General features: G+C 71.6%; 96 protein-coding genes and 2 pseudogenes (2 of these 98 cut by a window edge). 61 read left to right on the top strand and 37 right to left on the bottom strand.

Translation table 11 applies throughout. The features are described from left to right. The 5 genes from O7623_RS29310 to cofC all read right to left on the bottom strand — a co-directional run. Positions 1-555, bottom strand: partial view of an NUDIX hydrolase gene (locus tag O7623_RS29310; protein ID WP_282226160.1) — the 5' portion only. The gene continues 342 nt to the left of window position 1, outside the view; the window shows 555 of its 897 coding nt (coding positions 1-555); its start codon is at positions 553-555; its stop codon lies beyond the left edge, outside the window. Next, positions 543-2,072: a CYTH and CHAD domain-containing protein gene (locus O7623_RS29315; protein ID WP_282226161.1), complete on the bottom strand. Its 1,530-nt coding sequence runs from the start codon at positions 2,070-2,072 to the stop codon at positions 543-545. Before O7623_RS29315 ends, O7623_RS29310 begins: the two co-directional genes overlap by 13 nt. A gap of 61 nt (positions 2,073-2,133) precedes the next feature. Then, on the bottom strand, positions 2,134-4,398 hold the full coding sequence (locus tag O7623_RS29320) for an RNA degradosome polyphosphate kinase (RefSeq protein WP_282229638.1): 2,265 nt from the start codon (positions 4,396-4,398) through the stop codon (positions 2,134-2,136). Positions 4,399-4,654: 256 nt separating this feature from the next. Beyond that, entirely contained in the window at positions 4,655-4,852 is a 198-nt protein-coding gene (locus O7623_RS29325; RefSeq protein WP_282226162.1) for a cold-shock protein, read from the bottom strand. A gap of 23 nt (positions 4,853-4,875) precedes the next feature. Continuing rightward, on the bottom strand, positions 4,876-5,586 hold the full coding sequence (gene cofC / locus O7623_RS29330) for a 2-phospho-L-lactate guanylyltransferase (RefSeq protein ID WP_348775114.1): 711 nt from the start codon (positions 5,584-5,586) through the stop codon (positions 4,876-4,878). Positions 5,587-5,714: 128 nt separating this feature from the next. On the opposite strand from cofC, the gene O7623_RS29335 reads away from it, so the two are divergent. The 3 genes from O7623_RS29335 to O7623_RS29345 are packed head-to-tail and all read left to right on the top strand — an operon-like array spanning position 5,715 to position 8,633. Then, positions 5,715-6,470 carry a lysophospholipid acyltransferase family protein gene (locus O7623_RS29335; RefSeq protein WP_282226164.1) on the top strand — a complete coding sequence of 252 codons (756 nt, stop codon included), beginning with the start codon at positions 5,715-5,717 and terminating at the stop codon, positions 6,468-6,470. Then, positions 6,467-7,465 carry an NAD(P)H-dependent glycerol-3-phosphate dehydrogenase gene (locus tag O7623_RS29340; RefSeq protein WP_282226165.1) on the top strand — a complete coding sequence of 333 codons (999 nt, stop codon included), beginning with the start codon at positions 6,467-6,469 and terminating at the stop codon, positions 7,463-7,465. Before O7623_RS29335 ends, O7623_RS29340 begins: the two co-directional genes overlap by 4 nt. A 40-nt stretch (positions 7,466-7,505) precedes the next feature. Continuing rightward, positions 7,506-8,633 carry a cystathionine gamma-lyase gene (locus O7623_RS29345; protein WP_282226166.1) on the top strand — a complete coding sequence of 376 codons (1,128 nt, stop codon included), beginning with the start codon at positions 7,506-7,508 and terminating at the stop codon, positions 8,631-8,633. A gap of 160 nt (positions 8,634-8,793) precedes the next feature. On the opposite strand, the gene O7623_RS29350 is transcribed toward O7623_RS29345, so the two are convergent. Beyond that, a complete protein-coding gene (locus O7623_RS29350; RefSeq protein WP_282226167.1) occupies positions 8,794-8,994 on the bottom strand; it encodes a DUF397 domain-containing protein in 201 nt (66 codons plus the stop codon). Beyond that, positions 8,991-9,851, bottom strand: coding sequence for a helix-turn-helix transcriptional regulator (locus tag O7623_RS29355; RefSeq protein ID WP_282226168.1), 861 nt, complete (start codon positions 9,849-9,851; stop codon positions 8,991-8,993). The genes O7623_RS29350 and O7623_RS29355 overlap by 4 nt, the downstream gene beginning before the upstream one ends. A gap of 545 nt (positions 9,852-10,396) precedes the next feature. Between O7623_RS29355 and O7623_RS29360 the strand changes: the two genes are divergently transcribed. After that, complete coding sequence (locus O7623_RS29360) at positions 10,397-16,603, top strand: RHS repeat-associated core domain-containing protein (RefSeq protein WP_282226169.1); 6,207 nt, start codon at positions 10,397-10,399, stop codon at positions 16,601-16,603. Between the two features lie 622 nt (positions 16,604-17,225). Here O7623_RS29360 and O7623_RS29365 read toward each other — a convergent pair. Next, entirely contained in the window at positions 17,226-17,573 is a 348-nt protein-coding gene (locus tag O7623_RS29365; protein ID WP_282226170.1) for a transposase, read from the bottom strand. A 424-nt stretch (positions 17,574-17,997) separates the two neighbouring features. Here O7623_RS29365 and O7623_RS29370 point away from each other — a divergent pair, with 424 nt between their 5' ends. Continuing rightward, positions 17,998-19,101: a D-alanine--D-alanine ligase family protein gene (locus tag O7623_RS29370; protein ID WP_282226171.1), complete on the top strand. Its 1,104-nt coding sequence runs from the start codon at positions 17,998-18,000 to the stop codon at positions 19,099-19,101. Between the two features lie 44 nt (positions 19,102-19,145). On the opposite strand, the gene O7623_RS29375 is transcribed toward O7623_RS29370, so the two are convergent. Continuing rightward, positions 19,146-19,829, bottom strand: a complete 684-nt coding sequence (locus tag O7623_RS29375) for a DUF3515 domain-containing protein (protein WP_282226172.1) — start codon at positions 19,827-19,829, stop codon at positions 19,146-19,148. After that, the gene (locus O7623_RS29380) at positions 19,829-20,062 is read right to left on the bottom strand and encodes an Lrp/AsnC ligand binding domain-containing protein (protein WP_123600471.1); all 234 of its coding nucleotides are present in this window, start codon (positions 20,060-20,062) and stop codon (positions 19,829-19,831) included. Before O7623_RS29380 ends, O7623_RS29375 begins: the two co-directional genes overlap by 1 nt. A 112-nt stretch (positions 20,063-20,174) precedes the next feature. On the opposite strand from O7623_RS29380, the gene O7623_RS29385 reads away from it, so the two are divergent. Then, positions 20,175-21,113: a thiamine-phosphate kinase gene (locus O7623_RS29385; RefSeq protein ID WP_282226173.1), complete on the top strand. Its 939-nt coding sequence runs from the start codon at positions 20,175-20,177 to the stop codon at positions 21,111-21,113. 104 nt (positions 21,114-21,217) lie between these two features. Beyond that, positions 21,218-21,682, top strand: coding sequence for a GNAT family N-acetyltransferase (locus O7623_RS29390; protein ID WP_282229639.1), 465 nt, complete (start codon positions 21,218-21,220; stop codon positions 21,680-21,682). Between the two features lie 126 nt (positions 21,683-21,808). Here the strand turns inward: O7623_RS29390 and rpmB are convergent, their stop codons facing one another. Next, positions 21,809-22,003 (bottom strand): 50S ribosomal protein L28, encoded by a 195-nt coding sequence (gene rpmB / locus O7623_RS29395; RefSeq protein ID WP_123600473.1) that lies wholly within the window; start codon positions 22,001-22,003, stop codon positions 21,809-21,811. A 196-nt stretch (positions 22,004-22,199) separates the two neighbouring features. Between rpmB and O7623_RS29400 the strand changes: the two genes are divergently transcribed. Continuing rightward, positions 22,200-23,834, top strand: coding sequence for a DAK2 domain-containing protein (locus tag O7623_RS29400; protein WP_282226174.1), 1,635 nt, complete (start codon positions 22,200-22,202; stop codon positions 23,832-23,834). Between the two features lie 22 nt (positions 23,835-23,856). Further along, positions 23,857-26,115: an ATP-dependent DNA helicase RecG gene (recG, locus tag O7623_RS29405; protein ID WP_282226175.1), complete on the top strand. Its 2,259-nt coding sequence runs from the start codon at positions 23,857-23,859 to the stop codon at positions 26,113-26,115. A 223-nt stretch (positions 26,116-26,338) separates the two neighbouring features. Here recG and O7623_RS29410 read toward each other — a convergent pair whose 3' ends face one another. Then, positions 26,339-27,526 (bottom strand): LPXTG cell wall anchor domain-containing protein, encoded by a 1,188-nt coding sequence (locus O7623_RS29410; RefSeq protein WP_282226176.1) that lies wholly within the window; start codon positions 27,524-27,526, stop codon positions 26,339-26,341. A 392-nt stretch (positions 27,527-27,918) separates the two neighbouring features. On the opposite strand from O7623_RS29410, the gene rsmD reads away from it, so the two are divergent. The 8 genes from rsmD (at position 27,919) to mutM (ending at position 33,445) form a co-directional block, all read left to right on the top strand. Continuing rightward, the gene (rsmD, locus tag O7623_RS29415; RefSeq protein WP_282226177.1) at positions 27,919-28,482 is read left to right on the top strand and encodes a 16S rRNA (guanine(966)-N(2))-methyltransferase RsmD; all 564 of its coding nucleotides are present in this window, start codon (positions 27,919-27,921) and stop codon (positions 28,480-28,482) included. Then, entirely contained in the window at positions 28,479-28,973 is a 495-nt protein-coding gene (gene coaD / locus O7623_RS29420) for a pantetheine-phosphate adenylyltransferase (RefSeq protein ID WP_282226178.1), read from the top strand. Before rsmD ends, coaD begins: the two co-directional genes overlap by 4 nt. A gap of 207 nt (positions 28,974-29,180) precedes the next feature. Beyond that, positions 29,181-29,681, top strand: coding sequence for a hypothetical protein (locus tag O7623_RS29425; protein ID WP_282229640.1), 501 nt, complete (start codon positions 29,181-29,183; stop codon positions 29,679-29,681). Between the two features lie 131 nt (positions 29,682-29,812). Then, a complete protein-coding gene (locus O7623_RS29430) occupies positions 29,813-30,376 on the top strand; it encodes a YceD family protein (RefSeq protein WP_282226179.1) in 564 nt (187 codons plus the stop codon). Positions 30,377-30,381: 5 nt separating this feature from the next. Beyond that, positions 30,382-30,555, top strand: coding sequence for a 50S ribosomal protein L32 (rpmF, locus tag O7623_RS29435; protein ID WP_282226180.1), 174 nt, complete (start codon positions 30,382-30,384; stop codon positions 30,553-30,555). A 112-nt stretch (positions 30,556-30,667) separates the two neighbouring features. After that, positions 30,668-31,678: a phosphate acyltransferase PlsX gene (locus O7623_RS29440; RefSeq protein ID WP_282229641.1), complete on the top strand. Its 1,011-nt coding sequence runs from the start codon at positions 30,668-30,670 to the stop codon at positions 31,676-31,678. Continuing rightward, the gene (rnc, locus tag O7623_RS29445) at positions 31,675-32,556 is read left to right on the top strand and encodes a ribonuclease III (RefSeq protein WP_282226181.1); all 882 of its coding nucleotides are present in this window, start codon (positions 31,675-31,677) and stop codon (positions 32,554-32,556) included. The genes O7623_RS29440 and rnc overlap by 4 nt, the downstream gene beginning before the upstream one ends. Beyond that, positions 32,549-33,445, top strand: a complete 897-nt coding sequence (gene mutM / locus O7623_RS29450; protein ID WP_282226182.1) for a bifunctional DNA-formamidopyrimidine glycosylase/DNA-(apurinic or apyrimidinic site) lyase — start codon at positions 32,549-32,551, stop codon at positions 33,443-33,445. Before rnc ends, mutM begins: the two co-directional genes overlap by 8 nt. Here the strand turns inward: mutM and O7623_RS29455 are convergent. Continuing rightward, positions 33,421-34,872, bottom strand: coding sequence for a CAP domain-containing protein (locus O7623_RS29455; RefSeq protein WP_282226183.1), 1,452 nt, complete (start codon positions 34,870-34,872; stop codon positions 33,421-33,423). The two genes, mutM and O7623_RS29455, sit on opposite strands and share 25 nt — an antisense overlap. Positions 34,873-35,299: 427 nt before the next feature. Between O7623_RS29455 and O7623_RS29460 the strand changes: the two genes are divergently transcribed. Together O7623_RS29460 and smc are read left to right on the top strand one after the other, a co-directional pair. Beyond that, positions 35,300-35,494 (top strand): hypothetical protein, encoded by a 195-nt coding sequence (locus O7623_RS29460; protein ID WP_282226184.1) that lies wholly within the window; start codon positions 35,300-35,302, stop codon positions 35,492-35,494. Positions 35,495-35,774: 280 nt separating this feature from the next. Beyond that, positions 35,775-39,335 (top strand): annotated as a pseudogene (smc, locus tag O7623_RS29465) (chromosome segregation protein SMC); the annotation flags it as partial. Positions 39,336-39,447: 112 nt separating this feature from the next. Here the strand turns inward: smc and O7623_RS29470 are convergent. Then, entirely contained in the window at positions 39,448-41,190 is a 1,743-nt protein-coding gene (locus O7623_RS29470; protein ID WP_282229642.1) for an alkaline phosphatase D family protein, read from the bottom strand. A 356-nt stretch (positions 41,191-41,546) separates the two neighbouring features. Here O7623_RS29470 and ftsY point away from each other — a divergent pair, with 356 nt between their 5' ends. The 20 genes from ftsY to O7623_RS29570 all read left to right on the top strand — a co-directional run bounded on the left by ftsY (position 41,547) and on the right by O7623_RS29570 (position 60,017). Then, on the top strand, positions 41,547-42,758 hold the full coding sequence (gene ftsY, locus O7623_RS29475) for a signal recognition particle-docking protein FtsY (RefSeq protein WP_282226185.1): 1,212 nt from the start codon (positions 41,547-41,549) through the stop codon (positions 42,756-42,758). Between the two features lie 6 nt (positions 42,759-42,764). Then, a complete protein-coding gene (locus O7623_RS29480; protein WP_282226186.1) occupies positions 42,765-43,595 on the top strand; it encodes an aminoglycoside phosphotransferase family protein in 831 nt (276 codons plus the stop codon). 339 nt (positions 43,596-43,934) lie between these two features. Further along, positions 43,935-45,188, top strand: a complete 1,254-nt coding sequence (locus tag O7623_RS29485; RefSeq protein WP_282226187.1) for an ammonium transporter — start codon at positions 43,935-43,937, stop codon at positions 45,186-45,188. A gap of 24 nt (positions 45,189-45,212) precedes the next feature. Then, on the top strand, positions 45,213-45,551 hold the full coding sequence (locus tag O7623_RS29490) for a P-II family nitrogen regulator (RefSeq protein ID WP_282226188.1): 339 nt from the start codon (positions 45,213-45,215) through the stop codon (positions 45,549-45,551). 19 nt (positions 45,552-45,570) lie between these two features. Next, entirely contained in the window at positions 45,571-47,826 is a 2,256-nt protein-coding gene (locus O7623_RS29495) for a [protein-PII] uridylyltransferase (RefSeq protein WP_348775115.1), read from the top strand. A gap of 214 nt (positions 47,827-48,040) precedes the next feature. After that, positions 48,041-49,600, top strand: a complete 1,560-nt coding sequence (gene ffh, locus O7623_RS29500; RefSeq protein WP_282226189.1) for a signal recognition particle protein — start codon at positions 48,041-48,043, stop codon at positions 49,598-49,600. 14 nt (positions 49,601-49,614) lie between these two features. After that, positions 49,615-50,700, top strand: coding sequence for an amidohydrolase family protein (locus O7623_RS29505; RefSeq protein ID WP_282229643.1), 1,086 nt, complete (start codon positions 49,615-49,617; stop codon positions 50,698-50,700). A gap of 104 nt (positions 50,701-50,804) precedes the next feature. Then, complete coding sequence (proS, locus tag O7623_RS29510; RefSeq protein ID WP_282226190.1) at positions 50,805-52,211, top strand: proline--tRNA ligase; 1,407 nt, start codon at positions 50,805-50,807, stop codon at positions 52,209-52,211. 96 nt (positions 52,212-52,307) lie between these two features. Further along, the gene (locus O7623_RS29515) at positions 52,308-52,979 is read left to right on the top strand and encodes a DUF402 domain-containing protein (RefSeq protein ID WP_282226191.1); all 672 of its coding nucleotides are present in this window, start codon (positions 52,308-52,310) and stop codon (positions 52,977-52,979) included. Positions 52,980-53,220: 241 nt separating this feature from the next. Continuing rightward, complete coding sequence (rpsP, locus tag O7623_RS29520; RefSeq protein ID WP_282226192.1) at positions 53,221-53,676, top strand: 30S ribosomal protein S16; 456 nt, start codon at positions 53,221-53,223, stop codon at positions 53,674-53,676. After that, positions 53,651-53,911 (top strand): RNA-binding protein, encoded by a 261-nt coding sequence (locus tag O7623_RS29525; RefSeq protein WP_282229644.1) that lies wholly within the window; start codon positions 53,651-53,653, stop codon positions 53,909-53,911. The genes rpsP and O7623_RS29525 overlap by 26 nt, the downstream gene beginning before the upstream one ends. A 2-nt stretch (positions 53,912-53,913) precedes the next feature. Beyond that, the gene (gene rimM / locus O7623_RS29530; RefSeq protein ID WP_282229645.1) at positions 53,914-54,501 is read left to right on the top strand and encodes a ribosome maturation factor RimM; all 588 of its coding nucleotides are present in this window, start codon (positions 53,914-53,916) and stop codon (positions 54,499-54,501) included. A gap of 72 nt (positions 54,502-54,573) precedes the next feature. Beyond that, on the top strand, positions 54,574-55,341 hold the full coding sequence (trmD, locus tag O7623_RS29535; RefSeq protein ID WP_282226193.1) for a tRNA (guanosine(37)-N1)-methyltransferase TrmD: 768 nt from the start codon (positions 54,574-54,576) through the stop codon (positions 55,339-55,341). Positions 55,342-55,482: 141 nt separating this feature from the next. Further along, the gene (gene rplS, locus O7623_RS29540) at positions 55,483-55,839 is read left to right on the top strand and encodes a 50S ribosomal protein L19 (protein ID WP_282226194.1); all 357 of its coding nucleotides are present in this window, start codon (positions 55,483-55,485) and stop codon (positions 55,837-55,839) included. Positions 55,840-56,174: 335 nt separating this feature from the next. Beyond that, a complete protein-coding gene (lepB, locus tag O7623_RS29545; protein WP_282229646.1) occupies positions 56,175-57,023 on the top strand; it encodes a signal peptidase I in 849 nt (282 codons plus the stop codon). Then, positions 57,020-57,652 (top strand): signal peptidase I, encoded by a 633-nt coding sequence (lepB, locus tag O7623_RS29550; RefSeq protein WP_282226195.1) that lies wholly within the window; start codon positions 57,020-57,022, stop codon positions 57,650-57,652. Before lepB (O7623_RS29545) ends, lepB (O7623_RS29550) begins: the two co-directional genes overlap by 4 nt. A gap of 45 nt (positions 57,653-57,697) precedes the next feature. Beyond that, the gene (locus O7623_RS29555) at positions 57,698-58,216 is read left to right on the top strand and encodes an NUDIX domain-containing protein (protein ID WP_348775116.1); all 519 of its coding nucleotides are present in this window, start codon (positions 57,698-57,700) and stop codon (positions 58,214-58,216) included. Then, positions 58,210-59,025, top strand: a complete 816-nt coding sequence (locus O7623_RS29560; protein ID WP_282226196.1) for a ribonuclease HII — start codon at positions 58,210-58,212, stop codon at positions 59,023-59,025. The genes O7623_RS29555 and O7623_RS29560 overlap by 7 nt, the downstream gene beginning before the upstream one ends. Beyond that, a complete protein-coding gene (locus O7623_RS29565) occupies positions 59,022-59,345 on the top strand; it encodes a DUF2469 domain-containing protein (RefSeq protein ID WP_123604412.1) in 324 nt (107 codons plus the stop codon). Before O7623_RS29560 ends, O7623_RS29565 begins: the two co-directional genes overlap by 4 nt. Positions 59,346-59,483: 138 nt before the next feature. After that, on the top strand, positions 59,484-60,017 hold the full coding sequence (locus tag O7623_RS29570) for a M23 family metallopeptidase (RefSeq protein WP_282226197.1): 534 nt from the start codon (positions 59,484-59,486) through the stop codon (positions 60,015-60,017). A gap of 24 nt (positions 60,018-60,041) precedes the next feature. Here the strand turns inward: O7623_RS29570 and O7623_RS29575 are convergent, their stop codons facing one another. From O7623_RS29575 to O7623_RS29595, 5 genes are all read right to left on the bottom strand, one after another. Further along, positions 60,042-61,244 carry an aminotransferase class V-fold PLP-dependent enzyme gene (locus tag O7623_RS29575; RefSeq protein ID WP_282226198.1) on the bottom strand — a complete coding sequence of 401 codons (1,203 nt, stop codon included), beginning with the start codon at positions 61,242-61,244 and terminating at the stop codon, positions 60,042-60,044. 37 nt (positions 61,245-61,281) lie between these two features. Next, positions 61,282-62,226 (bottom strand): tyrosine recombinase XerC, encoded by a 945-nt coding sequence (locus tag O7623_RS29580; protein ID WP_282226199.1) that lies wholly within the window; start codon positions 62,224-62,226, stop codon positions 61,282-61,284. Positions 62,227-62,279: 53 nt separating this feature from the next. Next, complete coding sequence (gene dprA, locus O7623_RS29585; RefSeq protein ID WP_282226200.1) at positions 62,280-63,512, bottom strand: DNA-processing protein DprA; 1,233 nt, start codon at positions 63,510-63,512, stop codon at positions 62,280-62,282. Further along, positions 63,512-65,029, bottom strand: a complete 1,518-nt coding sequence (locus tag O7623_RS29590; protein WP_282226201.1) for a YifB family Mg chelatase-like AAA ATPase — start codon at positions 65,027-65,029, stop codon at positions 63,512-63,514. The genes dprA and O7623_RS29590 overlap by 1 nt, the downstream gene beginning before the upstream one ends. Positions 65,030-65,160: 131 nt before the next feature. Then, positions 65,161-65,523 carry a YraN family protein gene (locus O7623_RS29595; RefSeq protein WP_282226202.1) on the bottom strand — a complete coding sequence of 121 codons (363 nt, stop codon included), beginning with the start codon at positions 65,521-65,523 and terminating at the stop codon, positions 65,161-65,163. A 267-nt stretch (positions 65,524-65,790) separates the two neighbouring features. On the opposite strand from O7623_RS29595, the gene O7623_RS29600 reads away from it, so the two are divergent. The 8 genes from O7623_RS29600 to O7623_RS29635 all read left to right on the top strand — a co-directional run bounded on the left by O7623_RS29600 (position 65,791) and on the right by O7623_RS29635 (position 74,334). Then, positions 65,791-66,750: a hypothetical protein gene (locus O7623_RS29600; RefSeq protein ID WP_282226203.1), complete on the top strand. Its 960-nt coding sequence runs from the start codon at positions 65,791-65,793 to the stop codon at positions 66,748-66,750. Between the two features lie 281 nt (positions 66,751-67,031). Continuing rightward, positions 67,032-67,862 carry a 30S ribosomal protein S2 gene (gene rpsB / locus O7623_RS29605; protein WP_282226204.1) on the top strand — a complete coding sequence of 277 codons (831 nt, stop codon included), beginning with the start codon at positions 67,032-67,034 and terminating at the stop codon, positions 67,860-67,862. Positions 67,863-67,901: 39 nt separating this feature from the next. Next, positions 67,902-68,732, top strand: coding sequence for a translation elongation factor Ts (tsf, locus tag O7623_RS29610; RefSeq protein ID WP_282226205.1), 831 nt, complete (start codon positions 67,902-67,904; stop codon positions 68,730-68,732). 161 nt (positions 68,733-68,893) lie between these two features. After that, positions 68,894-69,661 carry a UMP kinase gene (gene pyrH, locus O7623_RS29615; RefSeq protein ID WP_282226206.1) on the top strand — a complete coding sequence of 256 codons (768 nt, stop codon included), beginning with the start codon at positions 68,894-68,896 and terminating at the stop codon, positions 69,659-69,661. A gap of 78 nt (positions 69,662-69,739) precedes the next feature. After that, the gene (gene frr / locus O7623_RS29620; RefSeq protein ID WP_282226207.1) at positions 69,740-70,297 is read left to right on the top strand and encodes a ribosome recycling factor; all 558 of its coding nucleotides are present in this window, start codon (positions 69,740-69,742) and stop codon (positions 70,295-70,297) included. Further along, positions 70,297-71,856 carry a phosphatidate cytidylyltransferase gene (locus O7623_RS29625; protein ID WP_282226208.1) on the top strand — a complete coding sequence of 520 codons (1,560 nt, stop codon included), beginning with the start codon at positions 70,297-70,299 and terminating at the stop codon, positions 71,854-71,856. Before frr ends, O7623_RS29625 begins: the two co-directional genes overlap by 1 nt. Positions 71,857-71,992: 136 nt before the next feature. Beyond that, positions 71,993-73,123, top strand: coding sequence for a 23S rRNA (adenine(2503)-C(2))-methyltransferase RlmN (rlmN, locus tag O7623_RS29630; protein ID WP_282226209.1), 1,131 nt, complete (start codon positions 71,993-71,995; stop codon positions 73,121-73,123). 35 nt (positions 73,124-73,158) lie between these two features. Further along, positions 73,159-74,334 (top strand): DivIVA domain-containing protein, encoded by a 1,176-nt coding sequence (locus O7623_RS29635; RefSeq protein WP_282226210.1) that lies wholly within the window; start codon positions 73,159-73,161, stop codon positions 74,332-74,334. Between the two features lie 88 nt (positions 74,335-74,422). On the opposite strand, the gene O7623_RS29640 is transcribed toward O7623_RS29635, so the two are convergent. Further along, positions 74,423-74,644 carry a DUF2631 domain-containing protein gene (locus O7623_RS29640; RefSeq protein WP_282226211.1) on the bottom strand — a complete coding sequence of 74 codons (222 nt, stop codon included), beginning with the start codon at positions 74,642-74,644 and terminating at the stop codon, positions 74,423-74,425. Positions 74,645-74,879: 235 nt separating this feature from the next. Here O7623_RS29640 and O7623_RS29645 point away from each other — a divergent pair, with 235 nt between their 5' ends. Continuing rightward, complete coding sequence (locus O7623_RS29645) at positions 74,880-76,478, top strand: Rieske 2Fe-2S domain-containing protein (RefSeq protein WP_282226212.1); 1,599 nt, start codon at positions 74,880-74,882, stop codon at positions 76,476-76,478. An 11-nt stretch (positions 76,479-76,489) separates the two neighbouring features. Here the strand turns inward: O7623_RS29645 and O7623_RS29650 are convergent, their stop codons facing one another. Further along, positions 76,490-78,133, bottom strand: coding sequence for an NAD(P)/FAD-dependent oxidoreductase (locus O7623_RS29650; protein ID WP_282226213.1), 1,644 nt, complete (start codon positions 78,131-78,133; stop codon positions 76,490-76,492). A 54-nt stretch (positions 78,134-78,187) separates the two neighbouring features. Between O7623_RS29650 and O7623_RS29655 the strand changes: the two genes are divergently transcribed. Continuing rightward, positions 78,188-80,392 carry an MMPL family transporter gene (locus O7623_RS29655; protein ID WP_282226214.1) on the top strand — a complete coding sequence of 735 codons (2,205 nt, stop codon included), beginning with the start codon at positions 78,188-78,190 and terminating at the stop codon, positions 80,390-80,392. Here the strand turns inward: O7623_RS29655 and O7623_RS29660 are convergent. After that, a pseudogene (locus O7623_RS29660) lies at positions 80,379-81,185 on the bottom strand (YhjD/YihY/BrkB family envelope integrity protein); the annotation flags it as partial. The gene O7623_RS29655 and the pseudogene O7623_RS29660 sit on opposite strands and share 14 nt — an antisense overlap. A gap of 549 nt (positions 81,186-81,734) precedes the next feature. Here O7623_RS29660 and dxr point away from each other — a divergent pair. From dxr to O7623_RS29680, 4 genes are all read left to right on the top strand, one after another. Further along, positions 81,735-82,928: a 1-deoxy-D-xylulose-5-phosphate reductoisomerase gene (gene dxr / locus O7623_RS29665; protein WP_282229648.1), complete on the top strand. Its 1,194-nt coding sequence runs from the start codon at positions 81,735-81,737 to the stop codon at positions 82,926-82,928. Next, positions 82,928-84,175 (top strand): site-2 protease family protein, encoded by a 1,248-nt coding sequence (locus tag O7623_RS29670; RefSeq protein WP_282226215.1) that lies wholly within the window; start codon positions 82,928-82,930, stop codon positions 84,173-84,175. Before dxr ends, O7623_RS29670 begins: the two co-directional genes overlap by 1 nt. Before the next feature lie 7 nt (positions 84,176-84,182). After that, entirely contained in the window at positions 84,183-85,355 is a 1,173-nt protein-coding gene (ispG, locus tag O7623_RS29675) for a flavodoxin-dependent (E)-4-hydroxy-3-methylbut-2-enyl-diphosphate synthase (protein WP_282226216.1), read from the top strand. A 235-nt stretch (positions 85,356-85,590) separates the two neighbouring features. Next, on the top strand, positions 85,591-87,738 hold the full coding sequence (locus O7623_RS29680; protein WP_282226217.1) for a cellulase family glycosylhydrolase: 2,148 nt from the start codon (positions 85,591-85,593) through the stop codon (positions 87,736-87,738). A gap of 130 nt (positions 87,739-87,868) precedes the next feature. Here the strand turns inward: O7623_RS29680 and O7623_RS29685 are convergent, their stop codons facing one another. From O7623_RS29685 to O7623_RS29700, 4 genes are all read right to left on the bottom strand, one after another. Next, positions 87,869-88,297, bottom strand: a complete 429-nt coding sequence (locus O7623_RS29685; RefSeq protein ID WP_282226218.1) for a MerR family transcriptional regulator — start codon at positions 88,295-88,297, stop codon at positions 87,869-87,871. A gap of 61 nt (positions 88,298-88,358) precedes the next feature. Further along, entirely contained in the window at positions 88,359-90,815 is a 2,457-nt protein-coding gene (locus tag O7623_RS29690; RefSeq protein WP_282226219.1) for a low temperature requirement protein A, read from the bottom strand. 158 nt (positions 90,816-90,973) lie between these two features. After that, a complete protein-coding gene (locus tag O7623_RS29695; protein WP_282226220.1) occupies positions 90,974-92,659 on the bottom strand; it encodes a sodium:solute symporter family protein in 1,686 nt (561 codons plus the stop codon). Further along, a complete protein-coding gene (locus tag O7623_RS29700; protein ID WP_282226221.1) occupies positions 92,656-92,997 on the bottom strand; it encodes a DUF4212 domain-containing protein in 342 nt (113 codons plus the stop codon). The genes O7623_RS29695 and O7623_RS29700 overlap by 4 nt, the downstream gene beginning before the upstream one ends. 393 nt (positions 92,998-93,390) lie before the next feature. Between O7623_RS29700 and O7623_RS29705 the strand changes: the two genes are divergently transcribed. Further along, positions 93,391-93,804 carry a hypothetical protein gene (locus O7623_RS29705; protein WP_282226222.1) on the top strand — a complete coding sequence of 138 codons (414 nt, stop codon included), beginning with the start codon at positions 93,391-93,393 and terminating at the stop codon, positions 93,802-93,804. Between the two features lie 130 nt (positions 93,805-93,934). Continuing rightward, positions 93,935-94,330, top strand: coding sequence for a hypothetical protein (locus tag O7623_RS29710; protein WP_282226223.1), 396 nt, complete (start codon positions 93,935-93,937; stop codon positions 94,328-94,330). A 70-nt stretch (positions 94,331-94,400) separates the two neighbouring features. On the opposite strand, the gene O7623_RS29715 is transcribed toward O7623_RS29710, so the two are convergent. The 5 genes from O7623_RS29715 to O7623_RS29735 form a co-directional block, all read right to left on the bottom strand. Then, positions 94,401-95,015, bottom strand: coding sequence for a hypothetical protein (locus O7623_RS29715; RefSeq protein ID WP_282226224.1), 615 nt, complete (start codon positions 95,013-95,015; stop codon positions 94,401-94,403). Next, on the bottom strand, positions 95,012-96,424 hold the full coding sequence (locus O7623_RS29720) for a hypothetical protein (RefSeq protein WP_282226225.1): 1,413 nt from the start codon (positions 96,422-96,424) through the stop codon (positions 95,012-95,014). Before O7623_RS29720 ends, O7623_RS29715 begins: the two co-directional genes overlap by 4 nt. Further along, entirely contained in the window at positions 96,421-97,221 is an 801-nt protein-coding gene (locus O7623_RS29725) for an ABC transporter ATP-binding protein (RefSeq protein WP_282229649.1), read from the bottom strand. Before O7623_RS29725 ends, O7623_RS29720 begins: the two co-directional genes overlap by 4 nt. 109 nt (positions 97,222-97,330) lie before the next feature. After that, positions 97,331-98,140, bottom strand: coding sequence for a zf-HC2 domain-containing protein (locus O7623_RS29730; RefSeq protein WP_282226226.1), 810 nt, complete (start codon positions 98,138-98,140; stop codon positions 97,331-97,333). Continuing rightward, entirely contained in the window at positions 98,137-98,688 is a 552-nt protein-coding gene (locus O7623_RS29735; protein WP_282226227.1) for an RNA polymerase sigma factor, read from the bottom strand. Before O7623_RS29735 ends, O7623_RS29730 begins: the two co-directional genes overlap by 4 nt. 106 nt (positions 98,689-98,794) lie before the next feature. Here O7623_RS29735 and O7623_RS29740 point away from each other — a divergent pair, with 106 nt between their 5' ends. The 3 genes from O7623_RS29740 (at position 98,795) to O7623_RS29750 (ending at position 102,114) form a co-directional block, all read left to right on the top strand. Next, entirely contained in the window at positions 98,795-100,090 is a 1,296-nt protein-coding gene (locus tag O7623_RS29740; protein WP_282226228.1) for a hypothetical protein, read from the top strand. Between the two features lie 33 nt (positions 100,091-100,123). Further along, positions 100,124-100,534: a nuclear transport factor 2 family protein gene (locus O7623_RS29745; protein ID WP_282226229.1), complete on the top strand. Its 411-nt coding sequence runs from the start codon at positions 100,124-100,126 to the stop codon at positions 100,532-100,534. A 107-nt stretch (positions 100,535-100,641) separates the two neighbouring features. After that, a complete protein-coding gene (locus O7623_RS29750; RefSeq protein ID WP_282226230.1) occupies positions 100,642-102,114 on the top strand; it encodes an SDR family oxidoreductase in 1,473 nt (490 codons plus the stop codon). Here O7623_RS29750 and O7623_RS29755 read toward each other — a convergent pair. Continuing rightward, entirely contained in the window at positions 102,093-103,490 is a 1,398-nt protein-coding gene (locus O7623_RS29755) for a hypothetical protein (RefSeq protein ID WP_282226231.1), read from the bottom strand. The two genes, O7623_RS29750 and O7623_RS29755, sit on opposite strands and share 22 nt — an antisense overlap. Beyond that, a complete protein-coding gene (locus O7623_RS29760) occupies positions 103,490-103,891 on the bottom strand; it encodes a hypothetical protein (protein WP_282226232.1) in 402 nt (133 codons plus the stop codon). Before O7623_RS29760 ends, O7623_RS29755 begins: the two co-directional genes overlap by 1 nt. Positions 103,892-104,148: 257 nt before the next feature. Here O7623_RS29760 and O7623_RS29765 point away from each other — a divergent pair, with 257 nt between their 5' ends. Both O7623_RS29765 and O7623_RS29770 read left to right on the top strand, forming a co-directional pair. Then, positions 104,149-104,499, top strand: coding sequence for a beta/gamma crystallin domain-containing protein (locus O7623_RS29765; protein ID WP_282226233.1), 351 nt, complete (start codon positions 104,149-104,151; stop codon positions 104,497-104,499). 192 nt (positions 104,500-104,691) lie between these two features. Beyond that, the gene (locus tag O7623_RS29770; RefSeq protein ID WP_282229650.1) at positions 104,692-105,150 is read left to right on the top strand and encodes a DUF5980 family protein; all 459 of its coding nucleotides are present in this window, start codon (positions 104,692-104,694) and stop codon (positions 105,148-105,150) included. Between the two features lie 405 nt (positions 105,151-105,555). Here the strand turns inward: O7623_RS29770 and O7623_RS29775 are convergent, their stop codons facing one another. Further along, positions 105,556-106,812 (bottom strand): hypothetical protein, encoded by a 1,257-nt coding sequence (locus O7623_RS29775; RefSeq protein ID WP_282226234.1) that lies wholly within the window; start codon positions 106,810-106,812, stop codon positions 105,556-105,558. 96 nt (positions 106,813-106,908) lie between these two features. On the opposite strand from O7623_RS29775, the gene O7623_RS29780 reads away from it, so the two are divergent. After that, positions 106,909-109,800, top strand: coding sequence for a BTAD domain-containing putative transcriptional regulator (locus tag O7623_RS29780; protein WP_282226235.1), 2,892 nt, complete (start codon positions 106,909-106,911; stop codon positions 109,798-109,800). Here O7623_RS29780 and O7623_RS29785 read toward each other — a convergent pair. The 3 genes from O7623_RS29785 to O7623_RS29795 form a co-directional block, all read right to left on the bottom strand. Further along, complete coding sequence (locus O7623_RS29785) at positions 109,797-114,032, bottom strand: tetratricopeptide repeat protein (RefSeq protein WP_282226236.1); 4,236 nt, start codon at positions 114,030-114,032, stop codon at positions 109,797-109,799. The genes O7623_RS29780 and O7623_RS29785 overlap by 4 nt on opposite strands. After that, a complete protein-coding gene (locus tag O7623_RS29790) occupies positions 114,029-114,469 on the bottom strand; it encodes a hypothetical protein (RefSeq protein WP_282226237.1) in 441 nt (146 codons plus the stop codon). The genes O7623_RS29785 and O7623_RS29790 overlap by 4 nt, the downstream gene beginning before the upstream one ends. A 422-nt stretch (positions 114,470-114,891) precedes the next feature. Then, positions 114,892-115,343 carry the end of an amidohydrolase family protein gene (locus O7623_RS29795; protein ID WP_282226238.1) on the bottom strand. Its footprint extends 799 nt past the window's final position, so 452 of the gene's 1,251 nt are visible here — the last part of the coding sequence; its start codon lies beyond the right edge, outside the window — the gene reads right to left on this strand; it ends in the stop codon at positions 114,892-114,894.

A 115,343-nucleotide genomic window follows, 5' to 3' on the forward strand; every position in this document is an offset into this window, starting at 1 on the left:
CGCCAACAGCGCCGCCAACGCCTGCGCCTGGCGCAGCCCGGCGGTGTCCAACGGCCGCGCGCTGTCCGGACCCGGCCAGGTGTCCCGGCTGCCGGCGTGCGCGTGGCGCACCAACGTCAGCGTCACGGTCACCGGCGGCAGGTCGGCGAAGCCGCGCAGCACCCCCACGTCGTGCCGGTACGTCAGCCGCTGCTGCGCCTGCCGCAACGGCAGCCAGCAGACCTCGTCGACCTCGTCGGCCGCCTCGTCCGGCACCGGCCCGGGTGGCTCCTCGACCGCCCGCATCGACCAGTAGTCGACCTCTTTGGTGTTGCCGTCGGGCATCGTGTACCGGATCGACGGCAGTCGCACCTGCGGTACCGCCCGGATCCCGGTCTCCTCACCGACCTCCCGGACGGCCGCCGCCAGCGGATGCTCCGCCGGCTCCAGCTTGCCCTTCGGCAGCGACCAGTCGTCGTGCCGGGGCCGGTGCACCAGACACACCTCGACCGCCCCGGTGTCGTCGGTCCGCCACACCACGCCGCCGGCGGCGCGGACCTCGGTCACGGCAGCCATTTCGTCCGCCCCGGCGTCGACGCACGGTCCCATGCGTCGGCGAAGTCGGCCCGGGCCGCCCGGATCGCAGTCCGTTCCCGCTCCACCAGCCGGCCCGCCGTGACCGCCATCTCGTGGTCGTCGGGATGGTCGGCGGCGATCTGCTGCCAGGTGTCGGCGGCGACCGCCGCGTCCTGGTGTTCGCCGAGCAGGTTCTGCACCTTCGACAACGCCTTCGCCAGCTTGACGGCACCACCGCCGATGACCGGCGCGACGGCGTCCACCGCGTACCGGGCCTTCTTGCCGTTGATCCGCACCGCGTGCCAGCGCTCGTCGGGCGCGTCCAGCGTCAGGTCGGCGGCGCCGTCGACGCCGCTGCCGCCGTACGCCAGCCGTCGCCACGGCCTGGCGACCAGCCGGGGCAGCACCTGGGTGGCCGGCGCGGCCGCCGCCCGGGTCAGTTGCGGCTCCCGGGCCGCCTGCACCAGCATCTCCACCAGGGCAACGTACCGGTCGGAGCGCATGGCCGCGTCCACCTCGGCCAGTGCCGCCTCGTGCCGAGCGGCCAGCGCCGCGTCGATGCGACCCACCGCCGCGTCCGGCAGCGGCGCCAACGGATCCGTTGTGGCGGTCCGCCGGAGTCGCTCCCGTAGCACCTCGGCGTCGCGGGCACCGCCGAGCACCCCGGCGACCCATTTCAGCTCCTCGCGCAGCGTGCCGGCCCAGTCGGCGTCGACCAGCGCCCGGAAGGTCCGCAGGTCGCTGCGCAGCCGCCGGCAGCCCACCCGCATCTGGTGGACGGCGGTGTCGTCGTCGCCGACCGGTGCGTGCAGCCGCACCAACGCCTCGTGCGTCAGGATCCGGGTGATGTCGTCGCGGACCGCCCGGGTCACCACGTCGGCGGCGGTCGGCTCGTCCGGCAGGTCGTCGACCGGTGGCAGGTCCGCCGGCCCGGCGGCGGCCGCGCCCAACGCGCGTACGTGCTTGGGGGTGAAGCCGCCGGCGGTGGCACCGGCCGCGACCAGATCGGCCTCGACCCGGTCCAGCAGTTGCCGGTCGCCGGTCTTGAACTCCACCTCGACTTCGCGGAACGTCGACCGGACCGTCTTGCCGTCCAGCACCGACACCGCGTCGTCGGCCAGCTCCACCAGCAGCGCGTCGTCGGCGTCCCGGATCTCCAGCACCGTGCGCACGGTGCGCACCGTCGCGGCCGGGGTCAGTTCGACCCCCCGCGAGTACGCGGTGACCAGCCAGACCAGCTCCGTCGGCGGAGTACGGCGTTTACCGGCCCGGCTGATCTCGTGCCGTACGCCGGGGGCGTCGGCCGGCAGTTTCACCGTCCACGGCTCGGTGTCGCCGACCCGGTGCCGCAGCGACACCCCGGCGCGGGCCAGCCGCAGGTCCGGGGTGTCGTAGTAGGTGGCGGTCAGCTTCACCGCCGGCAGCTCCACCAGCCGTCCGCCCTCGGGCAGGCAGCCGGACAGGTCCGGTACGGCGAAACCGGGGTCGACCTCGTACTTGCGTTCCTCCTCCACCATCGGGCCAGCCTAGCGCCGTCGGATGACCGGGACCGTCGCCGAACAGTCCGTACCCGATCTGCTACTTGGCGGCGCCGACGAACCGGCGCAGCAGGCGTTCCTGCAGGTGGACCAGGGGTCGCCCGTCGGTGGAGTGGTGCCGGGTCCAGGTACCGTCGGGGTGCAGCTCGAACGATTCGCACTCCGGGTCGAACGACTCGGCGAGCACCCGCTCCAGCTCGGCGCGGGCCACCGGGTCGGTCACCTGCACCAGCGCCTCGACCCGCCGGTCCAGGTTGCGGTGCATCAGGTCCGACGAGCCCATCCAGAACTCGGCGTCGCCGTCGTTGCCGAACCGGAAGACCCGGGAGTGCTCCAGGAACCGGCCGAGGATCGACCGGACCCGGATGTTGTCCGACAGGCCCGGCACCCCCGGCCGCAGCGTGCACATCCCCCGGATCAGCAGATCTACCTGTACGCCGGCCTGCGAGGCCCGGTACAGCGCATCCACCATCTCCTCGTCGACCAGCGAGTTCACCTTGAACTGCACCAGCCCGGGGCGGCCGGCCCGCACGTGGGCGACCTCGCGTTCGATGCGTTCGATCAGCCCGCTGCGGACGCCGTGCGGGGCGACCAGCAGCCGCCGGTACGCGGTCTGCCGGCTGTACCCGGTCAGCACGTTGAACAGGTCGGTGAGGTCGGCGCCGACCTCCGGGTCGGCGGTGAGCATGCCGAAGTCCTCGTAGAGCCGGGCGGTCTTCGGGTGGTAGTTGCCGGTGCCGATGTGGCAGTAGCGGCGGATCTGGTTGCCTTCCTGGCGGACCACCAGGGCCGTCTTGCAGTGCGTCTTCAGCCCGACGAGGCCGTACACGACGTGGCAGCCGGCGCGTTCCAGCATCCGCGCCCAGCCGATGTTGGCCTGCTCGTCGAAGCGAGCCTTCACCTCGACGAGCACCACCACCTGCTTGCCGGCGGCGGCCGCCTCGATCAGCGCGTCGACGATGGGGGAGTCGCCGCTGGTGCGGTAGAGGGTCTGCTTGATCGCCAGAACGAGGGGATCGGCGGCGGCCTGCTCGATGAAGCGTTGCACGCTGGTCGAGAAGGAGTGGTACGGGTGGTGCACCAGGATGTCGCCGTCGCGCAGGGTGGCGAAGACGCTGCGCGGCACCTCGCCCTCGACCAGCCGGGGATGGGTGGCCGGCACGAACGGCCGGTCCTTCAGATCGGGCCGGTCGGAGCTTTCGTACACCTGCCACAGCGCGGACAGGTCCAGCAGGCCGGGCACCCGCAGCACGTCGTGGCTGTCCATGTCCAGCTCGCGGACCAGCAGGTCGAGCATGTGGTCGGAGATGGAGGCGGCGACCTCCAGGCGCACCGGCGGTCCGAACCGGCGGCGGGCCAGTTCCCGCTCCAGCGACTGCAGCAGGTCCTCGTCGCGGTCCTCGTCGACTTCGAAGTCGGCGTTGCGGGTGACCCGGAACAGGTGGCACTCCACCACCTGCATGCCGGAGAAGAGCTGACCCAGCTGGGCGGCGATCAGGTCCTCCACCGGCAGGAACCGGGCGCCCTGGCCTTCCTGGCTGACCACGACGAACCGGGGCACGTTGTTGGGTACCTTGACCCGGGCGAACAGCTCCGGGCCGCCGTCGGGGTCGCGGACCGCGACGGCCAGGTTCAACGACCGGCTGGAGATGTACGGGAACGGGTGCGCCGGGTCGACGGCGAGCGGGGTCAGCACCGGGAAGATGTGCTCCCGGAAGTAGGTGCGCAGCCCTTCCCGTTCCCCTGCGGTGAGGTCGTTCCAGCGAATCAGGTGGATGCCTTCGGCGGCCAGCCGGGGCCGTACCTCGTCGGTGAAGCAGCGGGCGTGCCGGGCGACCAGACCGGCGGTCTTGACGGCGATCAGCTCCAGCTGGGTACGCAGCGGCAGCCGGTCGCCGCCGCGTACCGGCAGGCCGGCCTGCAGCCGGCGCTTGAGCCCGGCGATGCGCACCATGAAGAACTCGTCGAGGTTGCTGGCGAAGATCGCCAGGAACTTGGCCCGCTCCAGCAGCGGTGTCTGCGGGTCCTCGGCCAGCTCCAGCACCCGGGCGTTGAAGTCGAGCCAGGACAGCTCCCGGTTGAGGAACCGGTCGCTCGGCAACGGATCCGCCTCGGCCGGCGTGGTGGTGCCGGCGGCCGGCGAGGGGTCGGTCTCCACCGGCTCGACGGCCGCGTCCACCGGCTCGGCGCCGGCGGCCACCGGGGTGACACCGTCGTCCACCGGCTCGACGGTCCCGTCGGCCGGCCCGGCCACCGCTGCCGGCTCCGGCAGCGCTGCCTGCTCCGTCGCCGCCGGCTCCGGCATCGGGTCAGCCGCCGGCTTCGGCGTCGCCGCCGGCTTCGGCTCGGCGCTGGTCGACGTGCGGCCGGTACCGTTCGCCGTACGGCGTCGGGTCGGCCGGGTCGACCTGGTCTGCGGCGGTGTGGCCGCGTCGGCGTCGGCGGGCTGGTCGGCTGCGGCGCGGCGCGGACGGGCGGCGGCGCGCCTGGAGGGGGCGGGCGTCACCAGGTAATCATGACCTGATCACGGTGAACGCGGTATGAATTTGTCCCGGGTTGGGTCAGTCAAATGTGGGCAACGTGACGCGGTTAACGTGTCCTGTCCCGTCCCGCTCGATGCGTACCCGTTGTCCCAGTCGTAGCAGCCGCAACCCGGAGGCGTCGAACGCCGCCGCCGGGAAGGCCAGCTCGCTGCCGTCGTCGAGCAGCACCGTGCCGCTGCGGGTCGCCGCATCGAAGGTCGCCACCGTGCCCTGCACGTCAGATCACCGTCCCCGGCATGTCAGCCCACCGTCTCGGGTCGCATGCCAGCACGGTACCCGGCGCGGCACAGCGCGGCGGTGTGCCGGCCCAGGCCGAGCCGGGCCGCGTCGGCGAGGCCGTCGGCGGTGTCAACGTCGCGGCGCAGCGTCGGCCAAGCGTCCTCCCCGGTGGCTCCGCCGGCCCCGCCGGTGCCGGTGTCCTCGTCGCCGCCGATACGGCGGGCCCCGGACGCGGCGTGCCGGTCGGCTGAGCCGGGGCCGAACCGGGGGTGCAGGGTGGCGGCGTCGACGGCGGCGAGCAGCACCGTACCGGTGCCGTCGGCGTCCGGCACGAAACACCGACCGGTGGTGGCGGGTGACGCCGCGGCCCGCAGGGCGGCGGCCAGCTCCGCCGGGCGCAGCGCCGGCAGATCGGCGGTGAGCGCGGCCACCGGCCGGCCGGCCGGGACCGACGCCGCGCCGTGGGCCAGTGCGGCATTGAGACCACCAGGGTCAGGTTCGGCGACGGTACGCGCCCCGAGCGCCGCCAGCGCGGCGGCCGCGACCGGGTCGGCGGTCACCACCACCGCCTCGGCGACCAGTGGGCAGGCCAGCACCGCCGCGACGGTGTCCAGCGCGAGCGCCAGCGCCAGCTCCTCATGCGGTACGCCGGTCAGCGCCCCGCGCAGCCGGCTCTTGGCCGCCGCGAGCCGCTTCACCGGCAGCACCACCGACCAGGTCGCCTCCCGCACGGCTCCCATCCTGCCGGCTGGGCTCGTGTTGGCTCTGGCCGGGTCCGACAAGGCATGATTCGCTGCAACGATCGGCGCGGGCGGCGGTCGGGTGCCAGACGAGCGGGCGGGCGACGAGGAGGCAACGGGTGGCGCGGCGGAAACTGGGCTTCTGGCGACGTTTCGTCGTGATGGTGATCAAACCGACCCTGACCATCTGGACCAAACGGGACTGGTCCGGGATGGAGCACATCCCCCGTACCGGTGGGGTGATCATCGTCGCCAACCACATGTCGCACGCCGACCCGATGGCCATCGCCCACTTCGTCTACGACGCCGGCCGGTGGCCGCGGTTCCTCGGCAAGTCCAGCCTCTTCGCCATCCCGGTGGTCGGCCCCTGGCTGCTCAAGGTCCGGCAGATCCCGGTGCACCGGGGCAGCGTCGACGCGATCAAGTCGCTGGAGGCGGCGATCGCGGGTGTCAACGACGGCGGCGCCGTGGTCATCTACCCGGAGGGCACCACGTCGCGGGAACCGGACCTGTGGCCGATGCGCGGCAAGACCGGCGCGGCCCGGCTCGCCCTGACCACCGGGGCGCCGGTGGTGCCGGTGGCGATGTGGGGTCCGCAGAACATGTACGACCCACGGACCAGGAAGCTCAACCTGCTGCCGCGCCGACCGGTCACCGTACGGGCCGCCGAACCGATCGACCTCAGTCGTTGGATGGGTGCCGAACCCACCCGGGCGGTGCTGGAGGAGATGACCGAAACGATCATGCTGCGGCTGCGCGACATGGTCGCCGAGCTGCGCGGCGCCGAAGCACCACCGCTGTACACACCGGTGGTCCGGCGCAACGGCCGGACCGTCAAGGCGCCGGACTCGACCGCCCCGGAGCCGGGTCAGTGACCCGCCGGGCCGTCGTCCTCGGTGCCGGCTCCTGGGGCACCGCGTTCGCCAAGGTCCTCGCCGACGCCGGCTCGGACGTGGTCGTCTGGGCCCGCCGCGAACAGGTCGCCGCCGCGATCCGCGAGTACGGCACCAACCCCGACTACCTGCCGGCGGTACGGCTACCCGAGCGGGTCACCGCCACCAGCGACGCCGTCGAGGCGATCAAGGGCGCCGACCTGGTCGTGCTCGCCGTACCGTCGCAGACCCTGCGCGGCAACCTGGGCGACTGGGCCGCGCACATCGGCCCCGACGCGACCCTGATCAGCCTGATGAAAGGGATCGAACTCGGCACCACCAAGCGGATGAGCGAGGTGATCGTCGAGACCGCCGGGGTGAGCGAGGACCGGGTCGTCGTCGTCTCCGGCCCGAACCTGGCCGCCGAGATCGCCGCCGAGCAGCCGGCCGCCAGCGTCGTCGCCGGCACCGACGCCGACCGCACCGCCGCCGTGCAGCAGGCCATGCTCACCTCGTACGTGCGGCCCTACACCAACGACGACGTGATCGGCTGCGAGCTCGGCGGGGCGGTCAAGAACGTGATCGCCCTCGCGTACGGCATCGCCACCGCCATGCGCCTCGGCGACAACACCAAGGCGACCCTGATCACCCGAGGGCTGGCCGAGACCGCCCGGCTCGGCGTGGCGCTCGGCGCCGACCCGTTGACCTTCGCCGGCCTCGCCGGCCTCGGGGACCTGGTCGCCACCTGCTCGTCGCCGCTGTCACGCAACCGGACCTTCGGCGAACACCTGGGCCGGGGGGAGACCCTGGAGCAGGCGCAGGCCGCCACCCGGCAGACCGCCGAAGGGGTCAAGAGCTGCCTGTCCATCCGGGACCTGGCCCGCGCCCACGGGGTGGAGATGCCGATCACCGAGCAGGTGGAACGGATCTGCCACGAGGGCCTGGACCCGCGTACCGCGTTGACGCTGCTGATGACGCGGGCCACGAAACCGGAATAGGCCCTGCCGCCGGCCGGCGCCGTCGGTCAGGATGAGCGCCATGACCGCCAGCTCCCGCGATCCCCGGTACGGCGACGGCACCCGGTGCGTCAGCGCCGGGCTGCCCGAGCCGACGCCCGGCCAGCCGTTCCTGCCCGGCCCGGTGTTCGCCGCCCCCTACCACCTGGACCCGGTGACCGGGCCGGCACCGGACCGCGACGGCTACGCCCGGGAGACCAACCCCACCCGGCGGGCGCTCGAAACCGCCATCGGTGACCTGGAAGGCGGCGACACGCTTGTCTTCGCCAGCGGCCAGGCGGCGATCACCGCGCTGCTGCTGACCACGCTGCGCCCCGGCGACACGGTGCTGCTGCCCGCCGACGGATACTTCACCGTACGGGCGTTGGCCGCCACGGTGCTGGAACCGCTCGGTGTGACCGTACGATTGGTGCCGACCGCCGGGCCGTACCCGGACTTCGCCGGGGTGCGGCTGGTGCTGCTGGAAACCCCGGCCAACCCGGGCCTGGACGTCTGCGACGTCGCCGCGCTCGCGGCGGCGGCCCACGCCGCCGGGGCGCTGGTCGCGGTCGACAACAGCGCCGCCACCCCGCTCGGGCAGCGGCCGCTGGACCTCGGCGCGGACGTCGTGGTCGCCTCCGGCACCAAGGCGCTGACCGGCCACTCCGACCTGCTGCTCGGCTACCTGGCCACCGGATCGGCGCAGCTGCTGTCGGCGGCGACGACGTGGCGCAAACTGACCGGCAGCGTGCCGGGGCCGTTCGACTGCTGGCTCGCGCACCGGTCACTGGCCACCCTGGACCTGCGGCTGGCCCGCCAGTCGGCCAACGCGCAAGCGGTCGCCGCCGCGCTGGTCGGGCGCCGTGACGTCACCGGCGTACGCTGGCCCGGCCTGCCGGACGACCCGTCGTACGCGGTCGCGGCGGCCCAGATGCGCCGCATTCCGGGGATCGTGTCGTTCGATCTTGGCGACGCCGACCGGGTCGGCCGGTTCCTGACCGCGTCGACGCTGGTCTCGGCGGCCACGTCGTTCGGCGGCCTGCACACGGCGGCCGACCGGCGGGCCCAGTGGGGCGACGACACCTCACCGGGTTTCGTCCGGCTCTCCTGCGGCATCGAAGACACTGTGGACCTGGTCGCAGACGTTCTGACCGCCCTGGATGCCGGCTGACCCAGCCAACAGGGCACCTATCAAGATCAAATGATGTAGAACCAGGCGACGCGCCGTGTTCCGCCCATTTACGTCATCTGATCGTCAAAGTGCGGCCAGGTCGGGTTGCGAAGTGCTCTGGCTGAGCAGATGGCGGCCGTCGCGGTGATCCTGGGTGTGGTCAGGCGGTGAGGGTGCCGGTCTTGGTGGCGGCGACGAAGGCCGACCAGTTGGCGGGGGAGATGGTCAGGACCGGGCCGGTGGGGTCCTTGGAGTCGCGTACGCCGATCACGCCGGCCAGCCCGTCGGCGACCTCGACGCATGCACCCTGGCTGTTGGATCGGCTGCTCTTGCGCCAGGTGGCACCGGTCAGGTCGGTCATGGCTCGTACTCCTTCGCCGTGTCCAGCAACAGCGCCCGCGACTCGGCCTCGCTCAGCGCGGCCGACCGGATGTCGTGGTAGACCCAAGCGTACCGGTCGCTCTCGGTCTGCTTGTCGAGGAAGAGCGCGCCGGTGATCGACTCCTGGTAGACCGTGGTGGGTTCGTACTGCTCGGGAAAGTCCAGGATGGTGAACGAGCCGCCGGTCAGCACCCCGGCGTGCAGGTTGGACGAGAACGGCAGGACCCGGACGGAGACGTTCGGCAGCCGGCCGGCGTCGGCGAGCCGGCGCACCTGTGCCGCCATGATCTGGCGCGACCCGACCACGCGGCGCAGCACCGCCTCGTCGACGACGATGTCGAACTCCGGAGCCTGTGGCTCCAGCCGGGTCAGCAGCCGCACCGCGACCCGGTCGGCGATCTGGTAACGGGGCACGCCGTCGACGTCCTTGGTGAAGATCGCGGTCGCGTACTCCCGGGTCTGCAAGAAGCCCGGCACCAGCTGACTCTGGTACTCGCGGATCCGGCTGGCGGCCTCCTCCAGGCCCACGTACAGCTCGAACCAGGACGGCAGGCTGGCGTAGTCGTGCCACCAGCCCTTCTCCCGGGTCTTGGTCGCCAACGCGGCAAGGATCTCGGTGGTCTCCTCGTCAACGCCGTACAACTCGCAGAGCAGCACGACGTCGCCGGAGCGGACCGGGACCTCGCCGCGCTCCATCCGCCACAGCTTCGTCGCCGACCACTCCAGCTCGCTGGCGACCGACGTCTGCGGCAGCTGGGTCAGCCGCTCGCGCAGTTGACGCAGCTCCCGGCCCAGCCGTCGGCGCGGTACGGACGAGTTCAACACGGACGGGGACATGGCTACCACCTCCTGGGATGCTCGACCCGACCCATCCTGCCGTCACTAGTGGACTTATGGACTCCGTCGATTGGTGGACGGGCGGCTCGGCTCAACGTCGACGGGATTTCGTCAGAGTTGTGCGTATGGCTGGTCGTACCCGACTGGTGACTCCGGGTCGCTGTATGCCTGTTGCGGGTGGTTTGTGGTAGCGGATCGTGACATCTCTTTACAGATGGCGACGTTGATCTTTAGGGTCGGGCGTACCTGTCACATTGCTACGGGAGTCCCTAGTGGACGCTGCCCAGACGCCGCTGACCCGTCCAAGCCGTCCACGATTTCGCTGGCCACAGATCCTGGCAGCAGTAGCCGCCGGCTGATCGCCGACCGGTCCGCGCGACCTTAATCGACCGCATGCGCCGACCGGCGACTCCACGTCGTCCGGCGTCCGAATGTTCCACCGCTGTGCCGCCAGTTGGTTGTCTCGATCGTGGGGAGTGGCGTTGATGTCGGGTCGTCGGGTCCACCGGTCCTGGTTGTCGGGTGCGCGTCGGCGGGTTGCCGGGGTGACGGCGCTCGTGGTGGTGGCCTCGGCGTTGGCTGCTCCGCAGGCGGTGGCGGCGCCGACCGGGACGGCAGCCGAGCCGGAGGTCGCCCAGCGGTCCGTGGCGGTGCGGGAGCACACGCCGGCCGAGACCGATGAGCCGTCGCTGCCGGACTTCACGCCACAACCGCCGGTGTGGCCACGCGCGGACTCCGTGGTGGCGGACCTGTCAGGCGGTTCGGCGGCGGTGGAGGTGGGCGGACTGCCGGTGGCGTTGTCGGCGCCGGTCCCGGCGGGTGACGTGTTGTCGGGCCGGCTGCGGGAAGCGTGGGCGGACACGTCGCGGGTGCCAGGCCGGGTACGGGTGGAGGTGGCGGATCCAGGCGAGGCCGCAGCGGCCGGGCTGGCGCTGGTGGTGCGGGTCGCGGCCGTGGAGGAGGCTGCTGCGTCGGATCGTGCGGCGGTACGGCTGGAGCTGGACTACTCGCAGTTCGCCGGCGCGTTCGGGGCGGCGTGGGCGTCCCGGTTGCGGCTGGTGCAGGTGTCGGACTGCGCCCTGATCGAGACCCAGGATCCGACCTGCGCCGGTCCGACACCGCTCGGGTCGCGTAACGATCCGGTGGCGGGACGGATCGCGGCCGAGGTGGAGCTGCCGTCGGCCGAGGCGGACGCTGGCCGAGCCGCCGGTAGCAGCGGCAGCAGCGGCGGCGTGACGTTGGCGTTGCTGGCGGCCGGTGAGAGCGAGACGGGGTCGTTCAAGCGGACGTCGTTGGCGCAGTCGGCGTCGTGGCAGGCCGGGCAGTCCGGTGGTGGGTTCTCCTGGTCGTATCCGTTGAGTGTTCCGCCGGCACCGGGCGGGTTGGAGCCGGAGGTGGCGTTCGGGTACTCGTCGGCGGCGGTGGACGGTCGGACGAACGGGGAGAACTCGCAGCCGTCATGGATCGGTGAAGGCTGGGACTTCAACCCGGGGTTCATCGAGCGGTCGTACCGCACCTGCAGCGACGACCTGGAAGGCTTTCCCGCGCACTACACGAACGCGACACCGGACCCGTGTTGGCGGGAGCCGAACGCGAAGCTCGTGTGGCAGGGCCAGTCGACCGAGATCGTCCTTAGTGACACTGACGGCAAGTGGCGGCTCGCCGGCGACGACGGATCCCGGATCGAGTTGCTGCCCAGCCAGCACGGCTACACCGAGGGTGGCGAGGCGTGGCGGCTCACCACGACCGACGGCACGCAGTTCTACTTCGGTCGGCAACGGCTGCCGGGGTGGAACACCGGGGACCGTGAGACGAACTCGGTGATGGGGCAGGCGGTCTTCTCCAACCACACGTGGGAGCCGTGCTACCAGCCGACCGGCTTTCTCTATTCACGATGCTTTCTGGCGTACCGGTGGAATCTGGACTATGTCGTCGATGCGCACGGCAACTCGATGTCGTACTGGTACGACCGGGAGCTGAACCGGGCGGGCATCACCGGCACCGGCACCGCTCAGGTCCAGTACGACCGGGGGAGCGTGCTGCGGCGGATCGAGTACGGCACCCGGGCCGGCGGCGAGGCCGACGCGGTGAACCCGCCGATGCGGGTTCTGTTCGACGTGGGCGACCGCTGCCTGACGTCGTGCTGGAGCGGGAGTACGCCGAACACGTCGAGCTGGCCGGACACGCCGTGGGACATGCAGTGCACCGCGCTGCCGTGTAACAACAACATCGGTCCGTCGTATTTCACCAGCAAGCGGTTGACGTCGGTCACGACGCAGGTGCGGGTGAGCAGTGCCTACCAGGACGTGGACCGGTGGGACCTGAGCCACAGCTTCCCGGGGACGAACGAATCCAACCAGCTGAACCCGCCGTCGTTGTGGCTGACCGGCATCCAGCAGACGGGCCTCGCCGGCGGTCAGGCCGCGCTGCCGCAGGTGACGTTCGGTGGCACCCGGTACGCGAACCGGACCGACCACAACGTGTCGGCAGCGGTGCCGGTGACGAACAAGTACCGGATCACCGAGATCAACACCGAGTCGGGTGGGCGGATCGAGATCACGTACGAGGGCTCGGACTGCACGGTGACCTCGCAGGCCGACCCCGATCACAACTCGAAGCGGTGTTTCCCGCAGTACTACAAGCCGGACGGCTCGCCGGCCGGCTGGTCGTGGTGGAACAAGTACCGGGTGACCCAGGTCGTCGAACGGGACCTGGTCGGCGGATCCCCGGCGGTGACGCACAGCTACGCCTACTCCACGGCGGGCGTGTCGTCGACGGTGCTGTGGCATCACAACGACGCCGACGTGTGGTCCCGCTCGCTTCCACTGCGGACCTGGTCGGACTTCCGCGGCTGGCCGACGGTCACGGTGACCACCGGCACCGGTAGCGGGCAGCAGACGCAGTCCCGCTACCTGTACTTCCGGGGAATGCACCGGGACCGTACCGACGCCGGTCAGGGCACCCGCGTCGTGACGCTGACCGGGACGGACGGGCTGGTGCACGGCGACGACTGGTGGCGGGCCGGGTTCCTCTACGAACGTATCGACTTCGCCTCCCCTGGCGGGCAGCAGCTGAACCGGACGATCCAGCACGTGTGGGGTACCCAGACGTCCTCCCGGGTGGAGAACCCGATCCACGCCGAACCATCGAACTGGGAATCGGTGATCGCCCGGGTCACCACGACGAACAACTTCACCTGGCTGGCGCACAACAGCACCTGGCGGCAGACCCGTACGGTCGACACCTGGGACACCACGTACGGCACCCTGCTCACCTCCGACGACCAGGGCGACATCTCCACCACCTCGGACGACGTCTGCACCCGCTACATCTACGCCCGCAACACCGGTGCCCCGTGGCTGATCGACGCCCCGTCACGGGTCGAAACGGTCGGCACCTCGTGCGCGGCCACCCCGACCTACCCGGCAGACCTGCTGTCCGACACCCGCCTGTTCTACGACGGTGCGACCGCCCACGGCACCGCACCGACCCGTGGCCTGGTCACCAGGTCCGACCAGGCGCAGTCGCACAACGGCACCGCCGCCACCTACCTGACCACGGCGACCGCCACGTACGACGACCATGGGCGGGAGCTGACGACGACGGACGCGCTGGGGCGTACCACGACGACCGCCTACACCCCGGCGGTCGGTGCCCCGACGACCGCCATCACGACCACCAACCCCCTCACCCACGACACCTCCGCCACCCTCGACCCCCGCCGTGGCCTGCCCCTGACCGTCACCGACGCCAACAGCAAGGTCACCACCGGCCAGTACGACCCGCTCGGCCGGCTCACCAAGGTGTGGGCTCCGGGCCGGGCCACGTCCGCGACCCCCGACCAGGAGTACGCGTACACGATCACCAAGTCCGCGCCGAGTCACATCCGCTCTCGCGTCCTGGGTCCGAACGGCAACCAGATCGACAGCTACGAGATCTACGACGGCCTGCTGCGTCCCCGGCAGACCCAGGTCACCGCGCCGGACGGCAAACGCACTATCTCCGACACCCAGTACGACGTGCGTGGCCTGGAAGCCAAGACGTCGACGTTCTACAACAACGCGTCCGGCCCGACCGGCACCCTGGTCACCTTCGCCGACACCGTGATCGAGACCCAGAGCCGGACTCTCTACGACGGTGTCGGCCGCCCCACCCGGTCACAGCTGTGGTCGGCGAACACGCTGCAGTGGGAGACCGTCACCGGCTACGACGGCGACCGGGTCACCGTCGACCCGCCGACCGGCGGCACCGCCACCACCACACTCTTCGACGCACGCGGCCGGCAGACCGTACTACGCCAGCACACCGGAACCACACCCACCGGAACGTACGAACAGACCACCTACGGCTACGACCGCGCCGACCGGCTCACCACCGTCACCGACCACGTCGGTAACCAGTGGACCTACACCTACGACCTGCTCGGCCGTCGGGTTGGCACCGTCGACCCCGACGCCGGCACGTCGAGCAGCACCTACGACAACGCCGGCCAGCTGGTGACGACGACCGACGGCCGCGGCGAAACCCTCTGGTACGGCTACGACAACCTCGGCCGCCGTACCGAGATGCGCGACGACACCTCCACTGGCGCGCTGCGCGCATCGTGGACGTACGACAGCCTTGAGCTCGGCCTGCCGACCTCGTCGACCCGGCACGTCGGCGGCGACGCGTACACCACCTCGGTCACCGGCTACGACGACGGCTACCGGCCGCTCGGTGCCACCGTCACCATCCCCGCCGCCGAGACCGGCCTGGCTGGCACCTACACCACCAGCCACACGTACCACGACAACGGCGCACCGGCGACCACCAGCCTGCCCGCGATCGGCGGCCTGCCCGCCGAAACCCTCACGTACGGCTACCACGCGGCGTCGGGTCTGCCGACGACGCTCGGTTCGGCAGCCGACACGTACGTCTCCGCCACCAGCTACCACTACGACGGCAGCATCGCCCAACGCATCCTCGGCGCTGGCGACACCCGTGTCCGGGTCTCCTCCCCGGTGGAGCCGGCGACCCGCCGTCTCGCCGCCTCCCAGGTCGACACCGAACACCCGACCACCCCCGACGCCTGGAACGACGCCGCGACGACCAGCTACGCCTACGACCCCGTCGGCAACATCACGTCGATGGCGGGGACCACGGCGGGCGTCGCCGACCAGGCCGAGTGCTTCACCTACGACCACCTCCGCAGGCTGACCCAGGCGTGGACGGAAACCACCCCGACCTGCACCACCCCGCAGCGCACCGGCGCCGACCCGTACCGGCAGGCGTGGACCTACGACGCCACGGGCAACCGGCTGACCGAAACCACCTGGTCCGCGACCGGCACCACGACCGCCACCTCCACGTACCCGACCGCCGGCAGCCCCCGGCCCCACGCGGTCACCGGCGTCGCCTACACCGGTGGCACGACCCGCACCGACACGTTCGCCTACACACCCGGCGGGCACACCAGCAGCCGTACGGTCGACGGCGTCACCCAGGCCCTCACCTGGGACGCCGAAGGCCGCCTCGCCACCACGAGCGAACCCGACCTCGACACCTCGTACGTCTACGACGCCGACGGCACCCGGCTGTTGCGCCGTGACACCACCGGCGCCACCCTCTACCTCGGCCACACCGAGCTTCGCCGGACCGCCAGCAACGGCCAGGTCGACGGCACCCGCCACTACCAGCACGGCGGTGCCACCGTCGCCGTCCGTACCGTCACCGGGCTCACCTGGCTGATCCCTGACCACCACGGCACCAACCAGATCAGCATTGACCCCGCCACCCACGACCTCACCCGCCGCCGCACCCTGCCCTTCGGCGACACCCGCGGAGCCGCGCCCACCCTCTGGCCGGATGACAAGGGCTTCGTCGGAGGCACCAAGGACCCTACCGGCCTCACTCACATAGGCGCACGCCAGTACGACCCCACCCTCGGCCGGTTCATCTCCGTCGACCCACTGGTCAACCCTGGCGACCCGCAAACCCTCAACGCATACGCCTACGGCAACAACAACCCCACCAGCTTCAGCGACCCCACCGGCCTCAAACCACTCGCCACGACTGGGGGTGGAGCTGAAGAGGAAAAATTCTGGAAAGAGAAGAAGCAGAAAGTTACCTATACCTCATCCGGAAAGAAGTGGAAAGTCGTCAGCTCGGAGCCTGAGTCGAAAGAGCCTGATTCCGAAAAGCCTGCAAATATCCCTCCAGCGATATGCTCGAATGTTGCCAGCGGTTTCGCAAAAAGTGCTTGCATTGGCGCGGTTGGTGGGGCTGTGGCGGGTGCGGCCAAGAGTACAGCCGACGCAAGGAGAGAAGCGTCTCGGGCAATGCGATGGGGTGAGACCGCGGCGGAACGTTCGGCTGCCGCGCGGCGGATGAATCTCCTCAAGAAATATCCGATCATAGGCAAGGTTGGAGAATTTGGTAAGAATCCATGGATTCGCGGAGCGGGGCGGACGCTGATTGGAGTGGGGTTCTTGATCTCTGCGTCCGGCTATTATGTCGACGGTGACGACTTGTCGACCTCGATCGTAAAAGCGGGAGTTGAGACGGGGCTAGGCGTAGCGGGTGCCTCGATAGGTGTGGCGGCGGGTGCTGCATGTGGACCGTTTGTGGTGGTTTGTAGTCCCGCTTTTGGTGCAGTTGGTGGATATGCCGGGGCCACTGCGGGTGCCACGCTTAATCAGTGGGCTGAGTCTGACGGCGGAATTTTCGGTTGGAGGCCGTATGATTGGACCAGAAGCTGGTTTGACAACGACTAGCAATTTGTTCGTGGATGGAGGTTTTCCGTATAATGATTTGGCTTGCTGTGGCGTTTTTTGTCCTGACGCTCACTCTGACGCCAATAGCTGTACATCGGCATTGGCGAGGTAAATCGAGCGCGTATGAATGGCAAACTGCTGCGATCTGGTATCGATCAGAGCGTCTTCGTCGGGGGCATGTCAGGGCTACCCCCGTGGTTTTTTTTACCGGATTTTTCCTGGCGGTTGCCTCGCTTCTTCTATTTTTGTCGACAACCGAGTCGGGTAGTCCTCCCTTCTGGGCTCAGTTATTCATCCTTGCGTCTCTCGCCTTGATGCTCCTGGGTGTCTTGCTGTATTGGACGGTGATACTCTTTGGTTTTCCGAGGTTCGTGATCGCTCCGCATCATCGGTCCGAGAGGGGAATGCTGCAGCGTAGATAGCGGGTGTGCGGCAGTGTAGATTAGCTATCCCGACATCTGTCACAAAGGAGATGTCGTGTCGTCACATGTCTACTCTTGGCCGTATTGCGGTGGAGAGCGTAGTGCAGTCTTGAGTGGGTGATCCGGGTGGTGGACCTCGGAGCCGGTAGCGAATGACCTTGGCTCAGGTCATTTCGTTAGCCTTGTTGAATTGTGACTGATCAGGCGTTTCCGGGTCTTGGACGGTTGCGTTTGGTGGTCCTTGACCGCGACCAGGGCGGCCGGCGGAACAAGCCAGGTTGCTTGGCCAGCAGAGACGGGTCGATCCCGGCCCGGCCGCGCTTGGCATGTACCCAGACGAGGGTGTACTTGCCGGTGGTGGCCACCTGCACCCAGTGCGGCTTGCCGGCGACCCGCGGCCCGGACTTGTCGGCGTGCACGACGGGCGCGCTGGTCAGCGCGTCGCGGACCTGGTCGACGAACTCCGAGTCGGCCAGGGCGTCCCCGGCGTGGGTGTGAGCGGCGGCGACCGCGCCGACCGACATTGGCACCCCGAACAGATCGCACATGGCCGGTACGAGGGAGTATTCGGCACTTCTGGTGATGCTTCGCTGGAGGAGTAGGCGTCGAGGCAGGCGATCAGGGAAGCGATGGGGAAGACGGGCCATGAATGCTGGCGAGATCCCGGCGGCCCGGTGGTTCACGTCGAGCCGGAGCAACGGACAGAACAACTGTGTCGAGGCGGAGTTCGTTTCTGGCTGACGGCGGCGTGACCCGTACCGCATCCTGCCGCACGGGGTGGTCGGAGTCGTCAGCTACCTGCCGGTCACACAGCGCATCGTCGGGAGGAAGCAGGGCCGGTCAGGGCACGCTGAGTCGGTACGCAGAGTAGGGTCAGCCGCGTGAGCGCGAAGACGTGAACCCGCGTACCGCCGGGCGTCCCCCTGACTCTGCCTGGCGCGCGTGTGAAGGCCGCGAGTGAAAGGCACCCCTGTGACAAGCGTACGGAAGACCCGCGTCGCCATCGTCTTCGGCGGCCGCAGCACCGAGCACGCGATCTCCTGCGTCAGCGCCGGCAGCATCCTCGCCGCCCTGGACACCGACGAGTACGAGATCGTCCCGGTCGGCATCACCCGCGCCGGCCGGTGGGTGCTCACCTCCGGCGACGGCAGCCAGCTGGCCATCACCGACCGGCAACTGCCGGAAATCACCGACCGGTCCGGCGCGGCCGTGGTGCTGCCCGCCGACCCGACCGGCAACGGGATCATGGTGCTCGACCCGGCCGACGGCCCGGCGGCCGCCCTGGCCGGCGTCGACGTCGTCTTCCCCGCCCTGCACGGCGCGTACGGCGAGGACGGCACCATCCAGGGGCTGCTGGAGATGGCCGGCATCCCGTACGTCGGGGCCGGGGTGTTCGCCTCGGCCGCCGCGATGGACAAGGAGTTCACCAAGAAGCTGGCCACCGTCGAGGGCATTCCGACCGGACCGTACGCGGTGCTGCGCGCCGGGGTGAGCCTCAGCGACGCCGACAAGGAGCGCCTCGGCCTGCCGGTGTTCGTCAAGCCGTCCCGGGCCGGTTCGTCGTACGGCATCACCAAGGTCTCCGACTGGGCGGACCTGGACGCCGCGGTCGCCACCGCCCGGGAGATCGACCCGAAGGTGCTGGTCGAGGCGGCGATCGTCGGCCGCGAGGTCGAGTGCGGGGTGATCGAGGGCGAGGCCGGCGGCGGCCCCGAGGCGTCGCTGCTGGCCGAGGTACGGGTGGTCACCGACCACGAGTTCTACGACTTCGAGGCCAAGTACCTGGACAACTCCTGCGAGTACGACATCCCGGCGGCGTTGCCGGCCGACGTCACCCGGCAGGTGCAGGACTACGCCTGCCGGACGTTCACCGCGCTGGACTGCGCCGGCCTGGCCCGGGTCGACTTCTTCGTCACCGACGACAACCAGATCTACCTCAACGAGATCAACACGATGCCGGGCTTCACGCCGACGTCGATGTTCCCCCGGATGTGGTCGGCGGCCGGCCTGGAGTACCCGAAGCTGGTGGACCGGCTGATCCGTACCGCGCTCAACCGGGGGACCGGGCTGCGCTGACCGCCTAGACCCGGCGGCCGGGACCGAGCCCGGCAGGACCGGGATCAGGCGCGGCAGCCGCGCGGGGCGGCGTCCGCGTCGCTGGGCACGGTCTCGATCAGCGTGTCGGCGAACGCGGCCACCCACTGGCCCGGTTCGTCGTACGCCCCGGGCACGCTCACCCGCACCGGAATCTCCCGGTCGACGGTGGTCCACACGGTGGCGTCGGGCTGCTCGGCGGCGTGCCAGCAGACCCCGTCGAGCGCGTACACCAGGTCCGTCGGGGCGAACTCGGCGGGCGGCACCCCGCAGGCGACGGTGATCGGTGGTTCGCCGTACGCGGCGTTCTGCTCCGCGCCGTCGCTGACCCGCCGCTGGCGCAGGTCGCGCAGCGTACCGGGAAGTTGGGACAGCAACGCCCGGCAGACGACCTCGGCGCGGTCGTCCAGTGCGGGAGCGGCCATCTGCACCGGCGTGGTCGGCACCGGCGCGACGGACGCCGACGCCGAGGGCGACGGGTCGGCACCGGCCGGCTGCCCGTCGGCGGAGCCGGCCCGGTTGAGCTGGCTGAACGCGGCCAGCGCCACGATGACGGTCAACGGCAGGGCCACCACGGTGGCCCAGATCGCCGCCTGCCGGGTGGTGCGGTCCGGCCCGCCTGCAGCAGAGCCACCGGTCGCCGGCTGGTCCGCGACCGGCGGATCGTCTGCCGCCGTTTCGGGCGCAGTGGGGTTGAGCTGGTCGTTCACTACAGTCGTACCACCGAACACGTCAGGGTGCGGGTGATGCCCGGCACCATCTGGACCCGGCTGACTATCATCGTCCCGAGTTCGTCCACGGTATGCGCCTCGGTGAGCACGACCACGTCGTACGGCCCGGTCACCGCGTCCACCCGGACCACGCCGGAGATGTCCGCGATCGCGTCAGCGACGTCGCGTGCCTTTCCGACCTCGGTCTGGATGAGGATGTATGCCTGGACCACGACCCGACTCCTATCCGCCGCCCGGGAGCGGCCCGAACGTGAAACTACCGTACGGAGCAGGCCGGATTCATGACGGTGCCCGAGTGGAGACGATGATGAACGAGGTGGACCGGTGAATGTGGCACGGGCGGGTGAATTCGGGCTCATCTCCCGGGTCACCGCGCGGCTACACCCGGGAGCCGCCACGCTGCTCGGCCCCGGCGACGACGCGGCGGTCGTGGCCAGCACCGACAACCGGGTGGTCGCCTCGACGGACGTGCTCGTCGAGGGCCGGCACTTCCGGCGGGACTGGTCCAGCGCGGTCGACGTCGGCCACCGGGCCGCCGCCGCGAACCTCGCCGACATCGTCGCGATGGGGGCGGTGCCGACCGCGCTGCTGGTGGCGCTCTGCGCCCCGCCGGAGACCGACGCCGGCTGGGCCGAGGACCTGGCCGTCGGCCTGTCCGACGAGGCCGCCAAGGTCGGTGCGGCCGTCGTCGGCGGTGACATGTCGGCCAGCCCGACGTTGACGATCGCGGTGACCGCCCTCGGGGACCTGCACGGCGCGGCCCCGGTGCTGCGTAGCGGCGCGCACGCCGGGGACGTGCTGGCCATCGCCGGCCGGCTCGGCTACGCCGCCGCCGGCTACACGGTGCTCTCCCGGGGCTTCCGGTCACCGAAGCTGCTCGTGGAAGCGCATCGACGCCCCGAGGTGCCGTACGCCGCCGGACCGGCCGCCGCGAACGTCGGCGCCAGCGCCATGATCGACATCTCGGACGGGCTGATCGCCGACCTGGGCCACGTCGCCACCGCCAGCGGGGTCGGCATCGACCTGCGGCGGGAGGCGTTCGAGGTGCCGCCGCAGATGCGCGACACCGCCAACGCGCTCGGCGTCGACCCGTACCAGTGGATCTTCGGCGGTGGCGACGATCACGCCCTGGCCGCGACGTTCCCCGAGGATCTGCCGCTGCCGAAGGGGTGGCGGCGGGTCGGCCACGTGGTCAAGGGCGCCGGGGTGACCATCGACGGCCAGCCGTACCAGGGCGCCCCCGGCTGGGAGCACTTCCGCTGAGCCGACACGTGCGCCGAGGGCGCCCGCCGTCGACGGGCGGCAGCACCGCTCGCCGGCCGCACTACCCTTTACCCGTGACTGAACTGCTCTCCACCGGCGTCGAGATTCGCCGGGTCCGCTTCACCGACTCCGTCGCGCAACGCCTGGTCACCGCCGCCCTGGCCGATCTGGGCGCCCGGTACGGCGGCAGCGGCGACGACACCCCGGTCGACCCGGCCCACTTCGACCCGCCCGGCGGGGCGTTCCTCCTCGCCCACCTCGACGGGCAGGCGGTCGGCTGCGCCGGCTGGCGCAGCCACGGCACCTCCGGCGAGGACGCCGAACTGAAGCGGATGTACGTCACCGACGCCGCCCGTGGCCGGGGGGTGGCGCGGGCGCTGCTGGCCGCCGTCGAACGCTCCGCCGCCAGTCAGGGCCGTCGCCGGGTCATCCTGGAGTGCGGCGACAAGCAGCCCGAGGCGATCGCGCTCTACCGCAGTTGCGGGTACGCCCGGATCCCCAACTTCGGCTACTACCGGGACTCGCCGGGCTGCCTCTCCTTCGGCCGGGTGCTCACCAGCGGCTGGTGACCCGTACACCGCCGACTGGTCGACCCGCACCGGTCATGCGGTGACAGACTCGGTCGGTGACAGACGTAGCCGCCGGACCCGGGTGGGTCCGGCGGCTACGGAAGTGTCGGATCGCGGGTGGCGCGCTCAGGCGCCCCGGACCACCTTGCCGGCCTTCAGGCAGGAGGTGCAGGCGTTCACCTTACGGGTGTTGCCGCCACCGGCCGGGGTGCGCACCGTCTGGATGTTCGGGTTCCACCGGCGGTTGGTCTTCTTCTTCGACCACGGCACGTTGTGACCGAAGCCCGGCCCCTTGCCACAGACGTCGCACACGCTAGCCACGGGATACTCCTGGGGATTTGTCGTTCATCAGGTCGCCGGTCGCTGGGACACGGTACGCCCAGACAACCTGCTCAGGTTACCCGATCGGCCCGGCCGCCGACCAATCGCCCCCGACGCCGTACGTCCGCCAGCGCCGCAACCCGGCCCGGTGTCGTCTTCGCGGCGGCTGTCGGCCGGCCCCAGTAGGCTCAGCGCCGTGCTGGACATCCTCGACGCCGCCGCCGTCCGGCGGTGGTGCGCGGATGGGCTGGCCGCCCTGCGCCGCCACCAGGGCGAGATCGACGCGCTCAACGTCTACCCGGTGCCCGACGGCGACACCGGCACCAACCTGGTCCTCACCCTCACCTCGGCGCAGTACGCCCTCGCCCTGGACCTGGACAACTCCTCCGAGGGCGAGCAGACCTCGCACGGGCGGGTGCTGCGGCTGATGGCCCGGGGCGCGCTGCTCGGTGCCCGGGGCAACTCCGGGGTGATCGTGTCGCAGATCCTGCGCGGCATCGCCGACGCGCTCACCGACACCGCCGTCGTGCGCGGGCGGGCCCTCGCCGGAGCGCTGACCGCCGCCGCCGAGGCCGCCTACGCGGCGGTCGCCCGCCCGGTCGAGGGGACCGTGCTCACCGTGGTCGCCGCAGCCGCGCGGGCCGCCGACCGGACCGGCTCCGACGACCTTCCCACCGTGGTACGGGCCGCCGCGTCGGCCGCCCGCGACGCCCTCGCCGCCACCCCGACCCAGCTGCCGGCGCTGGCCCGCGCCGGCGTGGTCGACGCCGGTGGCCGGGGCCTGTGCCTGCTGCTCGACGCCCTGGCCACCGTGGTGGCCGACGCCGCCGACCCGCCACCGCGCCCCGCGCCCGCCGACCCGTCGCCGACCGCCCCCGCCCACGTGCCGGTCAGCGTCCGCGAGCCGGTCACCGTCCGCGAGGCCGGTTCCGACGAGTACGCCTACGAGGTGCAGTACCTGCTCGAGGCGCCCGCCGACGCCGTCGACCGGCTACGGGCCACCCTGTCCGGCATCGGCGACTCGCTGGTCGTCGTCGGCACCGGCGACGACCCTCCGGTGTGGAACGTGCACGTGCACGTCGACGACATCGGCGCCGCCATCGAGGCCGGCGTCGTCGCCGGTCGGCCGTACCAGATCTCGGTCACCCGCTTCGCCGACCAGGCCGCGCCCCCGGTCGCGCCCAGCCGCGCCACGGTCGTGGTCGCCGCCGGCGACGGCCTCGCCGCCCTGTTCACCGGCGAAGGCGCCGTGGCAGTCGGCGGTTCCCCGTCCACCGCCGAACTCCTCGCCGCCGTCCGCGCCACCGGCGCCACCGAAGTCGTGGTGCTGCCCAACGACCCGGACACCCAGGCCGTCGCCGCGCTCGCCGCCCGCGAGGCCGAATCCGGCGGGGTCACCGTCGCCGTCGTGCCGACCCGGTCCCCGGCGCAGGCCCTCGCCGCGCTCGCGGTCCGCGACCCGCAGCGCCGCTTCGCCGACGACGTCATCGCGATGGCCGAGGCCGCCGGTGCCTGCCGGTACGCCGAGGTCTGCCTCGCCGCCCGCGAGGCGCTCACCGTCGCCGGCCGTTGCCGCCCCGGTGACGTCCTCGCCCTGGTCGAGGGCGAGGTGCTGCTGATCGGCACCGACCTGGCCGGCACCTGCCGCAACCTGCTCGACCAGCTGCTCGGCGGCGGCGGGGAGCTGGCCACCCTGATCCTCGGCGCGCAGGCCCCCGACGGTCTCGCCGACGCGCTCACCGCCCACCTGGCCCGCCACTGGCCGTTCGTCGAGGTGCACACCGTCGTCGGCGGCCAGCCGCACTTTCCGCTGCTGGTCGGGATCGAATGACACAGCCGTTGTTGGGGGCCGGATGACGCAGCCATGCACGATGGACACTCCGCTGACGGTCAACCTCGGCGCGAAGACAGCCAAGGCGATGGCCGACCACCTCGACCTGCACACCGTCGGCGACCTGCTCTACCACTTCCCGCGCCGCTACGACCAGCGCGGCGAACACACCGACATCCGCTCGCTGGAGGTGGGGGAGCAGGTCACCGTCCTGGGCCAGGTGCGGCGGACCACCGTACGGCCGATGCGCCAACGGCGCGGCAAACTGCTCGAAGTGGTCGTCGAGGACGGCACCGGCGGCACCCTGACGTTGACCTTCTTCGGCAACCAGGCCTGGCGCGAACGGGACCTGAAACCGGGCCGCTGGGGGCTGTTCGCCGGCAAGGTCACCGAGTTTCGGGGGGTACGCCAACTCAACGGCCCCGAGTACGTGCTGCTCGGCGACGGTGCCGCCGACGGCGAGGTGGCCGCCGAGGAAGGTGCGGAGGAGTTCGCCGGGGCGCTGATCCCGGTCTACCCGGCGGCGGCCGCCGTACCGACCTGGGTGATCGCCCGCTGCGTACGCACCGTGCTGGACGTGCTCACCCCACCCGAGGATCCGATGCCGGCGGGGTTACGGGCCAGCCGCAACCTGCTCGGACTGCACCCGGCGCTGCGGCAGATCCACCGCCCGGCCAGCGACGTCGAGCTGTTCCAGGCCCGCCGGCGACTCAAGTGGGACGAGGCGTTCGCCGTACAGCTGACGTTGGTGCAGCGCAAGCTGCGCGCGGCCGACTGGCCGGCGCGGCCCCGGCCCCGCACCGACGCCGGCCTGCTCGCCGCCTTCGACGCCCGCCTGCCGTACGAGCTGACCGACGGTCAGCGGCGCATCGGCGAGGAGATCGCCGCGGACCTGGCCGCCGCGCACCCGATGCACCGGCTGCTGCAGGGCGAGGTCGGCTCCGGCAAGACCGTCTGCGCGGTACGGGCGATGCTGCAGGTCGTCGACGCCGGCGGGCAGGCGGCGCTGCTCGCCCCGACCGAGGTGCTCGCCGCCCAGCACCACCGGGGCATCCAGGAACTGCTCGGCCCGCTCGGCCGGGCCGGTGAACTCGACGGCGACCCGGCCGGCACCCGGGTGACGCTGGTCACCGGCTCGCTGGGCGCGGCGGCCCGCCGGGCCGCCCTGGACGAGGTCCGCGCCGGCCGCGCCGGCATCGTGATCGGCACCCACGCCCTGCTGTACGAGGGCGTCGACTTCGCCGACCTTGGCCTGGTCGTCGTCGACGAGCAGCACCGGTTCGGGGTGGAGCAGCGGGACGCGCTGCGGGCCAAGGCCGAGCAGCCGCCGCACGTGCTGGTGATGACCGCGACCCCGATCCCGCGCACGGTCGCGATGACCGTCTACGGCGACCTGGAGGTCTCCGCGCTCACCCAACTGCCCGGCGGCCGGTCGCCGATCGCCTCGCACGTGGTGCCGGCCGCGGAGAAGCCGGCGTTCCTGGAACGCGCCTGGCGGCGGGTCCGTGAGGAGGTCGCCGCCGGCCATCAGGCGTACGTGGTCTGCCCGCGCATCGGCGACGCCGCAGGGTCCGGGGCCGGCGCACGGTCCGGGGCCGGCGGATCCGGCGTCGACGAGGAGCCTTCCGGCGACGATCCCGCCGCCGGGGGCGACCCTGGGGCCCGCCGGTCACCGTTGGCGGTGACCGAGGTGGTGCCGCTGTTGGCCGACGGGCCGCTGCACGGGCTGCGGATCGAGATGCTGCACGGCCGGTTGCCGGCCGACGTCAAGGACGCCGTGATGCGTTCCTTCGCCGCCGGTGACGTCGACGTGCTGGTCGCCACGACCGTCGTCGAGGTCGGGGTGAACGTGCCGAACGCCACCGTGATGATCCTGTTGGACGCCGACCGGTTCGGGGTGTCGCAGCTGCACCAGCTGCGGGGTCGGGTCGGTCGGGGTACGGCGGCCGGGCTGTGCCTGCTGGTCACCGACGCCGCCGAGGGTACGCCGGCCCGCGAGCGGTTGGACGCGGTCGCGTCGACCACCGACGGGTTCCGCCTGGCCGAGCTGGACCTGGAGCAGCGCCGCGAAGGCGACGTCCTGGGCGCCACCCAGTCGGGTCGCCGCTCCCACCTGCGGCTGCTGTCGCTGCTGCGCGACGCCGAGCTGATCGGGCAGGCCAGGGCCGAGGCGATCGCGTTGCTCGACGACGATCCGCAGCTGGACCGGTATCCGGCGCTGGCGGCCTGGGTCGGCGCGTTGGTCGACGACGAACGCGCCGAGTACCTCGAAAAGGGCTGACCCGTCTTTCCTTCCCATGATCGCGACGATCTTGCGCTTATCGAGAACTTTTGTCGGCTTTGTCCCTCGATAAGTGCAAGATCGTCGCGATCATGGGCTGTCCGGAGGGTTCGCGATCCGGCGCGGGACATGCGGAAGGGCGCCGACCGGGGGGATGATCGGCGCCCTTCCTAGGGGTGGTGCGGGGGTGGCTGTCAGTCAGTCACGACCCGGTGGGCCGGACTCAGGCGGTGAAGGTGACCCGTCGACGACGCGCCAGGTAGAACAGGCCGCCACCGAGGACCAGCAGCGCGACGGCACCAGCGGCGATCCCGCCCGCGGCGGCACCGGTGACCGGCAGCTCGCCGCCGCCCTCGCCGCCGGTGTCACAGTCCTCCGGCAGCTCCCAGGCGATGGTCTCGTCGAGCTCCCACTCTTCGCTGACCACGTGGACCTCGAAGCCCTCGGCGGCGTCGAACTCGACGACCTCGGTGACACCCGGCTCGACGGTGACGGTCACGACGTCGCCCTCGCTCGGGGTCAGGGTGACGGTGAACGCCTCGCCGTCCTCCGGGTTGGCGAAGCCGACGACCAGCTGGTCACAGGTGGACTCGTAGCCGCCCTCGGGCTCGCCCGGCTCGACGCAGTTCTCCGGCTCGACCCACTCGTAGGGGTCGCCCACCAGCTCCTCACCGTTGGTCACGGTGACCGGGCCGCCGTCGCCGGGAACCTGGATGTCGTCCTTGCTCTGGCCCGGTTCCAGGGTGTACGTCTCGGAGAACTCGCCGGCGGTGACGGTCAGGTCGACCGACTCGGTGGCGTCCTCGCCGTTGCTGACCGTCACCCAGACGGTGCCTTCACAGTCGGACAGGAAGCTGGCCGCCGGGATCACGACCGGGTCCGGCACGTCCGGGGTCGGGGTGACATCGGGCGACGGGCTCGGCGACGGCGACTCGTCCGGCGACGGGCTCGGCGACGGCGATTCGGGGGTGTCGACGGCGCAGTCGCCGCCGAGCTCGATCTCACCCTTGCGGAAGTCCTGCTCGGCGTAGCCGTCGTTCCAGGCGCCCTTGACCGCCAGCGTCGCCTTGGTGGTGGTGCCCGGCACCCGCTGCGTGCCGACGATGGCCTTCCTGACGCTGTACGGGTAGCCGTCCCGGATCGGGGTCCGGGCGATGCCGTCCAGCGTGGTGTCAGCCGGGGTGTGGTAGACCGCGTTCAGCCGGAACTTGGTCGCCCTGAAGTGCCACTCGCTGCGCACACTCCAGGTGATCTCCCACTCCCCGGTCGTGGTGTCGCAGTAGGCGCTGCCGGTCGGCGCGGTGTAGTGGGCGCTGGCGGGGGCGGCCATGACCACCGCACCGACCAGGCCGATCGTCGCGCCGGCCGCGATGGCCAGGGCGCGCCGAAGCGGAGACTTCAGACGGTTCACACGTACTCCTGAGTGAGGGGTTCAGGGCACGGTGCAGGGGCGGACCACCCGCTGGAGAACGACTGACTGGTGGCTGGTGCGACGACTCCCCGCATCGTGCGACCGGCGTGTCCCACCGGTACAGCGCCAGACCTTAGCGGCTCCTGAAGTGCCGTGGTGACCCACAGGACAAGCTAAGGATGATGTTGTCGAGTCGAGACAATCGATATACGCAACGTGCTGTTCTTTGGCGGCATGGGTAGTTTTTGTCGCCTCAATCGTCACTCTCGCAACAGTTGTTAACGCTGGTCAGCGACTCGAAAGTGTCTTTCTGGTCGGATTCGGTGCCGGTACGGAGGATCAGCTAGCGTCCGGGACATGACCGCACCAGGCGCCGCAGGAGTCCGCCACCCATGACCCGGATCATCGCGGGCCGGTACGGGGGCCGGCGCATCGCCGCGCCACCCGGCGAGCAGACCCGCCCCACCTCCGACCGGGTACGCGAGGCGTTGTTCAGCGCCCTCGACGCGATGACCGAGCTGGCCGGGGCGCGGGTCGCCGACCTCTACGCCGGTAGCGGCGCGGTGGGGCTGGAGGCGCTGTCGCGCGGCGCGTCCCACGTACTGCTGGTGGAGTCGGCGCCGCGCGCGGCCCGCACCATCCGGGACAACATCGCCGTGTTGGGCGCCGCCGCCGACGCCAGGTTGGTCGCCGCCAAGGTCGCCACCGTGCTGGCCGAGCCGCCGGAGGGAGCCGGCTACGACGTGGTCTTCGCCGACCCGCCGTACGCGGTGACCGACGCCGAGCTGCAGACGGTGCTGACCCGCCTGGTCGCCGGCGGCTGGCTCGCCCCGCACGCCGTGGTGGTGGTCGAGCGGTCGACCCGGGGGCCGGCGCTGAGCTGGGTGGAAGGCATCACTGCCGAGCGCGGGCGGCGGTACGGCGAGACCATGCTTTGGTACGGTCGGCGATCATGAGACGCGCGGTGTGCCCCGGCTCGTTCGACCCGGTCACCAACGGTCACCTCGACATCATCGGCCGGGCCAGCCGGCTGTTCGACGAGGTCATCGTGGGTGTCCTGATCAATCAGTCCAAGGCGGGGCTGTTCACCATAGATGAGCGGATATCAATGCTCAACGAGGTCACCGCGACGTACCGCAACGTGCGGGTGGCGTCGTTCCGGGGGCTGCTGGTCGACTTCTGCCGGACCCAGCAGGCCGAGGTGGTGGTCAAGGGGCTGCGCGCGGTCAGCGACTTCGACTACGAGTTGCAGATGGCCCAGATGAACATCGGCCTGGCCGGTGTGGAGACCCTGTTCATGCCGACGAACCCGCTGTACTCGTTCCTCTCCTCCAGCCTGGTCAAAGAGGTCGCCAAGTGGGGTGGCGACGTGTCGGCCCACCTGCCTGACGTGGTCTACGACCGGCTGATCGCGCGGGTGACGACCCCGCCGGCGGCGCCGAGCTGACCACGCGCGGTGGGTCTGGCAGCGCTGAGCCGAGCTCACCGGTCGGCGGGGCGACGCGCCGGGCCGGGGGCGGGGATGGACCGCCCGGCACCGGAATCGCATCATTGACGGCAGAGCCGATCGGTCCGGCTGTTGCGATGATGACGTCCTGGCCCGGCCTTGACATCATGTTGGGTCGACCCGCCGACAACAGGGAGTGAGATGCTGGTGGATCCGTTCGACCGCATCGATGAGATCATCGCGATGGTGGAGACCGCGCGGGCGGTGCCGATGTCCCGGAACAACTGCATGCTCGACCGGGCCGAGATGATCGGTGTGCTGGACCAGCTGCGGGCCGAGTTGCCGGGCGACATCCGCCGGGCCGCCGCGCTGCTGGAGGAGCGGGACAAGATCATGGAGGCCGGCAAGCGGGAGGCCGACCGGATCATCAGCGAGGGCGAGGCGGAACACGCCCGGCTGGTCTCGGTCAACGAGATCACCGTCTCCGCCGAGCACGAGGGTGCCCGCATCGTCGCCGAGGCACGTGCCGAGGCGCAGCGGCTGCGGGCCGAGGTCGACGACTACGTCGACACCGCGCTGGCGAACTTCGAGCAGTTCCTGACCCGGGCGCTGGCCTCGATCGAACGCGGCCGCGACAAGATGCACGCGCTGCGGGAGATCGGCACCTTCGCCGGCGGCGAGGAAGGTGAGCGGCCGCTGCCGTTCTAGACCTGTCGTCGCGCCGTACCCGCCAGGTGGCGGGCCCGGCCCGGCCGAGACGGAGCGGCGGCCCGATTCGACGTTGCCACCACCGCTCGGGTAACCTACTTTGTCGGCCTCTACCAGGCCGGAGTCTGACTATGCGCAATCACTCGTCGAACCAACTCAACCCCAGGTCGCCGCTCGTTCTCGATACCCGGGAACTGCCGCGCCGCCCTGGCGCGTTGCGTACCGTGAGCCGGGTGGTACCCGCGCCGGCGGACCTCGGGCTGGAGATGAACGGCGTCCCCGAGGGTGCCGACCTGAGCCTCGACCTGCGGCTCGAGTCGGTCTCCGAAGGGGTCCTCGTCTCCGGGACGGTCAGCGGACCGGTCACCGGCGAGTGCGGGCGGTGCCTGCGCACGATCGACGAGGCGCTGACCGTCACCATCCAGGAGCTGTACGCGTACGAGAACAGCACCACGGACGAGACGACCGACATCGACGAGGTGGGCCGGTTGCAGGGCGATCTGATCGACCTGGAGCCGGCGCTGCGGGACGCGGTGGTGCTGGCGCTGCCGACCAACCCGCTCTGCCGGCTCGACTGTCCCGGGCTGTGCTCCGAATGCGGAGTGCACTGGGACGAGCTGCCGGACGACCACAGCCACCAGGAGGTCGACCCGAGATGGGCCGGCCTGTCGCAACTGACCCGCCAAGAGGAGTAAGAACCGTGGCCGTTCCCAAGCGCCGGATGTCCCGCAGCAACACCCGCTCCCGTCGGTCCCAGTGGAAGACCTCGGCAGTGGTGACCGTGGACTGCCCGCAGTGCAAGTCCGCGAAGCTGCCGCACACCGCCTGCGCCGTCTGCGGCACCTACAACGGCCGCCAGGTCATCGAGGTCTGATCCGGTCGCCGTGACGCCGCCGGTCTCCGACCGGGCGGCGCGGCCCCACTGGCGAACGCCTGGTGCGCCGGCCCGGGAACGGGCCGGCCAGCCTGGCCCGGCCGGCACCGCCGTGGACCCGGGCACCTCGCGGATCGCCGTCGACCTCCTCGGCGGGGATGGTTCACCCGCCGTCGTGGTTGACGGCGCTCTGCGTGCCTGCCGCGCTGATCCCGATCTTCACCTGCTGCTCGTCGGTCCACCGGACGTCGCCGACGAGGTGCGTGCCGCACTGCCCACGGGGCAGCGGCACCGGATCACCGTACGTCCGATCGCTGCTGTCGGCCGATCGGGCCGCGACGGTGCCGGGCGGCCCGACGCCGCGCCGACGCATCCGGTGCGCCCCGGTGCCCGCCCTGGCAGCACCATCGCCGCCAGCGTCGCCGCCGTCGCCGACGGCACCGCCGACGCGGTGGTCTCCGCCGGCTCCAGCGGCGAGATCGTCACCGCCGCCGCGCTCGGCCTGGGCCGTTGGCCCACCGTACGCCGACCCGCGCTGGTCGCTGTCGTACCCGCCGTCGCCGGTCCGGTGGTGCTGCTCGACGTGGGCGCCAGCGTCGAGGCCCGGCCCGCCACCCTTGCCCAGCACGCGCTGTTCGGCGCGGCCTACGCGGCGGCCCGCCTCGACGTGGCGCGGCCCCGGGTCGGGCTGCTGTCGATCGGGGCCGAGCCGGGCAAGGGCGACCGGGCACGACGCGGCGCGGACAGCCACCTGCGGACGTCGCCGATGGCCGCCGATGGCCGTTACGTCGGGCTGGTCGAGGGCCACGACGTCACCCTCGGTCACGCCGCCGACGTCGTGGTGACCGACGGGTTCACCGGCAACGTCCTGCTCAAAGGCATCGAGGGCGCGTACGCGATGGCCGGCGGACCGGAGCCGGGCCGCCTGGCCCCACGGGCCGCGACGCTGCTCGGCGTGGCCGGCACCGTGGTGATCTGCCACGGGGCGGCCACCGGGGCGGATCTCGCCTCCGGGATCGTGCTCGCCGCCGACCTGCACCGGGCGCAGGTCACCGCGTCGGTCGCCCGAAGCCTCGACGACATCGCCCGGACGCTCGCCGACCAATACGAGGTGTCACCATGAGCAACGATCAGTCCGCGCGCCCGCCGGTGGCCCACCTGGAGGCCGCGTTCGGTGTCGCGTTCGATGTCGACCTGCTGGAACGCGCGTTGACCCACCGTTCGTACGCGTACGAGAACGGTGGTCTGCCGACCAACGAGCGGTTGGAGTTCCTCGGCGACTCCGTGCTCGGTGTGGTGATCACCTCGGCGTTGTTCCACAACCACCCGGACCTGCCCGAAGGTCAGCTCGCCAAGCTGCGGGCCAGCGTGGTCAACATGCGTGCCCTGGCCGAGGTCGCCCGCTCGCTCGGCCCGCACGGCCTCGGCCCGTACCTGCTGCTGGGCAAGGGGGAGGAGAGCACCGGCGGCCGGGACAAGGCGAGCATCCTGGCCGACACCCTGGAGGCGCTGCTCGGTGCGATCTACCTGCAGTACGGCCTGGACACCGCGTCGATCGTGATCCACCGGCTGTTCGACCCGTTGATGGCCGAGTCGGCCCGCCGGGGTGCCGCCCTGGACTGGAAGACCAGCCTGCAGGAGCTGACCGCGACGCTGGGCCTGGGCGTGCCCGAGTACCGCATCGACGACGCGGGGCCGGACCACGCCAAGACCTTCACCGCCTGGGTGATCGTCGCTCAGCAGCGGTACGGCGGAGCCGAGGGCCGCAGCAAGAAGGAGGCCGAGCAGCGGGCCGCCGAAGCCGCCTGGCGGACCCTGTCCGCGCAGATGGTCGAGGCGCTACCGGTCGAGCCGGTCACGGCGGCCGGAGCCGGCGGGTCGGCTGAGCCAGCTGAGCCGGTGGAGCCAGTTGGAGCCACCGAGCCAGCTGGAGCCACCGAGCCAGCTGGAGCCACCGAGCCAGGTGGATCTGTTGAGCCCGATGAGGCGCGCGATGCCTGAGCTGCCCGAGGTCGAGACGGTTCGCCGGGGGCTCGCCGGCTGGATCGTCGGTCGCCGGTTCGCCGCCGTCGATGTCCGGCACCCCCGGGCGGTACGCCGGCACCTGCCCGGGCCGGCGCATTTCGCCGCGACCCTGGTCGGCTGCCAGATTCTCGACGTCCGCCGCCGTGGCAAGTACCTGTGGCTGCCGCTGGACTCCGGCGATGCGGTGGTGGGCCATCTCGGCATGTCCGGGCAGTTGCTGCTACAGCCGGCGGCGGCACCCGACGAGGTGCACCTGCGGGTCCGGTTCGAGTTCGCCGACGGCGACCCAGAGCTGCGCTTCGTCGACCAACGTACGTTCGGTGGGTTGGCCGTGTCGGCGGGCGGCGCCGACCTGCCGGCGGAGATCGCGCACATCGCCCGCGATCCGCTCGACCCGGACTTTTCCGATGCTGCCTTCGTCGCGGCCCTGCGCCAGCGTCGGACCGAGATCAAACGGGCGTTGCTGGACCAGTCGTTGATCTCCGGGATCGGCAACATCTACGCCGACGAGGCGTTGTGGCGGACCAGGCTGCACGGCACCCGGCCGACCGATCGCCTCCCCCCGGCGACGGTCACCCGGCTGCTGGGTCACGTACGCGACGTGCTGACCGAGGCGATCGTCCAGGGCGGGACGAGTTTCGACGCCCTGTACGTCGACGTCAACGGGCGTAGCGGCTACTTCGACCGGGCACTGAACGTGTACGGGCAGCAGGACCGGCCGTGCCGGCGTTGCGGTGCCCTGATCCGCCGCGAGGCGTTCATGAACCGTTCGTCGTTCAGCTGCCCGCGGTGCCAGCCCCGACCGTGGACCAGGCCGGCGGCAGCAGCCGGTCAGGCGCGTCAGGCCACTGCGCCGAACATCTGAGTCCAGTAGAGGGTGCCGTTCGCCGAGGTAGCGGTACCCACCCCCATCGCGACCGCGTCGCAGTTGAGGATGTTGGCCCGGTGTCCGGGACTGTTCATCCAGCCGTCCATCACCGCTTCCGCCGTCGGGTAACCGGCCGCGACGTTCTCCCCGATCGCGTGCTCGTAGTCGGCGCGCTCGGCACGTTCCCATGGTGAACTGCCGTCGCTGCCCTCGTGGGACATGTTGTCGGTGGCGGCCTGATCCTCGCTGTGCAACCGGGACGCTTCGGACAACCGGGTGTTGATGGTGACCGGTCCGCAGCCGTTCGCTCCGCGTTCCTGGTTGACGATCGCCAGGACCTGCTGTTCCAGGTTTCCGCCGCCGCCGGTGGCCGATGACGGCGGCGCTGCGCTGGTCCGGGCCGGTGTGGCAGGGGTGGTCCGGGTCGGTGCGGGCGCCGCCGGCTCCGTGGTGCGTACCGGATCGGGGGCGGGCGGCGGCGCGGCGGAGGAGGGCTGCGCGCTGGTGGGGGTCGGGGCCGGGCCGAGTTCGGCCCGGGCTTCGGGGTCGCCGATCTGCGGTTCGGCCGTGGCAGCGGTGGTGTCCAGCGGCGGGTCGGTGACGGTGGCGCCGCCCGAGGCCGCGACCCCGCCCCCGCCGGTCCCTGAGCCGGTGTCGGCGGTGAACCCGCCGCGCAGCAGCGCCGCTCCGCCGCCGATCGCGACCAGCAGGACCGCGACGAGGGCGGCCAGGGCGACCGGTCCGGGGACACCACGCCGCCGTCGGCCGCTGTCCGGTCCGTCCGCGTCGTCGACATCATCGGTACGCCGTCCCCGGCGCCGGCTCGCCCGGTGCACGACGGTGTCGTCGTCGGCCCGGCCGTCGTGCTGTCCGTCGTCGCCGTCGAGCCACCCGCTGGCGTCGTGGGCGCCGGTGTGGTCCTGGTCGTGACCGCTGTGGTCGAGGCGGTGTCCGCCGTTGTCGAGCTGGTATCCGGCGGTCGCGTCGAGGCCGTAGTGGTCGCTGCCGGTGTGGTCGTATCCGCCGGGTTGGTCGTATCCGTAACCGCCGGTGGCGTCCACGTCGTAGCTGGCGGTGGGCAGCGGGGCGTACCCGTCGTGGCCGTAGCCCGTCTGGCCGTAACCGTCGTACCCGGCCAGCTCGTACCCGGCCTGGTCGTACCCCGCCTGGTCGTACCCCGCCTGGTCGCGACCGGCCAGCTCGTACCCGGCCTGGTCGTACCCCGCCGGCTGGTGTCCGGCCTGGCCGTGATCGTGGTGGTGACCGGGCCCAGGCTGCCAGCCGGGGTCGAGATGGTCGCGCCAGGAGGCCTGCCCGAGCCGGTCGTCGTCCCAGGCGGGGTCAGGGTGCCCGGAAAGGCCAGCGGCGGGCGGCACAGGCCCGTCCGGTTGGTAGCCATCGACCGGATCGTTGCGCCGGTACAACGTACGTTCCTCCGCGTGGTGAGGGTGATCGGCGGCGCGGGCCGGAGTCGCCCGGGGCGCATGGGCCGGGATGCGACGCTACGGACCGATAGGGACGATCGGCAACGGTGCTAAGGGAAACCGGCGATCCCGCTAAGGAAGAGATAAGGCGGGCAGGTCGTCACCCGGAGCCGCCCGTACGGAGGGTGAGGCTGGTGTGACCTGTGCCGCAAAACCGCCGCCCTTCGTACCTTTTGGGCGATAGATTCGGTAGATGATGTGGTGATCCTCGTCTGGTGGAACTTGACGAAGCGATGACTTCGGCGGAACATAGGGGTGTCGCCAGTCGCGCCCAGTCGTGCCCTCGCATGCCCGAGGGTTGACAGTCGCGAGGATTCACGGGCGCGCGTTGGCCGGCCTTTCCGGCAGCGCATTACAAGGAGACGAAATGGCGAAGGCCCTCTACGGCCACGTTGGTGCGGCACCCGACCGGCGCCTGCTCGACGAGGTCACCAGATTGCGTGCCAGGGTACAGGCACTGGAGTTCGAGATCACCCGGCTGCGGGCCGAGAACGACCGGCTCGCTGCGGCGGTCGCCGAATCCGACGACCTGCTGCGGCTTGCGGAGCCCGCACTCACCTGATCCCGACGGGCGCCGGTGACGGCCGGCGCCCACCGCCAGTGCCCGGACCGACGATCGAAGGCACCACACCGCGCGCCGACACATCAGTGGCGGCGCGCAGCTTTTTGTCCCGGGTCGCCTCCCGGCTCCGGGTCGTCCCGCCGGCCCCGGCTCGCCGACACCCTACGTATCCGCTGGCAGGAGCGGCGACAGGTTAGCCTGTGCGGTACTGACCAGGACTGACGGCCGACTGACCAGGACTGACGGCCGCCCGGCGACCCGTCGGACGAGGAATCGGACCGTGCATCTCAAGAGCCTGACGGTGAAGGGCTTCAAGTCCTTCGCCTCCGCCACCACCCTGAAGCTGGAACCCGGGATCACCTGCGTGGTCGGTCCCAACGGTTCCGGCAAGTCCAACGTCGTCGACGCCATCGCCTGGGTCCTCGGCGAGCAGGGTGCCAAGGCGCTGCGCGGCGGCAAGATGGAGGACGTCATCTTCGCCGGAACCGCCGGTCGGGCACCGTTGGGCCGGGCCGAGGTGACCCTGACCATCGACAACACCGACGGGGCGTTGCCGATCGAGTACACCGAGGTGTCGATCACCCGCCGGATGTTCCGCTCCGGTGAGAGCGAGTACGAGATCAACGGCAACTCCTGCCGGCTGCTCGACATCCAGGAGCTGCTGTCCGACTCGGGTATCGGCCGCGAGATGCACGTCATCGTCGGCCAGGGGCAGCTCGACGCCGTACTGCACGCCAAACCGGAGGACCGGCGGGCCTTCATCGAGGAGGCGGCCGGCGTACTCAAGCATCGCAAGCGCAAGGAAAAGGCGCTGCGCAAGCTCACCGCGATGCAGACCAACCTGGACCGGCTGACCGACCTGACCGCGGAGCTGCGCCGCCAGCTCAAACCACTGGGCCGCCAGGCCGAGGTGGCGCGGCGGGCCGCCGGTATCCAGGCCGACCTGCGCGACGCCCGGCTGCGGCTGCTCGCCGACGACCTCACCACCCTACGGACCACTCTGGACAAGGAGATCGCCGACGAGACGGCGCTGCGGCAGCGGCGTGCCGAGGTGGAGACCGAGCACGCCGAGGTGCAGAGCCGGCTCGCCGAACTGGAGGCCGCGCTCGCCGAGGACGCGCCGCTGCTCGCCGCCGCCCAGGACACCTGGTACAAGCTCGCCGCCCTGCAGGAACGGTTCCGCTCCACCGAGCAGTTGGCCGGCGAGCGGCTGCGCCACCTGTCGGTGCTGCCCGACGACGAACGACCCGGCCGGGACCCGGACCAGCTCACCGCCGAGGCGGAACGGATCCGTGAGCAGGAGGAGGAACTGCGGGCCGCGCTCACCGAGGACCAGATCCGGCTCGCCGAGGCGGTGGAGGGCCGCCAGCAGCTCGAAGCCCAGCTGGCGCAGGCCGAACGGGCGCTGGTCGCGGCGGCCAAGGCGATCGCCGACCGGCGGGAGGGCCTGGCCCGGCTGACCGGCCAGGTCAACTCCGCACGGGCCCGCACCTCCAGCTCCGCCGAGGAGATCGCCCGGCTCACCGCCGCGCACGCCGACGCCCAGCTGCGGGCCGACCACGCCCAGCAGGAGCTGGACCTCGCCGCCGAGTCGTCCACCGAGGCCGACCGGGACAACGCCGATCTCGACGCCCGGCACGCCGAGGCGGTCGCCGCGCACGACGCCGCCGCCGCGCAGGTCCGCGAACTCTCCGACGCCGAGCGGCGGGCCGAGAAGGAAGCGGCCACCTGGAAGGCCCGCGAGGACGCCCTGGCGATGGGGCTGCGTCGGGCCGACGGCGCCGGTGAGCTGCTGGCCCGCGCCGACCAGGTACCCGGTCTGCTGGGCAGCCTGGCCAGCATGTTGACGGTCGCCCCCGGCCACGAGGCGGCGCTGGCGGCGGCGCTCGGCGCACTGGCCGACGCGGTCGCGGTCACCGGCGTCGACGAGGCCGCCGAGGCGATGCGGCTGCTGAAGATCCAGGACTCGGGCCGGGCCGCCCTGGTCGTGGCCGGCGCGGCCGGGCCCGGCATGATCGGCTCGGCCGACGCGCTGCGGCCGGCGCTGCCGGCCGGCGCGACCTGGGCCCCCGACGTGATCACCTGCACCGAGCAGCTGCGGCCGGCCCTGCACTGGGCGCTGCGCGACGTGATCCTGGTCGCCGACCTGGCCGCCGCCACCCGGGCCGTCGCCGACCATCCGCAGCTGCGGGCGGTCACCCCCGACGGCGACATCGTGGGGGCGTACAGCGCCGCCGGTGGCTCCGCCAAGGCACCGAGCTTCATCGAGGTGCAGGCGGCGGTCGAAGAGGCCCGCACCAACCGGCTGACCGCCGAGGCGGCCGCCACCGAGCTCAGCGCGCAGCTGGCCGAGGCACGCCAGCGCGCGGCGGAGTGCAAGGAACAGGTCGCCGAGGCCGCCGCCGCCCGCCGGCAGGCCGAAGGCCAACGCAACGCCGCCGCCCGCAGGCTGGCCGAACTCGGCGCCGCCGCCCGGTCGGCGCACGCCGAGGCGCAGCGCCTGGCCGCGTCGCGGGACAAGGCCACCGAGGCCCGGGAACGGGACCTGGCCACCTTGGCGGAGCTGGAGGAGCGGCTGGAGCTGGCCGAAGCGACACCGATCGACGAGGATCCGTCGACAGCGGAGCGTGACGAACTCGCCGCGATGCTGCCCGGTGCCCGGCAGAACGAGATGGAGGTACGGCTCGCCGTCCGTACCGCCGAGGAGCGGGTCTCGTCGATCGCCGGCCGGGCCGACTCGCTGCTGCGGCAGGCGGCGGCCGAACGGGCCGCGCGGGAACGGGCCGCCGCACGCAGGGCCGCCCGTGCCCGGGGTGCGCAGATCGCCCGGGCGGTCACCGCCGGTGCCCGGTTCGCGCTCGGCCGGCTGGCCGACTCGCTGGTCGAGGCGGCCCGCACCCGCGACGAGATCGCCGGCGCGCGGGCCGCGCGGGAAGCCGAGCTGCAGGAGGTACGCGGCGCGGCGAAACGCCTCGGGGCCGAGTTGGAGCGGCTGACCAGCGCGGTGCACCGCGACGAGGTGGCCCGCGCGGAGCAACGGCTGCGGATCGAGCAGCTGGAAGCCAAGGCGGCCGAGGACTTCTCCCTGGACGTGGAGACGCTGCTGGCCGAGTACGGTCCGCATCAGCCGGTGCCGCCGACGCAGGCCCAGGTGGCGGCGGCCGCCGCCGACGGCAGACCGGAGCCTGTCCCGGTGCCGTTCGACCGGGCCACCCAGGAGAAGCGCTCGGCCAAGGCCGAGCGGGAACTGGCCCTGCTCGGCAAGGTCAACCCGCTGGCGCTGGAGGAGTTCGCCGCGCTGGAGGAGCGCTACAAGTTCCTGTCCGACCAGCTGGAGGACCTCAAGGCGACCCGCAAGGACCTGCTCACCGTGGTCTCGGACGTGGACGCCCGGATCCTGGAGGTCTTCGCCAGCGCGTACGCCGACACCGCCCGCGAGTTCGAGCAGGTGTTCACGGTGCTGTTCCCCGGCGGGGAGGGTCGGCTGGTGCTCACCGACCCCGACGACCTGCTGACCACCGGGGTGGAGGTGGAGGCACGGCCACCCGGGAAGAAGATCAAGCGGCTGTCGCTGCTGTCCGGCGGGGAACGCTCGCTGACCGCGGTCGCGATGCTGGTGGCCATCTTCCGGGCCCGGCCGAGCCCGTTCTACATCATGGACGAGGTCGAAGCGGCCCTGGACGACGTCAACCTCGGCCGGCTGATCACCCTGATGGCGCAGCTGCGCGACCGCAGCCAGCTGATCATCATCACCCACCAGAAGCGCACCATGGAGGTGGCGGACGCGTTGTACGGCGTCACCATGCGCAACGGGGTGACCCAGGTGATCAGCCAGCGGCTGAAGTCCGCCGACGAGTCCCGGCCCGCCCCGACCCAGGCAGGCCAAGCGACGCAGGTCGGCACCCCGGTCGAGGACGACAGCGCCCCGGTGGAGGTCAGCGCCCCGGTGGAGGTCAGCGCGGCGGCGGATCAGTGAGCCGCCGTCGCGCCACCGTCCGCAGCTGACCGTCCTTGCCAGTGCCTTCGAGGAGCACCTCGGCGGCGGGGCCGTCGTGCACCAGGGTGCTCACCGCGTTACCGAAGTACGGCCCGTCGAGTTTGCGCCACCGCAGCGACGGCGCGGGCAGCCCGGCGGCGCGCGCCAACGCGCGTACCGCCGTCGCCGGACCCCGCCACCAGCCCAGCCGCATCAGCGGACGCATCGCCGCCGGTACCTGGTTGTGGATCGGCGAACAGGTCAGCTGGTGCACCGGGGTGTGCACCTCGCCGGGAAGCGCCGCGCGGGCCACGTACGAGTGGTGCACGTCACCGGAGAGCACGCTGATCGACGCCGGTGGCGGGTACGCCGGCCCGGCACCCACCCGGGCCGGCGGTGTGGCACCGGCACCAGCACCGGCTTCGGCGGTCTGGCGTTGCCCGGAGCCGACCCGGGCGAACAGTTGGCCGAGGGCGTCGAAGGAGCGCTGGAAGGCGGCCCAGTGCTCCAGATCCACGCTCTGGCGCAGCCACTCGGCGACCGTCGCCACCGTGCGACGCGGTGAGTCGGCGAGCTTCTCGTTCCAGGCTTCGAGGTGGTGGATGCCGTGCGGCATCAGCCACGGCAGGGACGAGCCGACGACCAGGTGGTCGTAGTCGCCGTGCACCTGGTCGGTGAACCACGCCCACTCGCCGGCCGGCAGCATGCTGCGGGCCCCGGGCCGCAGCACCCGGCTGCACCGGTTGTCGAGCACGACCACCCGGGTCCGGCCGAGGTCCAGCGCGTAGCTCCACTGGTACTGCACCTGGGACCACTGGCGCTGGTCGTGTGCCACGTCGGCCTCGGCGTCCACCCGCGTGCCGAACTCCCGCAGCACCTCGGTGGCGTCCTCGACGCCGGTGACCGCCCGGTAGACCGGATCGGCGGCGATCTCGTCCGGGCTCAGGTTGCCAAGGTGCTGGTACACCCAGTATGAGGCGAGCCCGCTGCTGATCCGTTCGGCCCACCAGGCCTCTCCGCGCATCTCGGCCCGCCACGCGGCCGAGGTGTTCCAGTCGTCGATCACCTCGTGGTCGTCGAAGATCATCACACTCGGTACGGTCGACAGCAGCCAGCGGATCTCCGGATCCCGCCACGACTCCAGGTACAACCGGGTGTACTCGGGGAAGCTCACCACCTGGTCGTCCGGCGCACCGGGCGGCAGCCCCCGGTGTCGGCGACGGTGGCGCAGGAACCGTCGGATCACCGGCGAGGTCTCGTCGGCGTACACCTGGTCGCCGAGCAGCATCAGCAGGTCCGGCCAGGCGTCGTCGGCCGGGTCCAGCTCCATCAACCGGCGGGCGTAGGAGTCCAGCGCGTCCGGTGGCAGCCGGCGTGCGGTGGAATGCTGGGTGGTCTCCCGGCAGGAACCGAAGAGCAACCGCACCTGCTGGTCTGCGTCGTCGGCCCGGCGGGTCCGGATCACGCTCGCCGGGTACCGCTGGTCCGGCTCCGGCCAGACCTGCCGGTCGTCCAGCAGGACCTGGTAGCGGGTGCTGGTCCCGGGCGGCAGCCCGTCGACGACGACCAGCGCGTAGTGGTGCCCGAACGCGCTGAACGTGGCCGCGGCACCACCCGCCGGGCCGTCCGTGACCACCCGTACGGTGGTCGGAGCGCTGGTCTCCACCCAGATCGTCGCCCGGTCGGCGACCACCCGCCGCAGCAGCGGGCCGACCAGCAGTTGGGGTGGCCCGGCGGTGTGGTCGTCGGGCACCGGCCGGTCGGCCTGGGCCGGGCCGGGGACGGCCCCGGTCACCGCAACGGCCGCAGGGTCGCCGTCGGCACGGGCCGCGAGGTCGCCGTCGGCACGGGCCGCAGGGCCGCCGTGGGCGTGGCGGACGCCGCGCCGGTGGTACGTCGGAACATGGTCGACCTTTCGCGAGCCCGGGTGATCGGTCCCTTTGTACCCGCGACCTGGCCCGGGTACCCAGGCCCGCGACCGTACGATCTGCCGGCGACACTGTAAACCGTGGGCGTCGGGGCCCAATTGGGTACGGTGGGCGGGACGCGCCGACAGCCATCTGTCAGGATTTCCGCATGGATTACCTCGTCCTCGCCGCGATCCTGCTCGGCGTGCTGCTGCTCGCCGGCCTGGGGCTGGTGGTGCCCCGCCTGCGCCGGCAGCCGCCGCTGCCACCAGCGCCGCCGACGACCCCCGGCGAGGTCGGGCCGCAGCAGCGGCCCCCAGTGGTCGACGAGGGTGAACGGCCGGCCGGCATCGCCGTCGAGCAGCGTCCGCCGGCACCGCCGGCGGAGCCCGACCAGGCCCCGGCCGAGCCGGTCGCGCCGACCGGGCCGGTGCTGGAGCGGCCCGAGCCGACCGCCGGTCGACTGGTCCGGCTGCGGACCCGGCTGTCGCGGTCGCAGGGTCTGCTCGGCAAGGGTCTGCTCAGCCTGCTCTCCCGGGACCGGCTCGACGAGGATGTCTGGGAGGAGATCGAGGAGAGCCTGATCTCCGCCGACGTCGGCATCGACGCGACCCGCCAGATCGTCGACCGGCTGCGCGAACGCACCCGGGTGCTGGGCACCCGCAGCGCCGACGAGCTGCGGGCGCTGCTCACCGAGGAGCTGGTCGCCGCCCTGGATCCGCAGCTGGACCGGGCGTTGAACACCTCCGGTGAGCCGAGCGTCGTGCTGGTCGTCGGGGTCAACGGTGCCGGCAAGACCACCACCTGCGGCAAGATCGCCCGGGTGCTGGTGGCCGACGGGCGCAGTGTGCTGCTGGGTGCGGCGGACACCTTCCGGGCCGCCGCCGCCGACCAGCTGACGACCTGGGCGACCAGGGTCGGCGCCGAGGTGGTCCGTGGGCCGGAGGGTGCCGACCCGGCCAGTGTCGCGTTCGACGCGGTCAAGCGCGGCATCGACACCAAGGTCGACGCGGTCCTGATCGACACCGCCGGCCGGCTGCAGAACAAGATCGGGCTGATGGACGAGCTCGGCAAGGTGAAGCGGGTGGTCGGCAAGCACGGTCCGGTGCACGAGACACTGCTCGTGCTCGACGCCACCACTGGGCAGAATGGGTTGGAACAGGCCCGGGTGTTCACCGAGGCGGTCGAGGTGACCGGGGTGGTGCTGACCAAGCTCGACGGCACGGCCAAGGGGGGCATCGTCATCGCGGTGCAGCGCAAACTCGGTATCCCGGTGAAGCTGGTCGGGCTCGGGGAAGGCCCCGACGACCTGGCCCCGTTCGATCCGGCGCAGTTCGTCGACGCCCTGATGGGTGTCGAGTCACGTGGAACGGATGCGTAGCCCCGGGTGACGTACCGCGATCAGGAGCCACGTCTCGGACGACCGTACGTGACCCAGCATGAGATCCCGCTGCGCGGCGGCAACGTCAGCACCGTGGTGCGGGTCGGTGACACCGTCCGGCGCAACGTCGGCCCGTGGACCCCGTCGGTGCACGCCCTGCTGCGGCACCTGGAGTACGTCGGGTTCACCGGCTCCCCACGGGTGTTCGGGATGGACGAGCGCAACCGTGAGGTGCTGTCGTACGTCGAGGGGGAGTGCGGGGAGTACCCGCTGGCCCCGCACTGGGTCAGTGACGAGGCGCTGGTCACCGTCGCGACGATGCTGCGGATGTTCCACGACGCCCAGTACGGCTTCAACCCGCCGCGCAGCGCCGTGTGGCGCTCGTTCGGACCGCCGCCGCCGGACACCGAGGTGATCTGTCACCACGACGCGGCGCCGCACAACGTGATCTGGCGGCCGGACGGCACCCTCGCGTTGATCGACTTCGACCTGGCCTCGCCGGGTGCGCGGATCTACGACGTGGCGTACGCGGCGTGGACCTGGGTGCCGCTCTTCTCCGACCGGGACTCCTACACCCTCGGCTGGCGCCACCCGGACCGGCCCCGTCGGCTGCGGTTGTTCGCCGACGCCTACGGTCTGATTCCGCGCGACCGGCACCGGCTGATCCGGACGATCCGTAAACGGGTGGTCGACCACGTCGAGGGGATTCGGCGGATGGCGGCGGCGGGGGATCCGGCGTTCGTCCGGATCGTGCACAAGGGTCACCTTCGTCGTCCGATGCGCGATCTTCGGCTGCTGGACTACGAACGGCACATTCTCGAGTACGCCTTGCGCTGACCGGTCCGGGACGGGTCCACCGCTCGGCATCGTCGATGCGGCCAATGGCAAGGCTGTGTCGTCTTCCAGACACGCGGTGGTGGCTATTCGGCTGATATGCCCCCGCCTGAACTTCGGATAGTGAAGCTTTCTTCACATGTTGGAAACAACCCGTCACGTGCCGGAAACGGCTCGGGCACCGTAAGTGAAACAGCAGCCCAGCAAGCTTCGCGCAACCGGCGAGCGGGCGATGCTGCCTCTTGGTGCCGGTTTTGTTTCCAACTGAGAGGAGGCAGCGTGCCGGAACTAGATTCTGGTGCCACCGCCTGGATTTTGACTTCCGCCGCCCTGGTGTTGCTCATGACGCCCGGATTGGCGCTGTTCTATGGTGGCATGACGCGGTCCAAGTCCGTGCTCAACATGATGATGATGAGCTTCGGGGCGATCGGCCTGGTCAGCCTGCTGTGGGTCTTCTACGGCTACAGCATCGCCTTCGGCGACGACCTCGGTGGCATCACCGGTGACCTGTCGATGGCCGGCCTGCGTGGCATGCTCGAGTCCGGCACCGAAGGTGGCATCCCGGACCTGCTCTTCGTCGTCTTCCAGATGATGTTCGCCATCATCACCGTCGCCCTGATCAGCGGCGCGATCGCCGACCGGGCCCGGTTCGGCCCGTGGCTGCTCTTCGCCGGTCTCTGGGCCACCCTGGTCTACTTCCCGGTCGCCCACTGGGTATGGGGCGGTGGCTGGATCTTCGAACTCGGCGTCCTCGACTTCGCCGGTGGCACCGCGGTGCACATCAACGCCGGTGCGGCGGCCCTGGCGCTTGCCCTCGTCCTCGGCAAGCGGGTCGGCTGGCCGAAGGACAAGTTCAAGCCGCACAACCTGCCGATGGTCCTGCTCGGTGCTGGCCTGCTGTGGTTCGGCTGGTTCGGCTTCAACGCCGGATCCGCTGGTGCCGCCAACGGCACCGCGGCAGTCGCCTTCATCAACACCCAGGTGGCCACCGCCGCCGCGGTCCTCGGCTGGATCGTGGTCGAGTGGCTGCGCGACGGCAAGCCGACCACCCTCGGTGCGGCCTCCGGCGCCATCGCCGGTCTGGTCGCCATCACCCCGGCCTGTGCGTTCCTGGAGCCGCTCGGCGCCATCGCCCTCGGCATCATCGCCGGTGTCATCTGCGCCCTGGCGGTCGGCCTGAAGTACAAGCTCGGCTACGACGACTCGCTCGACGTCGTCGCCGTGCACATGGTCGGCGGCATCATCGGCTCGCTGCTGATCGGCTTCCTGGCCGTCGAGGTCCTCGCGGGTGAGGGCAACGCCGGACTGCTCTACGGCGGCGGCATCGGCCTGCTCGGCCTGCAGGCGCTCGGTGTGGTCGCGGTGCTGGTCTACTCGTTCATCGTCGCCTACATCATCGGCTTCGCGATCGACAAGACCATCGGCTTCCGGCTCAAGCCCGACGCCGAGGTCGAGGGGATCGACACCGCCGAGCACGCGGAGAGCGCCTACGAGTTCAGCAGCACCTCGGGTGGTGGCTTCGCCGCCGCAGGTATCGGGAAGGCGCCCGCCGCGACGGGTGAGTCCGCTCCGGTCAGCGAGAAGGTCGCCGGTTAACGTTCCCTGATGGAGGGCTTAGACATGAAGCTGGTGACCGCGGTCATCAAGCCGTACCAACTCGACGCGGTCAAGGAGGCTCTGCACGCCCTCGGCGTGGCCGGGCTGACCGTGAGCGAGGTCCAGGGGTACGGACGGCAGAAGGGCCACACCGAGGTGTACCGGGGTGCCGAGTACACCGTCGAGTTCCTGCCGAAGATCCGGGTGGAGGTGCTGACCGACGAAATCGACGTCGAGAAGGTCGTCGACGCGGTCGTCACGGCAGCCCGTACCGGGAAGATCGGTGACGGCAAGGTCTGGGTGACGGCCGTCGAGGACGTCATCCGGGTCCGTACCGGCGAGCGCGGTCTCGACGCGCTCTGATCCGGCGACTGGAGGACAGATGACCGACGGAGTCGGGGTCCGGCACCGCGCAGCGGCCGGCCCCGGCCCGTCGCTGTCCAACGGCATCGGCGCCGCCGCCCGCGTGGAGCGGGCGGCGGCGCTCGACGTCTGGCTGACCGCGCTGATGCCGGCCGGGCTGACCGGCATCGCCCTGGTGGCGGTCGGCGGGCTCGGCCGACTGCAGTGCTCCCCGTACAGCGATCTCGACCTGGTGCTGCTGCACCGGGGGGTCGCCGGGATGGACGAACTGGCGGCCCGGATCTGGTATCCGATCTGGGACGCCCGGCTCGGGCTGGACCACTCGGTGCGTACCCTGCCGGAGGCGTTGTCGGTCGCCCACGACGACGTCAAGGTCGCGCTCGGCCTGCTCGACGCCCGGCACGTCGCCGGCGACCGGGAGCTCACCGCCGATCTGCAGGCCGCCGCGACCGACCAGTGGCGGCGCACCGCCGTACGGCAGCTGCCGGCGCTGCGCGAGGTCACCGAGTCCCGTTGGCGCACCCACGGCGAGCTGGCCTTCCTTCTCGAAGGCGACCTGAAGGAGGCCGCCGGCGGGCTGCGCGACGTCGGCATCCTGCGCGGCATCGCTCTGGCTGGCATAGCCGACAGCATGCGTCCGGCCGCCCGCGCCGCCCACCTGCGGCTGCTGGACACCCGCGACGCGCTGCACGTCGCCGTCGGTCGCCGGGTGGACCGGCTGGTCGCCCAGGAACGCGCCACCGTCGCCGGCCTGCTCGACCTGGACGACCCGGACACCCTGCTGCGCCGGGTCGCCTCCGACGCCCGCACCATCACCCACGCCCTCGACGACGCCTGGCGCAGCGCCGAGCGGCTGCGCTCGGGCCGCCGTCGAGGCGGCGGACCGCCGGTGCGCCGCCCGGTGGCCCGTGACGTCGTCGAGCACGACGGTGAACTGGTCCTCGCCCGTACCGTGATCGGCGCCCGCCCCGATCCCAGCCTGTCGCTGCGGGTCGCGGCGGCCGCCGCCACCAGCCGGCTGCCGATCGCCCGGGCCACCTGCGAATGGCTCGCCGCGTACTGCCCGCCGCTGCCGGCGCCGTGGCCGGACTCGGCCCGCGCCGCGCTGATCACCCTGCTCGGTGCCGGTCCCGGCCTGGTGCCCACCTGGGAAACCTGCGACCGGTACGGGCTGGTCGACGGCTGGCTGCCGGAGTGGCCCCGGTTGCGCAGCCTGCCGCAGCACAATCCGGTGCACCGGTTCACCCTGGACCGGCACCTGGTGCAGGCGGCGCAGGAGGCCACCGCGTACACCCGGGAGGTGGACCGCCCGGACCTGCTGCTGCTCGGCGCGTTCCTGCACGATGTCGGCAAGGGTCTGCCCGGCGACCACAGCACCGTCGGCGCGCCGATCGCCGCCGGCATCGCCGCCCGGGTCGGGCTGCCGCCGGCCGACGTCCACCTGATCGACAAGCTGGTCCGGTTGCACCTGCTGCTGCCCGAGGTGGCCACCCGGCGCGACCTCAGCGACCCGGTGACCATCGCGCAGGTCGCCGAGGCGGTCGGCGACACCACCACGCTGAGCCTGCTGCACGGGCTGGCCCGGGCCGACGCACAGGCCACCGGTCCGGCCGCCTGGTCGGACTGGAAGGGCCGGCTGATCGCCGAACTGGTCCGCCGGGTGCACACCGCACTCGACACCGGGGTCCTGCCGCAGCCGCCGCAGCCGGACCCGGCGCTGGTCGCCGGTCCGTTGCCGGCCGTGCACATCGACGGCGACGACCGGGTCGCGGTGGCCGCCGCCGACCGGCACGGACTGCTCGCCGCAGTCGCCGGCTGCCTGTCGCTGCACCGGCTCGACGTGCTGACCGCCGACGCCTCCACCGTCGACGGCCGGGCGTTGGTCGAGTTCCGGGTGCAGCCCCGCTACGGCAGTCCGCCGGAGCGCATCGCGCTCGCCGCCGACCTACGCCGGGCGGTCACCGGCGACGTGTCGGTCACCCAGCGGCTGCGTGGGCGGGCGATGGCGGCCCGTCGGTCCGGCGCCGACCCCCGGGTGGTCTGGCACCGGGAGGCGGCCACCGACGCGGTGGTGCTGGAGTTGCGGGCGGCCGACTCGGCCGGCCTGCTGTACCGGGTGACCAGCGCGTTGGACGAGGCCGGTGCCCAGGTGCGGGCCGCGCGGATCTCCACCCTCGGCGGCGACGTGGTGGACACCTTCTATCTCGTGGGTGGCTGGCCGGACGACGCCGAACGGGACCGGCTGGCGGCCGCAGTGCTGGCCGCCGCCCGCTGATTCTCTCCCCATGATCGCGGCGATCTTGCACTCATCGAGAACTTCTGTCCGGTTTGTCCGTCGACAAGCGCAAGATCGTCGTGATCATGGGGGCTGCCAGTAGGGTGGAGCGGGCGGTGCATGCGGCGGTTAGGCTTGCGTGGTCGCCGGTGTCGAGCCCCTCCGATGCCGCTGTGAACCTGACCTGCCGGATCAACGTACGGGATGTTGCGTCGTGTTTGACACATTGAGTGATCGGCTGTCCGGGATCTTCGGCAAGCTCCGGGGCAAGGGGCGGCTCACCGACGCCGACATCGACGCCACCGCGCGGGAGATCCGGCTGGCGCTGCTGGAGGCCGACGTCGCGCTGCCGGTGGTGAAGTCCTTCATCGCCCGGATCAAGGAGCGGGCGCGTGGGTCGGAGGTGTCCCAGGCGCTCAACCCGGCCCAGCAGGTCATCAAGATCGTGCACGAGGAGCTGGTCGCGGTCCTCGGTGGCGAGCAGCGCCGGCTGCGGTTCGCCAAGCAGCCGCCTACGGTGATCATGCTGGCCGGCCTGCAGGGCTCCGGCAAGACCACGCTCGCCGGCAAACTGTCCAGCTGGCTCAAGGCCCAGGGGCACCAGCCGTTGCTGGTCGCCGCCGACCTGCAACGGCCCAACGCGGTCGGCCAGCTGCAGGTGCTCGGTGGCCGGGCCGGAGTGGAGGTCTTCGCCCCGGAGCCGGGCAACGGGGTCGGCGACCCGGTCGCGGTGGCGAAGGCGTCGCTGGAGCACGCCCGCCGGACCGCCCGCGACATCGTCATCGTCGACACCGCCGGTCGGCTCGGTATCGACGCCGAGATGATGGCCCAGGCGGCGGCGATCCGCGACGCGGTCGACCCCGACGAGGTCATCTTCGTCATCGACGCCATGGTCGGGCAGGACGCGGTGCGCACCGCCGAGGCGTTCCGCGACGGCGTCGGGATCACCGGCGTGGTGCTGTCCAAGCTCGACGGCGACGCCCGTGGTGGTGCCGCGCTGTCGGTACGGCAGGTGACCGGTGAGCCGATCCTGTTCGCCTCCACCGGGGAGAAGCTCAGCGACTTCGACGTCTTCCACCCGGACCGGATGGCGAGCCGGATCCTCGGCATGGGCGACGTGCTCACTCTGATCGAGCAGGCCGAGCAGGCCTTCGACGCCGATCAGAAAGAGAAGATGACCGCCAAGCTGATGGGCGGCGAGCAGTTCACCCTGGAGGACTTCCTCGACCAGCTCATCGCGGTGCGCCGGATGGGGCCGATCGCCAACGTGCTGGCGATGATGCCCGGAATGGGGCAGATGAAGGACCAGTTGGCCGAGGTCGACGACAAGCACTTCGACAAGGTCACCGCGATCATCCGGTCGATGACGCCGGGGGAGCGGACCAACCCGAAGATCATCAACGGTTCCCGACGGGCCCGGATCGCCAACGGCTCCGGGGTCACCGTGATGGACGTCAACCAGCTGCTCAACCGCTTCGCCGAGGCGCAGAAGATGATGAAGCAGATGGGCGGCATGATGGGGCTGCCCGGTGGCGGTCGGCGCAAGGCGACCAAGTCGCCGAAGAACAAGCGCAAGGGCACCAAGGGCGGCCGCGGCGGCGGTGCCCGGCCGCGGACCGGCGGTCAGCTGCCGGCCGGCTTCCCCGGCGGGATGCCGCAGCTGCCGCCGGGCCTGGACCCGAACGCGCTGGGCGGTGGCGGCGGCCTGCCCCCCGGGTTCAAGCTCCCCAAGATCGACTTCAACAAGCTGAACAAGCGCAAGGACGAGGACTGAACGCCGCCGTGACCGTGCCCGGCGCGCTGCACGTACGCGGCGTCGTGCTGCCCGAGGACCGCATCCGGGACCTGTGGCTGGTCGGTGACCGGGTGACGCTGACTCCGGTGCCCGGGGCGACGACCGTGGTCGACGGCGGGTTCATCCTGCCCGGACTGGTCGACGCGCACTGCCACATCGGCATCGCCCGGGGTGGGGCGCCGATCGGCTCCCTCGACGAGGCCCGTCAGCTGGCCTACGCCGACCGGGACGCCGGTGTCCTGGCCATCCGCGACGCCGGATCGCCGTACCCGTATCCGCAGCTCGACGACGAGCCGGAGCTGCCCCGACTGGCCCGGGCCGGCCGGCACGTCGCGCCGCCCCGGCGCTATCTGCGCGACATCGGCGTCGAGGTGGCGGCGGCGGAGCTGGCCGACGCGGTCACCACCCAGGCCGCGGCCGGCAACGGCTGGGTCAAGCTGGTCGGCGACTGGATCGAGCGTTCCACCGGGGATCTCGCCCCGGCCTGGGGTGCCGACGCGATGGCCGGGGCGATCGCCGCCGCGCACCGCGCCGGGGCCCGGGTCGCCGCGCACACCTTCGACGAGGCGGCGGTGGAGATCCTGGTCAGGGCTGGGGTCGACTCGGTGGAGCACGGCACCGGGCTGAGCCTCGACCTGATCGACGAGATGGCACGGCGGCGGACCGCCCTGATCCCGACCATGATCAACATCGCCACGTTCGGTGGCATCGCCGACCGGGCCCGGGAGAAGTTCCCCCGGTACGCCGACCACATGCTCGCCCTGCGCGACGGCTTCCCCGACGTGGTCCGCGCCGCGTACGACGCCGGCGTGCCGATCTTCGTCGGCACCGACGCCGGCGGTGGGATCGACCACGGTCGGGCCGCCGACGAGATGCTCGCCCTGCACACCCGGGCGGGGATGCCGGCCGAAGCGGTGCTGGCCGCCGCCAGCTGGGCCGCCCGCGACTGGCTCGGCTTTCCGGGCCTGGTCGAAGGCGGGCTCGCCGACCTCGTCGCCTACCCCGTCGACCCCCGGACCGACCTGCGGGTGGTCCGCGCCCCGCACCGGATCGTCCTGCGCGGCCGGGTGCTGCGCTGACCCGTCGGCCGGGTGCTGCGCTGACCCGTCGGCCGGGTGCTGCGCTGACCCGTCGGCCGGGTCCTGCGCTGACCCGTCACCGGCGGCGCATAGGATGTCCGGTCATGGCCCGCGTGCTCACACCTCGTGCGGAGGATTTTCCCCGCTGGTACCAGGATCTGATCGCCAAGGCGCAGCTCGCCGACAACGGCCCGGTGCGCGGCACCATGGTGATCCGACCGGCCGGCTACGCCATCTGGGAGCGGATGCAGTCCGAGTTGGACAACCGGATCAAGGCGGCCGGGGCGGAGAACGCGTACTTCCCGCTGTTCATCCCGGAGAGCTACCTGCGCCGGGAGGCCGAGCACGTCGAAGGCTTCTCCCCGGAGCTGGCCGTGGTGACCCACGGCGGCGGCAAGCAGCTGGCCGAGCCGGTGGTGGTCCGGCCGACCAGCGAAACCGTCATCGGTGAGTTCATGGCCAAGTGGGTCGACTCCTACCGGGACCTGCCACTGCTGCTCAATCAGTGGGCCAACGTGGTGCGCTGGGAGCTGCGCCCCCGGGTGTTCCTGCGCACCAGCGAGTTCCTCTGGCAGGAGGGGCACACGGCGCACGCCGACTTCGTCGACGCCCGCGCCTACGCCCGGCGCATCCTGCACGAGGTGTACGAGGACTTCCTGGTCGAGGTGCTCGGCATCCCGGTGCTGGTCGGGCGCAAGACCGCCCGGGAGCGCTTCGCCGGCGCCACCAGCACCTACACCCTCGAAGGCATGATGGGCGACGGCAAGGCGCTGCAGTTGGGCACCTCGCACGAGCTGGGCCAGAACTTCGCCCGTGCCTTCGACATCACCTACACCTCGGCCGAGCGCACCGTCGAGCACGCCTGGACCACGTCCTGGGGGGTCTCCACCCGCATGCTCGGTGGACTGATCATGGTGCACGGCGACGACAACGGCCTGCGGGTGCCGCCCCGGCTGGCGCCGGTCCAGGCGTACGTGATGGTCGTCAAGGCCGGCGACGGGGTCACCGAGGCGGCGGTCACGCTGCGCGACGCCCTACGCGACGCCGGACTGCGGGTCGGCCTGGACGACCGGGTCGACACCCCGTTCGGCCGCCGGGCCGTCGACGCCGAGCTCAAGGGCTATCCGGTACGGATCGAAGTGGGCCCGCGCGATCTGGCCGCCGGCAACGCGGTGCTGGTCCGGCGTACCGACGGGTCGAAGACCCCGGTGCCGGTCGCCGACGTGGTCGGCGCGGTCCGCGCGGCGCTCGAAGCCGACCAGCAGGCCCTGCACGACCAGGCGTTGGCGCTGCGTGAGTCGCGCACGGTCGAGGTCGACGATCTCGCCGACGGGATCGCCGCGGCGGCGACCGGCTGGGCCCGGGTGCCGTGGTCGCGGGTCGGCCCGGCCGGTGAGGCCGAGGCGAACGGCAAGGGCGTCACCGTACGGTGCCTGCTGCGCCCCGACGGCTCGGTCCCGGACAGCGACGACGAGCCGGACCTGACCGCGGTGCTGGCGCGCTCCTACTGACCGCCGGCGGCGGGTACGCCGGTCGCGCACCCGCCCGCGCCGGAGCGGTCCGGCGGGCCGGTCGTCGTCGTTGGTCAGGGTGAGCGAAGGAGTGAGATGCGGTTTGCGCCAGGTCAGTTGATCATGCACCGGAACGTGCGGCGCGGTCGGCTCGGCTGGGTCCGACCGGCCCGGGTCGTCGCCGACGACGAGCGTGGCCTGCTGCTCTGGGTCGACCGGGGCACACCGGTGGCGAACGAGGTCGCCGACGACGGCCGGGGCATGCGGGCCATGCCGTTCACCGAGTGGATCACCCGCTCGTACCGGATCAAGCACGGCTGCTGGCTCGGGCCCCCGGTGCTGAAGTTCCTGCCGGCCGGCGCGGCCCACTCGGTCTGGTGGTTCCGTGACGACGCCGGCCGGTTCCTCAACTGGTACGTCAACCTGGAGGAGCCCGGCGTGCGCTGGGTCGACGACGACCTCGCCGGCGTCGACGTGGTGGATCAGGACCTGGACGTCGTGGTCCGTCCCGACCTCAGCTGGACATGGAAGGACGAGGAGGAGTTCGTCGAGCGCCTCGCCTTCCCCGAGCACTACTGGGTGGCCGACGAGGCGGCGGTCCGGGCCGAGGGCCGGCGGGTGATCGCGATCGCCGAGGCCGGGCAGTTCCCGTTCGACGGCACCTGGTGCGACTTCCGGCCGGACCCCGGATGGCAGCCGCCGGCTGCGCTTCCGCCCGGCTGGGACCGGCCACCGGTGGCCGGTGGCGGCGGCGCCTTCGGCGGGTAGCCGGGCGGTTCTCGGCCAGCGGTCGACGCTCGGTCGACGCACCGGGCCACCGGTTGTGGCGATCCGCCGACCGTCTGGCAGAATGGCGTGTTGGTATCCGGTGCGTGTCCGGCGCCCTCTACCCGGGCACGTCATCCAGTCCACCCGAGCTGCCTCTGGCCCAACCCCACTGTGCCGGTCGGCGTTCACCCGCGCACCGCCCCAGAGGGCTGGTGAAGATCGCAACAGGAGCGAACACACCGTGGCCGTAAAGATCCGGCTTCTGCGGATGGGCAAGATCCGCAACCCGCAGTACCGCATCGTCGTCGCCGACTCGCGTACCAAGCGCGATGGGCGGGCGATCGAGTTCGTCGGGATCTACCACCCGAAGGAAAACCCGTCGCTGATCGAGGTGACCTCGGACCGGGTGCAGTACTGGCTCTCGGTCGGCGCGCAGCCGAGCGAGGCCGTCCAGCGTCTGCTGGAGAAGACCGGCGACTGGCAGAAGTTCAAGGGCCTGCCGGCGCCGCCGCCGCTGCTGGTCGCCCCCGAGCGGGCCGACCGGAAGGCCACCTACGAGGCCGAGGCGAAGGCCGCCGCCGGCGTCGCGGACACCCCGGCCAAGCCGGCCAAGAAGGCGGAGAAGAAGGCCGAGCCCGCCGCCGAGGCGACCGTCACCGAGGAGCCGGCCGCTGCGGGCTCCGGTGAGCAGGCCTGAGATGGCCCTCCGGCCTGCGCTGGAGCACCTGGTCAAGGGGATCGTCACCCACCCGGACGACGTCCGGGTCCGGCTGGTCGACTCCCGTCGGGGCAAGCGCCTCGAAGTACGGGTGCACCCGGAGGACCTCGGCACCGTCATCGGCCGTGGCGGGCGGACCGCCAAGGCACTGCGCCAGGTGATCGGCTCGGTCGGCGGCCGCGGGGTGCGCGTCGACATCGTCGACTCGTACTGATGCTGCTGATCGTCGGCCGGATCGGCCGTCCGCACGGTATCCGTGGCGAGGTCACCGTCGAGGTGCGTACCGACGAGCCGGAGATCCGCTTCGCCGTCGGATCGGTGTTGACCACCGATTCGACGGCGGTGCGGCCCGCACCGCCGGCTGCGGCTCCGTCGTCGGGCGCTGACGGGGCGTCGCCGGACGGGGCGGTCCGGTTCGAGGTGCCCAGCCGGCTCACCATCGAGTCGGTGCGCTGGCACCAGGGCCGGCCGCTGGTGCAGTTCGCCGGGGTCGGTGACCGCGACGTCGCCGAGGCGCTGCGGGGTGTCCTGCTCTGCGTCGACAGTGCCGAGGTCGACGATCCGGACGATCCGGACGAATTCCGCGACCACCAGCTGGTCGGGCTGACGGCGGTCGCGCCGGACGGCCAGACCCTGGGGCAGGTGACCCGGATCGACCACGCTCCCGCGTCCGACCTGCTGGTCCTGCGTCGGCCGGACGGCCGGTCCGCGCTGGTGCCGTTCGTCCGGTCCATCGTGCCGGAGGTGGACCTGCCCGGCGGCCGGGTCGTCGTCGACGCCCCGGCTGGTCTGTTCGACCTGTGACCAGGCATCGAATGGGCGACCGTGACATCGACCGCTGAATCAGGCCCGGAATCGCCGTCGACGCCACGCCAGGTGGACGTCGTCACGATCTTTCCGGACTACCTCGCCCCGCTGGAGTTGTCGCTCATCGGCCGGGCCCGGCGGACGGGGCTGCTCGACGTACGGGTGCACGACCTGCGCCGGTGGACCCACGACGTGCACCGTACGGTGGACGACACGCCGTACGGTGGCGGTGCCGGAATGGTGATGCGGCCCGAACCGTGGGGTGCGGCCCTGGACGAGCTGGCCGGGGCGGACCAGCCACCGGCCCGGTTGGTGGTGCCGACCCCGGTCGGTGAGCGGTTCGACCAGGCGCTGGCCCAGCGGCTGGCCGCCGAGCCCCGGTTGATCTTCGCGTGCGGCCGCTACGAGGGCATCGACCAGCGGGTGATCGACCACGCGGCGGACCGGATGCCGGTGAGCGAGGTGTCCCTCGGTGATTTCGTGCTCTTCGGCGGCGAGGTCGCGGTCCTGGTGATCCTGGAGGCGGTGACCCGGCTGATCCCAGGGGTGCTCGGCAACGCCGGGTCCCTCGACGAGGAGTCGTACGCGGCCGGGTTGCTGGAGGCGCCGGTGTACACCAAGCCCGCCCAGTGGCGCGGGTACGACGTACCCGAGGTGCTGCGCTCCGGCGACCATGGCCGGATCGCCCGCTGGCGGCGCGACCAGGGCCTGCTGCGGACGGCGGCCCGACGGCCGGACCTGATCGCGGAGCTGTCACCCGATAGTTTCGACAAAAACGACATTGCGCTGTTGCGGACGGCCGGATTTCAAGTACCGGCCGGGGATATGGCAGAGTAGTGGGGTTGCCGCAGCCGGGGCACGCGCGTCCGGCTGCGAGGATCCTGACCGTGCGGAGCGCAGTCGCGGTCCGCCCAGGATCAGAATCATCCATCCGCGCACCGGGAGCCGGTGCGCCTTGAGTAGCCCAAGGATGCAGCGATGAACACGCTGGACGCTCTCGACGCCCAGTCGCAGCGGACCGACCTCCCGGACTTCCGCGCCGGTGACACGCTCAAGGTGCACGCCCGGGTCGTCGAAGGAAACCGGTCCCGGGTCCAGGTCTTCCAGGGCGTGGTGATCCGTCGCCAGGGGTCGGGCCTGCGGGAGACCTTCACCATCCGCAAGGTCAGCTTCGGTGTCGGGGTCGAGCGGACCTACCCGGTCAACAGCCCGGCCATCGACCGGATCGAGATGGTGACCCGTGGTGACGTACGTCGGGCCAAGCTCTACTACCTCCGGGACCTTCGCGGCAAGGCCGCCAAGATCAAGGAAAAGCGGGAGAAGCAGGTCAGCTGAGCCTGTTCGTCCCGGTTCCCGAATCCAGGACTGCCGCTGCAGCCTTCGGCCAACTACCCTTGCGGTAGTGACCGATGAGCAGCGCTACACCCGTGGCAGCCGCTGCGGCGGCGGTAGTCGACCGAGCTACCGCCTGTGGCGCCTGACGAGAGGCGCCGTGGGCGGTAGCGCCGTGTCTCGGGACCGGGGAGATGCGTAGCGTGTATCCGAACGAAGAGCTCGACCCCTGGCGGCGTACCTCCTCCGCTGGCGGTGCACCGCGAAGCCGACGGGAGACCCGGACCGGCTCCGGGTCGGCGGTACGCCCACGGGCCCGTCGACCCAGTCGGTCCACGATGCAGATGGTGCAGCGTCGCCGTCGGCAGATGCCGTTGTGGCAGGAGCTTCCTCTCCTGCTCGTCGTAGCCTTCTGCCTGGCGGTGCTGATCCGCTCCTTCCTGCTGCAGGCCTTCTTCATCCCGTCCGGGTCGATGGAGGACACCCTGCTCGTCGGCGACCGGGTGCTGGTCAACAAGGTCGTCTACGACGTACGGGACCCGGTCCGCGGCGAGGTCGTGGTCTTCCGGGGCACCAACAACTGGGTCCCGGAGAACGTCGAGGACCCCAACCTGGGGTTCACCGCCAAACTCGGACGGACGATCGGTGACCTGGTCGGGCTCGGCCGGCCCGGTGAGAAGGACTTCATCAAACGGGTCATCGGGGTTCCGGGCGACCGCATCCGCTGCTGCGACGACCAGGGCCGGCTGACCGTCAACGGTCAGCCCCTGGACGAGTCGGCGTACGTGCTGGAGGACTCCCCACTCGACGTACCCCCCAATCCGGGGGAGTGCCGGTCACGCCAGTTCGGCGAGATCGTCGTCGAGCCGGGGCACCTTTTCGTAATGGGCGACCACCGGCTGGTCTCGCAGGATTCCCGCTGTCAGGGGTCGGTGCCCATCGAGAACGTCATCGGCCGGGCCTTCGTCATCGTCTGGCCGCAGGGCCGCTGGGACGGCCTGTCGGTGCCGGAGACCTTCGACGACCTGCCACCGTCCACGGCGACCCCCGCTGCGGTGGAGCGTCCGGAGAACGTGCCGGACACCTCAGGTGACCTGGTGGTGGTGCTGCCCGTGCTGATTCCGCTACTCGCCGCTTCGGGCTCCGCGCGGTCGTTGCCAGCCAGACGTCGTAGGCTCCGGTTGTGATCGACGAGCAGACCGAGAAGAAGCCCAATTCCTTCTGGCGTGAACTACCGATCCTGTTGGGTGTGGCGGTCCTCGTCGCAGTCCTGGTCCGGGCGTTCGTCCTGCAGACCTTCTACATCCCGTCCCCGTCGATGGAACACACCCTCGACATCAACGACCGGGTGCTGGTCAACAAGGTCGTCTACCACTTCCGCTCGCCCGACCGCGGCGAGATCGTCGTGTTCCGGGCACCGCCGGAGTGGAGCAGCAACCCGGACGGCGAGGACTTCATCAAGCGGGTCATCGGCGTCGGTGGCGACCGGGTCCAATGCTGCGACCCGGAGGAACGTCTGGTCATCAACGGCCAGCCGCTCGACGAGCCGTACATCTTCTCCGAAGGTGGCATCCAGGACCCGGCGGCGGTCGGGCCCTTCGACATCACCGTGCCGGCGGGGCGGCTCTGGGTGATGGGCGACCATCGTTCCGCCTCCGGCGACTCGCTGGAGCACTGGGACCGTACCGGCAACATCGACGTCGCCACCATTCCGGAGGACGACGTGGTCGGGCGGGCCTTCACGATCTTCTGGCCGATCGGTCGGGCGACCTGGCTGACCGTACCGGAGCCGTTCGACAGCGTTCCGGAGCCGTGACCGGGGCCGTCGGTGAATGTCCGGCGGGTCTCCTACTCTGGACGGGTGACGTACCCGCAACCGCCGACGGGCCCGGCGCTTCCGGCCGCCCCGGCACACGCGGTGGTGCGCGACCGTCGGGGTGCCCGCGTGCTGGTGATCGACGCGGCGCACCGGGTGCTGTTGCTGCGCGGGCACGATCCCGCGCGGCCGCACCACCGTTACTGGTTCACCCCCGGCGGTGGTCTTGCCCCTGATGAGGAACCCGCCGACGGTGCCGTCCGGGAGCTGGCCGAGGAGATCGGCCTGCGCGTCGCGGCGAGCGTGCTGGGACCGCCGGTCTGGCAGGAGACCGTCGAGTTCCCCTTCGACGGTCAGTGGTACCGCCAGCAGCAGCAGTTCTTCCTGCTGCGGGTGCCGGCCTGGCAGGTCGACACCAGCGGCTTCGACGAGGTCGAGCGGCGCACCATCGACGCCCACCGCTGGTGGAGCGAAGGTGAGCTCGCCGCGACAGGTGAGCGGATCTACCCGCCGGAGCTGTTGACGGTGCTGCGGCGACTGCCGGACAGGAGCGATTCGTGCTGACCCCACCGCGGACCGTGGTCCGTCGCGACGCCGGCCTCTACGCGCTGGAACGCGCCCTGCAGCGGCGCGGCTTCGCGCACGTCGCCGGCGCCGACGAGGCGGGGCGCGGTGCCTGCGCTGGCCCGCTGGTCGCGGCGGCGGTGGTGCTGGCACCCGGCCGGCGCGGCGAGATCGCCGGTCTGGCCGACTCCAAGTTGCTCACTCCCGCGGCCCGGGAGCGGGTCTACGCGGCGGTCGTCGCGCAGGCGGTCGCGTACCAGGTGATCGTCGTCGGGGCGGAGGAGATCGACGGGCGCGGTCTGCACGTGTGCAACCTGGCCGCGATGCGGCGCGCGCTGGCCGGGCTGTCGGTGGCGCCGGAGTACGTGCTCACCGACGGGTTCGGCGTCGACGGCCTCGGTGTGCCTGGTCTGGCGGTCTGGAAGGGTGACCGGGTCTCGGCCTGCGTGGCGGCGGCCAGTGTGCTGGCGAAGGTGACCCGGGACCGGCTGATGGTCCAGCTCGACGCCGAGTTCCCCGGGTACGGGTTCGCCGAGCACAAGGGGTACGCCACCGCCGATCACCAGGCTGCGCTGGACCGGCACGGTCCGTGCGTCGAGCACCGCTTCTCGTACGTCAACGTCGCTGCCGCCTCGGGTCGGTCCGGCCGCCCGCCCCGGGCCCGGCGGCCGGTGCCCGACATCGGCATCCGTGAGCCGATGGGGCGGATGGACCCGGCACGCGGTACCGTCGGCGTGGCGTTGGACGAGCAGCTTCGCCAACCGGCGCTACTGGGGGAAGATGTGGTCATGGAAGGCGGATGGCGATGAGCGCCGAGGATCTCGAAAAGTACGAGACAGAGATGGAGCTGCAGCTCTACCGGGAGTACCGCGACATCGTCCGCCAGTTTTCGTACGTCGTCGAGACCGAGCGCCGCTTTTACCTGGCGAATCAGGTCGACCTGCACGTACGCAACTCTGACGGCGAGGTGTACTTCGAGGTGGAGATGCACGACGCCTGGGTGTGGGACATGTACCGCCCTGCACGGTTCGTGAAAAATGTCCGAGTTATGACGTTCAAAGACGTGAATGTCGAAGAGTTGGACAAGCCTGAGATATCACTACCCGCAGATTCTGGATTCAGCGGCTGATCCGCGCCCGCCGCACACCGGCCCGTCGTCCTTAGCAGAATTCTGCTCCAGACGTCGGTTTTCCACATCCGGAGCGTCGTCCACAGCCCGCCGGTACCGTCCGTTGCCCGTCGGTCCGCGGGACGGCAGCCTGCGAGGATGAGAACCGTCGTCACGGCGGCGCTGTCCGCCGTTCTGCTCGCCGCCGGCCCACCCGCCAGCGCGCCGCCCACCCCGGAGACCGTCGTCGTCGCGGGGAGTCCGACCACTGCGGAGCGGTTCCGGTTGCCGCTGGACGGGCCGCCCCGGGTCAGTCGGCGCTTCGATCCACCATCGCTGCCCTGGGGCCGAGGGCATCGCGGCGTCGACCTGCAGGCCGTTGGACCGGGCGTCACGGTGTACGCCGCCGGCGCCGGCACGGTCAGCCACGCCGGCCGGATCGTCGACCGGGGCGTGGTGAGCATCAGCCACCCCGGTGGGTTCCGGACCACCTACGAGCCGCTCGACACCGGACTGCCCGTCGGCGCGACCGTCGTCGCCGGCACCCCGATCGGCGTACTCGCCGACGGGCACCGCGGCTGCCCGGCCGGTGCCTGCCTGCACTGGGGCCTGCGGCAGCACGACGGTGGCTACCTCGATCCGCTGCTGCTGCTCGGCGACGGACGTACCCGACTGCTGCCCACCCATGGGTAGCGTCGACCCGGGTCACGGCAGGCGTCAACCGGCCCGGCGCAGCACCCCCGGCAGCCGGTCGGCGAGCCGGTCGTACTCGGCGGCCTGGTTGTAGACCTGGGCGCAGATCCGCAGCCAGGCGCGCCCCGACCACCAGCTCACCAACACCTCGGCGGCCAACTCGTCGGCGATGCGCTGCCGCAGCCGGATCGCCTGCGCCTTCCCGTCGACCGGCGCACCGGGCAACGGGACGAGTCGCATCGCCAGCTCGGCGGCACCGGGCTGATCGGCGTCCGGCTGCGGCAACTGTTCCTCGGGCACCCCCAGGGCGTCGGCCACCACCCGCTGGCCGTAGCCGACCAGAGCGGCGTTGTGCTGGCGTACCCGGTCCACCCCCAGGCTGCGCAGTGTGTACAGGCCAGCCGGTGCCGCGAGCCAGGCGGTGTAGTCCCGGGTGCCCTGCCACTCGACCCGCTGCGGAAACCCGCTGTCCTGCTCCCAGGAGACACCAGGCGGCTCCATCCGGTCCCGCCAGGACGGTCGGACCACCAGCAGCGCCGTCGCTCGCGGCGCGAACGCCCACTTGTGCAGGTTGCCGACCCAGAAATCGGCACCGATCCGGTCCACTTCGACCGACAGCATCCCCGGTACGTGCGCCGCGTCGACCAGGACCGGCACCCCCGCGTCGCGGGCCGCCGCGACGAGGCCGGCGACCGGCATCAGCCGCGCGGTCGCGGAGGTGATCTGATCCACCACCAGCAGCCGGGTACGTCCGGGACGCAGCGCCGCGCGTACCGCCTCGACGATCTCGGCACCCGTCGCGGCCAACGGCACGTCGACGACCCGCCGAACGGCCCCGGTGAGGCGGCACTCCCGGTCGACGGAGAGAGCGACCGCGCCGTACCCGTGGTTGGTCAGCAGCACCTCGTCGCCAGCGGCCAGCCGCAGCGTGCGCAGCACCATCGCGGTCGCGACGGTCACGTTGTCTACCAGTGCCGCGTTGTCCGGATCGGCACCGAGGAAACCGGCGAGGTGCCGGCGGGTGTGCGCCAGCCGTTCCAGTAGTCCCTGCGTCAGGAAGCGGTGCGGGTTGGCCTCCATCTCGTCGCGCAGCCGCTGCTGAGCCCGCTGCACGGTCACCGGCACCGCGCCGAACGCGCCGTGGTTGAGATAGGCGGTCGCCGGGTCGAGGGAGAACAGCATCCGTGCGCCGGGCAGCGGTACGGGTGGTGCGGAGCCACCGATCATCCTGCCGATCCTAGAGCGCGCCGGCACGGCGGCGACCTCACGCCCGTGGATGTGCCTGCCGGTACGCCTGCCGCAGCCGTTCGACCGATACGTGTGTGTAGAGCTGGGTGCTCGACAGCGCGGCGTGGCCCAGCAGTTCCTGCACCGACCGCAGGTCGGCACCGCCCTCCAACAGGTGCGTCGCCGCCGAATGGCGCAGCCCGTGCGGGGTCGTCCGGGGCAGGCCAGCCGCGTGCGCCGCCGCCGCGACGATCCGGCGTGCCACCGCGGTCTGCAACCGGCCGCCTTTCGCCCCCAGCAGCAGCGCGTCGCCGGACCGGGGGCCGGCCAGTTCGGGCCGGGCACGCCGCAGCCAGTCGCGCAGCGCCGCCTCAGCCGGTTCGCCGTACGGCACCGTGCGCTCCCGTCCGCCCTTGCCGAGCACCCGCACGATCCGCCGCACCTGGTCGACGTCGGCGATGTCGAGTCCGCACAGTTCACTGACCCGGACACCGGTGGCGTAGAGCAGTTCCAGCACCAGCCGGTCGCGTGCGGGCAGCGGGTCGGCGGTGCTGTCGGCCGGTGGCATCAGCTGCTCCGCCTGGTCGGCGCGGAGCACCGCCGGCAACCGCCGGTGCGGTTTCGGGCTGGCCAGGGCGGCACCTGGGTCGGTGGCGACGAGACCGGCGCGGTGCGCCCAGGCGCTGAAGGTACGGGCGGTGGCCGCCCGCCGGGCCAACGTCGCCCGTGCCGCGCCCACCGTGCGTTGGCGGGCCAGCCAGCTGCGCAGCACCGCCAGGTCCAGCCCGGCAGGTGTCCGCACGCCCATCCGGGTGGCATGGTCGAGCAGGGACACGACGTCGGCGACGTAGGCCCGGACGGTATGCGTGGAGCGGTTGTCGACCAGGGCGAGGTGCTGGGCGAACGAGTCCACCGCGTCGCGCATCCCGGCCGGCAGCGTGGCATGCCGCTCGGCGGTGCCCCGCCTGCCGTCCCTGCCCATGCGCTGACCGTGGCCGCCGGCAGCCGACCGGTCAAGCCGCCACGCCGCCCCGTTCATGCACGCTTCGGCGGCGGCAACCGGTAACGCCCGTCGGCGCCGGCCAGCAGGCCCTTGGTCTGCAACTCGGTGACCGCCCGCATCGTGGAGCGGATGTCGACCCCGGCCCGCCCGGACAGGTCGTCGAGGTCGATCCAACCCCGCCCGGGCACGGCCTCCAGGACCCGGGCCGACCGGGGGTCGAGCGCGTCGCGCGGACGTTGCGGCCCGCGTGGCGTCGGGGCCAGGTCGACGCCGATCCGGCCGATCTCCTCCTGCACGTGAGCCACCCCGGCGACGAGCCGTGCCTGTGGATGGTCCCGCAGTATCTCGTGGCAGCCGACCGACACCGCCGAGGTGATCGGACCTGGCACCACCATCGCGGCCCGGCCGAGCGCCAGCGCCCGCCGGATCGTCTGCGCCGCGCCGCTACGGGCACCGGCCTCGACGACGACGGTGCCGGCCGTGGCCGCAGCGATCAGCCGGTTGCGGGTGAGGAACCGGTGGCGCAGTGGCTCGGCACCCGGCAGCCACTCGCTGACCAGCAGGCCGGTCTCGGCGATCTGATCGAACATCGCGGCGTTGCCGGCCGGGTAGGGCCGGTCGATCCCGCAGGCGAGCACCGCGACGGTCGGGCCGCCAGCGGCCAGTGCTCCCCGGTGGGCGCAGGCGTCGATGCCGTACGCCCCACCGGAGACGATCGTCCAGCCACGGGTGGCCAGGCCGTGGCTGAATTCGCCGCAGACGTGCCGACCGTAATCGGTGGGGGCACGGGTGCCGACCACCGCGACCGATCTGGCCAGTGCCGCGTCGACTGCCAGCGGCCCCCGGACCCAGAGCGCCAGCGGCGGCGCGCCCTGGCGGACCCCCGTACCGTCGGCGGTCGTGGCACGAGCGCCGTGACGGGTCAGCCGATGCAGGTCCTCGATCTGCCTGGGCCACTCGGTGGTCTCCGGGGTGACCAGCCGGCCGCCGGCCCGGACGGCTCGGTCGACGGCAGCCGTCGCCACCTCGATCGGGTCGGCCGTCGCCAACCGCGCCGCCGCCGAAACCCGGGTCGCCTCGCCCAACTCCCGACCAGCACACAGCCGGGCGAGCGCCTCGACAGCACCGACCTCGGCCACCATCCGGTGGACGGTCTCGTTGCCGGGTTCGGCGAGCCAGGTCAACGCGACCCGGGCGAGCTGCTCCTCTGTCGGGCCTGCTCCGGCTGCCGGGCCCGGGCTCTGTGGGTCGTGCGTCGATGGCATCACAGGTCCCCCGTCCGCAGTTGGATCGCTTCACCGACGTCGGTGCCGTCTGGCCGTGCCCGCCCGTCGAGGTCGGCGATCGACCAGGCGAGCCGCAGGACCCGGTCGTAGCCGCGGGCGGAGATCGCACCGATGTCCAGCCGGTGCCGGAGCTCGTCGGTGTGCGTCGCCGGTAACCGCCAGGGTGGCTGGCGTAGCGCCGGACCGGGCACCACGGCGTTGCACCGCCAGCCGTGCCCGGACCACCGGCGCGCGGCGGACGCCCGGGCGGTGGCGACCCGGGCCGCCACCGACGCGGACGTCTCCGACGTGGCAGCGGTCGAGGTCAGCTCGGCAGCGCGCAACGGTGGCAACGTCACCTGCAGATCGACCCGATCCAGCAGCGGCCCGGACAGTCTGCTGCGGTAGCGGCGGCGGACCGTCGGCGGGCATTCGCAGTACTGGTCCCCGGCGGGCTTGGCGCAGGGGCAGGGATTGGCGGCCAGGACCAGTTGGCAGCGGGCCGGGTACTCGGTGACCCCGCGCGAGCGGGTGATCAGCACCCGCCCCTTCTCCAGCGGTTGCCGCAGCGACTCCAGAGCCCGGGTGGTGAACTCGGCGGCCTCGTCGAGAAAGAGAACCCCGTGATGGGCCAGGGACACCGCGCCGGGGCGGGCCAGCCCGGTGCCACCGCCGACCAGCGATGCGACGGTCGCGGAATGATGCGGGGCCTGGAACGGCGGCCGGCGCAGCAGTGGCCCACCTGGCGGCAGGACACCGGCGATCGAATGCAGCGCGGAGACCTCCAGGGCGGCGTCGTCGTCCAGCGGTGGCAGCAGGCCGGGCAGCCGCTCCGCCAGCATGGTCTTGCCTGCCCCGGGCGGACCCAGCAGGGCGATGTGGTGGCCGCCGGCGGCGGCGATCTCCAGAGCACGCTTGCCGAGTGCCTGACCGGAGACGTCGGCGAGATCCGGCACGGCGGGCTCGGCGGCCGGTGCCGTGACCGGCGGATCGAGCAGCGGACCCTCGCCTCTGATGAAGGCGATCAGTCGGTGCAGGGTGTCGACGGCACGCACCCGTACCCCGGGAACCGCCGCCGCCTCAGCGGCGTTGGTCGTCGGAACGACGACCTGGGTGACACCGGTGCGGGCAGCCGCCGCCACCATCGGCAGGATTCCGCGCACCGGTCGTACGGTGCCGTCGAGGCCGAGCTCGCCCAGTAGCGCGACACCGTCGACGGGGGCGAGCGGCAACTCCCCGGTGCCGCCGAGCAGCGCGGTGGCGATGGCCAGATCGAACCCGGATCCGATCTTGGGCAGGGTGGCGGGCAGCAGGTTGACGGTGATCCGCCGGTTCGGCCAGCTCTGGCCGGAGTTGACGACCGCGGCACGGACCCGGTCGCGTGCCTCGTGCAGGGTGGTGTCGGGCAGACCGGAGATGATGACGGCGGGCAGCCCGGCGGCGAGGTCGGCCTCGACCTCCACCAGGTGTCCGGTCACCCCGACCAGCCCGACGCAGAGGACCTTCGCGTAGCTCATCCGCCAACGGTGACCGCTCGACGCGGTCCGCGTGGGTCGGTGTGCCGCCGGCTGTGGACAACTGTCGACGCTGTGGACGGTGCGACGGTCCTCGTCGGTCTGTGGTACGGCGGTCGGCGCCCATGCCACTGTCAGAACGCTGCGGGAACATGATCCACCTGGGCCGCGCCGGAGCGGCCGACGCGTACCGCGACGAGGTCGAAGCGCACCTCGCGGCGTCGGTGACCGGGGTGCGCGGCGAGCCAGGCGGCGGCCAGCCGACGGATCCGGCCCGCCTTGACGGTGGTGACCGCCTCCTCCGGCGTGCCGAACCGCTCGCCGCGTCGGGTCTTCACTTCGCAGAACACCACCGTGTCGCCGTCTCGGGCGATGATGTCGATCTCGCCGGTCGGGCAGCGCCAGTTGCGGTCGACGATGACGAGTCCGGCGTCGGTCAGGAACCGGACGGCACATCGCTCGCCGTACTGGCCGATGGCTTGTCTGCTGGCGGTCATGCCCGGACCATGGCTGCGGACCGGGGCCGGCGTCGGGCCGCCGGCGCCGCCGGTGTGGACATCGGGGCCGCCTGTGGACAACGACGCCGACACCGGACCGATGTGCTAGCCCGCTACCTGTTCGGGTGGGCGCCGACCAGCATGACCAGCGCCTGTTCGGGTGGGCGCCGACCAGCATGACCAGTGCCGACGCGGGGGGCGTCGGGGGTGCGGGCGCGACGGGGTCCGGGTGGCGCGGGTGGTACGGGTGGCATACGGTGCCTGTCCGTGGACCCGAACGCACACCAGTCGGACGACGCCGATCCCCGGTGGTACTCCGAGCGCACCTACGTCGACCAGTCCTGGCAGTCGAGCACCCCGGAGCGGTACCCGGTCGCACCACGCGGTGACACCGGCCCGGCCGCGGAGCCGACCACCGACCGCTTCGGCGAGGACCCGCTGGGTCTCGGCGGCCGGTACGGCGAGACCGGCCGTCGAGCGGCGCCGGAGTCCGGCCGCCGGGCCGCCCCCGAGACCGGCCGCCGCGCGGCCGTCGAGCCGTCCTCGGCACCGCCGTACGGCATGCCGGTGGTCTCGGCGCCGCCGTTCGCGCCGCCGGGTTCGACCTCGCCCACGCCGTTCGCTCCGGCGGGTTCGTCGCCGCGTCCACCGTTCGCCGCACCGGTGTCGGCGGCGCCGTTCGCCGAGCCGGCCAGCGGGCCGCCGGGTACCTCGGGCGGCTCCCGGGCGCCGGACCCCGCGGCTGATTCGGGCCTCGTGACCGATTCCGGCCCGGTCGCGGAGACCGGCCGGGTCGGTGAGCCGCGCGGGTCGGTCGACGTGCCGACCGGTCCGATGCCGCCGGTGACCCCACGGCCGCCGGCCGAGCCGCCGCCACCCGCCGGTGAGTACGGCCGCCGTCCGCCGTCCGGCGGCATGATCGGCGACGGCGTGTACCGCAGCCGTCGGCCCGCGCAGGCGATCTTCTACGCCGTACTGGTGATGATTCTCGAGGTGCCGGCGTTGCGGTTGTTGCTCGACGGCGCGTTGGCGGAACCGGCCGGGCCCGGTGCGGTGGTCGCCGGTACGGCGCTGATGCTGGGCCTGCCCGCCTTCGGGCTCGGCATGTTCGGGTTGACCACCGGTGCGACGAAGGTGGGGGATCCCGTCGAGGCCTGGCTGCGTCCGCCTACCGCGTACCTGTTGGTCGGTCTGTTCCTGTTCCTGGTGGCCGGTCTGGCCGGCTGAGTCGGCACGGCCCTGGTGGCCGGTCTGGCCGGTCGACGCCGGTGGCCCTGGTGGTCGCCGGTGTCCGGGCTGGCGGGGCCCGCGCACGGTGCAGGGCGTACACTCGAACACTGGCGACCGCCCTGCGCGGTCGACCTCGCGTGCCCTTCTCCCCGGCTGTTGCCGTGGGGGCGACGGTTCCCTGGTCCTGATCTCTCGGGCCCATCATGACCGCCGACCGGGCACCAGGACGCCGGCCGCCGGCCGGCGTGACAACCAGGGACAACAGGGAGAAACCCACCATGGCCGTCGTGACCATGCGTCAGCTGCTGGAAAGTGGTGTTCACTTCGGGCACCAGACCCGGCGCTGGAACCCGAAGATGAAGCGCTTCATCTTCACCGAGCGCAACGGTATCTACATCATCGACCTGCGCCAGACCCTCGACTACATCGAGAAGGCGTACACCTTCGTGCGCGACACCGTCGCCGACGGCGGCAACATTCTCTTCGTCGGCACCAAGAAGCAGGCGCAGGAGGCGATCGCCGAGCAGGCGACCCGGGTCGGTCAGCCGTACGTCAACCACCGGTGGCTCGGCGGCATGCTGACCAACTTCCAGACGGTGTACAAGCGGCTGCAGCGGATGAAGGAGCTGGAGGCGCTCGACCTGACCGGCACCGCGCAGGGCTACACCAAGAAGGAGACCCTGCAGCTGTCCCGGGAGAAGGACAAGCTGAGCCGTACGCTCGGTGGTCTGCGGGACATGCAGAAGGTGCCGGCGGCGATCTGGGTCGTCGACACCAAGAAGGAGCACATCGCTGTCGACGAGGCCCGCAAGCTGGGCATTCCGGTGATCGCGGTGCTCGACACCAACTGTGACCCGGACGAGGTCGACTTCCCGATCCCGGGCAACGACGACGCGATCCGCTCGGCCGAGCTGCTCACCCGGGTCGTGGCGGCCGCCGTCGCCGACGGCCTGATCGCCCGGTCGGGCAAGTCGCGCGGTGCCGAGGACAAGCCGGAGCCGGGCGCCGTCGCCACCGACGAGCCGCTGCCCGAGTGGGAGCGTGAGCTGCTCGAAGGCCCGGCCAACAAGGAGAACGAGCCCGCTCCCGCCACCGCCGCTGCGGAATGACGACCACCCAAGCCGACTGACGAGATCGAAGAGAGAGTCATGTCCAACTTCACCGCCGCGGACGTCAAGAAGCTCCGCGACCTCACCGGCGCCGGCATGATGGACTGCAAGAAGGCGCTGCAGGAGGCCGAGGGCGACGTCGACAAGGCCGTCGAGATCCTGCGGATCAAGGGCGCCAAGGACGTCGGCAAGCGGGCCGGGCGTACCGCCGCCAACGGCCTGGTGGCCCACGCCGGGTCGGCGCTGCTGGAGTTCAACTGCGAGACCGACTTCGTCGCCAAGAACACCGACTTCATCGAGTTCGCCCAGCTCCTCGTCGAGCACGGTGAGCAGATCAAGGCGACCGACGCCGAATCACTGCTCGGCTCCACCCTGCCGGACGGTCGGTCGGTGGCCGACGCCGTACAGGAGCAGTCGGCCAAGATCGGCGAGAAGCTGGTGTTGAACCGGTTCGCCCGCCTCGACGGCACCATCGCGGTCTACCTGCACCGCAAGGCGCAGGACCTGCCGCCGCAGGTCGGTGTGCTGGTCGGGTACGCCGGCAAGACCGACGAGGCCGCCGACGCCGACGCCCGGGGTGTGGCGATGCAGATCGCCGCGATGCGGCCGCGCTTCCTCACCCGGGACGAGGTGCCCGCCGAGACCGTGGAGTCGGAGCGGCGGATCGCCGAGCAGACCGCCCGCGAGGAGGGCAAGCCGGAAGCGGCGATGCCCAAGATCATCGAGGGTCGGGTGAACGCCTTCTTCAAGGACTTCGTCCTGTTGGAGCAGGCCTCGGTCGCCGACAACAAGAAGACGGTCAAGCAGGTCGTTGCCGAGGCCGGCATCGACGTCACCGGCTTCGTCCGGTTCGAGGTCGGGCAGGCCTGAGCCACGGCGGTGGTCGTCGATCCGCCGGGTCACGGCCCAGGTACGGCGACCACCCGCCAGGACCGGTAGCACGATCGACGCAGGAGGCCGTTGGTGTACGTGACAGGCACCACGGCCTCCTCGTTCCGTAGGGTGGGCTCAGCTAGGGAAGGGCGGGTCGGATGACGCAGGTAACGAGTGGGAGCCCGCTCGCGGCGGACGACCCCACGGCACCGCCGCCCGGGCGTTCCCGGCGGGTGGTGCTGAAGTTGTCCGGTGAGGTCTTCGGCGGTGGGGCGATCGGCGTCGACCCGGACGTCGTCCAGGACATCGCCCGACAGATCGCGACCGTCTCCCGCCTGGGGGTCCAGGTCTCGGTGGTGGTCGGCGGCGGCAACTTCTTCCGCGGCGCGGAGCTGCAGAAACGCGGCATGGACCGGGCTCGCGCCGACTACATGGGCATGCTCGGCACGGTGATGAACTGTCTCGCGCTGCAGGACTTCCTGGAGAAGGAGGGCGTGGAGACCCGGGTCCAGAGCGCCATCACGATGGCCCAGGTCGCCGAGCCGTACATTCCGCTGCGGGCGATCCGGCACTTGGAGAAGGGCCGGGTGGTCATCTTCGGAGCGGGCGCCGGGATGCCGTACTTCTCCACCGACACGGTCTCCGCCCAGCGGGCGCTGGAGATCCACGCCGACGTCGTCCTGATGAGCAAGAACGGGGTGGACGGGGTGTACACCGCGGATCCGCGGACCGATCCTACTGCCCGCAAGCTGGACACCGTGACCTTCGCCGAGGCGCTGCGACGCGGTCTGCGGGTCGCCGACGCCGCCGCGTTCAGCCTCTGCATGGACAACGACCTGCCGATGCTGGTCTTCGGCGCGCAGGGCGACGACACGATCGTGCGCGCGGTCGCCGGGGAACGCATCGGTACCTTGATCACGACCTGACCGACCGGTCCGCCCCACGGGCTGTGCCGACCGGCGGTACGCAGTAGGACAGGGAGCCAGAAGGAGGCGACGGAACAGGTGATCGAGGAGACTCTGCTCGAAGCAGAGGAGAAGATGGAGCGTGCGGTCGAGCACGCCAAGGAGGATCTAGGCGCGATCCGTACCGGTCGGGCCACTCCGGCGATGTTCTCCCGGATCGTGCTCGACTACTACGGGACCCCGACGCCGATCACCCAGATGGCGTCCGTCGCGGTGCCGGAGCCGCGAATGGCGATCATCAAGCCGTACGACATGTCGCAGCTCGCCGCGATGGAGAAGGCGATCCGGGACTCGGATCTGGGCGTGAACCCGAACAACGAGGGTAACCAGCTGCGGATCCTGCTGCCGCAGATGACCGAGGACCGTCGCCGGGACATGATCAAGGTGGCCCGGGGCAAGGGCGAGGACGCCAAGGTGGCGATCCGCAACGTCCGGCGCAAGGGCAAGGAAGAGCTGGACCGCATCGTCAAGGACGGCGAAGCCGGTGAGGACGATGGACGCCGGGCCGAGAAGGAGCTGGACGACCTGACCCACCGCTACGTGGCCAGCGTCGACGAACTGGTCAAGCACAAGGAAACCGAGCTGCTCGAGGTCTGATGTCCTATCCCGAGACCGCCGGCGGCGACCACCCGGATGCGCGAACTCGGGCGCGGCGCCCCGGTGCCGCGCCCGAATCGTCGGCACGCCAGGTGCGCAACGGCTATCCGGCGGTCGAGCGGACCGACCCGTACGGCAGGCCGGCCGGACCGGTCGCCGGCGGTGCGCCGACCTACGGCCCGACCGGCGATACGTCGGTCTACGGTCCGGTCGGCGGGGTGCCCGTATACGGTCCGGCTGGTCATACGGACCGCGCGCCCAACGGTCCGTACACCGGCACCGGCGAACTACCGCACGCGGGACCGTACACCGGCACCGGAGTCGGCTACGTGGCCGACCACCGACCCGGCGGCGGGTCGCTCAACGGTACGCAGACCGCTGGGCACGACGGATCGCGCTCCGGGGGACACGACAGGTGGCCGCCGGACCCGTCGCACGGCCAGTGGCCGCCGGACCCGTCGAATGGCCAGTGGCCGCCGGGCGAGCCGCCGTCACCTGAGCCGTCGTCCGACGAGCCGGTGCCGTTCGACGACAGACTCGCCACCGACGGGCCGTCGCCGTCCGACGCCGAGACGGAGCCGGAATCGGCGGCCCGTCGACGGGCCGGGGCCCGGCGTCGACGGGCCGGTCGCTCGACGCCGACCCGTCAGTCGCGATCCGCCGACGGTTCCGGCCAGCCCGCCACGGCCGGTGCGGCCGGCGCGACCGCTCAGCCGGCCGCGACATCCGGCCCGGGTACGCCGGAGCCGAGTCGGGCCGGACGCAACCTTCCTGCAGCCATCGGCGTCGGGGTGGGCCTGGGCGGTATGGTTCTCGCCTCGTTGTTCGTCTGGCGACCCGCCTTCCTCGCGGTCGTGGTGGCCGCGGTCAGCCTCGGCACGTGGGAGATGACCCGGGCGGTACGCGGCAGCGGTGCCCGACCGCCCCTGCCGCCGTTGCTCGCCGGCGGCGTGCTGATGGCAGTGCTCGCCTGGCAGGTCGGACCGGACGCGTTGGCCCTCGGGCTGCTGCTGACGATCCTGGCCATGCTGGTCTGGCGGCTCGGCGACGGACCGCCGGGCTTCCAGCGGGACGCCGCCACGGCCACCCTGATCGCCGTCTACGTGCCGTTCCTCGGCGGGTTCGCCGGGTTGCTCGCCAGCCGCCCCGACGGCGATCTACGGATCCTGGTCACGCTCGCGGCGGTGATTCTCTCGGACACCGGCGGGTACGCCGCCGGGGTGTTCTTCGGGCGGCACCGGATGGCCCCGACGATCAGCCCGAAGAAATCCTGGGAGGGCTTCGCGGGTTCGGTGGCCGCCGCTGCCGCCGGTTCCGCCGTACTGCTCTATCTGCTGCTCGACGTGATGCCCCTGTGGGGTGCCCTGTTCGGGGTGGCGGTGTCGATCGCAGCGGTCCTGGGTGATCTCGGCGAATCGATGATCAAGCGGGATCTCGGAGTCAAGGACATGAGCAACCTGTTGCCCGGACACGGCGGGTTGATGGACCGGCTGGACTCGATCCTGTTGGCGCTGCCGGTCTCCTATCTCGTGTTGACCTTGATCGCGCCGGCCGGCTGACGCGCGTCGCCCGCCCGATCGTCGTGCCTGCGCCGCGCTGGCTGAGGCGCTGAGTCCGCGTTCAGCTGTCGGGGTGACCCGATCTGGGCCCCGGGGCGAGCCGATTTCGGTGGGATCGTGGGAGACTGGACCTGCCATGAGAAGTCTGCCGTTGACCCCGACCCGTCCGACGACCACCGCCACGCCGGCTGGTCGCGCGGCCATGCCACCCCAGCACCTGGCTGATCTCGATCTCGAACAGCGGCAGACGTTGCTGGCCGGGCTCGGTCAACCGGCCTACCGGGCCAGGCAGGTCTCCACCCACTACTTCACCCGGCTGGTCCGCGATCCCGCTGCGATGACCGACCTGCCGGCGTCGGCCCGCGCGCCGATCACCGAACGGCTGCTGCCGACTCTGCTCACCGCCGTACGGCAGCGCAGTTGCGACGACGGGTCGACGCACAAGGCGCTGTGGCGGCTGCACGACGGCGCGTTGGTGGAGAGCGTGCTGATGGGCTACCCGGACCGGGTCACCGCCTGCGTCTCCAGCCAGGCCGGTTGCGGCATGGCCTGCCCGTTCTGCGCGACCGGTCAGGCCGGGCTGACCCGTAACCTCTCCACGGCGGAGATCGTCGACCAGGTGGTCTTCCTCGCCGGGGTGGCCGCTCGCGGCGGTGTCACCGGATCCCCGCCCCGCCTGTCGCACGTGGTGTTCATGGGCATGGGTGAGCCGCTGGCCAACTACGGCCGGGTGGTCGCGGCGGTCCGCCGGCTCTGCGCCCCGGCTCCGGAGGGTCTCGGGCTGTCCCAGCGGCACGTGACGGTCTCCACGGTCGGCCTGGTGCCGGCGATGCGCCGGCTCGTCGGAGAAGACCTTTCGGTGACTCTTGCGCTGTCGTTGCACGCGCCCGATGATGATCTGCGCGATGAACTCGTGCCAGTCAACCAACGGTGGAAGGTCGCTGAAGTCCTTGACGCCGCGTGGGACTACGCGGACCGCACGGGCCGGCGGGTCTCCATCGAATACGCGATGATCCGGGATGTGAACGACCAGCCATGGCGGGCGGACCTGCTGGGCCGATTGCTGGCTGGTCGGATGGCCCATGTGAATCTCATTCCGCTCAATCCGACTCCCGGCAGTCGTTGGGATGCCAGCCCGAAGCCGGTCGAGCGGGAATTCGTCCGCCGGCTGCGGGCGGCCGGTGTCGCGGTCACCGTACGCGACACCCGGGGCAGGGAGATCGACGGTGCATGCGGGCAGCTTGCCGCCGCGCAGACGGCGACGTGAGCTACCGGTGATCAGCGAGTGAATCAGGAGACATAGTGGCGAGTCAGGGACAGCGCTTCCGGCGCAAGGCGCTTCGTCGGGGTTACAAGGTCGACGAAGTGGATGCCTTCCTCGACCGCGTCGAGGCCACACTCGCTGGCGAACCGGTCGGATCACCGGTTTCCGCACAGGAAGTGCATGACGTCGTATTCCGTGTCCGCTTCAACGGCTACGACGAATGGCAGGTCGACCTGCATCTGGACCGGGTCGAACGGCAACTGGCCGAGTTGGAGGAGCGGGGTCCGGCGGCCCGAGGCTCCGGTGCCGCCGCCGTACCGCCCGAGCGACTGGCCCCACCGCCGCGCGAGGACCGGCCGATTGCCGCAGCGGCGCCGGCCCTGCCGGCACGGCCGGTGCCCGCCCAGCCGGCTCCGCCACCGCACGACCCGTACGGGGGCGGCGGCTATCCGGAGCAGCCCGCCGCCGCCGGTTACGGGCGCTACGACGACCCACGTGGTGCCGGCGGTTACCCGCCGCCCGGTGGCGGCCCCGGCGGGCCGCCGGCCACACCGGTGCCCGCTGGTCCGCACCGGGGCTTCGGGCCGGGCCCGGAAGGCCGGTTCGACGGGTTCGAACAGGGGCGCCACGGCAAGGCCGACATGACGGCCGAGATCTACTTCCCGGACCGACGGTCGGGTCCGGCCGGCCCGCCGACGGGCGGGCACCCGCAGCTCCCCGGGGGGATGCCCGGCCCTGGCGGTCCGGGCCCGCGTGACGGCGGGTTCGGCCCGCGTGACGGTGGTCCGGGGATGCCGGGCCCCGGGGGTCCGGGATTCGGTGGACATCCCGGACCGGGCGGACATTCCGGTGCAGCCGGTCACCACGCGACGGGTGGGTACCCCGGCGTCGGCGGGTACCCGGGCGGGCCCGGTCAGCCCGGCCTGGGCACCCCGCCCGGTGGACCGCCGGCCGGCGGTGGCGGTGATCTGCAGCGGGTCGACCAGATCCGGCGGACCTTCCAGGTGCGCCGGTTCGGCAGCGGCTACGACCCGATGCAGGTGGACCGGCTGTTCGAGGACATCCTGACCGCGATGGCGGGGCGTGGGCCGATGCCGGTGAACACCGCGGACCTCGACACCATGCAGTTCGGCCTGGTGACCGGCGGCTACTTCGAGGCGGAGGTCGACGCGGCACTCAAGGAGGTGCAGGACATCCTGCACCGGGGTCGCTGACGTGTCGTCCGCCGGGCCCGGTCTGACCGGGCCCGGCGGTCACTTCTTGGCAGACCGTGCGGTCGCTGCTGGGCGGCCCGGCGTCCGGTCAGGACCGCAGGCCGTTGCGCCGCAGGACGATGTCGCCGACGACGATGGCCAGCAGTCCGACGGCCAGTCCGATCAGCCAGATGTTCTCCACCCGGCCGTCGTGGTTGCCGATCAGCATCGACAGCAGCGCCAAGGCTGAGACGACGGCTCCGATGCGCCCCAGCTTGCGGTGGCCCGGCTTGTGCTGATCGGGCGAGGTCACCGGCTCGGTTCCGGCCACGGCTGGTCCTCCTTTACGAGCGGAACCCGCTCACTCGTTCGGAACCCGACCAGTCTGGCACGACCCCGCCCGGCGTACCGCCGCACCCCGCCCGGCGTACCGCCGCGGGCCCCAGGTGAGGGCTCCGGTCCGCCGTCGACGGCGCGGCGATCCGGGCGTCGCCGACCGGTGCGCCGACGGACTCCGGTAGCGTTTCGGGCGTACACCCATTTCTGTGACCGAGGGGGTCTGTGCGGTGCGAGTGACGGGTACCGGGCACGCCAGCATGCGGATCGACACGGCCGCGGGCAGCATCCTGTGCGACCCGTGGGTCAATCCGGCCTACTTCGCCTCGTGGTTCCCCTTCCCGGACAACTCCCAGCTCGACTGGGAGTCCCTCGGTCAGGTCGACTACCTGTACGTGTCCCACCTGCACCGGGACCACTTCGACGCGGCGCACCTGAAGCGGTTCGTGTCGAAGAAGGCGACCGTGCTGCTGCCGGAGTACCCAACCTCGGAGCTGGAGGACGAGCTGCGGGAGCTGGGCTTCACCAGCTTCCTGCGGACCAGGAGCAACGAGGTCGTCGAGCTCGACGGCGGGCTGAACGTCATGATTCAGGCGCTGACCAGCCCCACCGACGGCCCGATCGGAGACTCGTCGCTCTGGGTCGAACACGACGGCATCCGGCTGCTCAACCAGAACGACGCGCGCCCCACGGACCTGTCCACGTTCGCCGCCCTCGGCCACGTGCACGCCCACATGCTGCAGTTCTCCGGTGCCATCTGGTACCCGATGGTCTACGAGCTGCCGGCCGCCGCGAAGACCGCGTTCGGCAAGCAGAAGCGGGAACGCCAGTTCGACCGGACCTGGCGCTACATCGACGACCTGAAGGCGTCGTACGTCTTCCCGATCGCCGGGCCGCCGTGTTTCCTCGACGACGAGCTCTGGCAGTTCAACGACATCCACGGCGACGAGGGCAACATCTTCCCCGACCAGCAGGTCTTCCTGACCGAGTACGCCAAGGTCGGCGGCACGAACGCGGTGGTGCTGCTGCCCGGTTCGGTCGCCGAGGTGACCGCCGACGACTGCCGGGCCACCCATCCTCAGCCGGTCGAGGAGTTCTTCGCCGGCAAGCAGGCCCACCTGGTCGAGATGCGTGAGCGCAAGCGGCCGGTCATCGAGGCCGAGAAGGCGTCCTGGCGCCACCCGGAGATCGACGTGCTGGGCGAGATGAAGCGCCGCATCGAGCCGCTGCTGGAGGAGTCGGTCTACCTGGCCAAGGGCGTCGGCGGGCCGGTCCGGTTCGACCTGGTCGGCTACGACGGCGAGTCGGTCGAGTCGATCGTCGTCGACTTCCCCGGCAAGCAGGTCCGCCCGTACGCCGACGAGAAGGTCCGCTACCGGTTCCGTACCGAACGGGCGTTGGTGGAGCACCTGCTGCACATCGGTGAGGTGGACTGGGTCAACTCGCTCTTCCTCTCCTGCCGCTTCTCGGCGGCCCGCATCGGCCAGTACAACGAGTTCGTCTACGCGTTCTTCAAGTGCCTGTCCACCGAGCGGCTGCAGTACGCCGAGGGCTGGTACGCCGAGCAGCGCCCGGACGCCGAGGACATCAAGCTCGGCGACTGGATCGTGCAGCGGCGCTGTCCGCACCTGAAGGCGGACCTGACCCGGTTCGGCATCGTCGACGGCGACCAGCTCACCTGCCAGCTGCACGGCTGGCGGTTCGACCTGCCCAGCGGGCGCTGCCTGACCAGCGTCGGGCACGAGATCCGGGCCCGCCGTGCCGGCACCCCGGCACCCGAGGAGACGCCGACGGACGCACCGGTCGGCCAACCGGCGGCGCAGGCCTGACCCAGCGGGCCTTACCGCCCCAGGTCGGCGAGGATCCGCCGGGCCGCGTTGTGTCCGGCGGCGCCGATCACGCTGCCCGCCGGGTGGGTGCCGGCACTGCCCGCGTACAGGCCGGGCAGCCCGGTGGCGTACGGCATCCGGTCGGTGAACGACACCGTGTTGTCGACGTGGTGGATGTGCCCGCCGGTGATGCCGAAGTGGGCTTCGATGCCGGGCGGGGCGAGCGGTACGACGTCGGCGACCAGTGCGCTGGTGCCGGGGGCGTACCGGTCGCAGATCGCCAACAGCTGGTCGACGTACCCGGGTAGCTCGGTCGACCACGACGAACCCGCCGGCTGCCACGGCACCGACTGGACGAACAACGCCGAGGAGTGATGCCCGGCGGGGTCGCACAGCGACGGATCGACGGTGGTGTGCAGGTACCACTCGATGGTCGGCTCGGCGGGCAGCCGGCCGGCCCGTACGTCGGCCCACATCGCCCGCAGCGCGGTCATCGGCGAGGTGCCCCCGCCGTCGGGCAGCAGCGACGCCGAGCCGGGCAGCAGGTGGATCGTGGCCCCGAACGGGCTCGGCGCGTCGTCGGGCAGGCAATTGAACCGGGGCAGGCCGCGCAGCGCCAGGTTGACCTTCAGGGTGCTGCCGGGGCGGCGGGTGGCCGCGATCCGGTCGGTCAGCGCCGCCGGCACGGCGCCGTCGGGGGCCAGCTCCAGCAGCCGGTACGGGTCACAGGCACCGAGCACCACCTCGGCGGCCACCGCCCGGTCACCGCCGACGACGACCCCGTCGACGCTGCCGGCGGTCACGGTGATTCCGGTCACCGGTGCGCCGGTGACGATCCGCGCCCCGGCGGCCCGCGCGGCGTCGGCGAAGATCCGCGACACGGTGCCCATCCCACCGGCGGCGATCATCCAGGTGCCATCGGCCCCGGGCAACCGGCACATGTTGTGCACCAGAAAGTTGTGGCCGGTGCCGGGATCGTCCGGGCCGGCGGTCAGCCCGCTCAGCCCGTCGGTGACCGCGTACATGGCGACCAGCAGCTCGGAACGGAACGCGAAGCGGGCCAGGTAGTCGGCGACCGAGCCGCGGACCAGGTCGACGAAGACCTGCCGCAGCGCCGGGCGGACGTAGCGGTCGGCGGTCTGCTCCACCGGCAGCGGCTCGGCCAGCCAGGCCGGCGCGAGGTCGTCGCGTAGCGCGGCCAGCTCGGCCTGCATCGCGTCGTCGGCGGCGGAGTCGGCGGGGGAGAAGGTGGCGGCCATCTGCGCCCGGGTCGCGGCCCGGTCGGCACCGAACAGCAGGTACGGCGACCCGGGCCTACCCGGGGTGGGCAGGAAGTAGTGCGGGTCGCGGCGCAGCACCGGGATGGCCACGTCGAGGGTGGCCAGCAGCTCCGGCGGCATCAGTCCGAGCAGGTACGACCCGGTGGAGTGCCGCAGCCCTGGCACCTTCGTGAACGGCTGCTCGGTGCGGGTCGCGCCGCCGACGACGTCGGCCGCCTCCAGCACCAGCACGTCCAGCCCGGCGCGGGCCAGCAGGATCGCCGAGACCAGCCCGTTGTGCCCGGCCCCGACGACGACCACGTCCGCCCGGGTCGGTAGCGCGGCGCCACCGGCGGCCGGGACGGGTCCGGTGGCCGGAAGTTGTGACGTACCCATGCGCTGACCCTAGTCCCCGTGCGGCGTCCATGATGGGCCTGCGATAGTCGAGCCGTGTTCGCATGGTGGGGACGGACCGTGGTCCGGTTGCGGTGGGTGGTGCTGGCGGCGGCGGGGCTGCTGGTGGTCGTGGGCGCGACCTGGGGGCTCGGCCTGTTCGGGGCGGTCTCCGGTGGTGGGTTCGCCGACCCGGACGCCGAGTCGACCCGGGCCCAGGAGCGGATCGACGCCGAGTTGGGCAACCAGGCCGTCGACGTGCTGGTGCTCTACCGCAGTGACACCGCCACGGTCGACGATCCGGCGTTCGAGCAGGCGGTCACCGGGACCCTCGACGACCTGGCCGCGCATCCCGAGGTGACCAGCGTCACCAGCTGGTACGACACGCAGTCGCCGGCGCTGGTCGCCACCGACCGGCGGGCCACCTACGCACTGGTGCAGCTGGCCGGCACCGACGAGGACGCCAAGACCGCCGGGTACGACGAGATCCGGCCGCTGCTGGACGCACCCGGGCTGGCCACGCAGGCCGGCGGCCCGGTGCCGTTCCTCGACCACGCCAACGAGCAGTCGATCCGGGACATCACCCGGGCCGAACTGATCGCCATGCCGATCCTGCTGGTCCTGCTGGTGATCATCTTCGGCGGGTTGGTGGCGGCGTCGATGCCGCTGCTGGTCGGGGTGCTCGCCATCCTCGGCGCGTTCGTCGCGGTCCGGGCGCTGACCCTGGTCACCGACGTGTCGGTGTTCGCGATCAACGTGATCACCCTGATCGGGTTGGGGATGGCGATCGACTACGCCCTGTTCGTGGTCAGTCGGTTCCGCGAGGAGCTGGCCGCCGGGCATCCGACCGACGAGGCGCTGGTGCGCACCGTCGCCACCGCCGGGCGTACCGTCGCGGTCTCCGGGTTGATCATCGGTACGTCACTGGTCAGCTTGCTGATCTTCCCGCAGCCGTTCCTGACCGGCATCGGGTTCGGCGGCATGGCCGCCGTGCTGGTCGCCATGCTCGCCTCGGTGACCGCGCTGCCGGCCCTGCTGGCGGTGCTCGGCCCCCGGATCAACGCACTCGCCGTACCGCTGCCGTGGCGCCGCCGACGCGCGGACCCGGCGGCGGGCGCGGCGGCCGACCCGGCCACCGCCGGAGCCTGGGCGCGGATCGCCCGCAGCGTGATGCGCCGCCCGGTGCGCTACGCCACCGTCGTGGTGGTCGGCCTGCTGCTGTTGGCCACGCCGTTCGCGCGGGCCGAGTTCGGTGGCTTCGACGAGCGGGTGCTGCCGGCCGGCGCCGAGTCCCGGGTGGTCGCCGAGACCATCGCCGAGGACTTTCCCGACGGTGCCAGCGTCGGCCCGGTCGAGGTGCTGGTCTCCGGTGCCGGGCCCGACGTGGCGCAGGCCTTCGCCGACGAGATCGCCACGCTGCCGGGCGCGACCGGGGCGCAGATCGCGGCGGTACGCGACGCCTCGGCGCTGATCCGGGTCAGCTACGTCGGCGAACCCACCGGCGACGACGCCGAGGAACTGGTGCGCACCATCCGCGACCTGCCGCCCCCGGCCGGTGCCGAGGTCCTCGTCGGCGGCCGGACCGCGGCCGACATCGACATGCTCGACAGCCTCGGCCGCTACCTGCCGTGGATGGCGCTGCTGATGGCGACGGCCACCATGGTGCTGCTGTTCCTGGCGTTCGGCTCGGTGGTGCTGCCGGTCAAGGCGGTGCTGATGAACCTGGTGTCGGTCGGCGCGTCGTTCGGCGTGGTGGTCTGGGTCTTCCAGGACGGGCACTTCGCCGACTGGCTCGGGTTCACCCCGACCGGGTTCATCGACCCGACCAACCCGATCCTGATGCTCGCCGTGCTGTTCGGGCTGGCCACCGACTACGAGGTGTTCCTGCTGTCGCGGGTGCGCGAGGAGTGGGACCGCACCGGCGACAACACCGCGTCGGTCGCCGCCGGCCTGCAGCACACCGGGCGGATCATCACCGCCGCCGCGCTGCTGCTGATCGTGGTCGTCGCCGGCTTCGCCACCGGCGGCATCTCGTTCATCAAGCTGATCGGCGTCGGGATGATCGTGGCGATCGTCGTGGACGCGACCCTGGTCCGGGTGTTGCTGGTGCCGGCGACGATGCGGCTGCTGGGGCGGTGGAACTGGTGGGCGCCGGGTCCGCTGGGCCGGCTGTACCGGCGCTTCGGTCTGCACGAGACCCCGGCGCAGCCGCAGCTGATGTCGGTGGGCCCGACGGGTGGCGGCGGCGACGCCAGCGGCTGAACGCCAGTGTCGCGGAGTAGCCGGCCAGCACGATCACGTGCAGCAGGTAGAGCCAGAGCAGCACCGCGACCGCCGCCCCGACCTGGTCGAGCCCGCCGAACGGCAGACCCAGGTCCAGCGGTAACGAACAGAACAGGATGAAGCCGTGCAGGAAGCCGGAGAGGTTGGCGGCGGTGAACGACCCGACCGCGACGGTGGCCAACCAGTCCGGCTTGCCGGGGCCGACGATCCGGAACACCCAGACCAGCACCGGGCTCAGCCCCAGCCAGACGGCCAGGAACGACACGATCACGCCGAGCGCGCCCGCCCAGCCGCCCCGGGCGAACAGCCCGGCGGCCGACGGCAGCGCCAGCAGCACCAGCAGCATCAGCGCCGGCGCGGCCCCGAGCAGGGGGAGGAGCAGGATCCGCCCGCGCCAGCCGACCAGCGACTCGGCGGGCTCCGGCGGTGGCGCCACCGACACGAACGCCCGGCGTAGTCCTTCGCCGTACAGCGAGGCGGGCAGCAGCGCGGCCAACGCCAACAGGGGAGTCAGGTGCAGGCCGGCGTCGATCAGCGCGGCGGCGGCCCGGTCCGCGTCGAGCTGGCCGGGCAGGGTGGCGATCGCCGGATCGGTGAGTCGCCGGACCCGGCCGGTCCCGGCGAACAGCCCGGTCAGCCAGATCGCCAGTAACGCCACCGGCACCACCGCGATCGCCCCGAAGAAGGTGATCGAGGCGGCGTGCAGCGACAGGTCCCGCCCGCGCAGCGGCCGGAACGCGGCCCGGACCAGCCGGCGACCTCTCCTGACCATGGGCCCTAGCTTTCCCCACCGGGGCAACTGCCACTCCCGTGACGAGATGCGGGCCCGGTCACGTCGACCGTCGGGTTGGTGACACGGCCCGGTGGCCCGCTGTGGCGGGCCGGCGCGGCTCCGCTGGTCGGCGCATCACGTCCTGCGGGAAGGGGTGAGCCCGATGGCGCTGCCGGCGTTCGCGAGCGGTTCGGAGCCACCGCGCGAGCCGTCGTTCGACATACTCGGGGACTTCGACGAGCCGTGGACCGCGCAGCTCGCCCTTGACCTGTTGCCGGAGACCAATGGTCCCAAGGTCGAGGTCCTCAGCGGGAGCGTGATCGTGACACCACATGCCGGGTACGACCATCAGACGATCGAGCTGGATCTGGCGTACCTGTTGAAGCAGGCAGCGCGTCGGGCAAAGCGACGGGGAGTACCGGCCGGTGGCGGCGGCCGCAGCCGGCACCCCGTTCGTGATGAAGGAGCCGTTCGAGTTCTCGATCGACCCGGCGGAGCTGTTGGACGAGGCTGCGACAGAATGAGGCGGTGACAGCCTCCCCGCGAGACATCGTCCTGCTCGGTTCGACCGGTTCGATCGGCACCCAGGCGGTCGACATCGTCACCCGCAACCCGGACCGGTTCCGCATCGTCGGCCTCGGCGCGGGCGGCGGCAACGTCGGGTTGCTCGCGGAGCAGGCGCTGCGGCTGCAGGTCGACGTGGTCGCGGTGGCCCGCGCCTCGGCGGCCCAGGACCTGCAGCTCGCCTTCTACGCCGAGGCGTCCCGGCAGGGTTACCCGACCGGCGGGTTCAAGATCCCGAAGATCCTGGCCGGCCCGGCGGCGATGGCCGAGCTCGCCGAGTGGCCGTGTGACGTGGTGCTCAACGGGGTCGACGGCTCCCGAGGGCTGGCGCCGACCCTGGCGGCCCTGCGGGCCGGCCGGACCCTGGCGCTGGCCAACAAGGAGTCGCTCATCGCCGGTGGGCCGATCGTGCGGGCGGCGGTGCAGCGCCCGGACCAGATCGTGCCGGTCGACTCCGAACACTCGGCACTTGCCCAGTGTCTGCGCTCTGGTACGGCGGCCGAGGTGGGTCGGCTGGTGGTGACCGCCAGCGGCGGCCCGTTCCGGGGTCGGCCGCGCGCCGAGCTGACCGGGGTCACCCCGGCCCAGGCGCTGGCCCACCCGACCTGGAGCATGGGGCCGGTCATCACGATCAACTCGGCGACCCTGGTGAACAAGGGGCTGGAGATCATCGAGGCGCACGAACTGTTCGGCATCCCGTACCCGCGCATCGAGGTCGTGGTCCACCCGCAGTCGGTGATCCATTCGATGGTGGAGTTCGTGGACGGCTCGACGATCGCCCAGGCCAGCCCGCCGGACATGCGGTTGCCGATCGCACTCGCCCTGGGCTGGCCGGCCCGGGTGCCGGCCGCCGCCGCGCCGGTCGACTGGACCCGCGCGCACACCTGGGAGTTCGCCCCGCTCGACGAGGCGGCCTTTCCCGCGGTGGCGCTGGCCAAGCAGGCCGGGGCGGCCGGTCGGTGCCGGCCGGCGGTGTACAACGCGGCGAACGAGGAGTGCGTGGCGGCGTTCGTCGCCGGCAGGCTACCGTTCCTCGGCATCGTCGACACGGTGGACCGGGTGCTGCAGTCGGCACCGGACTTCGACGAACCGGGTACGGTCGAGGATGTGCTGACTGCGGAATCCTGGGCGCGGGCCCGGGCGCAGGAGTTCATCGGTGCGTCGGCGGAGGGAGCTTGATGGCGTACCTGTTCGGGGTGGTTCTCTTCGCCCTCGCGATTCTCATCTCGGTGAGCCTGCACGAGGCCGGTCACATGGTGACGGCCAAGAAGTTCGGGATGAAGGTCACCCGCTACTTCGTCGGCTTCGGTCCCACCATCTGGTCGTTCCGGCGCGGCGAGACGGAGTACGGCCTCAAGGCCATCCCGCTCGGCGGCTTCTGCAAGATCGTCGGGATGACGCCGCAGGACGACGACGTGGCGCCCGGCGACGAGTCGCGGGTGATGTGGCGGTACCCGGTGTGGAAGCGCACCGTCGTGATGTCCGCCGGCTCGGTGACGCACTTCGGCCTGGCGATCGTCGCCCTCTGGCTGGCCGCGGTCTTCATGGGCCTGCCGAACCCGGACTTCCCGTCGAGCGAGGAACAGGCCCGGCAGGAGCCGGCCGTCGTCGCGGTGACCGACTGCGTCGTCGTCGAGTACGTCTCCCGTGCCTGCGAGGCGGGTGATCCGGCCAGCCCGGCGGCGCAGGCCGGCCTGCGCGACGGGGACCGGATCCTCGCCGTCGACGGCGTTCCGGTCGACACCTGGGGCGACATGCTGGAGGTGGTCCGGGGAGCGCAGCCCGGGGCCGCGACGGTCACCTACGAACGTGACGGGGTGACCGACACCGTCGAGGCGCAGCTCGCGGCGGTGCAGCGGCCCGAGCTGGGCAGCGAGGACGGGCCGCTGAGCACGGTGGCGGCGCTCGGCGTCGGGCTGCGGATCGAGAAGCCCGGCATGGTGACGTACGGGCCGATCGAGGCGTTCGGGGCGACCGGCGACTACCTGCGGCAGATGGCGATCGGCACCGTCGAGGCGATGATGCGGATCCCGGAGAAGATCCCGGCGCTGTGGGCGTCGATCACCGGCGCGGAACGCGACATCGACACCCCGATCAGCGTCGTCGGTGCCAGCCGGCTCGGCGGCGAGGCGGTGGCCAACGACGCGTGGGAGTTGTTCGTCCTACTGTTCATCTCGCTGAACTTCTTCGTCGGGGTGTTCAACCTGCTGCCGCTGCTGCCGCTGGACGGCGGGCACATCGCGATCGCCTGGTTCGAGAAGATCCGCTCCTGGGTGTACGCGGTCTTCGGCCGCCCCGATCCCGGTCGGGTCGACTACTTCAAGCTGATGCCACTCACGTACGCGGTCCTGCTGATCGGCGGCGCGTTCACGCTGCTGACGATCACCGCGGACGTGGTCAACCCGATCACGCTGTTCACGAGGTGAGTTGAAAGTGACCGCTGTCAGTCTGGGCATGCCCGCGGTGCCGCCGCCGCCGTTGGCGCCGCGCCGGGTCAGCCGGCAGATCATGGTCGGTTCGGTGCCGGTCGGTGGCGGTGCGCCGGTCTCCGTACAGTCGATGACCACCACGTTGACCTCGGACGTCAACGCCACGTTGCAGCAGATCGCGGAGTTGACCGCGTCGGGCTGCCAGATCGTGCGGGTCGCCGTACCGTCGCAGGACGACGCCGACGCGTTGCCGACGATCGCTCGCAAGTCGCAGATCCCGGTGATCGCCGACATCCACTTCCAGCCGAAGTACGTCTTCGCCGCGATCGACGCGGGCTGCGCGGCGGTGCGGGTCAACCCGGGCAACATCCGGCAGTTCGACGACAAGGTGGCGGAGATCGCCAAGGCGGCGTCGGCGGCCGGTACGCCGATCCGGATCGGCGTCAACGCCGGCTCGCTGGACAAGCGGCTGCTGGCCAAGTACGGCAAGGCGACGGCGGAGGCGTTGGTCGAATCGGCGCTGTGGGAGTGCTCGCTGTTCGAGGAGCACGGCTTCCGCGACATCAAGATCTCGGTCAAGCACAACGACCCGGTGGTGATGATCCGGGCGTACCGGCTGCTGGCGCAGCAGTGCGACTACCCGCTGCACCTCGGGGTGACCGAGGCCGGGCCGGCGTTCCAGGGCACGGTCAAGTCGGCGGTGGCGTTCGGTGCGCTGTTGGCCGAGGGGATCGGCGACACGATCCGGGTGTCGCTGTCCGCGCCGCCGGTGGAGGAGATCAAGGTCGGTACGGCGATCCTGGAGTCGCTCGGACTGCGGGAACGGGGCCTGGAGATCGTCTCCTGCCCGTCCTGCGGGCGCGCCCAGGTGGACGTCTACACCCTCGCCGACCAGGTGACGGCGGCCCTGGAGGGGTTCCCGGCGCCGCTGCGGGTCGCGGTGATGGGGTGTGTGGTCAACGGCCCGGGTGAGGCACGCGAGGCCGACCTGGGGGTGGCGTCGGGCAACGGCAAGGGTCAGATCTTCGTCAAGGGCGAAGTGATCAAGACGGTGCCGGAGTCGCAGATCGTGGAGACCCTGGTCGAGGAGGCGCTGCGGCTGGCCGACGAGATGGGTGCGGAGCTGCCGGAGGAGATGCGCGAGTTGGTGTCCGGGCCGACGGTCACGGTGCACTGACGTTCGTTCCGCTCGTCTGCGGTGATCCCGCCGGAGGATGGTGATCCTCCGGCGGGATCTTTCGTTGGGTGGTCGCATCGTACCGATCGCCAGCTGTCTACATAGGCCGACGCCGATTGACAAAGTTTAGGCTCCCGACTTAGTCTGCGGCCACTTCGCTGGCGTCGGCTGCCCGCAGTGACCGCCGGTGCCCGTCCTTCCTGCCTGCCCGCAGGCCCCCACGGCGAGGAGCGACATGAATCGACAAGCAACGACGGCGCGCGGCAGGCGGTGGCGCGCCGGCCTGGTGGCCGGCGGCGTGACCGCGGCACTGGTCGGCGGCAGCATCGCGATCGCGGCCAGCGCCCACGCGGCGGCCGGCTGCCGCGTGGTGTACTCGGCACCGTCGCAGTGGCCCGGCGGTTTCACCGCCAACGTGGCCGTCACCAACCTCGGCGACCCACTCAACGGCTGGCGGCTGACCTGGACCTTCCCGGCAGGCCAGCAGGTGACCCAGGCGTGGAACGCCACCGTCACCAGCTCCGGCAGCCAGGTCACCGCGACCAACGTCAGCTACAACGCCAACCTCGGCACCAACGCGACCGTCTCGTTCGGTTTCAACGGCTCCTGGACCAGCAGCAACACCGCGCCGACCTCGTTCGCCCTCAACGGGGTCACCTGCACCGGCAGCGTCGGCCCGACGACCCCGCCGCCGACCACCACGGCACCACCCACCACGGCACCGCCCACCACCGCGCCACCGACCCCGACCCCGACCGTCACGCCGCGCCCGCCGGGCGACCCGCAGGCGGTCGTCAACGACATGCAACCCGGCTGGAACCTCGGCAACACGCTGGACGCCACCGGCGACAACCTCGCCGGCAGCGGCGAGACCTCCTGGGGCAATCCACTGGTCACCCAGGCGCTGATCCGCACCATCAAGGCCCAGGGTTTCAAGAGCATCCGGATCCCGACGACCTGGACCCACCACCACGGCGCGGCCCCCAACTACACGATCGACGCCACCCGGCTGGCCCGGGTCAAGCAGGTCGTCGACTGGGCGCTCGCCGAGGACCTGTACGTGATGATCAACCTGCACCACGACTCGTGGCAGTGGATCAACACGATGCCGAGCAACCGCAGCACCGTCCTGGCCCGCTACTCGGCACTGTGGACCCAGCTGGCCACCACGTTCCGGGACTCATCACCCAAACTGCACTTCGAGAGCGTCAACGAGCCGCAGTTCGCCAACAGCTCAGGGGACGCACAGAACGCCCAACTGCTGGACGAGCTGAACCGGACGTTCCACCGGATCGTCCGCGGGTCCGGCGGCAACAACGCCACCCGGCTGCTCATCCTGCCGACCCTGCACACCTCGTCGGACCAGGCCCGGCTGGACGAGCTGGCCAGCACCTTCACCGCACTGGGCGACCGTAACCTGATCGCCACCGTGCACTACTACGGGTACTGGCCGTTCAGCGTGAACGTCGCCGGCGGGTACCGCTTCGACGCCACCGCCCAGCAGGACGTGATCGACTCGCTCAACCGGGTGCAGAACACCTTCGTCTCCCGGGGCATCCCGGTCGTCATCGGCGAGTTCGGTCTGCTCGGCTTCGACCGGCACACCGGCACCATCCAGCAGGGCGAGAAGCTCAAGTTCTTCGAGTTCTTCGGCTACCACACCCGGACCCGCAACATCGCCACCCAGTTGTGGGACAACGGTCAGCACCTGGGCCGGACCAGCTTCCAGTGGAGCGACCCGGAGCTGATCGCCCAGATCAAGTCCGCCTGGACCACCCGGTCCGGCACCGCCGCCAGCGACATGATCTTCGTGCCGCGTACCGGCGCCGTCACGGCCAAGAGCCTCGCACTGAATCTCAACGGGCTGAGCTTCCAGTCGCTGCGCCAGGGCAGCACCAACCTGGTGCAGGGGACCGACTACACGGTCAGCGGCAACCAGCTGACGTTGACCGCGGCGGCGCTGACCCGGCTGGTCGGCAACCGGGCGTACGGGGTGAACGCGACCCTGCACGCGCACTTCTCCGCTGGCGTCCCCTGGCGGATCAACATCCTCTCGCACGACCGGCCGGTGCTGCAGAACGCGACCGGCACCACGTCCGCGTTCAGCATCCCGACCGCCTTCAACGGCGATCAGCTGGCCACGATGGAGGCAAAGTACGCCGACGGATCCAACGCCGGCCCGCACAACTGGACGTCGTACAAGGAGTTCGACGTCACGTTCGCGCCGAACTACAGCGCGAACACCATCTCGTTGACGTCGACCTTCTTCGCCGAGGTCAACGACAACGCCCCGGTCACGCTCACCTTCCACTTCTGGAGCGGGACGACGGTCACCTACACGGTGCGTCGTACCGGCTCGGCGGTGACCGGCACGGTCGGATAGCCCGTACGGCCCCTGGTGGGTGTCGCCGGCGGGCTCGGCGGCACCCACTGTGGCGTCCGGCGTCAGCAGCAGTCCGGACCGCAGCAGTCCGGCTCGCACTCGCAGCGCGTGGTCGGCTCCAGCATGTTCGTCACCTCCTCTCCTGGTCGTCCGGTGGGCACCATCGGCCCGGCTCCGGCGGCGGGCAGCCGGCCGTCGGCAGCGCGGCGGCCATCGCCGCCATCTCGGCCCGCAACGCGGTCAGCCGGGCCAGCTCCGCGTCGACCTCAGCCATCCGACGGCGCAGCAACTGCTCGGCCGGTTCACACGGGCAGACCCCGGTGTCGCGGACAGCGAGCAGGTCGGCGATCTCCCGGAGCCGCAGCCCCAGTCGCTGGCAGCCCTGAATGAACCGCAACCGGTCGAGAGCATCCGCGCCGTACCGTCGGTAGCCGGCAGCTGACCGGGGCGCGGGTGGCAGCAGCCCGGCCCGCTCGTAGTAACGGATGGTGTCCGGTGCCACGCCGGCCGCGGCGGCCAGTTCGGCGACCCGCATCCCGGTGCTGGTGTTGGTGCCCATGTCGACGACGGTAGACCTTGGAGTGCACTCCAAGGTCAAGTCCGGTGCGCCAGGCCGTCACTCAGCCGACGAATCCGGGCTGACGGGTCCGCAGATCGCCCATCCGGATGAACTCGATCGTCGCAGACGCCAGGCCGAACGCGGTGAGGGCCGTCAGCGCCCAGAACGGGGACAGCCACGCGGTCGGCACCGCCAGCGGTACGACGACGGCGGCGCTGACCACCCGGTACCAACTCACGACGCCCCAGAGCCGCCACCAGTACACCTGGTTGACCAGCAGGTAGAACGCCGCGCCCCAGTAGATGGCGTAGTGCCCGTACCGGATCGCGGCGTCGTCGTGGTCGCCGACGATCTGGTGCAGGCCGTAGGCGACCATGATGATGCCGGCGATCATCGGCAGATGCAGGTAGGTGAAGCCGTCCCGGGCGAGTTTCGCCCGGTCGACGCCGGTCCTGGCCTCCAGGGCCAGCCGGGCCGAGTCGATGGTGGGGAAGTAGGACCACCAGAGCAGGACCAGGATGACCGCGGCGATCCCGGCGACCAGGATCACGCCGCCCGAGATCGAGCGCTCGCCGACCGCCAGACCGACCGAGATGACCGCCTGGCCGAAGGCGATCAACGTGATCAGCGCGTACCGGTCGACCCAGTGCCGGGTGGAGCGGGGCCGCCAGGTGTGGACCCCGGTGGGATAATTGCCGACAAACTGGACGGTGATCGCCGCGACCCACAGCACCGTGACCGCAGGCGTTCCCGCGATGGGGTCCGGCGTCGCCAGCTCCACGACGGCGTAGCCGGCGAGCAGCAGTAGGGCGACGCTGGACGGTACGGCGGCCTGCCGGCCCAGGTCGCGCAGCGTCGGATCGGTCCGCGACGCCTGCCACAACAGGATGGCCTGCATCACCTGGCCGGCGAGGTAGCAGAACACGATGATCAGCAGTCCGGGCAGGCCGCCGGCTGCCGGGTCGAACGCCTGCGGGGCGGCGATCCCGATCAGCAGGACCGCCGTGGCCATCCCGACGGTGCTCAGCCGGACCATGGTGGTCTCGGTGCGCACCGCGTTGGTCAGCCAGGAGTACGACGTCCAGGCCCACCACAGCATCGCCAGCAGGGTGAGCCCCCGGACGATGCCCCACCCCGAGGTCTGCCGGGTCATCAACACGGTGACCTGGAGGAACGCGAAGACGAAGACCAGATCCAGGAAAAGTTCCCGGGGGACCACGCCGTGCAGCCGGGACGCCTCGGACTCGACCGTGCGGTGCAGTTGGCTGTGCCGGCCGTGGAACACGGTGCGGTCGGCGAGGATCATCGCGATGAGGCCGGCGGCCAGCAACGCCAGCGCACCCAGCACCGACAGCCGGGTGGCCAGGGGGAGCAGGCAGAGCAGCAGCCCGATGCCGAGCAGCGGGCTGCGACCGAGCAGCCGACCGGTCTGCCACTCGAATCCGACGAGGGCGGCGAGGTAGATCAGTACGCCGCCGTAGACGATCAGGACGTGCGCCGGGCCCCAGGCCGTGCCGGAGGCACCGGAGGTGGCCGCGACCGCCTGCTTGAGGCCGAGCGCCAGCACGATCAACCCGGCGATCATCGGTAGGTGCATCCCGCTGTAGGCGTCCCGGGCCATCCGGGTCTGGTCGACGACGGCCAGGCGGGCCAGGGCGTGCTCGGCGAGGATCTTGGCGAGGTCGAAGTAGCTCCACCACAGCAGGGTGACGATCAGCATCCCCAGCCCGGCGGCGGCGATCAGCGACCAGGTGACCGGGATCGCGGTGCCCGGCCCGCCGCCGGTGCCGATCGAGATGATCGTCTCGCCCAGGGCGACCAGAACCACCAGGGCGTGCCGTTCGGCGAGGTGCCACGGCGACACCATCTGCCAGGTGCCCCGCCCGACGGCTGCCAGGATCATGAAGTCGATGGCGAGCGCGATCGTGAACAGCCCGATCCTCGCCAGTTCCGGGTCGATCGCCGCCGGCAGCAGATCTATCAGCCACCGCGGCAGCAGCGCGGCGGCGAGCAGCACCGGTGCCGAGGTGGCGAGGGTCGCCCACGCGATGGCCGCCGGCCGGCGGCCGGGTGGGCCTTCGTGCCAGCGGGACCGGGTGAGGATCGCCAGGACGCTGGTCCGTACCGCGAGGTAGCCGAGCACCACGACCAGCGGGCCGGCCAGGCTGCCGGGCCGGTCGACGAACGTCTCGGGAACCGCGACCCCGACGATCAGCAGTACGGCGGCGATCCCGGCCATCATCGGTGGCACCCCGCCACGGTCGACGTGCACGACGTTGCCGAGCCAGACGCAGGCGGTCCAGCAGTGCCACAGCAGCAGGACGACCAGGATGCCCCGGATGGTGCCGAGGACGGCGGTGTCGGCCGCCATCAGGCTGGTGATCTTGAGAAAGGCGAAGACGAAGAGTACGTCGACGAAGAGTTCCATCCAGCTGACGTCGCCGGTCACCCGCGCGTCGCGCCGCACCAGGCGTAGACCGCCAGCGGTCGGATGCGGATGCGGGCTCTCGTCGTGCACCCGTCAACTCTGGCAACCACCACCTGCGCCGGGTGGTGGATTGGCGGATTCCCGGCCGGTGCTGGCCGGCCGCCAAGGCGAACGGGCCGGCCGGCGGCCGGCGACGTCGTTGTCGCCGACCGCCGGCCGGTGCCGGTCGGTGGGGATGAGGGGACAGGTCAGGCGGCGTCGCCGGTGCTGCCGGCGGCCACCGTACGGCGGGTGCCCGGGTAGCGGATGCTCTCCACCATCTCGGAGATCTCCGCCGGTGGCGGTGCCGTCATCTTCGACACGACGATCGTGACGATGAAGTTGACGATGGCACCGATGGTGCCGATCGCCTCCGGGCTGATGTCGAAGATGTGCGGGTTCGCCGGGGTGCCGAAGACCTCCAACGTGTAGATCATGTACGCGGCGGTGAACACCAGACCGGCGACCATACCGGACGCGGCACCGGCGGCGTTGCACCGTTTCCAGAAGATGCCGAGCACGATGACCGGGAAGAAGCTCGCGGCGGCGAGGCCGAACGCGAACGCGACCACCTGGGCGACGAACGCTGGCGGGTTGATGCCGGCGTACACCGCGATCAGCACCGCCAGGCCCATGGCGATCCGGCCGGCGAGCAGCCGCTGCGCGTCGGTGGAGTCCCGCTTGACCCGCCGGAAGTACAGGTCGTGCGAGAACGACGACGAGATGACCAGCAGCAGACCGGCGGCGGTGGACATGGCGGCCGCCATGCCGCCGGCCGCGACCAGACCCACGATCGGTGCCGGTAGACCGGCGATCTCGGGGCTGGCCAGCACCAGGATGTCGTTGTTGACCACCAGGTCGGCCCCGGACGCCGGGTTGTTGCTGACCGACTCGATGGTCTGTACGCCGTCGCCGAACGTGATCAGCCCGGTCGCCGCCCAGTTGTTGACCCAGGCGGGCAGCGCGTCGACCGCCACCCCGTCCACGGCCTGCAGCAGGTTCAGCTTCGTGAACGCCCCCACCGCCGGGGCGGTGGTGTAGAGCAGGGCGATGAAGAACAGCGCCCAGAACGCCGAGTAGCGGGCGCCCCGGACCGTCTTGGTGGTGTAGAACCGGACGATCACGTGTGGCAGACCGGCGGTGCCGATCATCAGCGACATCGTCACCAGGAAGACGTCGATCTGCGGCCGGGCCGAGAACGCCTCGGTGAACTGGGTCAGCCCCATCTGCACGCTGAGGGCGTTGAGTTCGTCGAGGATCTGCCCGAACGACACCTGCGGGATCGGCAGCCCGGTCATCTGCTGGGCCACCGCGAACGCCGGGATCAGATACGCGATGATGAGTACCGTGTACTGCGACACCTGGGTCCAGGTGATGCCCTTCATGCCGCCGAGCACCGCGTAGGCGAAGATGACCAGTGCTGCGACGATGACGCCGCCGGTGATGTCCAGGCCGAGGAACCGGCTGAAGACGATGCCGCCACCACGCATCTGACCGACGACGTAGGTGAAGGAAATGATGAGCGCGGCGACCGCAGCGATCGTCCGTACGGTTTCCGAGTAGCGGTCACCGACGAATTCCGGCACGGTGAACTTGCCCCACTTGCGCAGGTACGGGGCGATCAGCAGGGCCAGCAGTACGTAACCGCCGGTCCAGCCCATCAGGTAGATCGAGCCGTCGGAGCCGAGGAAGGCGATCAGGCCGGCCATCGAGATGAACGACGCGGCCGACATCCAGTCGGCGGCGACGGCGGCGCCGTTGGCGACGGTGGGGATACCTTGACCGGCGACGTAGAAGCCGGTGGTCTCCTTCACCCGGCTGCGCCAGGCGATGCCCAGGTAGACGGCGAACGTGCCGACGATGAAGACGAGAGTCCAGATCTGGATGTTGCTCACTTCTGGCTCCCTTCCGCCGCACGCTCACTGACGCCGAACTCGTCGTCGAGGCGGTCCATCATCTTGGCGTAGACCAGGATGAGGATCACGAACGTGTAGATCGAGCCCTGCTGGGCGAACCAGAAGCCCAGCGGGAAGCCGAGAATTTCGATGTTGTTCAGTGGCTGGATCAGCAGAATGCCGAACACGAACGACACGACGAACCAGATGGCGAGCAGGATCACCATCAGTCGTAGGTTCCGGCGCCAGTACTGCTGCCGCCAACTGTTGTCCGGTGGCGTCGTTGGCGGTGGCGACTCCTCGCCACCGGCACCGCTATCGGGGGTTACCTCGGTCACTGTGGGGCCTCCTAGTCGTTATGGGAACGGCAGGTCCGGTGACGGGCCGCGCCGCGACGAACCGTTCGGTCGCCCCGGCGTGGCGGTGCCGCTGGCCGTACCGCCCGCGCCGCACGGCGTACTGCCCGGCGGCTTGTGCGGTCGGTCACACCCTTAATCTGGGAAGAGAACGTGACACGGCGGGCTCAGGCAAGAGTTGATCTGCTTGACGCCGGGTTGGGGCGCTGAACGGTCCGTCATGGTCCGCGAGCGGTTGCCGACAGTGGCCTGGCGGTCGGTTCCCGCCTGGTTTGTGGTCCTTTCCGGCGATCGTCGTGCCGCCCGGCGGACCGGTCTGACCACTCACCGATTGACGGCTAGGTCACCGGCCGTGCCGGGACCTAGCATCCGGACATGGCTGACACCGCAACCACCGCCGCACCCACCCGTCGGCGTGTCCTGCACGCCGGCAGCCTCGGCATGATCGTCGGCGGGCTGCTGGCGCTGGTCGGCTCGCTGCTGCCCTGGGTGATCACCCCGTTCGGCTCCCTGTCCGGTGCCGCCGGTCCTGGCCTGTGGACCCTGTGTGCCGGGTTCATCGCCATCGCCGGCGCGCTGCTGCCGTACCGCAAGGTCGCCATCGCGCACAGCCTGCTGCCCGGCCTGGCGGTCGCGGTCATCGTCGGCTGGCAGGCGGCGCGGCTGATCTACCTCAGCTCGACCACCGACAGTTGGGGGCAGCTGATGCCCGGCATCGGCATGGTGATGGTCGCCGGCGGCGCGGTCGTGCTGTTGCGTACGGGGATCCGACTGGTCTCGATCCGATAGCCGTGCCCCGGCCCGACCCGGCGGCGGCCCTCGCTCGACCCGGCGGCGGTCCCGGCCCGGCCCGGTAGCGGACCGGGCCGACCAAACGTACGGTTTTCGCAGGTGATCCGCCGCTGGAAGACTGACGCCCGTGACCTACCCCAACCCGTACCAGTCAGGGCCGCAGCAGCCTCAGCACCCCGTGCCCACCTCGGGCCAGCCGTACCAGCAGGGCGGGTACCACCCCGCCCCCGGCCCCGGGGTGGCGGTGCCGAAGTCCGCCGGCGCTGCCGTCGCCCTGGAACTCGTGCCCGGCCTGTTCGGCATCTTCGGCATCGGCAACATCTATGCCGGCCGGATCCCCACCGGCATCGTGCTGATGGTGTCGTTCTGGGTGCTGTTCTGGATCAACGTACTGCTGACGTTCATCTTCATCGGCTGGCTGACCCTGCCGGCGACCTGGGTGGCGTACCTGATCGCCGGCCCGATCCTGGCGCTGCGCGCCACCGAGAAGCACAACTCCCGGCTGGCCGCCGGGTACCGCTGAAGCGTCGAGCGGACCCGGGGCGGCGCCGTCGGATCGGATGATCCGACGGCGACACCCCGGGCCGCCCGCCTCACTGGTTCGGCGCTGTCTCCGTCGCCGGGCGCAGTGGGCAACCCCGCACCGTGTACGCGACCAGGCCGGTCACCGCCAGCACGACCGCGCACACCGTCGCGGCGGCGGTGTCACCCGGCTGGATGAGCCAGGCGCCGAGCTGCATCCGGAGCTGTTCACTGGGCTCCATCCACGGCATGATCGCGACGAGGGTCCAGGTCAACGGCGCGATCCAGGACAACGCGGCCCCGAGCAGCGTGGCCCCGAGCGCGGTCAGCCCGAGCAGACCGACCGTGTTACGCACCACCACACCGAGCGGTTCGAACCGTGCCTCGGTCACCGTGGTGACCAGCAGCAGCGCGACGATCCCGGCGGCGGTGAGCAGCAGGTGGACGGCGCGCCGGACCGGCCAGCGGGCCGAGGCCGAATGGTCCAGAGCGTCGTCGGCACCGCTGAGCGTGGTGCCCAGCGCGACCGCCGCGATCAGCACGGTGACGCTGAGCATCCGGGCGTTGATCGTCTGCCCGTCGGCGAAGTACGGCCAGGTGACCCAGGCCAAGGCGCTGGCACCGGTCGCGACGACCGCGGCGAGCGGCACCCGGCGGGAGCGCAGGTACAGACCGACCCACCTCATCGCGCACCGGCCATCAGGAGCTCCTCGAATCGGTCGTAGTCGCAGGCGAGGGCCGCCTCGCGGGCCTGCCCCACGAGCTGCCGCTGTTGCTCCGCCGGTAGCGCGGTCAACGCCTGGTACCCCGCCTCGACCTGCTGGCTGTCCTCGGGCCGGAACCAGTCCTCCCGGCGCGGCGGTTCGCCGGTCAGCCAGGCGGTCGCCACCGCCTTCGCATGGTAGGGTATGGGGTTGGAGAAAAAAGCCACCTGGCCGGGTATGCCGCCGCCCTCGTGGCAGTCCTGTGCCCACACTGACTCCAGCAGCCCCGCCCGGAAGTACCCGTCGCCGAGATCGACCTTCCCGCCCGAGGTGAACCCGGGCCAGTCAAAGACCAGGGTGTCCGCGTCGTGCCGTACCGCTGGCTGGTCCGGTGCCGCGTACTCGGCCAGTCGCGCGGTCTCCTCCGCGCGTACCGGCGGGTTGGGCAGCTTGGCCGCCGCGAGCGCGAGCGTCTCGCGGACCGGCCCGACGATGTCGGGCAGCGACGCCGCGTGTACCTTGCGGACACAGACCTGCGGGCCGTCGTCGTCGCAGACCAGCTCGGTGGCGGCGGGGTCGACGACCGCCGCCCCGTAGTAGCCGCCGGTGGGCAGCAGCGGCACCGCCACCGCGGCACCGAGCACAGCAGGCAGCACCGCCAGGGCGAGCAGGCTGCGGCGTGCGGTGCCGATCAGCAGCAGCGCGGTGCCGGCCAGCGCGGCCAACCACATCGCCTGCAGGGCGCTTACCGAGGCCGGCAGGGTCTGCAGGTCGTCGAAGCCGCCGGGGAAAGCCGGAGTGAGCAGCAACGCGGACGGATCCGGCCGGGTCTTGACGAAGTTGGCGTCGTAGCCCGCCATGGAGACGAAGTCCGGCAGCAGCGCCACCACGGCGAACCCGACGACGGCCAGCACCGGCGCGGTGACGATCCGGGGCACGGCCCGACCGGCGGCCATGCCGAGCCAACTGGCGGCGACCATGCCCAGCGCGCCGACCGCGACGATGCCGAACACGGTGGAGGAGAAGTAGGCGGCGGTCGGTGCCACCCAGATCGCCCCGACGGCGGTCGCCAACAGGTACACGACGACCATGACGGCGGCGTACCCGACGGCGAGCGGCAGGGTCCGTTGCCAGCGCGGGCGCACCGTGGTGGCGAACAACTCGCCGACCCGACCGCGCCGGTCACGGCGGCCCAGCCAGGCGCCGCCGGCCAGCGCCAGCGGGATCAGCAGCAGCAGCGATCCCCGGCCGTACAGGGCCAGCTGGGTCCAGCGTCCGGCGAAGAACTGGGTCGACAGCAGGGTGAACGCCGCGCCGACCACCAGCAGCAGCAGCGCGATCCCGGGTACGGCGGTGCGGCGTACCTCCGTTTTCATGATCCGCCCCGTCATGCCGGCACCTTCCCGCGGTGCGCGCGCAGCAGCGCCGAGTAGCCGCGCTCGGTGGCGCTGTCCCCGGCGTCGCCGGCGCTGCCCTGCGCGGCCAGCTCGCCGCTGGTGCCCTGCCAGACCAGCTGGCCCTCGCTGACCAGCACCACGTCGGTGCAGGCTGCGGCGACGTCCTCGACCAGGTGGGTGGAGACCAGCACGCAGCTGTCCGAGCCGATTTCGCGCAGCAGCTCCCGGAAGTCCAGCCGCTGCTCCGGGTCCAGACCGACGGTCGGCTCGTCGAGCAGCAGTACCTCTGGGTCGTTGACGATCGCCTGGGCGATCCCGGCCCGGCGCAGCATCCCGCCGGAGAGCGTCTTCAACTTGGAGTCGGCCCGGCTGGTCAGCCCGACCCGGTCGACGGCCCGCTGCACGGCGCCGGGAACGGTCGCCTTCGGCATCTCCTTCAGCCAGGCCATGTACTCGACGAACTCCCGCACAGTGAAGCGCGGGTAGAAGCCGAAGTGCTGCGGCAGGTAGCCCAGACGTTGCCGGACCCGACGCAGGTCCGCCCGGCTGGTCATCTCCTCACCGAGCAGGGACAGCCGGCCGCCGGCCGGCTTCAGCACTGTCGCGAGGGCCCGCATCAGAGTCGTCTTCCCGGCGCCGTTCGGGCCGAGCAGGCCGTGTACGCCGGTACCCAACGCCAGGTCCAGCCCGTTGACGGCAAGGTGCCGGCCGGCCCGGACAACCAGGCGCTCGGCGTGCACCGCCCACGCGTACGTGGACGGTGCGGTCTCCGCCGCGCTGACCGCACGCATCATTGCTCTCTCCTTTGGTGGAAACTCATGGTGCCTGGCGGACCACCGCCAGTTGGGACAACGGAACCGATCGGCCGTACGTGCGTAGGGCCCGGTCGGCGTCGTGAAGTCAGAACCGGTCGGACGAGATCCGGTCGAGGCGCAGCCGGTTGTGGTCGCTGGCCCGTACGACCGTCACGGCCACCAACGCCACGGTGGCCAGCGCCCAGCCGGGCCAGCTACCGGATTTCAGGATGACCGGGAGCTGCTGGTCGACCAGGCTGGGCAGGATCACCCCGACCGACCAGACGACCGCCAACCCGAGTGCGGCCCGGTCCACGCCGACCAGCCCGCCCAGCGCCAGCGCGCCGGCGGTGAAGGCCAGACCGGGCAGCAGCCACAGCGCGGGGGACTGCCCGGTCGACCAGCCGGCCGCCGCGAGTACCGGCACGACCACGGTCAGCACCGCGAGGGTGCGGCGCAGCAGCAACGACAGCCCGGTCCGGGGCATCGTCGCCACCAACTCCCAGGCCGGGTCGGTCCGGCGGCTCCACGCCGCGGCCACCGGCAGCAGTGGAGCCACCGGAGCGACCAGCAGCACCAGCGAGGGCAGGCTGGCGAAGGTCGTTTCGAACAGGACCGCGATCAGCATCAACGCCCCGGCGGTGGCCAGCCAGGGGAGGATTCGCGCGGCGAACCCGGTACGCCGCAGCCAGCGACGGCGTACCGGTGTCGGTCCGGCCTCGATCCCGGCCGCGACGCCGACGGCCACCCGGTCGAGCAGTTGCCGGTCGGCCTGGCCGACGGTGTCGGACAGCTGCGCCCGGCAGGAGGCGCAGGACTCCAGGTGGGCTTCGACCGCCCAGACGGTCGCGTCGTCGACCCGGGGGTCACCGGACGCGTAGCGGGAGATGAGGGTAAGGGTGGGGTGGATGGTCATGACAACGCCTCCCGTAGCGCGATCCGGGCCCGCCGCGCGTACGTCTTCACGGTCCCTTCCGGCATGCCGAGCAGCACCGAGGTCTCCCGCGTGGTCAGACCGTCGAGCACCATCGCGCGCAGCACCTGACGCAGGTTGGTCGGCAGCGCCAGCAGCGCCTGCTCCAGGTCGGCGTTCATCCGGCCGGCCAGCGCCTCGTCCTCGGCCGCTGGGGCGACGATGGTGGCCGTCTGCACCGCCGGGACCCGTTCCCGGCGGGCGCGGGCGCGGAACGCGTCGACCAGCCGGCGGGCGGCGATGGTCCACAGCCAGCCGACCGCACTGCCCTTGGCAGCGTCCTGGGCCTGGCTGCCGGCCGACCGCCACACCGCGAGGTAGGTGTCCTGCAGCACCTCGGCGACCATGTCGTCGTCGGCGCACCGCCGGCGTAGCCGAGCGGTCAACCACGGCGACGTCCGGCGGTACAGCTCGTCGAAGGCCCGCCGATCGCCGCGGGCGATGCGGCGCAGCAGTTCACCCTCGTCGAGTGCGTCCAGGCTCCGTCTCACAACAGGCAAGACGATCCGTGTCGCCGCCGCGGTTTTCCATCGTGCGTGACTCGGGTCACATTTTGTGGAGGTGGCTACGCTGGGTGGCCTACCTGGGGGTGTGCCGTTGCCTGATCGGATTCTCGCGGCCCTGACCGTCGCGTCGGTCGGAGTCGTGTCGCTGACCCTGCTGGCGGTGACCCCGGCCGCCGCACGCCCGGAAGTGACCCCGGCCGCCGCACGCCCGGCGGTGACCCCGGCCGGGGACGGGCAGCCCGCCCTGGCCGGGCAGTGGCGGACCGCCGGACTCGGTGGCCCGGCACCGGACCGCCTTACCACCCGCATCGTCGGGGCCGTCACCGTGACGGACACCCCGACCGCCGTGCAGCGGCCATACGTGTTCAGCATCGTCGGCGGCAACCTGCACGCCACCTGGTCCAGCGGAGCCGGGACGGCGGACCCCGGCTGGACCTGGACGACCATCGGCGCTCCCGGCACCCGGGTCGTCGACGGGGCCGACGTGATCACCGTGCAGACCTCGCCGGGCGGCCCGACCCGACCGTACGTCTTCGTCCGCACCGACGACGGCCGGCTCTGGCTGGCGTCGGGAATGGGCTCGGTCTGGAACTGGCGGGACCTGGGCACCCCGCCGGGCACGACGGTCATGCGTACGGTGGGCGCGGTCGCCGTCCGCGACGGCGTCGGTGCCGCCCAACGGCCGTACGTCTTCGTCACCGGCTGGGACGGTCGACTCTGGCTCGCCTGGTGGGACGGTGCCCGCTGGCGGTGGGACGACCGGGGCACCCCGGCGGTCGACGCCTTCACCTCGATCGGCCAGGAGCAGGTCGTCGGGGTGGCGCTGCGGCGGGCGTCGGCGACCAGCGCGGAACACCCGCAGGCGTTCCTGCTCGACCGGCACGGCGACCTGTGGCGGCACGGCTGGCACGGCAGCGGCTGGGCGTGGACGAACCACGGCACACCGCAGGACCGGCCCCTGGCGTACGGCGTCGCGGCGGTGACCACCAGCGCCGCCGACGGCGCGTCGCGGCCGTACGCCTACGTCGGCCGGTACGGCTGGATGTTCTCGCTGTCGTTGGCGGACGGCGGGTGGCGGTGGGTCGACCACGGTGTGGCCGGAGTCGAGGGCAACCTCATCTCGGCCGGAGCGGTCGCGCCCGCCGGCAGCGACGAGCCGCCGTACGTCTTCGTCACCGGCGTGGCCGGCGGGCCGATCGCGGTGAACGGGCTCGACGGGAGCGTGGCGTCGTGGGCCGTGTTCGGTGGCACCGACGCGGCCGACCTCTGGCCGCGCGGCGGGGCGGCGACGACCGTACGGGACGACCCGGCCGGGCCGGACCGGCCGTACGTCTTCTACTGGTCCCGCCAGCAGCCGGCCCAGTTGACCGTCCTGTGGCGAAGTTGAGAACCAGGTAACCCGAGAACATGGAGGAGCGGGATGTCACCGGTGGCCGACCGCGTCGAGATCGCCGAACTGGTCGCCCGGCTCGCCCGGGCACAGGACCAGCGGCGCTTCGACGACCTGCGCAGCGTCTACACCCCGGACGCCGCGACCAGCAGCCCACGTGGCGAGCTGCGGGGGATCGACCAGATCATCGAGGGCTTCCGGCGGACCAGCCCGGCCGACGAGGGCATCCAGCACCTCAACACCGACGTGGTGGTCGACCTCGACGCTGACGGCGACCGGGCCGAAGTCGACACCCACCAGCTCGTCTACTTCTTCCGGCCCGGTGAGGCCCCGTACCGGACTGCCGGGGTACGGGCCCACTACGTCGCCGCCCGGACACCCGACGGATGGCGGTTCACCAGTGCCCGGATCGTGCCGGTCTGGCAGCACGTCGCCGGATGAGCCCGGTCACCCGGCGTCGGGCTCTCGCGGCGCGCCGGGCCCGGTGCGTAGAGTCTCAGGTCGCATCGGCGACGCGGTGACGTGACAGGGACGAGACGGGTACGGGCATGACGGTGGACGACGTACGACCGGATGGTGATCCGGCCCCGACCGGGGTCGACCCGGCGCAGCTGGCGGTCTGCCTCGACGTCATCGAGGCGCTGTCGGCGCTGCCGTCCGACCACCCGGACGTGGTACGGGTGCAGCGGGCCACCGCCAAGCTGTACAAATCGGTCAAGCTGCGGCGGCGGGCCGAGAAACGGGAGGAAGTCCTCACCGCCGACCGGGCCGTCACCGCCGCCACCGCCACCGGGGCACCCGGGCGGATCGACGACGAGACCAAGGGCATTCCGTTGGTGTCGTCGACCGTCGGCGCCACCGCCGGCATCCTGCGCCAACCCCGCGCCTGCTACATCTGCAAGGAGCGCTACCGCGAGGTCGACGCCTTCTACCACCAGCTCTGCCCGCCGTGCGCCAAGCTCAACCACGAGCGCCGCGACGCCCGCACCGACCTGACCGGCCGCCGGGCGCTGCTCACCGGCGGCCGGGCCAAGATCGGCATGTACATCGCGCTGCGGCTGCTCCGCGACGGTGCGCACACCACGATCACCACCCGGTTCCCGCAGGATGCCGCCCGTCGGTTCGCCGCCATGGACGACAGCGACCAGTGGCTGCACCGGCTGCGCATTCTCGGCGTCGATCTGCGCGACCCGGCCCAGGTGATCGCGGTCGCCGACTCGGTCGCCGCCCAGGGCCCGCTGGACATTCTGATCAACAACGCGGCCCAGACGGTCCGGCGCAGCCCCGGCGCGTACGCCCACCTGGTCGCCGCCGAGTCGGCACCGCTGCCCGACGGCCCGCTGCCGGAGATCGTCAGCTTCTCCTCGACCGGCGGTCGGGGCAGCGCCGCGACGGCGATCGCCGCCGGGCAGCCGCAGGCGTCGGCGATCACCCCGCAGGCGCTCACCGCGCTGGCGTTGACCAGCGGCTCGGCCACCCCGGACCGGATCGCCCTGGCCACCGCGATCGACGCCGGTGGGCTGGTGCCGGACCTCGACCCGGTGAACAGCTGGGTACAGCGGGTGCACGAGGTCGACGCGGTGGAGCTGCTGGAGGTGCAGCTGTGCAACTCCGTCGCGCCGTTCATCCTGATCAGCCGGCTGCGCCCGACGATGGCCGCCGCACCGGCCCGGCGCAAGTACGTGGTGAACGTCTCCGCGATGGAGGGGGTGTTCAGCCGGGGGTACAAAGGTCCCGGCCACCCGCACACCAACATGGCCAAGGCCGCGCTGAACATGCTGACCCGCACCAGCGCGCGGGAGATGCTGACCGACGGCATCCTGATGACCGCCGTCGACACCGGCTGGATCACCGACGAGCGGCCGCATCCGACGAAGATGCGCCTGGCCGACGAGGGCTTCCACGCGCCCCTGGATCTGGTCGACGGTGCCGCCCGCGTGTACGACCCGATCGTGCGGGGCGAGCAGGGCGAGGACCTGTTCGGCTGCTTCCTGAAGGACTACGCCCCCGCCGCCTGGTAGGCCGCAGCCCGGGCTTCCCGGTCACCGGGCGGGGACAACTCCGACGGCGTCGACGGGCCGGCGGGCAGCCCGTCGCGGGCACCCACCGCCGCCAGCAGCCACGACACGGCGCTGAGACAGGCCAGCATCGCGATGGGTAGGGTGACCCGGTCCGCCGACGCGCCCAGCCACCAGCCGATGTCCGACGGCCCGGTCACATAGGTGAACACCAGCGTCGCCGCGTACCCGCAGCTGAGCAGCCAGATCCAGCCGTCCGAGCCCACGCCGAGCGCCGTGCGTCCGGTGCGGACCAGCAGGAAGCCGGCCAACGAGCAGCAGAGCGCCGTCACGACCAGTGGACCGACCGTCTCCCACAGCGCGTCGAGGGTCGGTGGCAGCCGAGTGGTCAGCCGACCGGCGTCGCCGAACAGACCGCCCAACGGCTCGGACTGCTCGATGTCCGACGTCGCGCCGACCATCCGGGCCAGGCCGGCCCAGGCCAGCCCGGAACCCACCGGCAGCCAGACCAGCCAGGCCCGGCCGAGGTCGCGTCTCGCCCGGACCGTCACCAGCACGGCGAGGATGCCACCGGCGACCAGTCCCTCGTTCTTGCTCAGGGCCGCGGCGGTCAGCAGCACCAGCCCGAGAGCGGGACGGGCGAACGGGTCGGGGTGCAGCAGCAACGCGGCGGCGGCACCCACCAGACATGCCGACCAGAGGGCATCGGCGTAACCGGCGGCCACGTACTCCGCGCCGGTCGCCCAGGTCGACAGGCCGACGGCGATGCCGGCGGACCAGGCGAGCCATGGCCTGCTGCGGGTGAACACGGCCGCGACCGTCACGACCGCCGTGGCGACCGCCGAGAAGGTGGTCAGGGCCGACACCACCTGCGCGGTCCGGTAGCTCTGGCCGAACAGGGTCCACGCCGCCGCGACCGGGGCCGAGGCCAGCGGAGGGTAATCGGTGTGCGAGAAGACGAACCCGGGGCTGGCCATCGCCGCGCGGGCGATTTCGCCGTCGTAGGTGAAGTACCCGGCGTGCAGCCACCAGATCGAGTGCGCGTCCCAGCTCGTCGGTGGGTGGAGAACAAGAAGCAGGGGTACGGCGAGGACGCCGGACGTGACGGCGACGGCCAGCCATGGCACGGCGGGCTGCGCCGGACGTGGCCGGCGGAGCAACCAGAGGCTGATCGCCCAGGCGACGATGAAGGCCGCCGCCAGCCAGATGCGGAAGTCGGCGCCGACGGCCAGCATCGCGACGACCGCGACCGTGCTGACGAGCGCCGTGGCGATCGGAGCGAGCAGCAGTGCGACGGGCAGCGACCGGGCGACGGCGAACGCCGGTGGCAGCCCGGCCGCCACGACGAGCGTCACCGTCAGCAGGTGTCCGGCGGGCATCAGCTGACCACCGTCAGCTCGACGGCGTACCGTCGACCCACCGAGCTCTCCCATTGAACGAGGCTCGCCTGATAGTCGGCTTCCCGCCGGTCGACGACCACGGTGCCGCCAGCCAGCGCGGTGAACTCGCTGAAGCGCTGCAACCACAGGTGCTGCAGCGGCGGATCGATGATCACCCGGCTACCCGCTGGCACGGTCGCGATGAACTCCTTGCGGATCGCCTCGAAGTCCTGGTGCAGGCGTCGTTGCGCGGCCAGCTGGCCCGGGGTGCGGACGTAGTCGAATCCGGTGATCCCGGCATCGAGCGCGCCCCGGTTGGCCAGCGCGACGCACAGGAGGGCGAGCGCGACCACGAACACCTGGGTCAGCTGGCGGACGGGGCGCGACTGACGGAGTTTCACTGGCGCTCCCGTTCCGGCGCGATGGGTCGAGCGCCAAGAACATACAACGCCGAGCCGGGTCGCCGTGAACCTGGCGGACCGCGGTCCCGTCGCCGGGCGTCACCCGTCGCCGGCCGCGCGTTTCCCTAGGTTCGACCGTTGCTGGTGAACGAGTACGGATCCGTTGGCGTCTCCATGTCGACACCGGGCACGTCGGAGGGCGGGTCTCGACCGCGCGGGTGTCCAGGGGTGCCACCAATTCTGAAGGGACCGGTCGGATGAGGACGAGTGTCAAGAAGATCGCTGTCGGGGTGTTGGCGGTCGCCGCGCTGACCTTCGGGCTGCCGCCGAATCCGGCGATGGCCATCAACCAGGTCGCCTGCGACGGCCGTACCGACTTCCTCAAGCTGTACTCCGGCGGCGGCACCTGGGGTGGTGCCTACTGCTTCGCCAACGCCGGCGTGATCGCGGTGAACATCGACGGTGTCTACGAGTTCCACAGCGGCAACAACAAGGCGACGGTCAACTACGAGCGCGACGGTCGCTACCACACCATCACCCTGGAGAAGTGGTCGGGCGCAAGCTTCGGCGGTGCCCGGGTCCGAGCGTACGAGCTGCGGATCTGGTGACCAGCGACCGACGATGGCGGAGACGCGCTGATCAACTACGGACGGGTGGGTGATTCCCGAGGGATTCCTGGCGATCGATCGATGTGATGGTAATACTCCGTTGGCAAGGGGCGGCGTCCTGGACGCAACACCGGGTCCTGGGGCCGGACGCCACCCACAATGGAGGACCGAAGGAGGCTCATCGTGAGATCGATGTCCCGTACCGTCCGACTCACCCTCGCCGTGGCGACCGGGCTGGCGCTGATGGTGACCGCCAGCCCGGCGACCGCCGCGCCCGCCGCCGCGGCGGTGACAGGGTCTGCCGCAGCGACTGCGGCGGCGACCTGGGACCTGTCGGACTACGAGCAGCGGGCCTGCATCCCGGCCGACACCCCATGGTTCACGTACTTCATCGGTTTCATCGCCGGAAGCTGGTCGACGCCGCTGCAGGTCGACGTACAGGGCCTGCCCGCCGGCACCGTCACGAGCCTGCCGCACCCGCCGATCGCGCCGAGAGACAACGGTGACCGGTACCTCGGCACCGTCTTGGTCACCGTGAATCTGCCGCCGCTCGACTACGGCGACTACCCGGCTGTGATGACGGTGACCGATGGATCAAGCACGCAGACCATGCCGATCCTGATCCGGGCGCAGGAGAGCTGGGGCTGCTGAGCCGGCGCCGGCTCCGGACATCGAGGCGCGGCACCTCGAGGGCGGGCAGCAGCTCGGCGATCGCGGTCGCGACCCGGCTCGCGTCCAGCTGGTCCGAGTCGAACACCCGGACGGCGGGGATCGTCGGCAGGTGCTCGCGGAACCGCTGCTGCGCCCGGTGGTGGAGCCCCGGATCACGGGACAACCCGCGCGTCAGGTCGGCCTGACCCCGGCCGCGCGCAACTGCGCGATCAGCCCGTCGAGACTGCGGCCTTCGTACCCGATGCCGATCAGTCCGGCTGCTGGCGAGATCACCTCCTCACCTTGCCACACTCGGTGCTGCGGTAGGTGCCCAGCGTGCCGGTGTGCCCTCGAGGCAGGCGCCTGCCTCGACGGCACACCGGCGAACGATCCGGCTCGACGTGGTCAGACCACCCGGACCTCGAACGTGTCCATGTCGAGGACGCGGAACTTGTAGTAGAAGTCGCCGAGGTCGCTGCCGCCGAGAGAGTTCTGGGCGGCCGGGATCATGCAGGCGCTGAAGCCACCGGAGTCGCCCTGCGTGCGGGTCTGCAGCCAGGGCACCTGACAGCTGAAGCCCTGACCGGTGTTCCAGTTGATGAAGAAGAACTGCCGGCCGTACGGCTGCATCGACGCGCCCTGGTAGGTGGACGCGAACGGGTACTCGTCGCACTGCATGCCGGCCGGCCGGGGATAGTTGGCCCCGGTCGGGCAGGCCGCCGCCCGGTTCGCCTCTCGCAGCGCGTCGCTCTGGCTCCTGGTCAGGACCCGCGGCAGGCCGTAGTTCAGGGACAGCCGGATGTGGTACGCGTAGTCCGGGTAGCGCGAGGACGGGATCTCCAGCACCGGGCGCACCGTCTCGTAGACGCATCCCGACGGGTAGCCGCCGAGCGCGAAGTCGCAGCGGTGCGCCCCCGGTGTGGTGCTCGACTGATTGCTCGTCCCGTTGACCCACAGCGAGTTGGCGAACCAGAACTTGATCCCGGCCTGTGCGGCCCACCGGACACCACTGATCGAGGTGGCGAAGTAGCCGGCGGCCGAGTGGGTGACACCCGGCATCGCCGTCCCACCGATCGGATTGCTGCCGGTGATCGTGCAATTGATGAGGCACTGCGGTTCGGCGTACAGGTAGGTGCCGGTCACGGCCGCGCCGGCGTTCTGCCCGGTGACGTAGTCGGCCCGGTAGTGGAACGACTGCGACCAGCGAAGCGACGAGTAGTCGAGCGTCGTCAGGCTCGACACGGTGTAGCCGATGGTGCCGATCACCTGGCCACTGGGCACCAGGAAGATCAGCAGTACGCCGTCCTCGACGACGCACGACGCGACCCGCGTCTTCGTGGTGCTCCCGCCACAGATGTCGACAGCGAGCGACCGGTCACCGCCGTCCGTACGGCTGGCGGAGCCGGCCTTGCGCACCGTCGTGCGACGAAGGCAGGTCGACGGCCCGGACCGGCCGGTGGCGGCCAGTCGCGCCGCCTCGCGCGTGAGGTCGTCGCCGCACTCCGGCGTGCCGGCGTCCACTGTGCCGGCGGTCGGGACGGTGGCGGGCAGCGCGGCCCCGCCGGTCGCCGGCGCCGCAACGGCCGTCGCCGACGTCATCGGCAGGACCGCCACCACCAGCCCCAGGACCACACCGACGATCCCGATTCTTCTTCTGTGCACCTCGGATTCTCCCTCCACCCGGTGTTGGGCGAGAATAGGCGCACATCTCTGGACATTCTCTGGTCAGTCGATGGCCGGCGTCCCTACACTTCCGGCGTGTTGGTGGTCCGGGTGCTCGGCCGTCTCCGTGTGTGGCGCGGCGGTAGCGAGCTGGACATCGGTCCGCCGGCCCGTCGCCACATGCTCGGCCTGCTGGCGCTCAACGCCGGACGGTTGACGACCCGGCGCGAACTGATCGAGTCGATGTGGGGCGAGCGGCCACCGTCCAGCGTGGTCAACGTGCTGCACACTCAGGCCAAGCACCTGCGGCGGCTGCTCGACCCGCAGCGCGTCCCGCGTGACCAGGCCGGCGTGCTGTCGACCGTCGGCGACGGATACCTGCTGCGCCTTCCGGACGATGCCCTGGACCTGCACCGGTTCCGTCGCTTGTCGCGGGCCGCGCAGGCGGCGGCCGACCAGGGGGATCCGGGACGCGCGGTGACGCTGCTGCGCGACGCGCTGCGGCTGTGGGAGGACGATCCGCTCTGCGACGTACCAGCGCTCGACGATCATCCGACCGTCTGGGGGCTCAAGTCGGAACGCCGCCAGGCCCAGCTGTCCTACTGGGGCCTGTCGCTTCGGGTGGGCGGCGCGGCCGAGGTCGTCGCCGCACTGACCGCCGAGGCTGCCGCACATCCACTCGACGAGGCGGTGCAGGCGATGCTGATCCGGGCATACCAGGCCACCGGTCAGCGGACGCTGGCGTTCGAGCGCTATGCGGCGACCCGGCACGCGCTCGCCGAGGAGCTGGGCGTGGAACCCGGGGCAGAGCTGACGCAGGCGCACCGGCAGCTCCTCGACGGTTCCGGCGACGGTCCGACGTCGCCCGTTCCACGCCAGCTGCCGGCCCCGGTGCCGGACTTCGTCGGCAGGTCCGGCGAGTCCGCTCAGCTCGACGCCGTGCACGCCGCCGGTGCCTGCGGTGTCGTGGTGATCTGCGGTACGGCGGGAGTGGGCAAGACCGCGTTCGCCGTGCACTGGGGCCACCTGCGCCGGGACCGGTTCCCGGACGGCTGGATCCACCTCGACCTGCGGGGAGACGAGGCTGACCACGCCGTGAGCGCACACGAGGCACTGGGGCGGTTGCTTGCTGCGCTCGCGGTGCCCGACCAGGAGATCCCGGCCGACACCGGCGCGCGGGCCGCCCGCTGGCGCACCGAGACCGACGGCCGTCGGCTGTTCGTGCTGCTGGACAACGTCGCCTCGGCCGACCAGGTCCGGCCGTTGCTGCCCGGCAGCCGCGCCGCCCTGGTCGTGGTCACCAGTCGGGACCGCCAGGCCGCGTTGGTCGCCCTGCACGGGGCGTACCGGATCGAGCTCGACCTGCTGCCGCCGCCGGACGCCGCCGGGCTGCTCGGCCGGCTGTTGGGTGACCGCGCCGGCGCCGACCCGGCCAGCGTCGACTCGCTCGCCGCGATCTGCGCCCGACTGCCGCTCGCGTTGCGGCTGGCCGCAGAGTACGCCGCAGCGCAGGCGCACCTGCCGTTGTCCGGGATCGTGTCGCAGCTGCGTCGGGCGAGCCCGTTGGACCTGCTGGACGCCGGTGGTAGCGCGGCGATCCGGCACGTCTTCGGCTGGTCGTACCAGCGGCTGGACGCACCGACGCAGCGGCTGTTCCGGCTGCTGAGCCTGCACCCCGCGCCGTACTGCACGCTCGCCTGCGCCGCTGCCCTGTCCGGTGCCGACGAGGTCACCACCGCCCAGCTGATGCACCAGCTGACCAGCGCCTACCTGATGGGGTGCGACCCGCTGGGCCGGTACGCCTTCCACGACCTGCTGCGGGCGTACGCCGCCGAACTGAGCCTCACCGTCGACGACCCGGCGGACCGGGACGCGGCGGTCGACCGGCTGTTGACCCACTACGTCGACACCGCCGTGGCCGCGAGCGACGCACTGCACCCGGAGTGGAGCGCGACCTGGCAGCGCGCCGGGCTCGCGCTCAAGCCCGGTGGGGAGCGGCCCACCCCGGCTGCCGCGCTGGCCTGGTTGGACGGTGAACTGCTGTCGATCGCCGCGATCTGCCGGTTCGCCCGCCGGCACGGGCGGCCGGAGTACGCGGTCAAGCTGGCCGCCGCCGTGTACCGCTACCTGGAAGCGGGGTACGGCGTCGAGGCGAAGGCGATCCATGAGCAGGCCATCGACGCCGCCCGCGAGATGGGCGACTTGGCAGCCGAAGCGCATCTGCGGACCAACGCGGCCGTCGTCGAACGGCTGCTCAGCCGCTATCCATCGGCGGCTGCGGAGCTGGGGCGGGCACTGGAGCTGTGTCGCCGTACCGGGAACCGGCACAGCGAGGCCCGGATCCTGTCCAACCTGGGCATCGTCGAGGAGCGGTTGGGAGAGTTGGCCTCGTCGGCGGCCCGTCACCACGAGGCAGTCGCGATCTACGAGGAGATCAACGACCCGCACGGCCACGCCTCGGCGCTGACGAACCTCGGCAACCTCGAGTCCGCCGCCGGCGATCACGCCCGAGCGGCGCAGCGGTTCCTGGCCGCGCATGACATCTTCGCCGACCTCGGCGCACGGGCCGGTCAGGCCATCGCGTTGACCAACCTCGGTGACGTCCATGTCTCGCTCGGCGAGGATGTCCTCGCCGCCCGCCGACTACGGGAGGCACTCGTTCTGTTCCGGGAGATCGGGCACCGCGACGGCGAGGCGACCGCCCTGAGCAACCTCGGGACCGCGTTGAGCCGGCAAGGGTTGCACCAGGAGTCGATCGGATCGCTTCAGGAGGCGCTGGACATCTTCCGTGACATCGGGCACCGGTACGGCGAGGCGAGCGTGCTGAACGCGATGGGCGACGCCCTCTCCGCCCTGGGCCGCGACGACGATGCGGTCGAGCGGTACCGCTCGGCGTTGGCGATCGCCCACGACACCGGCGACGAGGACGAACGGAACCGGGCCGCCACCGCGCTCGCCAGGATCGGCACGGACCGGCCGACGGCCTAGTCGGGCCCGGGTGCCGCGCCTGCCCGGCCGGCCAGGCGCGGCACCCGGGCAGCGGCCACCAACCGGTCGAAGGCGTCGTTGACCGCGACCGCGTCCGCGCCGAGAGCTGCCAGCATCCCCACCAGGTCGACCCCGGGCACCACCGCTACCCGCCGGGCCAGCTCCGACAGGGACCGGGGCAGCGTCGCTCGAAGCCCGGTACGGCGTGGCTCGACCGCGACCCCGGCCAGCGCCCGCTCGACCATCGGCGCGTTGCCGGCGAGCCGGTAGAGCAGCGCCGAGGCCAGCCGGTGGGCGACGCGCTCGGTCGGCGCACCGCCGGCCTGGGCGAGATGGTTGGCGTAGTTGACGTGTACCTGGCTGACGGTGCCCAGGTCACCGACGGCGTACGCGGTGGCCAGCGCCTCGCGGTCGAACTCCAGCGCCAGGAACGGTTCGCCCCGGCGGCTCGCCACGATCGCGCGGGCGCTGAGCACCGCCGCCACCATCGGGGTGTCGTCGGCGGCCCGGAAGGCGCGTTCGCTGTCGGCGAGCACCCGTTCGCAGTCCTGCCACAGGCCCAGCTCCAGCAGCGCCGCGTAGCCGCTGAACCGGTAGTACGCCCGCTCGGCCGCGCTGGCGCCGATGGCGGCGAGCTGGTGCAGGATACGGTCGTTGAGCGACAGGGCCAGCTCCCACTCGGCAATGGCCTTGGCCGCGCCGACCCCGTGGTGCAGCATCGCCACCTGCAGCCGCGCCAGCTCGTCCCGGTCGGCCTCGGCCTCGGCGGCGGCGAGCTCGGCGGCGGCGGCGAGCGCGTCGTCCAGGCCGGAGAGGATGTCGCGGTGGCGGCCCAGGTCGTACAGGGCGGCCAGCCGGCGGCGCAGCCAGCGTGCCCGGTCCGCGCCGGTCGCCGTACGCAGCTCCTGGTCGGCCAGGTCGAGCGCCCGCGCCGGCCGGTGCTCGGCGAGCAGCCGGTCGTGGATGCCGGCGGCGATCGCGGCGGCCAGTTCGTCGTGGCCGTCGGCGCGGGCCTGGTCGAGCAGCCCGGTCAACTCGCCGGTGTCGTCGCTGGTGGCCAGCAGGTAGCGGGCGAACCGCTGCCGGTCTCCGCTGCGCATCGCGATCTCCCGCAGCATCGGCAGCATCGCCGCCACCTGGTCGGTCACCTGGGCGACCTGCAGCGTCGCCTCCATCACCTGCCAGGCCGTGTCGAGGTCGCCGAGTTCGGCGGTGTAGACGGCCGCGCCGACCCCGGCCCGAACGGTGGTCGGCGTCGGTGCCGCCCGCTCGGCCTCGAACCGCTGGAACCAGGCCACCGCGAGCAGTTCGTTCACCGTACGGGTCCGGTCGGCGTCCGCCGCGTCGCGCACCATCACCCGTACGGTGTCGTCGACGAAGTCGTAGCTGGTCACGGGCCCGGCGTCCGGGGTGAGCGTGTGCTGCCGCTGTGTCGTCACCAGCCCGGCGTGGGTCAGCGCGGCGAGGGTGGCGGCGAAGTCCGGCACGGCCCCATCCGCCGCGCCCGGCGCGCCCGCATCCGCCGCGTCGTGCACCGTCCGCCACAGCACCGGCCAGACCGCTTCGATCACGAACGACCAGCGGTCGTCGGCGGCGACCAGGCTGATCAGGTCGAGCAGCAGCCGGGGTGCGGGTGCCAGCGCGTCGAGCCGGGTCAGCACCTGACCCCGGTCCTGGTCGATCTTCGCCAACGCCTGCTCGGCGGAGGCGGCCGCGCCGGCCAGGCCGACCTGGTGGAAGTCGGCCCGGGCCTGCCGGATCAGCTCCGCACCGCGGGTGGGGTCACCGGTCACCACCGCGACCAGGCCGAGCCGGAGCCGGATCTGCCCGCGTAGTGACACGTCGCCGACCTGTTCGACGGTGGCGAGGCTGATCGCCAGCAGCCGGGCAGCGTCGAGCAGGTCACCGACGCCGACGGCGACCTCGCCGAGCAGATAGTTGACCATCGCCCGGCCGTACGCCGAGTCGATCTCGTCGTAGATCTCCGCCGCCCGCCGCAGCCGCTGCTGGGCGAGGCCGTAGTCCTTGCGGTGCAGGGCGCTGCTGCCCAGTCCGCGTTGCGTGTTGGCCACCCCGAGCCGGTCACCGTGGGCAGCGAAGACCTGTTCCGCCCGGACGAAGTACTGCTCGGCCCGTGTCAGGTCGTCGGCGTCGACGGCAAGCTCGCCGAGCCGGTAGTGGCAGTTCGCCGCGCCCATCTCGTCGTCGACGGCCAGGTAGAGGCGTTCGGCGGTGAGGTAGTGGGTGCGGGCGTTCGTCGGATCCTCGCTCATCCGGTCCAGCAGACCGAGCGAGAGATGCACGTCCGCCTGACCCCGTCGCCGGCCGGCGGCGACGTACAGCGTGAGCGCGGTGTCCAGGTTGCGCCGTGCCGCAGCCGGGTTGCCGTCGCGCAGTTCGAGGTTGCCCAGCGACAGCAGCGAGTTGGCTCTTCCTTCCGGGGATCCGGACTGCTCGAACGCGGCGATCGCGGCGGCGAAGTGCCGTCGGGCGGTGGCCAGGTCCCCGGCCCGCATGGACAGATCGCCGAGCAGGTCGTGCGCCTGACCCTGGTCGCCGTCGCGGCCGAGGTCGGTGGCGATCGACAGGGCGACCCGCGCCTCGTCGATGCCGTCGGCCACCTGACTGTCCCACAACGCCAGCCGGGCCCGCTCCTGGGCGATGGTGGAAAGTGCCGCGCGGTACCCGGTCCGCCCGGCCAGTTGCTGCGCCTGCGCGAGGTGCCGCTGCGCGTCGTCGTGCCGGTTGGTCAATCGGGACACGACCGCGGCGCCCACCTCGGCGTCGACAGCCAGCCGTGGATCCGCGACGAGCAGGCCGGCCCGCTGCTCCGGGGCGAGGACCAGGTCGATCAGGGACCGGGCGGTAGCGGTCTGCAGGCTCGCGATCGCCTGGTCGAACCGCTGCCGCCAGAACGTGCCGGCCAGGCCGCTGCCGAGCGCCAGCGCGTGGTACAGCTCCTCGGTGCCCTCGCCCAGCTCGGCGAAGTAGGCGCGGGCCCGTAGGTGCAGCTCACGCAGCCGGCCGGGGTCGTTGCGCCGCAGGCTGTCCAGCAGCGCGATGCGGACCAGCGGATGCAGGGTGGCCACGGTGGACCCGTCGGCGTCGGTGCCGAGCCGGACGAAGGTGTAGCGGCCCAGCTGGTGGAACCAGGTGTCGTCGGCCGGTGCCGGATCGAGCAGGGCGGCGACGGCCGCCCGGCTCAGCACCCGGGGTACGGCGGCGGCGGTCACCACCGCGTGCCAGGGCGCTGCCAGCCGGTCCAGGAACACCTCCGGCAGCCACCGTTCGACGGGCTGGCCGGCGGCGCGGCGGGCGATCTCGTCGGCGGTCAACCCGGGCCCGGACCCCCGGGCGGTGTCGATAGCCGCCGCGGCCAGGTCGGTCCAGCCGGGCAACCCCGCACAGGTACGGTGCACCGCCTCGACCAGCTTCGGATCGGTGATGCCCCGGGTGGCGAGGAACTGGGCGGTGTGTGCGGGCTCCCACTCGGTCAGCGCGACGTGGGCCATCGGTGGGCCGGCGGCCGGTGGTTCCCGGCCGGCGAGCACGATGCGCAGACCCGGCGCGGCGTCGAGCAGCCGGGGGAGCAGTTCACCGAGGAACCAGGAGGTCTGCCGGGCACCCCTGGCCTCGTCGTCGGGGCCGGCGACCTCGTCGAGGTAGGGCAGTCGTTCCACGGTGTCGACGAACAACACCCGGCCGGTCAGGTCGGTGCCGCGCAGTTCGCTGGCGAGGGCCTCGGCGATCAGGGTGCGCTGGTGGGCCCGTACGCCGGCGGCCCGCAGCGCGGCCGGGTCGGTGACCACCGTGATCGACACGTCCTGCACGACCGCGCCGTCGGTCGCGCTGACCGTGACGGTCGGGACCTCGGCGTACGCGGCCGCGAGAGCCGCTTCGGCGGCGCGGCGGGCCTGTTGGTACCGGCGCAGCCGAGCTCCGGTCCAGCCGGCACAGATCCGGGCGACGGCGTCGGTCAACGCGAACGCGACGTCGGCGTGGCCGCCCGGCGCGGTCTCCACCAGACCGTCGAGGTCCACGGTGCCGGCCCGACCGGACGCGAGCCGCCGACCCAGCTCGGCCAGCAGCCGCGACTTGCCCTGCCCGGACATCCCGGAGTAGACGAGTACCCGTTCCGGCGCACCGGCGGTGAACCGGTCGAACGCGGCGAGCGCCGTTTCCCGGTCGACGAACGGATCGGCCGGGCTGGTCGTCTGGGCCGGGCCGGTCATTCGGGAGCGACCGGATCGTCGGGCCTTCCGGCCACCGGCCCGCCTGACGTCGGATCACCGGCTGCCGACCCGTCTGCGGACCCGACCACAGGGTGCCGGCGGACCACGATCGAACTGCCGGAGATCACGCCACCACCGCGTGCCTCCTGGCGGGTGGCCGCGCCGGTGTCCGGGTCGACGTCGATGTGGGAGCCGTCGATCCGGCCGCCGTCGGCGCGCTGGACGTGGCTCGCCTGCGGACCGCTCGGGGGTGGCGGGTCGGCACGCTCCTGGCCGGTGAGCAGCGCGGCGAGCACGGCGGCGGCGAGCCCGGCCGCACCGAGCCCGATCAGCACCAGCAGCCCGGGCCGGTCGGTGGCGAGGTTGCCGAGCACCCCCGAGAGCACGCCGACGATCGCGGAGACGGCAGCGGTGAGCTGCGCCCGTCGTCGCGACATGGGGGCCTCCAGCGGCGTCACGGTCCAGAGTAGTCGACAGTGTCCGGCCCCTGCCGGATCCGCGCCAGCGCACTGTCGGATCCCGGCCAGCCCATCCGCGGCCGTCGACGGTCGACCAGGATGCGTACTGTCGCCTCGTGGCCGAGGCGCGACCCCGCAGCGCTGCTCGTCGGGATCAGCCGGCGCGAGGCGCTGCTCGTCGGCCTGCTCGACCTCGGGTGCTCCGACACCGGCTGCCGACCGCCGTCCTGGCGGCGTTCGGCTGGCCGATCGTCGGGCTACCGATGCTGGTGATCGTCACCGCCTGTCTGCTGGGCGACGTCAGCCGGGTCACCATCCGGGTGTGTTTCGCCGCGCTCGGCAAAGTGGCCCTGGCCGGTTGGCCCCTGTCCCGCTTCCGGACCTGGCCGGTTCCCGGTTGCTCATCCCGGTTGGACGGCCCCGGCGAGCCGTTTACCGCGCCGCCAGACGAGGTGGGTGTTGAGCGTGTCGCTGATCGTCGTGGTGGGATCGCCGTCGACCAGGAGTAAATCGGCACGAAGCCCTGCGGCGATGCTGCCGCGGTCAGTGAGGCCGAACCGGCGCGCCGGGGTGCTGGTCGCCGCGCGCAGCGCCTCGACCGGGGTCAGTCCGGCCCGAACGAGGTACTGCAGTTCGTGGTGGACGCTGGCCCCGTGTGCCAGGCCGCCCAGGAAAGGCAGCGGAACCGAGGCGTCCGTGCCGACGAGAATGTCGGTGCCGGCGTCGTGCAGCGCTTTGACGCAAGCCAGGACGTCGTCGATGTCGCCTTGGGGATAGCGGTTGAAGCTGGATCGCAGGGTCGCCAACCATGGCTGGTCCAGACGCGACGACACCCGCGGGTCGGCGGCGAACT

Source organism: Solwaraspora sp. WMMD791 (genome assembly GCF_029581195.1).
In the GTDB taxonomy this organism is placed as follows: Bacteria; Actinomycetota; Actinomycetes; order Mycobacteriales; family Micromonosporaceae; genus Micromonospora_E.

Bases quoted from the DNA above. Each gene is read 5' to 3' on its own strand.
- O7623_RS29715 (WP_282226224.1), bottom strand. From the start codon at position 95,015: ATGAGGTGGGTCGGTCTGTACCTGCGCTCCCGCCGGGTGCCGCTCGCC.
- O7623_RS29730 (WP_282226226.1), bottom strand. From the start codon at position 98,140: ATGACCATCCACCCCACCCTTACCCTCATCTCCCGCTACGCGTCCGGT.
- O7623_RS29705 (WP_282226222.1), top strand. From the start codon at position 93,391: ATGGCTGACACCGCAACCACCGCCGCACCCACCCGTCGGCGTGTCCTG.
- O7623_RS29595 (WP_282226202.1), bottom strand. From the start codon at position 65,523: ATGACCGCCAGCAGACAAGCCATCGGCCAGTACGGCGAGCGATGTGCC.
- O7623_RS29580 (WP_282226199.1), bottom strand. From the start codon at position 62,226: ATGGGCAGGGACGGCAGGCGGGGCACCGCCGAGCGGCATGCCACGCTG.
- O7623_RS29670 (WP_282226215.1), top strand. From the start codon at position 82,928: ATGGCGTACCTGTTCGGGGTGGTTCTCTTCGCCCTCGCGATTCTCATC.
- O7623_RS29755 (WP_282226231.1), bottom strand. From the start codon at position 103,490: ATGCCCGCCGGACACCTGCTGACGGTGACGCTCGTCGTGGCGGCCGGG.
- tsf (WP_282226205.1), top strand. From the start codon at position 67,902: ATGTCCAACTTCACCGCCGCGGACGTCAAGAAGCTCCGCGACCTCACC.
- O7623_RS29570 (WP_282226197.1), top strand. From the start codon at position 59,484: ATGAGAACCGTCGTCACGGCGGCGCTGTCCGCCGTTCTGCTCGCCGCC.
- recG (WP_282226175.1), top strand. From the start codon at position 23,857: ATGACGCAGCCATGCACGATGGACACTCCGCTGACGGTCAACCTCGGC.
- O7623_RS29460 (WP_282226184.1), top strand. From the start codon at position 35,300: ATGGCGAAGGCCCTCTACGGCCACGTTGGTGCGGCACCCGACCGGCGC.
- dprA (WP_282226200.1), bottom strand. From the start codon at position 63,512: ATGCCATCGACGCACGACCCACAGAGCCCGGGCCCGGCAGCCGGAGCA.
- O7623_RS29650 (WP_282226213.1), bottom strand. From the start codon at position 78,133: ATGGGTACGTCACAACTTCCGGCCACCGGACCCGTCCCGGCCGCCGGT.
- coaD (WP_282226178.1), top strand. From the start codon at position 28,479: ATGAGACGCGCGGTGTGCCCCGGCTCGTTCGACCCGGTCACCAACGGT.
- O7623_RS29625 (WP_282226208.1), top strand. From the start codon at position 70,297: ATGTCCTATCCCGAGACCGCCGGCGGCGACCACCCGGATGCGCGAACT.
- O7623_RS29720 (WP_282226225.1), bottom strand. From the start codon at position 96,424: ATGACGGGGCGGATCATGAAAACGGAGGTACGCCGCACCGCCGTACCC.
- rplS (WP_282226194.1), top strand. From the start codon at position 55,483: ATGAACACGCTGGACGCTCTCGACGCCCAGTCGCAGCGGACCGACCTC.
- O7623_RS29770 (WP_282229650.1), top strand. From the start codon at position 104,692: ATGTCCCGTACCGTCCGACTCACCCTCGCCGTGGCGACCGGGCTGGCG.
- O7623_RS29745 (WP_282226229.1), top strand. From the start codon at position 100,124: ATGTCACCGGTGGCCGACCGCGTCGAGATCGCCGAACTGGTCGCCCGG.
- O7623_RS29590 (WP_282226201.1), bottom strand. From the start codon at position 65,029: ATGAGCTACGCGAAGGTCCTCTGCGTCGGGCTGGTCGGGGTGACCGGA.
- O7623_RS29575 (WP_282226198.1), bottom strand. From the start codon at position 61,244: ATGATCGGTGGCTCCGCACCACCCGTACCGCTGCCCGGCGCACGGATG.
- O7623_RS29320 (WP_282229638.1), bottom strand. From the start codon at position 4,398: ATGCCGGAGCCGGCGGCGACGGAGCAGGCAGCGCTGCCGGAGCCGGCA.
- O7623_RS29365 (WP_282226170.1), bottom strand. From the start codon at position 17,573: ATGTGCGATCTGTTCGGGGTGCCAATGTCGGTCGGCGCGGTCGCCGCC.
- O7623_RS29750 (WP_282226230.1), top strand. From the start codon at position 100,642: ATGACGGTGGACGACGTACGACCGGATGGTGATCCGGCCCCGACCGGG.
- O7623_RS29685 (WP_282226218.1), bottom strand. From the start codon at position 88,297: ATGGGCACCAACACCAGCACCGGGATGCGGGTCGCCGAACTGGCCGCC.
- proS (WP_282226190.1), top strand. From the start codon at position 50,805: ATGGCCCGCGTGCTCACACCTCGTGCGGAGGATTTTCCCCGCTGGTAC.
- O7623_RS29790 (WP_282226237.1), bottom strand. From the start codon at position 114,469: ATGTCGCGACGACGGGCGCAGCTCACCGCTGCCGTCTCCGCGATCGTC.
- O7623_RS29345 (WP_282226166.1), top strand. From the start codon at position 7,506: ATGACCGCCAGCTCCCGCGATCCCCGGTACGGCGACGGCACCCGGTGC.
- O7623_RS29315 (WP_282226161.1), bottom strand. From the start codon at position 2,072: ATGGTGGAGGAGGAACGCAAGTACGAGGTCGACCCCGGTTTCGCCGTA.
- rsmD (WP_282226177.1), top strand. From the start codon at position 27,919: ATGACCCGGATCATCGCGGGCCGGTACGGGGGCCGGCGCATCGCCGCG.
- O7623_RS29485 (WP_282226187.1), top strand. From the start codon at position 43,935: ATGACGCCCGGATTGGCGCTGTTCTATGGTGGCATGACGCGGTCCAAG.
- ftsY (WP_282226185.1), top strand. From the start codon at position 41,547: ATGGATTACCTCGTCCTCGCCGCGATCCTGCTCGGCGTGCTGCTGCTC.
- O7623_RS29495 (WP_348775115.1), top strand. From the start codon at position 45,571: ATGACCGACGGAGTCGGGGTCCGGCACCGCGCAGCGGCCGGCCCCGGC.
- lepB (WP_282229646.1), top strand. From the start codon at position 56,175: ATGCAGATGGTGCAGCGTCGCCGTCGGCAGATGCCGTTGTGGCAGGAG.
- O7623_RS29565 (WP_123604412.1), top strand. From the start codon at position 59,022: ATGAGCGCCGAGGATCTCGAAAAGTACGAGACAGAGATGGAGCTGCAG.
- O7623_RS29515 (WP_282226191.1), top strand. From the start codon at position 52,308: ATGCGGTTTGCGCCAGGTCAGTTGATCATGCACCGGAACGTGCGGCGC.
- rlmN (WP_282226209.1), top strand. From the start codon at position 71,993: ATGAGAAGTCTGCCGTTGACCCCGACCCGTCCGACGACCACCGCCACG.
- rpsB (WP_282226204.1), top strand. From the start codon at position 67,032: ATGGCCGTCGTGACCATGCGTCAGCTGCTGGAAAGTGGTGTTCACTTC.
- O7623_RS29355 (WP_282226168.1), bottom strand. From the start codon at position 9,851: ATGTCCCCGTCCGTGTTGAACTCGTCCGTACCGCGCCGACGGCTGGGC.
- O7623_RS29430 (WP_282226179.1), top strand. From the start codon at position 29,813: ATGCGCAATCACTCGTCGAACCAACTCAACCCCAGGTCGCCGCTCGTT.
- O7623_RS29765 (WP_282226233.1), top strand. From the start codon at position 104,149: ATGAGGACGAGTGTCAAGAAGATCGCTGTCGGGGTGTTGGCGGTCGCC.
- O7623_RS29725 (WP_282229649.1), bottom strand. From the start codon at position 97,221: ATGCGTGCGGTCAGCGCGGCGGAGACCGCACCGTCCACGTACGCGTGG.
- mutM (WP_282226182.1), top strand. From the start codon at position 32,549: ATGCCTGAGCTGCCCGAGGTCGAGACGGTTCGCCGGGGGCTCGCCGGC.
- O7623_RS29680 (WP_282226217.1), top strand. From the start codon at position 85,591: ATGAATCGACAAGCAACGACGGCGCGCGGCAGGCGGTGGCGCGCCGGC.
- pyrH (WP_282226206.1), top strand. From the start codon at position 68,894: ATGACGCAGGTAACGAGTGGGAGCCCGCTCGCGGCGGACGACCCCACG.
- O7623_RS29350 (WP_282226167.1), bottom strand. From the start codon at position 8,994: ATGACCGACCTGACCGGTGCCACCTGGCGCAAGAGCAGCCGATCCAAC.
- rnc (WP_282226181.1), top strand. From the start codon at position 31,675: ATGAGCAACGATCAGTCCGCGCGCCCGCCGGTGGCCCACCTGGAGGCC.
- O7623_RS29785 (WP_282226236.1), bottom strand. From the start codon at position 114,032: ATGACCGGCCCGGCCCAGACGACCAGCCCGGCCGATCCGTTCGTCGAC.
- O7623_RS29490 (WP_282226188.1), top strand. From the start codon at position 45,213: ATGAAGCTGGTGACCGCGGTCATCAAGCCGTACCAACTCGACGCGGTC.